Annotated in this window: 94 protein-coding genes, 5 tRNA genes, 3 rRNA genes and 5 pseudogenes (2 of these 107 cut by a window edge); 48 read left to right on the forward strand and 59 right to left on the reverse strand. The window is 65.0% G+C overall.

The annotated features are described in order from the left end of the window. From ACZY0R_RS01025 to gtdA, 8 genes are all read right to left on the reverse strand, one after another. Nucleotides 1-96: the start of a monovalent cation/H+ antiporter subunit A gene (locus tag ACZY0R_RS01025; protein WP_488856742.1), read on the reverse strand. It extends 2700 nt beyond the left edge of the window; the window shows 96 of its 2796 coding nt (coding positions 1-96); it begins with the start codon at nt 94-96; the stop codon falls past the left edge of the window. 129 nt (nt 97-225) lie between these two features. Beyond that, nucleotides 226-672, reverse strand: coding sequence for a universal stress protein (locus ACZY0R_RS01030; RefSeq protein ID WP_488856743.1), 447 nt, complete (start codon nt 670-672; stop codon nt 226-228). Nucleotides 673-1058: 386 nt separating this feature from the next. Further along, nucleotides 1059-2921, reverse strand: a complete 1863-nt coding sequence (locus tag ACZY0R_RS01035; protein ID WP_488856744.1) for an OPT/YSL family transporter — start codon at nt 2919-2921, stop codon at nt 1059-1061. Nucleotides 2922-3267: 346 nt separating this feature from the next. After that, the gene (locus ACZY0R_RS01040; RefSeq protein ID WP_488856745.1) at nt 3268-4611 is read right to left on the reverse strand and encodes an MFS transporter; all 1344 of its coding nucleotides are present in this window, start codon (nt 4609-4611) and stop codon (nt 3268-3270) included. Between the two features lie 113 nt (nt 4612-4724). Continuing rightward, entirely contained in the window at nt 4725-5933 is a 1209-nt protein-coding gene (locus tag ACZY0R_RS01045) for a 3-hydroxybenzoate 6-monooxygenase (RefSeq protein ID WP_488856746.1), read from the reverse strand. 55 nt (nt 5934-5988) lie between these two features. After that, nucleotides 5989-6633 carry a maleylacetoacetate isomerase gene (gene maiA / locus ACZY0R_RS01050; RefSeq protein ID WP_488856747.1) on the reverse strand — a complete coding sequence of 215 codons (645 nt, stop codon included), beginning with the start codon at nt 6631-6633 and terminating at the stop codon, nt 5989-5991. A gap of 23 nt (nt 6634-6656) precedes the next feature. Then, nucleotides 6657-7355, reverse strand: a complete 699-nt coding sequence (locus ACZY0R_RS01055; RefSeq protein ID WP_488856748.1) for a fumarylacetoacetate hydrolase family protein — start codon at nt 7353-7355, stop codon at nt 6657-6659. Nucleotides 7356-7435: 80 nt separating this feature from the next. Continuing rightward, a complete protein-coding gene (gene gtdA / locus ACZY0R_RS01060) occupies nt 7436-8482 on the reverse strand; it encodes a gentisate 1,2-dioxygenase (RefSeq protein WP_488856749.1) in 1047 nt (348 codons plus the stop codon). Between the two features lie 155 nt (nt 8483-8637). Between gtdA and ACZY0R_RS01065 the strand changes: the two genes are divergently transcribed. Further along, nucleotides 8638-9582 carry a LysR substrate-binding domain-containing protein gene (locus ACZY0R_RS01065; RefSeq protein WP_488856750.1) on the forward strand — a complete coding sequence of 315 codons (945 nt, stop codon included), beginning with the start codon at nt 8638-8640 and terminating at the stop codon, nt 9580-9582. 10 nt (nt 9583-9592) lie between these two features. Here ACZY0R_RS01065 and ACZY0R_RS01070 read toward each other — a convergent pair whose 3' ends face one another. Beyond that, nucleotides 9593-11293 (reverse strand): ABC-F family ATP-binding cassette domain-containing protein, encoded by a 1701-nt coding sequence (locus ACZY0R_RS01070; protein WP_488856751.1) that lies wholly within the window; start codon nt 11291-11293, stop codon nt 9593-9595. A gap of 390 nt (nt 11294-11683) precedes the next feature. On the opposite strand from ACZY0R_RS01070, the gene ACZY0R_RS01075 reads away from it, so the two are divergent. From ACZY0R_RS01075 to ACZY0R_RS01090, 4 genes are all read left to right on the forward strand, one after another. Next, nucleotides 11684-11899: a hypothetical protein gene (locus ACZY0R_RS01075; protein WP_488856752.1), complete on the forward strand. Its 216-nt coding sequence runs from the start codon at nt 11684-11686 to the stop codon at nt 11897-11899. Beyond that, nucleotides 11900-12241, forward strand: coding sequence for a hypothetical protein (locus ACZY0R_RS01080; protein WP_488856753.1), 342 nt, complete (start codon nt 11900-11902; stop codon nt 12239-12241). Nucleotides 12242-12521: 280 nt separating this feature from the next. Then, entirely contained in the window at nt 12522-12815 is a 294-nt protein-coding gene (locus ACZY0R_RS01085; RefSeq protein ID WP_006156357.1) for a helix-turn-helix domain-containing protein, read from the forward strand. After that, entirely contained in the window at nt 12815-14128 is a 1314-nt protein-coding gene (locus ACZY0R_RS01090; protein ID WP_488856754.1) for a HipA domain-containing protein, read from the forward strand. Before ACZY0R_RS01085 ends, ACZY0R_RS01090 begins: the two co-directional genes overlap by 1 nt. 20 nt (nt 14129-14148) lie before the next feature. Here ACZY0R_RS01090 and ACZY0R_RS01095 read toward each other — a convergent pair. From ACZY0R_RS01095 to ACZY0R_RS01120, 6 genes and pseudogenes are all read right to left on the reverse strand, one after another. Continuing rightward, a pseudogene (locus ACZY0R_RS01095) lies at nt 14149-14451 on the reverse strand (MFS transporter); the annotation flags it as partial. 14 nt (nt 14452-14465) lie between these two features. After that, nucleotides 14466-15449 (reverse strand): Bug family tripartite tricarboxylate transporter substrate binding protein, encoded by a 984-nt coding sequence (locus tag ACZY0R_RS01100; RefSeq protein ID WP_488856755.1) that lies wholly within the window; start codon nt 15447-15449, stop codon nt 14466-14468. Nucleotides 15450-15636: 187 nt separating this feature from the next. Further along, nucleotides 15637-16587, reverse strand: coding sequence for a cation diffusion facilitator family transporter (locus ACZY0R_RS01105; protein ID WP_488856756.1), 951 nt, complete (start codon nt 16585-16587; stop codon nt 15637-15639). A gap of 318 nt (nt 16588-16905) precedes the next feature. Beyond that, nucleotides 16906-17940, reverse strand: a complete 1035-nt coding sequence (locus tag ACZY0R_RS01110) for an IS630 family transposase (protein ID WP_488856757.1) — start codon at nt 17938-17940, stop codon at nt 16906-16908. A 123-nt stretch (nt 17941-18063) separates the two neighbouring features. After that, nucleotides 18064-18915, reverse strand: a complete 852-nt coding sequence (locus ACZY0R_RS01115) for a universal stress protein (RefSeq protein WP_488856758.1) — start codon at nt 18913-18915, stop codon at nt 18064-18066. 123 nt (nt 18916-19038) lie between these two features. Next, a pseudogene (locus ACZY0R_RS01120) lies at nt 19039-19308 on the reverse strand (cobalt-precorrin-7 (C(5))-methyltransferase); the annotation flags it as partial. 368 nt (nt 19309-19676) lie between these two features. Between ACZY0R_RS01120 and ACZY0R_RS01125 the strand changes: the two are divergent. Further along, entirely contained in the window at nt 19677-22307 is a 2631-nt protein-coding gene (locus ACZY0R_RS01125; protein ID WP_488856759.1) for a sensor domain-containing protein, read from the forward strand. Nucleotides 22308-22427: 120 nt separating this feature from the next. Here the strand turns inward: ACZY0R_RS01125 and ACZY0R_RS01130 are convergent, their stop codons facing one another. Further along, nucleotides 22428-22631, reverse strand: a complete 204-nt coding sequence (locus ACZY0R_RS01130) for a CopG family transcriptional regulator (protein WP_488856760.1) — start codon at nt 22629-22631, stop codon at nt 22428-22430. 468 nt (nt 22632-23099) lie between these two features. Between ACZY0R_RS01130 and ACZY0R_RS01135 the strand changes: the two genes are divergently transcribed. Beyond that, the gene (locus ACZY0R_RS01135) at nt 23100-23279 is read left to right on the forward strand and encodes a hypothetical protein (RefSeq protein WP_035864305.1); all 180 of its coding nucleotides are present in this window, start codon (nt 23100-23102) and stop codon (nt 23277-23279) included. A 33-nt stretch (nt 23280-23312) separates the two neighbouring features. On the opposite strand, the gene ACZY0R_RS01140 is transcribed toward ACZY0R_RS01135, so the two are convergent. Together ACZY0R_RS01140 and ACZY0R_RS01145 are read right to left on the reverse strand one after the other, a co-directional pair. Beyond that, nucleotides 23313-26306, reverse strand: a complete 2994-nt coding sequence (locus tag ACZY0R_RS01140) for a transglycosylase domain-containing protein (RefSeq protein WP_488856761.1) — start codon at nt 26304-26306, stop codon at nt 23313-23315. A 231-nt stretch (nt 26307-26537) separates the two neighbouring features. Further along, a pseudogene (locus ACZY0R_RS01145) lies at nt 26538-28063 on the reverse strand (methyl-accepting chemotaxis protein). Nucleotides 28064-28297: 234 nt separating this feature from the next. Between ACZY0R_RS01145 and ACZY0R_RS01150 the strand changes: the two are divergent. Further along, nucleotides 28298-29854, forward strand: coding sequence for a methyl-accepting chemotaxis protein (locus ACZY0R_RS01150; RefSeq protein WP_488859465.1), 1557 nt, complete (start codon nt 28298-28300; stop codon nt 29852-29854). Between the two features lie 62 nt (nt 29855-29916). On the opposite strand, the gene ACZY0R_RS01155 is transcribed toward ACZY0R_RS01150, so the two are convergent. Continuing rightward, entirely contained in the window at nt 29917-30783 is an 867-nt protein-coding gene (locus ACZY0R_RS01155; protein WP_045240787.1) for a LysR substrate-binding domain-containing protein, read from the reverse strand. Between the two features lie 137 nt (nt 30784-30920). On the opposite strand from ACZY0R_RS01155, the gene ACZY0R_RS01160 reads away from it, so the two are divergent. The 7 genes from ACZY0R_RS01160 to bluB all read left to right on the forward strand — a co-directional run bounded on the left by ACZY0R_RS01160 (nt 30921) and on the right by bluB (nt 37466). Next, the gene (locus ACZY0R_RS01160) at nt 30921-31508 is read left to right on the forward strand and encodes a cysteine dioxygenase family protein (RefSeq protein WP_488856762.1); all 588 of its coding nucleotides are present in this window, start codon (nt 30921-30923) and stop codon (nt 31506-31508) included. Between the two features lie 136 nt (nt 31509-31644). Then, nucleotides 31645-33264, forward strand: a complete 1620-nt coding sequence (locus ACZY0R_RS01165) for a rhodanese-like domain-containing protein (RefSeq protein WP_488856763.1) — start codon at nt 31645-31647, stop codon at nt 33262-33264. Between the two features lie 262 nt (nt 33265-33526). Further along, nucleotides 33527-34540, forward strand: a complete 1014-nt coding sequence (locus ACZY0R_RS01170; RefSeq protein ID WP_488856764.1) for a Bug family tripartite tricarboxylate transporter substrate binding protein — start codon at nt 33527-33529, stop codon at nt 34538-34540. Between the two features lie 130 nt (nt 34541-34670). Beyond that, nucleotides 34671-35909 carry a cystathionine beta-lyase gene (metC, locus tag ACZY0R_RS01175; protein ID WP_488856765.1) on the forward strand — a complete coding sequence of 413 codons (1239 nt, stop codon included), beginning with the start codon at nt 34671-34673 and terminating at the stop codon, nt 35907-35909. Between the two features lie 74 nt (nt 35910-35983). After that, nucleotides 35984-36229 (forward strand): FitA-like ribbon-helix-helix domain-containing protein, encoded by a 246-nt coding sequence (locus ACZY0R_RS01180; RefSeq protein WP_488856766.1) that lies wholly within the window; start codon nt 35984-35986, stop codon nt 36227-36229. Continuing rightward, nucleotides 36226-36645: a type II toxin-antitoxin system VapC family toxin gene (locus ACZY0R_RS01185; RefSeq protein ID WP_488856767.1), complete on the forward strand. Its 420-nt coding sequence runs from the start codon at nt 36226-36228 to the stop codon at nt 36643-36645. The genes ACZY0R_RS01180 and ACZY0R_RS01185 overlap by 4 nt, the downstream gene beginning before the upstream one ends. A gap of 143 nt (nt 36646-36788) precedes the next feature. Then, nucleotides 36789-37466: a 5,6-dimethylbenzimidazole synthase gene (bluB, locus tag ACZY0R_RS01190; RefSeq protein WP_488856768.1), complete on the forward strand. Its 678-nt coding sequence runs from the start codon at nt 36789-36791 to the stop codon at nt 37464-37466. Nucleotides 37467-37482: 16 nt separating this feature from the next. On the opposite strand, the gene ACZY0R_RS01195 is transcribed toward bluB, so the two are convergent. After that, nucleotides 37483-37953 (reverse strand): Lrp/AsnC family transcriptional regulator, encoded by a 471-nt coding sequence (locus ACZY0R_RS01195; protein ID WP_488856769.1) that lies wholly within the window; start codon nt 37951-37953, stop codon nt 37483-37485. A 128-nt stretch (nt 37954-38081) separates the two neighbouring features. On the opposite strand from ACZY0R_RS01195, the gene ACZY0R_RS01200 reads away from it, so the two are divergent. From ACZY0R_RS01200 to ACZY0R_RS01210, 3 genes are all read left to right on the forward strand, one after another. Continuing rightward, nucleotides 38082-38426 (forward strand): hypothetical protein, encoded by a 345-nt coding sequence (locus ACZY0R_RS01200; protein ID WP_488856770.1) that lies wholly within the window; start codon nt 38082-38084, stop codon nt 38424-38426. Between the two features lie 121 nt (nt 38427-38547). Beyond that, nucleotides 38548-39471: a LysR substrate-binding domain-containing protein gene (locus ACZY0R_RS01205; RefSeq protein WP_488856771.1), complete on the forward strand. Its 924-nt coding sequence runs from the start codon at nt 38548-38550 to the stop codon at nt 39469-39471. A 142-nt stretch (nt 39472-39613) separates the two neighbouring features. Next, nucleotides 39614-40864, forward strand: coding sequence for an MFS transporter (locus ACZY0R_RS01210; RefSeq protein ID WP_488856772.1), 1251 nt, complete (start codon nt 39614-39616; stop codon nt 40862-40864). Between the two features lie 11 nt (nt 40865-40875). On the opposite strand, the gene ACZY0R_RS01215 is transcribed toward ACZY0R_RS01210, so the two are convergent. Then, nucleotides 40876-41598 (reverse strand): NUDIX hydrolase, encoded by a 723-nt coding sequence (locus ACZY0R_RS01215; protein WP_488856773.1) that lies wholly within the window; start codon nt 41596-41598, stop codon nt 40876-40878. 145 nt (nt 41599-41743) lie between these two features. Between ACZY0R_RS01215 and ACZY0R_RS01220 the strand changes: the two genes are divergently transcribed. Then, nucleotides 41744-42772, forward strand: a complete 1029-nt coding sequence (locus ACZY0R_RS01220; protein ID WP_488856774.1) for an SPFH domain-containing protein — start codon at nt 41744-41746, stop codon at nt 42770-42772. A 29-nt stretch (nt 42773-42801) separates the two neighbouring features. Further along, the gene (locus ACZY0R_RS01225) at nt 42802-43719 is read left to right on the forward strand and encodes a diacylglycerol kinase catalytic domain-containing protein (RefSeq protein WP_488856775.1); all 918 of its coding nucleotides are present in this window, start codon (nt 42802-42804) and stop codon (nt 43717-43719) included. Nucleotides 43720-43743: 24 nt separating this feature from the next. Here the strand turns inward: ACZY0R_RS01225 and ACZY0R_RS01230 are convergent, their stop codons facing one another. Continuing rightward, on the reverse strand, nt 43744-44667 hold the full coding sequence (locus tag ACZY0R_RS01230; protein WP_488856776.1) for a LysR family transcriptional regulator: 924 nt from the start codon (nt 44665-44667) through the stop codon (nt 43744-43746). Between the two features lie 145 nt (nt 44668-44812). Between ACZY0R_RS01230 and metE the strand changes: the two genes are divergently transcribed. Both metE and ACZY0R_RS01240 read left to right on the forward strand, forming a co-directional pair. After that, nucleotides 44813-47200 carry a 5-methyltetrahydropteroyltriglutamate--homocysteine S-methyltransferase gene (gene metE / locus ACZY0R_RS01235; RefSeq protein WP_488856777.1) on the forward strand — a complete coding sequence of 796 codons (2388 nt, stop codon included), beginning with the start codon at nt 44813-44815 and terminating at the stop codon, nt 47198-47200. A gap of 302 nt (nt 47201-47502) precedes the next feature. Continuing rightward, on the forward strand, nt 47503-49605 hold the full coding sequence (locus ACZY0R_RS01240; protein WP_488856778.1) for a TonB-dependent receptor family protein: 2103 nt from the start codon (nt 47503-47505) through the stop codon (nt 49603-49605). 86 nt (nt 49606-49691) lie between these two features. On the opposite strand, the gene ACZY0R_RS01245 is transcribed toward ACZY0R_RS01240, so the two are convergent. Then, nucleotides 49692-51113, reverse strand: a complete 1422-nt coding sequence (locus ACZY0R_RS01245) for a DUF1254 domain-containing protein (RefSeq protein ID WP_488856779.1) — start codon at nt 51111-51113, stop codon at nt 49692-49694. Nucleotides 51114-51530: 417 nt separating this feature from the next. On the opposite strand from ACZY0R_RS01245, the gene ACZY0R_RS01250 reads away from it, so the two are divergent. Further along, entirely contained in the window at nt 51531-53048 is a 1518-nt protein-coding gene (locus ACZY0R_RS01250) for an MFS transporter (RefSeq protein WP_488856780.1), read from the forward strand. An 88-nt stretch (nt 53049-53136) separates the two neighbouring features. Beyond that, nucleotides 53137-53397, forward strand: coding sequence for a hypothetical protein (locus ACZY0R_RS01255; protein ID WP_235184999.1), 261 nt, complete (start codon nt 53137-53139; stop codon nt 53395-53397). Nucleotides 53398-53471: 74 nt separating this feature from the next. Here ACZY0R_RS01255 and ACZY0R_RS01260 read toward each other — a convergent pair whose 3' ends face one another. Further along, nucleotides 53472-53861, reverse strand: coding sequence for a hypothetical protein (locus ACZY0R_RS01260; protein WP_488856781.1), 390 nt, complete (start codon nt 53859-53861; stop codon nt 53472-53474). Between the two features lie 78 nt (nt 53862-53939). Here ACZY0R_RS01260 and ACZY0R_RS01265 point away from each other — a divergent pair, with 78 nt between their 5' ends. Then, the gene (locus ACZY0R_RS01265) at nt 53940-54917 is read left to right on the forward strand and encodes a tripartite tricarboxylate transporter substrate binding protein (protein ID WP_488856782.1); all 978 of its coding nucleotides are present in this window, start codon (nt 53940-53942) and stop codon (nt 54915-54917) included. A gap of 45 nt (nt 54918-54962) precedes the next feature. Here ACZY0R_RS01265 and ACZY0R_RS01270 read toward each other — a convergent pair whose 3' ends face one another. Together ACZY0R_RS01270 and ACZY0R_RS01275 are read right to left on the reverse strand one after the other, a co-directional pair. Next, a complete protein-coding gene (locus ACZY0R_RS01270; protein WP_488856783.1) occupies nt 54963-55901 on the reverse strand; it encodes an alpha/beta fold hydrolase in 939 nt (312 codons plus the stop codon). Between the two features lie 13 nt (nt 55902-55914). Next, nucleotides 55915-57507 carry a flavin-containing monooxygenase gene (locus tag ACZY0R_RS01275; RefSeq protein ID WP_488856784.1) on the reverse strand — a complete coding sequence of 531 codons (1593 nt, stop codon included), beginning with the start codon at nt 57505-57507 and terminating at the stop codon, nt 55915-55917. 193 nt (nt 57508-57700) lie between these two features. On the opposite strand from ACZY0R_RS01275, the gene ACZY0R_RS01280 reads away from it, so the two are divergent. Next, nucleotides 57701-58351, forward strand: a complete 651-nt coding sequence (locus tag ACZY0R_RS01280; protein ID WP_045240808.1) for a TetR/AcrR family transcriptional regulator — start codon at nt 57701-57703, stop codon at nt 58349-58351. 164 nt (nt 58352-58515) lie between these two features. After that, complete coding sequence (locus ACZY0R_RS01285; RefSeq protein ID WP_156177290.1) at nt 58516-58701, forward strand: hypothetical protein; 186 nt, start codon at nt 58516-58518, stop codon at nt 58699-58701. Between the two features lie 64 nt (nt 58702-58765). On the opposite strand, the gene ACZY0R_RS01290 is transcribed toward ACZY0R_RS01285, so the two are convergent. The 8 genes from ACZY0R_RS01290 to ACZY0R_RS01325 all read right to left on the reverse strand — a co-directional run bounded on the left by ACZY0R_RS01290 (nt 58766) and on the right by ACZY0R_RS01325 (nt 65354). Next, nucleotides 58766-58841, reverse strand: a tRNA-Met gene (locus tag ACZY0R_RS01290). A 196-nt stretch (nt 58842-59037) separates the two neighbouring features. After that, complete coding sequence (locus ACZY0R_RS01295) at nt 59038-59250, reverse strand: DUF6566 family protein (protein WP_488856785.1); 213 nt, start codon at nt 59248-59250, stop codon at nt 59038-59040. A gap of 127 nt (nt 59251-59377) precedes the next feature. Next, nucleotides 59378-59953 carry a phasin family protein gene (locus tag ACZY0R_RS01300; RefSeq protein ID WP_488856786.1) on the reverse strand — a complete coding sequence of 192 codons (576 nt, stop codon included), beginning with the start codon at nt 59951-59953 and terminating at the stop codon, nt 59378-59380. A gap of 169 nt (nt 59954-60122) precedes the next feature. Continuing rightward, nucleotides 60123-60235, reverse strand: a 5S ribosomal RNA gene (gene rrf, locus ACZY0R_RS01305). 134 nt (nt 60236-60369) lie between these two features. Next, nucleotides 60370-63248: ribosomal RNA gene (locus ACZY0R_RS01310) — 23S ribosomal RNA — on the reverse strand. A 314-nt stretch (nt 63249-63562) separates the two neighbouring features. Then, nucleotides 63563-63638: transfer RNA gene (locus ACZY0R_RS01315), tRNA-Ala, on the reverse strand. A 46-nt stretch (nt 63639-63684) separates the two neighbouring features. Further along, nucleotides 63685-63761, reverse strand: a tRNA-Ile gene (locus tag ACZY0R_RS01320). A 61-nt stretch (nt 63762-63822) separates the two neighbouring features. Then, nucleotides 63823-65354: ribosomal RNA gene (locus ACZY0R_RS01325) — 16S ribosomal RNA — on the reverse strand. Together the 16S, 23S and 5S rRNA genes with 2 tRNA genes alongside form the textbook arrangement of a ribosomal RNA operon. A gap of 209 nt (nt 65355-65563) precedes the next feature. On the opposite strand from ACZY0R_RS01325, the gene ACZY0R_RS01330 reads away from it, so the two are divergent. The 7 genes and pseudogenes from ACZY0R_RS01330 (at nt 65564) to ACZY0R_RS01360 (ending at nt 70521) form a co-directional block, all read left to right on the forward strand. Continuing rightward, complete coding sequence (locus ACZY0R_RS01330) at nt 65564-65890, forward strand: hypothetical protein (protein WP_488856787.1); 327 nt, start codon at nt 65564-65566, stop codon at nt 65888-65890. A gap of 123 nt (nt 65891-66013) precedes the next feature. Next, nucleotides 66014-66622, forward strand: a pseudogene (locus tag ACZY0R_RS01335) (ATP citrate lyase citrate-binding domain-containing protein); the annotation flags it as partial. 22 nt (nt 66623-66644) lie between these two features. Further along, nucleotides 66645-67103 (forward strand): annotated as a pseudogene (locus tag ACZY0R_RS01340) (CoA-binding protein); the annotation flags it as partial. Nucleotides 67104-67282: 179 nt separating this feature from the next. Continuing rightward, entirely contained in the window at nt 67283-68599 is a 1317-nt protein-coding gene (locus ACZY0R_RS01345) for a CitMHS family transporter (RefSeq protein WP_488856788.1), read from the forward strand. A 12-nt stretch (nt 68600-68611) separates the two neighbouring features. After that, the gene (locus tag ACZY0R_RS01350) at nt 68612-69121 is read left to right on the forward strand and encodes a universal stress protein (protein WP_488856789.1); all 510 of its coding nucleotides are present in this window, start codon (nt 68612-68614) and stop codon (nt 69119-69121) included. Then, nucleotides 69118-70239, forward strand: a complete 1122-nt coding sequence (locus tag ACZY0R_RS01355) for an ABC transporter substrate-binding protein (protein ID WP_488856790.1) — start codon at nt 69118-69120, stop codon at nt 70237-70239. Before ACZY0R_RS01350 ends, ACZY0R_RS01355 begins: the two co-directional genes overlap by 4 nt. Before the next feature lie 78 nt (nt 70240-70317). Continuing rightward, nucleotides 70318-70521, forward strand: coding sequence for a GyrI-like domain-containing protein (locus ACZY0R_RS01360; RefSeq protein WP_488859466.1), 204 nt, complete (start codon nt 70318-70320; stop codon nt 70519-70521). Nucleotides 70522-70564: 43 nt separating this feature from the next. Here ACZY0R_RS01360 and ACZY0R_RS01365 read toward each other — a convergent pair whose 3' ends face one another. From ACZY0R_RS01365 to ACZY0R_RS01375, 3 genes are all read right to left on the reverse strand, one after another. After that, nucleotides 70565-70813 carry an H-NS family nucleoid-associated regulatory protein gene (locus ACZY0R_RS01365; RefSeq protein ID WP_488856791.1) on the reverse strand — a complete coding sequence of 83 codons (249 nt, stop codon included), beginning with the start codon at nt 70811-70813 and terminating at the stop codon, nt 70565-70567. 931 nt (nt 70814-71744) lie between these two features. Continuing rightward, a tRNA-Arg gene (locus tag ACZY0R_RS01370) sits at nt 71745-71821 on the reverse strand. A 130-nt stretch (nt 71822-71951) separates the two neighbouring features. After that, the gene (locus ACZY0R_RS01375; RefSeq protein ID WP_488856792.1) at nt 71952-72794 is read right to left on the reverse strand and encodes a hypothetical protein; all 843 of its coding nucleotides are present in this window, start codon (nt 72792-72794) and stop codon (nt 71952-71954) included. Between the two features lie 454 nt (nt 72795-73248). Between ACZY0R_RS01375 and ACZY0R_RS01380 the strand changes: the two genes are divergently transcribed. Both ACZY0R_RS01380 and ACZY0R_RS01385 read left to right on the forward strand, forming a co-directional pair. Continuing rightward, entirely contained in the window at nt 73249-74448 is a 1200-nt protein-coding gene (locus ACZY0R_RS01380) for a sterol desaturase family protein (protein WP_488856793.1), read from the forward strand. Next, entirely contained in the window at nt 74445-75314 is an 870-nt protein-coding gene (locus ACZY0R_RS01385; protein WP_488856794.1) for a YiiX/YebB-like N1pC/P60 family cysteine hydrolase, read from the forward strand. Before ACZY0R_RS01380 ends, ACZY0R_RS01385 begins: the two co-directional genes overlap by 4 nt. Before the next feature lie 534 nt (nt 75315-75848). Here ACZY0R_RS01385 and ACZY0R_RS01390 read toward each other — a convergent pair. From ACZY0R_RS01390 to ACZY0R_RS01485, 20 genes are all read right to left on the reverse strand, one after another. Further along, complete coding sequence (locus ACZY0R_RS01390) at nt 75849-76106, reverse strand: hypothetical protein (protein WP_488856795.1); 258 nt, start codon at nt 76104-76106, stop codon at nt 75849-75851. 7 nt (nt 76107-76113) lie between these two features. Continuing rightward, a tRNA-Leu gene (locus ACZY0R_RS01395) sits at nt 76114-76200 on the reverse strand. Nucleotides 76201-76313: 113 nt separating this feature from the next. Beyond that, complete coding sequence (locus tag ACZY0R_RS01400) at nt 76314-77585, reverse strand: amidohydrolase family protein (protein ID WP_488856796.1); 1272 nt, start codon at nt 77583-77585, stop codon at nt 76314-76316. 35 nt (nt 77586-77620) lie between these two features. Further along, nucleotides 77621-78583, reverse strand: coding sequence for an ABC transporter permease (locus tag ACZY0R_RS01405; protein WP_488856797.1), 963 nt, complete (start codon nt 78581-78583; stop codon nt 77621-77623). Beyond that, nucleotides 78583-79674 (reverse strand): ABC transporter permease, encoded by a 1092-nt coding sequence (locus ACZY0R_RS01410; RefSeq protein WP_488856798.1) that lies wholly within the window; start codon nt 79672-79674, stop codon nt 78583-78585. Before ACZY0R_RS01410 ends, ACZY0R_RS01405 begins: the two co-directional genes overlap by 1 nt. Next, on the reverse strand, nt 79664-81247 hold the full coding sequence (locus ACZY0R_RS01415; protein ID WP_488856799.1) for an ABC transporter ATP-binding protein: 1584 nt from the start codon (nt 81245-81247) through the stop codon (nt 79664-79666). Before ACZY0R_RS01415 ends, ACZY0R_RS01410 begins: the two co-directional genes overlap by 11 nt. Nucleotides 81248-81351: 104 nt before the next feature. Continuing rightward, nucleotides 81352-82359, reverse strand: a complete 1008-nt coding sequence (locus ACZY0R_RS01420) for a BMP family protein (RefSeq protein WP_488856800.1) — start codon at nt 82357-82359, stop codon at nt 81352-81354. Continuing rightward, complete coding sequence (locus ACZY0R_RS01425; RefSeq protein WP_488856801.1) at nt 82349-83065, reverse strand: TetR/AcrR family transcriptional regulator; 717 nt, start codon at nt 83063-83065, stop codon at nt 82349-82351. Before ACZY0R_RS01425 ends, ACZY0R_RS01420 begins: the two co-directional genes overlap by 11 nt. Next, the gene (gene upp, locus ACZY0R_RS01430; protein WP_035862882.1) at nt 83065-83724 is read right to left on the reverse strand and encodes a uracil phosphoribosyltransferase; all 660 of its coding nucleotides are present in this window, start codon (nt 83722-83724) and stop codon (nt 83065-83067) included. Before upp ends, ACZY0R_RS01425 begins: the two co-directional genes overlap by 1 nt. A 66-nt stretch (nt 83725-83790) precedes the next feature. Further along, complete coding sequence (locus tag ACZY0R_RS01435) at nt 83791-85113, reverse strand: URC4/urg3 family protein (RefSeq protein WP_488856802.1); 1323 nt, start codon at nt 85111-85113, stop codon at nt 83791-83793. Further along, nucleotides 85110-86348: a GTP cyclohydrolase II gene (locus tag ACZY0R_RS01440; protein ID WP_488856803.1), complete on the reverse strand. Its 1239-nt coding sequence runs from the start codon at nt 86346-86348 to the stop codon at nt 85110-85112. Before ACZY0R_RS01440 ends, ACZY0R_RS01435 begins: the two co-directional genes overlap by 4 nt. Nucleotides 86349-86591: 243 nt before the next feature. Then, on the reverse strand, nt 86592-87710 hold the full coding sequence (locus tag ACZY0R_RS01445) for an acyltransferase family protein (RefSeq protein ID WP_488856804.1): 1119 nt from the start codon (nt 87708-87710) through the stop codon (nt 86592-86594). A 308-nt stretch (nt 87711-88018) separates the two neighbouring features. After that, nucleotides 88019-88471 carry a hypothetical protein gene (locus ACZY0R_RS01450; RefSeq protein ID WP_488859467.1) on the reverse strand — a complete coding sequence of 151 codons (453 nt, stop codon included), beginning with the start codon at nt 88469-88471 and terminating at the stop codon, nt 88019-88021. 73 nt (nt 88472-88544) lie between these two features. Then, nucleotides 88545-89726, reverse strand: coding sequence for an MGDG synthase family glycosyltransferase (locus ACZY0R_RS01455; protein WP_488856805.1), 1182 nt, complete (start codon nt 89724-89726; stop codon nt 88545-88547). Nucleotides 89727-89792: 66 nt separating this feature from the next. Beyond that, nucleotides 89793-90626, reverse strand: coding sequence for a YfaP family protein (locus ACZY0R_RS01460; RefSeq protein ID WP_488856806.1), 834 nt, complete (start codon nt 90624-90626; stop codon nt 89793-89795). A gap of 72 nt (nt 90627-90698) precedes the next feature. Then, entirely contained in the window at nt 90699-91526 is an 828-nt protein-coding gene (locus tag ACZY0R_RS01465) for a YfaP family protein (RefSeq protein ID WP_488856807.1), read from the reverse strand. Next, nucleotides 91523-93289 carry a DUF2300 domain-containing protein gene (locus ACZY0R_RS01470; protein ID WP_488856808.1) on the reverse strand — a complete coding sequence of 589 codons (1767 nt, stop codon included), beginning with the start codon at nt 93287-93289 and terminating at the stop codon, nt 91523-91525. The genes ACZY0R_RS01465 and ACZY0R_RS01470 overlap by 4 nt, the downstream gene beginning before the upstream one ends. Nucleotides 93290-93296: 7 nt before the next feature. After that, on the reverse strand, nt 93297-98033 hold the full coding sequence (locus ACZY0R_RS01475) for an alpha-2-macroglobulin family protein (protein WP_488859468.1): 4737 nt from the start codon (nt 98031-98033) through the stop codon (nt 93297-93299). Between the two features lie 20 nt (nt 98034-98053). Then, on the reverse strand, nt 98054-98749 hold the full coding sequence (locus tag ACZY0R_RS01480) for a DUF1175 domain-containing protein (protein ID WP_488856809.1): 696 nt from the start codon (nt 98747-98749) through the stop codon (nt 98054-98056). Then, nucleotides 98749-100530 (reverse strand): DUF2138 family protein, encoded by a 1782-nt coding sequence (locus tag ACZY0R_RS01485; RefSeq protein WP_488856810.1) that lies wholly within the window; start codon nt 100528-100530, stop codon nt 98749-98751. The genes ACZY0R_RS01480 and ACZY0R_RS01485 overlap by 1 nt, the downstream gene beginning before the upstream one ends. A 261-nt stretch (nt 100531-100791) precedes the next feature. On the opposite strand from ACZY0R_RS01485, the gene ACZY0R_RS01490 reads away from it, so the two are divergent. Then, complete coding sequence (locus ACZY0R_RS01490; RefSeq protein WP_488856811.1) at nt 100792-101730, forward strand: amino acid ABC transporter substrate-binding protein; 939 nt, start codon at nt 100792-100794, stop codon at nt 101728-101730. 382 nt (nt 101731-102112) lie between these two features. Next, the gene (locus ACZY0R_RS01495; protein WP_488856812.1) at nt 102113-102427 is read left to right on the forward strand and encodes an amino acid ABC transporter permease; all 315 of its coding nucleotides are present in this window, start codon (nt 102113-102115) and stop codon (nt 102425-102427) included. Nucleotides 102428-102509: 82 nt separating this feature from the next. Here the strand turns inward: ACZY0R_RS01495 and ACZY0R_RS01500 are convergent, their stop codons facing one another. Then, nucleotides 102510-103382: a hypothetical protein gene (locus ACZY0R_RS01500; RefSeq protein ID WP_488856813.1), complete on the reverse strand. Its 873-nt coding sequence runs from the start codon at nt 103380-103382 to the stop codon at nt 102510-102512. A gap of 170 nt (nt 103383-103552) precedes the next feature. Between ACZY0R_RS01500 and ACZY0R_RS01505 the strand changes: the two genes are divergently transcribed. The 8 genes from ACZY0R_RS01505 to ACZY0R_RS01540 all read left to right on the forward strand — a co-directional run bounded on the left by ACZY0R_RS01505 (nt 103553) and on the right by ACZY0R_RS01540 (nt 111857). Beyond that, the gene (locus ACZY0R_RS01505) at nt 103553-104116 is read left to right on the forward strand and encodes an HdeD family acid-resistance protein (RefSeq protein WP_488856814.1); all 564 of its coding nucleotides are present in this window, start codon (nt 103553-103555) and stop codon (nt 104114-104116) included. Between the two features lie 550 nt (nt 104117-104666). After that, a complete protein-coding gene (locus tag ACZY0R_RS01510; protein WP_488856815.1) occupies nt 104667-106439 on the forward strand; it encodes a glycosyltransferase family 39 protein in 1773 nt (590 codons plus the stop codon). After that, entirely contained in the window at nt 106436-106807 is a 372-nt protein-coding gene (locus tag ACZY0R_RS01515) for a DMT family transporter (RefSeq protein ID WP_035862867.1), read from the forward strand. The genes ACZY0R_RS01510 and ACZY0R_RS01515 overlap by 4 nt, the downstream gene beginning before the upstream one ends. Before the next feature lie 33 nt (nt 106808-106840). Continuing rightward, entirely contained in the window at nt 106841-108004 is a 1164-nt protein-coding gene (locus ACZY0R_RS01520) for a DegT/DnrJ/EryC1/StrS family aminotransferase (protein WP_488856816.1), read from the forward strand. Beyond that, a complete protein-coding gene (locus ACZY0R_RS01525) occupies nt 107983-108975 on the forward strand; it encodes a glycosyltransferase (RefSeq protein WP_035862864.1) in 993 nt (330 codons plus the stop codon). Before ACZY0R_RS01520 ends, ACZY0R_RS01525 begins: the two co-directional genes overlap by 22 nt. Further along, nucleotides 108963-109904: a formyltransferase gene (locus tag ACZY0R_RS01530; RefSeq protein ID WP_428178305.1), complete on the forward strand. Its 942-nt coding sequence runs from the start codon at nt 108963-108965 to the stop codon at nt 109902-109904. Before ACZY0R_RS01525 ends, ACZY0R_RS01530 begins: the two co-directional genes overlap by 13 nt. Continuing rightward, nucleotides 109901-110953: a bifunctional UDP-4-keto-pentose/UDP-xylose synthase gene (locus ACZY0R_RS01535; protein ID WP_488856817.1), complete on the forward strand. Its 1053-nt coding sequence runs from the start codon at nt 109901-109903 to the stop codon at nt 110951-110953. Before ACZY0R_RS01530 ends, ACZY0R_RS01535 begins: the two co-directional genes overlap by 4 nt. A 13-nt stretch (nt 110954-110966) precedes the next feature. Then, nucleotides 110967-111857: a polysaccharide deacetylase family protein gene (locus ACZY0R_RS01540; protein WP_488856818.1), complete on the forward strand. Its 891-nt coding sequence runs from the start codon at nt 110967-110969 to the stop codon at nt 111855-111857. Between the two features lie 59 nt (nt 111858-111916). On the opposite strand, the gene ACZY0R_RS01545 is transcribed toward ACZY0R_RS01540, so the two are convergent. Next, nucleotides 111917-114289, reverse strand: a complete 2373-nt coding sequence (locus ACZY0R_RS01545; protein WP_488856819.1) for a heavy metal translocating P-type ATPase — start codon at nt 114287-114289, stop codon at nt 111917-111919. A 266-nt stretch (nt 114290-114555) separates the two neighbouring features. Here ACZY0R_RS01545 and czcI point away from each other — a divergent pair, with 266 nt between their 5' ends. Both czcI and ACZY0R_RS01555 read left to right on the forward strand, forming a co-directional pair. Next, a complete protein-coding gene (gene czcI / locus ACZY0R_RS01550; RefSeq protein WP_488856820.1) occupies nt 114556-114951 on the forward strand; it encodes a cation efflux protein, CzcI family in 396 nt (131 codons plus the stop codon). 74 nt (nt 114952-115025) lie between these two features. Then, nucleotides 115026-115343, forward strand: the 5' end (the start) of a protein-coding gene (locus tag ACZY0R_RS01555; protein ID WP_488856821.1) for a TolC family protein. 951 nt of this gene lie beyond the right edge of the window; the window shows 318 of its 1269 coding nt (coding positions 1-318); its start codon is at nt 115026-115028; its stop codon lies beyond the right edge, outside the window.

The raw sequence follows: 115343 nt of genomic DNA on the forward strand, positions 1-115343 counted from the left end.
CACGATGGGCGCGGCCAGGCCACGGGCCAGGCGCCGGGCCAGCGGCATCAGCACAGCCGCGAACAGCGGGAGCGCAATCAGCCAGACCATCAACATCGGCCAACTCCGGGAGCCGGGCCAGCGATGCCGCTGGACAAGCTGTTCGCGGCGAGCGCCACCATGGTCATCACTCCCTCCTGTGTGGCCGGCACCGGTGGGGTGCGGGCTGTTGAACGGGAAAGCGCTTCAGGTACCGGTCCTTGCCTCGTCCCGGTTGACGACAACCACCGGCACTTGCGATTTGCCGAGGATCGTCGTGGCGACGGAACCGAGAATGGCATTGGCCAGCGCACCGCGCCGCTTGGAGCCGACCACGATCGCGTCGGCATCCAGCTCGGCCGCCAGCCGCATGATCTCATGCGCGGGGTCGCCAGTGACCCAATGTCGATGCAATTCAGTGGCAACCGGGCCCAGCGCCGCGCTGACCGCGTCGAACGCGCGGGCCGCCGCGGCCTTGTTCTCCAGCGCAAGCTCCGCGCCCGGCATCACCTGGCGCCCCGCCGCGCCGAGCGCGGGCGAGACATGAACGACATGCACCACCAACGGCGGCGCGAACAAGGGCCGTGTCACCAGCCTTGCCGCTGCCGCCTCGCCGCTTGGCGACCCGTCTGCTGCAAGCACTACAACTGTCATCGCGCTATCACCTCTAATCCAATGCACGCGGCCACGCTCCGCGCATGCGAACCGATCGCCCGGCGCCAGCCGGCAATCATTGTGCGCTACAACCTCCCGCCCTCGCCCCCGCGCGGCCGGCAGGCACAAAGAATTCAGATCTGTCTCAAAAATATTCAAAACGGCGCGCTACCTGAGCGTGGCCACGGTTCGCGGCCTGTCCGCAAGGTGCTGCCGGGCGACGGTAGTCATGATCGCGCATGGGCACAATGCATCATCTTCCTTACGACGACGCCCGTGTCTTCCTGCCGTCCCGATCACATTGGCCGGCCCCGCTGGAACAACGGGACGGAACACACGCCCTGCAAATATAGAAACGAGGGTTGAATGCACAAGACAAAAGCGGGCTAGCCCATGGCCGTAAAAACCAGGCCCGCTATGCCGAGCCCCACCGCCGCCAGCGCATCGCCCGCGATCAGCCCGCCGCCCACCAGCGACGTCGTGCTCATGTCCTCGGGCAAGGGGTCAGGCGTGCCCTTCGACCCCGGCAGGCTATTGAGCACGCTGGCCACTACCCCGCCCAGCGCGAACCACGCGGAGGTGGGGAGGTTGACGAATCCGCCAAAGGAGGACGCATAGGGCGATGGCAACACCACGGTATCCAGCAGGAAGTCCGCAATGCGTCCAACCCTGCCGGCCTGGATGAAGCGCTGATAGCGCGCCCCGGATCTGACCAGCAAGCGCAGCAGCGCCGTGGCAAAGCCAAGGGCGATGCCGAGCGCCACCGCAGTGCGCTGGTGCGGCAGGTCGTCGGTCAGGCCACGCAAGGCGCCGACGATCTTGTACGTCATGGCCGATGCCCAGCGATGCGGCTGATCGCTGGCGGCAAGCACGGTCTGGTCCAGCGCTAGCTCGGGATAGGCACCCATGAACAGCCTGGCGAACAGCACCGCCAGCACCGCGCCGGCGACAATCCCCGCCACCTGGAAGCGAAACTGCAAGGTGCGATTGGTCCCGAGCCGCCAGCCGGTGGAGCGGTCCTGCTGCATATCGCACGCCTCGCTGGTCGATACCAGCAGCACCGTCGCCGCCATCAGCCCCACGTGCGGGTCGCGCAAGCCAAGCGCGGCCATCAGGATCACGGAAAGCACAAAGGCCGAGGAAATCGGGTTCTGGTCGACCATGCCGACCGAGATGCCATTCACCATCGCGAACACGAACACCAGCAGCACCGCCAGCACCAGATAGCCCGCGGGCTGGTGGAGCAGCCCCGAACCAACCACCACGATGGCGGCGCCCCAGAACAGCACCCACGCCGCCAGCCGCCACTGGCTGCCCCGCGATGGCCCTGCCGGCCCGGGCATGCCGCTGCCACGCAGGGGCCGGCGCTGCCGGTACGCCTTGAACAGGATCAGCGCGATATCGACCAGCGCCGCGCCCATGATCATCCCGAGCGCGATCAGGAAAGTGATCTTGCGAAACGGCTCGCCTGGCCCCAGCCAGTTGATCGAGATGAAGAACGGAATCAGCGCCCAGCTAGCCAGCCCGGCCACCAGCGCGGCAAGGCCGATGCGCGCGCCGACGATCATGCCGGCGCCGAAGGTGGACGCCGACAGGTCGATGGCGGCAAGCCGATCGATCCGGGCCGCGCCGATACCGCTGACAATGCCCAGCACCGTGCCGCCGGCCAGGCGGGATAACGACTGCCGGAGCAGCACCGGATCGGTCAGCGCGCGCAGGATATTGGCCACCGCCAGGCCGGACGGAAAGGTGAGTTGCAGGCGGTCGACCAGGACCGGCGTGTACAGCATGCCCACGCCCACCCCGAACATGCCGACGCAAAGCATGTACAGCATCAGTTGCCACAGCGGCGGCTCGGCCATGCCCATCCAGGTCATGGCCTGGATCACAACGGCCATGCCGCTCATGCCGGCCACCGACGAGGCGATGGTCTGGATATAGTTCGCCCCGTGGCGCCCTTCGGTGCCGTAGCCATAGGTCACCGTGGAGCCGAGAATCCCCGCCAGGACCTGCCCGCCCACGAAGAAGCCGAGCGAGAAGTTCATATAGGCCGCGGCGATCCCGCCGAGCGGGCCGAGCACAAAAACCCCGACGGCGCCGAGCAGCGCGTAGTACCGCCATCCGCCCTGCTCCGGCAGCCAGGCCCAGCGCCGGCCAGTGCCGTCGCCGCCGTAGGCTGGCGGCAAGGGTGCCGGCTCGGCATGAGCGCGCGATGCGGCGTCTTGCGGTGGCCTGCGGGCTGCCGTCATTGGCTCCCCCCATGCGCGCCTGGCGCATCAGTGGCTGCTTGGCTCGAAGGAAACGAAAAGTGCCGTCACGCAGAGGCGGTCTGCTGGAGAGACAACCGTGCCGGGGCTGGGGAGATGCTACCGCAAGCGGGGTAGCGCGAGGCGTGCGTTCGTGCGCAAGGGCACCTTATGCCGGCCGTACCAGGCTACACAAGGCGGCCCGCAAAAAAGACCGGACACGAGACGTGTCCGGGAACCCATTTGCTGACTCAGATCGTGTCACTAGTCCGATGAAATTAAATGATACTGATAAGCATTATCATTTAAAAGATCAAGAATGAGCCAGCTAGTCCGCCCGGTTCAACCCTCAGGCTGCCACCGCCATGCGCCGCGCCTGGCCCGCGCGATGGCGCCCGAACCGGAGCATGGTCGCGCCCGCGATCACGGCCGGGATCCCCACCAGGAGGAACAGGGCCGGCATCGTCAGGCCCAGCGACAGCATGGTGCCGCCACCGACCGATCCCACCACCGAGCCCATCCGGCCGACCCCATTGGCCCAGGCCACCCCGGTGGCGCGGCAATCGGTGGGATAGTAGGCCGCGGACAGCGCGTTGGCACCGACCTGCGAACCGGAAACGCAGAACCCGGCGGCGAACACCGCCAGGCCCGCCAGCCAGGGCACGGCGGTCAGGCTGCCGATGGCCGCCACAAAGATACCCGCCAGCGTATAGCTTGCCGCCAGCACGTAGTGCGGGTTGGCGCGATCCATCAGCCAGCCCAGCACGATGGCGCCGAGGGTGCCGCCCACCTGGAACATCGTGGTGACCAGCGCCGCGGTCTTGAGCGAAACGCCGGTCGTGCGCAGCAGCGTGGGCAGCCAGCTGGAAAGCAGATAGATCACCAGCAGGCTCATGAAGAAAGTGAGCCACAGCAGCAAGGTGCCCCGCACCAGCTCGGGCTTGAACAGGTGGGCGGCCGGCGAGCCGGGCATGCGCTTGTCCGTGACCACGATGCTGCCGGGCGTAATCGGCTCGCCCGGCGCGATCCGCTGCAGCGTAGCGGCAACCCGCTCCGGCTGCTTGCCGCTCATCACCAGGTACCGGACCGACTCGGGCAGTTTCCACAGCAGGAATGGCAACAGCAACAAGGGCAGCACGCCGCCCAACAGCAGCACCGAGCGCCAGCCGTGTTCCTCGATCAGGTTCGCCGAGGCCAGGCCGCCCAGCGCCGAGCCGATGGTGAAGCCGCAGAACATGGTCGTCACCAGGAAGGAGCGCCGCTTGGCCGGGCAATACTCCGAGGTCAGCGTGATCGCGTTGGGCATGGCGCCGCCAAGGCCGAGGCCGGTCAGGAAGCGCAGCGCCACCAGGCCCCACAGCGAGCCGGAGAAGGCGGAAGCCAGGCTGGCGATGCCGAAGAACAGCACGCAGTACACAAGGATGGTCTTGCGCCCGAAGCGGTCGGCCAGCGGGCCGAACAGGAAGGCGCCCGCCATCAGGCCGGTCAGCCCGGCGCCAAACAGCGGCGCGAGGTGCCCGGGCGTGAGCTGCCATTCGGCGCGGATCGCCGGCGCGATAAAGCCGATGGCGGCGGTATCGAAGCCGTCGATGGCGACGATCAGGAAGCACAGTACGACGATGCCGACCTGAAACGCCGACAAGGGCTGGCGGTCAATGAACTCGGTGATACCGATGGATGGTTGGGTGGGCACGGCTGTCTCCTTCATTGTCTTTCGAGGCGGCCGATTTGCTGTCGGCTCGCCCTTGGTGGCCTTCCCGGCCTTCTCTGGCCTTCTCTGGCTTTCTCCGGCTTTCGTAGCCGGCTCTACCGCGCCCCTCCCAGGCAATCCTCGGCACGCCAGCCGTGCAGCCATTGCAGCGCGTCGTAGAACTGCTCCTGCGTCCGTCCCACCCACAGCGAATTGCGAACCAGCCGCTCCACGCCCTTGGCGTGGTAGAGCCGGCCCATCTCGCGGGCGGAGTACAGGACCCGTGCCGTGCGCGAGATGCGCACCTTCTCGTACAGCGCGAAGGCCGTCTCGAAGTCGCCGTCGCTGGCCTCGATGGCCGCGCCCAGCGTGACGGCATCCTCCAGCGCCTGGCAGGCGCCCTGCGCGAGGTACTGCGTCATCGGGTGCGCGGCGTCGCCCAGGATGGTGGCGCGGCCAAAGCTCCAGCGCTCGACCGGGTCGCGGTCCGCGGTGGCCCAGCGTCGCCAGGAGGTCGGCCGGTCCAGCATCTGGTGCGGACGGGCATGGATGCCTTCGAAGTACGACAGCACTTCCTCCTTGCTGCCATCGCGCACACCCCACACTTCCTGCTCGCGGCTATGGAAGGTGACCACAAGGTTGTACTGCTCGCCCCCGCGTAGCGGGTAATGCACGAGATGGCAGTTGGGGCCGGCCCATACCACCGGCGCGTTGATCCGCAGGTCGGCAGGCATGTCGGCCACGTCGACCACGGCGCGGTACACCACGTGCCCGGTCACGCGCGGCTCGTCGCCCAGCAAGGCCTGGCGCACCGCCGATTTCACGCCGTCGCAGCCAATCACCGCGTCGGCCTGGTGGCGCTCGCCGTGCTGGTCGATCACGGTGACGCCGCGCTCGTCCTGCTCCAGCGCGCACACCGTGGTCGCGGTGCGGAACTGGATCAGCGGGTGATCCTGCACGGCTTCCAGTATCGACAGGTGGATGTCGGCGCGATGGATCACGGCATAGGGATTGCCGAAGCGCTCGCGGTAACGCGCGCCCACGTCCACCTTGGCCACTTCGGTGGCATCGATGGCGTCCATCATCATCAGGTAGTCGGTAAAGACCGAGCGCTTGCGCGCGGCTTCGCCCACGCCCAGCGCATCGAGCGCGGCAAAGGCGTTGGCGCCAAGCTGGATGCCGGCGCCGATCTCGCCGATTTTCTCCGCCTGCTCCAGCAATTCGACGCCGATGCCCTGCCGGGCCAGCGCCAGCGCGGCGGCCAGGCCGCCTATGCCGCCGCCCACGACGATCACCTTGCGGTCCATGCTGCGAATGGTATTCATGATGGTCTCCTTGGGTGCGCGCTGGAACAAAAACGCCCTGGGGCACCCCATTCGGTTAGCGCGCCGTGTAGTCCGGCTGCCGCTGAGGTTCTGCCTGCCGGAAGGCCCGGTGCTCGCTGGCATGGCGGTACACCGCCATGGCCCGCTCGAAGCCGCTGGTATCGCAGCCCATGCGCTGCGCGTTGGCGATCTGCGGCACCAGGCAGCAGTCGGCCAGCGTGGGCGCCTCCCCGAAGCACCACGGGCCGCGCCCGTGCTGCGCGAGCAGCCGCTCCACCGCGCCAAGCCCTTCATCGACCCAGTGCTGGTACCAGGCGTCCTTCTGCTCCGGCGATACCCCGAGCGTGTCCTGCAGGTAGCGCAGGATGCGCATGTTGTTCACCGGATGGATGTCGCAGGCGATCACATTGGCCAGTTCCAGCACCCGGGCGCGCAGTTCAGGCTCTCGCGGGATGAGTCGCGGCTCCGGGTGGTGGGCATCGAGATAGTCGATGATCGCCATCGACTGGCCGAGATGGAAATCGCCGTCGACCAGCGCCGGCACCACGGCAGACGGGTTGATCGCGGCCACGTAATCCGCGGCGCGATGCTCGCCGACGCGGATATTGACCGGGTGGTAGTCGTAAGGCAGGCCCTTCAGGGCCAGCGCGATGCGCACGCGGTACGACGTGGAACTGTTGAAGAAACTATAGATCTGCACGGCGCAGCCCTCGCAAAGATGAATCAGGCCACCCGCACCGACAATTCGCCAAGGCGCTCCACACCGGCGACCATCAGGTCGCCCGGCTTGACGGCCCCGACGCCCTCGGGCGTGCCGGTGTAGATCAGGTCGCCCGGTTCCAGGCGGAAGTACTTCGACAGATCGGCAACGGTCTCGGCCACCGACCAGATCAGGTGCGTTACGTCGCTGCGCTGCTTGTCGGCGCCATTGACGGTCAGCCAGATCGCGCCCTGCGCGAAATGCCCGGCGTCGCTGGCTGGATGGATCGGGCCGATTGGCGCCGAGGCGTCGAAGGCCTTGCCGATTTCCCAGGGGCGGCCCATCTCGCGCATCTTCATCTGCAGGTCGCGGCGGGTCATGTCCAGGCCCACGGCATAGCCCCACACGTGTTCCAGCGCCTGTTCCAGCGGAATATCCGAGCCGCCCTTGCCGATGGCGACGACCAGTTCGGCTTCATAGTGGTAGTTGGCGGTCTGCGCCGGATAGGACAGCGTCAGGGTCTCGCCATAAGCTACCGGAATCACCGCGTCGGCAGGCTTGCAGAAGAAGAACGGCGGCTCGCGATCGGGATCGAAGCCCATCTCGCGGGCATGCGCCGCGTAGTTGCGGCCCACACAGTAGACGCGGCGCACGGGAAACTGGTCGCTGCTGCCCACGACCGGAATGGCCACGGTAGCGGGAGGAGTAATTACGAAAGACATGGGAAACCTCACACGGAAAGAATGAAAGAAGCCTTGCAGGGCGGGCACGCGCCGCGTTCCGCCCCCGGGCAAAAAAAAGATCAGGTGCGTTCTTCGCGCAGCAGGTTGAGCGCGGACAGCACCGGACGATCGGAATAGCTGAACAGCACCGTGTCCCCGACCGAAGCCAGTTGCACGGGCTGCCAGGACGGCACCACGAAGGTGTCGCGCGGCTCGAACTGGAACTGCGCTTCGCCGATGCGCACGGTGCCGCGCCCCTCCACCACCGAATAGACGGTGGCGTCGGTGCTGCGATAGGTCTTGCCCTGGAAGCCGGCCGGCAGGTACTGCATGAAGGTCGCCATGGTCGGCATCGGCCAGCCGCCGGTTGCCGGGTTCACGTAGCGCAGCTTCACGCCGTCCCAGGCATCGAGCTCGCCATTGCGGTAGAGCTGGTCCAGCGCCTCGCGGCTGCGGGCGTACGGGTAGCTGAAGATTGGCGAAGTGGGATCGGTGACGCGATGGCGCACCGGCAGCATGTTGTGGCCGAAGCGGGCAAAGCTGTCGCCCTCGGGACGCAGCACCGGCTGCGAGGCTTCGGGATAGTTTTCGGCAAACCCGGCGTCCAGGTGCTGCAGCAGCGGGATATCCAGCCCGTCTAGCCAGACCACCGGCTCGCCGCCGTCGGCCACGGCAGGGTTGCCGTGGTCGTGCCACGTCCACGATGGCGTGATGATGAAATCGCCCGGATGCATGGTGGTGCGCTCGCCGTTGACGGCGGTCCAGGCGCCTCGGCCTTCCACGATAAAGCGCAGCGCGGACTGCGTATGGCGATGGCTGGGGGCGATCTCGCCGGGCAGGATCAGTTGCAGTCCGGCATAGAGGGTGGACGTGATGCTCAACTTGCCGGGCAGGCCGGGATTCTCCAGCACCAGCACGCGGCGCACTGCCTCTTCCGCGCTGATGACCTCGCCAGCCTGCATCACCAGCGGACGGATCTCGGCGTACTTCCAGATCGCCGGCTGCGCCTGCGGGCGCGGCTCGCGCGGCACCAGCGCGTGCAGCGATTCCCACAGGGGGGCCAGATGGTTGCGGCCGATGCGGCCGTAGTACGCCGAGCGATCCGCGTTCTTGCTTGCGTCTGACATGCTTGTCTCCGGGTCCTTCGCCCTGCGGGGCGGGGAGCAGCCACTGCGGGCTGCGGGCTTCGATGGAAGATTTATACGCCCGGAGATATACCTTGTAAAATAACCAATTCCTCTTATCCATACCGATATGGATATGGCTCAAAGGGAATACCCTGATGGATTGGACCCAGCGCCTCCGGTTGCGCAACTTGCAGATGCTGCTCAGCCTGGCCCAGACCGGCAATATGAGCCAGACCGCCGTGGCGCTCAGCACCACGCAGCCAGCCCTGTCGAAATGGCTAAAGGAACTCGAAGACGACATCGGCCTGCCGCTGTTCGAGCGCCATGCGCGCGGGCTGCGGCCAACGCCCTACGGAGAATCGATGATTGCGCACGCCAGGCGCATCGAGGCGCACCTGGATAGCGCCCGCGACGACATGCAGGCCATGCGCGAAGGCGGCGCCGGCCTGGTCGTGATCGGCACCTCGGGCGCCTCTGCCGCCGATACCGTGCCACTTGCCGTCACCTCCCTGCTGCAGCGCCTGCCGAAAGCCCGGGTCCGGCTGGTGGAAAGCACGATGAACCTGCTGATGGCGCAACTGGCGCGGGGCGAGGCCGACATCGTGGTGGGGCGCTCCGCCCCGGAACTGCAGGACGGGCAGATGCGCACCGAGGCGCTTTACATGGAGCCGATCCATTTCGTGACGCGCCCGCGCCACCCGCTGTTCGAGCTGGCCGAGCCCGCCTGGAGCGACCTGCGCGCCTACCGGTGGATCGTCTGGCCGCGCGGCACGCCCATCCGCAACACGCTGGAATCGGCGCTGAACGCGGCTGGCGAGAACATGCCCGGCGACTGCGTGGAGTCGAACTCGGTCATCCTCAACCTGACCTTGCTCAACCACAGCAATATGATCGGCGTGGCCTCGCACCGGACCGCGCGCCGCCTGGAACAGCTCGGCGCCCTGCGCATCCTGCCCTTGCGGCTTGCCGGCTTCGGCTCGGTGTCGATGTACTGGCGCGACGACGGCTTCGGCCGCACCGCCGTGAGCGCCGCGCTCGACGCCTTGCGGCGCGCGGCGGTCCGCTCCGTCGACGAACACCCCGGCGACGCGGGCAACTAACGCCGGCGCCTCAGCGGCAAGGCACCAGCCGCCATTCCCCGCCGTGCCAGGCCAACCGATGTGTCAGCCGTAGCGCATCGAGAAAGCGCTGGTCGTGCGACACCACCAGGATGGCGCCCGGATAGGCGCTCAAGGCCTGTTCCAGCGCGCGCACCGAATCGATGTCGAGGTGGTTGGTCGGCTCGTCGAGCAGTAGCAACCGGGCCGGACTCCCCGCCCACAACGCGCACGCAAGCGCCGCCTTCAGGCGTTCCCCGCCACTCAATGCGCCCGAGGGCTGCCGCACCAGCTCGGCGCCAAGGCCGAGCAAGGACAGGTGACTGCGCAGCACGCCCTCCGGCAAGGGACTGTCCAGCTCCCGCAGCCGCTCCAGCACCGACTGGCCAGGCGGCAGCAGCGAAGCCGCGTGCTGGTCGAGCCAGGCGCTGGGGACACCTGTCGTGCAACTGCCGGAAACGGGCGCGCGCATACCGGCGAGCATGTTCAGCAGCGTCGTCTTGCCGCTGCCATTCGGGCCGGTGACAGCTACCCGCACCGGCCCCGACAACGTCAGGCTGAGCGGGTGCGCGCCAACCGGGAACGGCGCGACGGCGTTTTCCAGGTGCACCACGCGCTTGCCGGCGGCAACCACCGCGCCCGGCAGCATCAGTGCCACCGGCGGGCCCGAATCGGCGCGCTGCGCGGCTTGCATGACGGCCTCGTCCAGCGTCGCGCGGGCTTCGTGCTGGCGCCGCTGTTCGCGGCCGGAATATGCCTGCGCGCCGTCCTTGAGCCGGCTGAGGTAGATCCCGGGCAGGTTGGCCGTCTTGCCCGCGCGGTCGTTGCCGGCGGCACGGCGCTGGTGGGCATCGTGCTGGCGCCGCAGGTCGCGCAAGGCCGAGCTCCTGCTGGCGCGCGCATGGTCAAGCGCGGCCTGCGCGGCGGCGGCTTCGGCATCCCGTTGCGCCGCGTACAGCGTGTAGTTGCCGCCGTAGTGCCGCAAGCCCTCCGGCGTCAGCGCCGCGATGTGCGTCATCTCTTCCAGTAATTCGCGGTCGTGGCTGACCACCACCAGGCCGCCGCGCCATTGCCGCAACTGCTCGCGCAGCCAATGCCGGGCGACAAGATCGAGGTGGTTGCTGGGTTCGTCCAGCACGAGGCCATCGGCACCGGAAAGAAAAGCGCCGACCAGCGCCACGCGGGTGAGTTCGCCGCCGCTGAGGCTGCTGGCAGGCCGCTCCGGCTCCAGATGGCCCAGGCCGGCTGCCTCGCAGGCCAGCCGCAGCTTGTCGCGCAGATCCCAGCGTCCCTCCAGCAGATCGAAGTCCGGCCCGCCGGCCTCGCCGCGCTCAAGCCGCGCGAGCGCATCGAAGGCCGGCGTCAGGCCGGCCACGTCCGCCAGCGTTGCGCCGTCGGCCGGTCTGGCGTCTTGCGGCACATAGGCCACCGTGCCGCTGCGGACCACGCGCCCGGCATCCGGCGCGACAAGGCCCGCCATCACTTTTGCCAGCACGCTCTTGCCGGTGCCGTTGCGCCCCACCAGGCCGATGTGCCCGGCATGGAAGGTGTCGCTGAGGTCGTCCAGCAGGACCCGCCCGTCGGGCAGCGCCACGGTGACATGGCGCAGCGACAGCGAGAACGCCGGGGATGAGTTCGAATTGGAACCAGTGGGGAAACCGCCGGACGGCGGCGCGCAGAATACCGCGAACGGCATCGATGTGAAGTCAGCCATGCAAGCTCCAGGCAATACGGATAACGCGTCCGGAACCCGAGGGCTCGACAGGCGCGACCAGTCTTGAAGTGGGCTTACAGGATCATTTGGCGTTGACTCTGGGGATGATGGGGGATGTGACCGGTCAGGCCCTGACCGAGTTCCCTCGTCCTGCGCCAGCTTGTTCCGGACAGGGTAAAGCCTTCTACTTTTACAGCACTTTTCGGCCTGGATAACACAGGGCACCTGGCAGGCTGGCCCGGCAAGCCGCCGCCTTCCTGCCTTTGCCGGATTTGCATGCCGCAGACGCTTCCCTCGCCCACCCTTTCGTGCACAACAATGCGCCATTGCACTTGCTTGTCATGACAAGCATTCACGCCCACTGTGGAGGTGAACAAGCAGGAGTCAACCATGAACTCCCACTTCGTCTGGCACTACACCACCGAGACCCATTTGCCGACGATTGCCCAGTCCAGCGCCCTGATCCCCACCGCGCAGCCCTTCGCCTCCGCCGCGGCCAAGGTGCTTTGGTTCTCGCGGCAACAGCAGTGGGAACCCTCGGCAGCCAATATCGAATGGAAACGCCGCGACGTGTTTCGTCGCCGTGCCAGGGACCATGCCAGTTAGTTGAGCGGCCCGTACCGGTTTGGCCTGCCCGGCTCGGATAGCCGGCTTCTGCCCTGGCCTACCGTGACGCGGGTAGCGGGGATTGACGTGCCCGAGGCGATGGTCATGGTCGCCAACGGTATCCGCGCAGGGGCAAACCCCACCGACTGGCTCGGCACGATGTCGGCCGTCCCGCTTGCCGAACTGCGCTTCCAGGCCTGGGACGGCGAGAAGTGGCTGGATGCGGACCTGCATGAATACGAACTCGCTGCACGGGATGGGAGTGCCCCCGGGACTCAGTCGATCCCTCTCGGGGGCATGGATCTCGCTGCTCGCCGGGGTACGGCGCACGACCTGCATTGATAAATAACGCCAACCAATACAAAGCAAAGCGAGACAGGAGGGCCGCCTTGTTTCAGCCGCCTCGCATGGCTCATCAGGCACTAAATTTCCGTTTATGGAAACTATCGTGCCTTATCACCATCATTACCTATAGTTTCGCTAAACGGAAACTATATTGACTTTGGCAGCAACCGGTCCTAAAGTCTCCATATACGGAAACAATTGACCAGAATTCACTTTGCGCGACCATTGTTTCCGTAAGACGAAACAATCCCCCAGAAGCCAGGAAGTCTCAAACCATATGCCGCGCCAGCTGCCAACCTCCCTGCCCCCTCCCCAGCCGCGGATCTCCAGTCTTGGCGAACTCGGCGCGCTCGTCCGTCATCGCCGGCTCAAGCAGCAGCTCAGGATCGACGACGCGGCGAGCTTTTGCGGCGTATCGGCGAATCTTCTGTCGCGGCTGGAAAATGGCCGCCCGGTCCAGACCGACAAGCTCCTGCTCGTCCTTTCCGGACTGGGCCTTGGCATGATCCTGGGACCGAAGGCGGCCACCGCGGATATCGAGATTCCCGCCATCGCTTTCGAGGGTGCCTGATGGCAACGCACTCGCTCCGCGTTTTCGATGGTTCCGATCTGGTGGGCACCGTTCAGTATGACGCGCTGGAAGACAGTTTCTCGTTTGCCTATGACGAGGCCTGGCTTTCGGCCGCGCATCGCTACCCGCTCTCGCCAGCCATCCCCTTCGATAGGCCAGCCAGTTCGGCAAGTCTCAGGCGCTTTATTGAGAACCTGCTGCCCGAAGGGCGGGCACTGGACATCGCCTCGGTCTACGGGCAAGTCTCAAAGAACAACGTCTACGGCCTGATCCGCCAGCTTGGCGGGGAAACTGCGGGGGCACTCAGCTTTCATGCCGACGCCCCGCCGCCAGCGCAAGCGCCACAACTGCGCGAGATCTCCGCCGTTGAACTGAACCAGCGCATCCGCGACCGGGAGCAAGTGCCTTTCACCGTCTGGGATGGCCGGGTTCGCCTGTCCATCGCCGGCTACCAGGACAAACTGGCTGTCTTCATGGACGGGGAGCGCATCTACCTGGCCGACGGGGCCGGCGTCGCGTCCACCCACATCGTCAAGCCCGAGCCGGTCCATGACTCGGCCAGCTGCATGGTGGCCAACGAACACTTCTGCATGACGCTGGCCGGCCGCCTGGGCTTGCCCGTGGCGCCAGTGTCGATTCGCCGCATTCCCAGCCCGGTCCTGCTGGTCACGCGCTTTGACCGCGTGAAGGAAAACGGCATCGTCAGGCGGCTGCATATCGTCGACGCGTGCCAGGCGCTGGATCTTCCGGTGAGCTACAAATACGAACGGAATTTCGGCGCCGCCAATGACGTTGCGGCGATCCGCGACGGCGTCAGCTTCGCACGGTTGTTTTCATTGCGAGAGAAAACGGTCGACCAGGCTGTCGCCCAGCGCATCATGCTGCAATGGGCGATTTTCCAGTTCCTGATCGGCAACAGCGACGCGCACGGGAAGAACTTCTCGTTCTTCTGCACGCGAGCCGGGCTGACGCCCACGCCCTTCTACGACCTGGTCTCCGTGGTCCAGTACGATCAGTTCCTGCATGACTTTGCGATGGCGATCGGCGATGCTTTCGACATGGCAGAGGCCACGCCCTATGCCTTCGCGGATTTCATGTCACGCATCGGCATCCGCAGGCCGACCGCCGTGCGGACCATGACAGGCCTGGCGCGCGCCGCTGCCGCACAGGCCGCCGGGCAAGCCGAGGATCTGGTGTATGTCGGTGAAGAGCGTGACATGGTGCGCTCGATCGGTGCCTTGGTCCGGCGCCAGGCAGACCGCCTCATCGATATGGCGCCGAAGATACTGGCGGTTGACGCAGCCTTGCTGTAGGCCCAGGTGCTCCGGCTTGCCAGATTCCGCCCCGCCTCGGGCGAGAGCCGCACATACCCGATCAACGACACCAGCGTCAGCACCCCCGCGAACAGGAACGCCCAGCGAAAATCCGCCAGCATGAAATGCGGCGCGTCGCCGGTCTCGCCACGCAGCGATGCCGCAATGCGCAGCGACAGCGAACCAAACGCGATCCCGAGGCCAATCGAAATCTGCTGCGCGGCATTCCGCAACGTATTGGCGCTGCTCATCCGGGCCTGCGGGATATCGGCGTAGACGAGCGTGGCAAGCGTCGAGAACTACATCGACCGCGTCACGCCGTGGCACACCGCACCGCTCAGTCCACGGTCGCGCCCGTATCGTGCACGATCTTGCCCAGCCTGGTGGTTTCGCTGCGTATCAGCGTGCCGAAGGCTTCCGGCGTGCCGCCCACCACCGGCGTCCCAATGGCTTCCCAGCGCTTGCGGAATTCAGGATCGGCAAAGATGGTGTTGATGGTGCCGTTGAGTTTCAGCACGATCTCCCGCGGCGTCGCGGCCGGCACGGCAATGCCGTGCCACGCCACGAACTCAAAGCCCGGCAGGCCGGCTTCGGCCAGCGTCGGCACTTCCGGCAAGGCCGGCACGCGCGCCTTGGTGGTGACCGCCAACGCCCGCAATTTGCCCGCTTTGATATAAGGCAGCGAACTGCCCAGGATATCGAACATCACCGCCACCTGGGCACCCAACACGTCGTTGAGCGCTGGCCCCGCGCCCTTGTAAGCGATGTGCTGCATCTTCGTGCCGGCGGCGGTATTGAACAGTTCGCCGACCAGGTGCTGCGGCGTGCCGTTGCCCGCCGACGCGAAGCTGTAGTCGCCCGGCTTGCTGCCGGCGGAGGCGATAAATGCCTTCACGTCCTTGAGCGGGCTGGACGGATGAACCTCCAGCACCAGCGGAAACGCCGATATCTGGATCACCGGCGCGAGATCTTTCTGCGGATTGAACGGCAGGCTCTTGTACAAAGTAGCATTGACGGCCATCGGTCCGCTCGCCGCGAGCAGGATGGTATAGCCGTCCGGCGCCGCCTTGGCCACGGCATCGGTGCCGATGTTGCCGCCAGCGCCGGCGCGGTTTTCCACCACCACCGGAATGCCGAAGCGCGCCTGCATGCTGGCCTGCAGCAGCCGCGCCATCAGGTCGGTCGGGCCGCCCGGCGGATAGGGCACGACAAAGCGGATCGCCTTTACCGGATACGCCTCGGCCGCAACCGCGGCGCCTTGCATGCCAATGGCGCTGGCGGCCAGCATGACTGCACAGGCAACAGCCCGTCCTTTTTCCATCTTTGTCTCCCCTCGCTTCGGTCAGGTCTTTGCCTTCATTTCTTGGAACCGGAGGCGCGCGGCCCTGGAATCTGCCGCGCGGCGTGTCCCGGTGAGCGCGAGTATAGGGGGCTGTCTTCGATGCGGGAATCCGCATTTCCCAATGGTTTGATCGCCGCAGCCGATCAATGCGCGGCGCGGCGGCCAGTCATGCCGCGCCCTGCCGGACCGGCTCCGCGGCTGGCTGCGCCACCACCGGGACCGGGTCGACATGGGTCATCACATTCAACACGCCGCGTACTTCCAGCGCGCGCCGGCGTGCCTCCACGGCAATGCGGTGCCCGGCTTCCACGGTCATTGCACCATCGATCTCAAGGTGCACATCCGCAAGGATGAAGTCGCCCATCTTGCGTGTCTTCAGGTCATGCAGGCCCTGCACGCCTGGCGTGGCAGCCATGGCCTGCCGGATCGCCTCGACGGTCTGCTCGTCCACGGCGCGATCCATCAGGTCGTGCAGCGCGTCCCGGGAAAACGTCCAGCCCATCCTTGTGACCATCAGGCCAACCACCAGCGCCGCTACGGGGTCGAGCATATGGTAGCCGAGCATATTGCCACCAATGCCGACCGCGACCACCAGCGACGAAGCCGCATCCGAGCGCGCATGCCACGCATTGGCAACCAGCATGCTGGAGCGCACGCGCTCGGCTACGGCGAGCATGTAGCGGAACAACAGCTCCTTTGCCGCCAGCGCGCCTAATGCCACCCACAGGGCGATGGGCTTGACCGGCAGCACCAACTCCGGGTGCTCGAGCTTTTGCACGGCCGACCACAGCATGCCGGCGCCGACCGCGAGCAGCAGCACGCCGATCGCCAGCGACGCGGCCGTCTCGAAACGCTGGTGGCCATAGTGGTGATCGGCGTCCGCGTCCTTGCTGCTATGGTGGCTGGCAAACAGCACCACGAAATCCGAGACCAGGTCGGACAACGAGTGGATGGCATCGGCAATCAACGCCTGCGAGCCGGCGAACAGGCCGGCCAGCAGTTGCATGCAGGTCAGCAGGATGTTGACCGCCACGCTCACCCACGTGCTGCGTCGCGCAGCCTGGGCCTTGGCTGGGGCAGCCTCGCCGGATTCTTCGTCTATCGTATCGACTTCCATCGATTTCTCTCTATGGCGTTGGGGGCGTGTGGGTGCAGGGGGCCGGGGATTTCGCTTCGCGCGGCAGCCATGATTGTGCCCGGCAAAGCTTAAGCGTGGGCGGCTTGCGCGGGAGCCTCCCGGCCATTCAAGGCGTTCACGCCATTCGAACAACGCCATGCAGGCCAGTGTGGCCAGTGCGAAGACCGCGCCTTGCCATGCGCGCGCCGGGCTGCACCAGGCCAGCCTTGGCGTCGGCAATCGCACGGGAAAATGGCCAGGCGCAGCCAGGGCGGCACCTGACCAATGCATTCAATATATGACTACTTATTGTATTACTCAGCAGTCAGAAATATATGCGACAGAAGGATGGCGGAAGAATGAGCGTACAAGCGTCGGGTTTTCCGCCACGGTTTGAAGCTGTTCGTTAACCTTTTGTTGCAGGTCCTCACCTTTACGAAGAGGCCTGCGTGCCACACCTGTGCGCTTGGTATGACTCCACACCAACTCGTCTGGATTAAGGTCGGGCGAGTAGCCAGGCAAGAAGTGCAATGCGAGCTTGCCCTTTGTCGATTGAACGTAGCGCTTCACGCATGCCTTCTTGTGCGCGGGCAGTCCATCGACCACCATGTGCACGCTGTTTTTTCGCCCGCGCATCAACTTTTTGAGGAGTTCGACGAACAGCTCTCCCGTCAGACCGCCTTTGTAGGTGGCGAACCAGAAGGCCCCCTTGGAGTTGACCGCCGACGCGGCACTGATGCTCTGGCGCTGCCCCGGCCGATCGATCACCGGGGTCTTGCCACGCGCACCCCATGTCTTGCCATGCACGGTGTCGGCACGAAAGCCAGACTCGTCCCAGAAGAAAATGTCAGCCTTCTGTGCCTTTGCCGCCTTCGCGATGGCAGGAAAGGTCTCCTTGCGCCATGTCTCAACGGCCATTGGATCGCGTTGATAGGCGCGTTGCAGTGGCTTTTGCGGCGTCAGTCCCCTGCGCGCCAGAAGCGCACCGATGCTAGCCAAGGACAGATCCACTCCGAATTTTTCTTCCACCAACAACTGAACAATCTGGCGCGTCCACAAACCAAAGTCAAAACCGTATTGCGTCGGATTCTTGCCATTGATCCAGCGAAACACCTGGGCTTCTTGGCTGTTCGTGAGTTTGCGTGGCCTGCCACTACCTTTGGTTGAGCGCAAAGCCTGCAAGCCCTTGCCGCGGCCCATGGTCATAGCGCGACATCGGAAGGCCCAGGAACGATGCATGCCAAAGGACTTGGCCACGTCCTCGGGATGCTCACCCTCCCTCATCCGCTGCACCGCCAGTACGCGCATTTCCTCAAGGGTGTTATGCGCCAAGGTTCGTCCATCTCGTTTCATTAACGTCGGATTTCAACAGATCATGGAAGTTCAATTTTTGTCGCATATATTTCTGACTGCTGAGTAATTCATATATTGATGCCACCGGCAGGCGAGCCGGCAGCCCTGGACACCGCTGGCACGTCAGTGCGACATCAGCAACGGAATTTCGGCATGGCGCATCAGCGTGCGCGTGGTGCCCCCGGTTACCAACTCGCGCAGGCGTGCGTGACCATAGCCCCCCGCCACCAGCAGATCGGCCCCCAGGTGACGCACGGCTGCCAGCAGCAGCCGGCCAACCCCGTCGCCGCCTTGCACGGCATGCATGACAGTGACAATGCCATGCCGCGCCAGATGATCGCGCAGGCCTGCGTGCGCGCCGGGGACATCGGGCACGCCGTGGGTGCCTGTCCGATCATGCGTGCTCGACGCCGAAACCACCGTGACGCGCCGCGCCTGGCGCAGCAGGGGCATCGCATCCGCCACAGCGCGGGCGGCCTCCCGTCCGCCGTCCCAGGCGATGGCCACATGCTCGCAAGTCAGGCGGCGCACGCCAGGCGGCACCAGCAACACCGGCCGGCCGGCGTTGAGCATCACATACTCGGCAGTCTGCGCCACCAGCACGGGGATGGATTCAGGGCCGGGCGGGCGGGCCAGGACAACCAGGTCGGCCATCCGCCCCTGTTGGGCCAGGGCCCAGCCGGGCTCGTCCTCGATGAGCCGGTGCGTGAAGCCCACGCCTGGCGCCGCCTCGTGCATGGCACGATGGAACGCGGCGCTGGCTTCGGCGCCCTGCGCCAGCAACTGGCGCCTGGCCAGTTCGGCGTAGCGCCCGGCCTCGTCGCCCGCGCCCCGGAAAGGCTCGAGCCGCATGCCAGTGGCTGTCACGCCGATCACATGGCCCGCGGAGCGCTGCGCCAGCCCGGCGGCAAGGCCGACGCGATCCGCACAGCCAGCGTCTGAGCCGAGTTCGACCAGCACGGTCTTGAAATTCATGGTGTTTTCCCTCAGTTCCGGGGACGTCCGCTAACGCACGGAGACATTGTCCGACCATCCGGGATGGACTCTACTCCGTGTGCCGTGCAGCGCAAGCGGGCGATGCGCCGGCGTTGCGGCAGATCAAGTTTTCTCCTGCCCCGAGCCGCCCTGCGCCGGGGTGCGCCGTGGCTCAATCTGGCTGGGCATCGGCGCCAGGCTGCGGATCAGCATGATGCTCATGTCGCTGAACGCCCGCGTGCGTTCAGCCAGCGTGCCCCGCCACGCGGCATCTGCCAGCGTCAGGTTCTCCCAAACCTCGACCGGATGCGCCGGCGCAACGCCCTGGGCCACCAGCCAGGCGGCGATGTCCCTGGGCATGAAATCCCACGGCCGTGGAATGACGATGGCATTGCCCACGGATGAGGTCCGCTACGCCAAGGGTGAGGAAGTCAGGGTGCCCGGGACCTACGCCGGCGCAGATGATCATGGGAAATTCCGGTTCGATGAGAACGGCACGTGCATCGCGCCGCCAGGACAGCGCGCCATTATGCCAAGCCGGCCGCGTCGCGGCGGCCTTGCAGCAGGCTGCCATTGCGGTCTTGCGCGGGCAACCCGCGGTTTTCAGCGGCCGCTGAATCAATTCCCCGAAAGCGGTATGCAAAAAAAACTTCAGGATCCGCTACCGGATGCCGATACCTGCATCAGAGCCGAGTCAATGTCCCATGAGCCCAGGCGGGCCAGGCAGGCATTCTCGGGCGTTAGCGACGTTTACCTCACCCATGCCAGACAGAGACAAAGCGCTCAGCATAGCCGACCCGCATCAGTTGTTCCGCAATTCGCTTGAGCAAGCCTCCGACGCCGTCTTCGTACTGAACACGGACAACCGGGTGATCTTCCTGAACGCAGCGGCGGAGACACTCTATGGGGCATCCCGCAAGCAAGTCTTCGGGATGGACGTGGACGCGCTCGTGCAAAAGCTGCCCGGCCAAAAGGTGCCCGGCATCGGCGCCCGCGCTCACGGCGCGGAACCCGGCCAGGACGGCGAGCATGCCCTGCCTTTGCCCGCCGTCCAGATCCTGCGTCCGGACGGCGAGCGGCGCTTTGGCTTTATCGCGGAGGCCAGTACCCAGCTCGGGGACGTCACGCTGCGCACGCTACTGTTGAAGGTGGCGGGCAGCATCGAACCCCGCCGCGACGACCATCCACTGCTTTCGGTCATCGCCGACGAGATCGACAGCGCGGTCCTCGTGGTCGATGCCGACTGGCATATTGTGTACGCGAACGCCGGGCTCACGCGCATGCTCGGCTACACGCGCGGCGAGATGGTCGGAAAGACGCCGCGCGAGCTGCTGGCCCGCGAATTCACGGATCCGGGCGTGATGGAACGGCTGCATGCCCACCGCTCCTCCCCCGGCGGCGAGCGCCATGAAGCGCTGGTGTACGCGCGCGATGGCAGCCCGCTGTGGGTCTCCGCCACGGTCCGGCATCTGGTCGCCAGCGACCGTCATCCGGCCGGGGGCGACCGGCATCACGGCATCGTCATCCTCACGGATATCACACAGCAGAAAGCCTACGAACTGCTGCAGCGAAAGGTGTTGCAGGCCATGGTGATGGAGCAACCGCTCCCGGCCGTGATGGAACTGATCTGCGAGGAAGTGCAACGCGTTGCGCCTTCAGTGATTGCTTCGGTACTGCGGGTGGACGCCGATGGCCGCTTGCGCCCGCTGGCCGCGCCGAGCCTGCCGGCGCACTACGCGGCGGCACTGGATGGCATGAGCATAGGGCCCGCCGCCGGCTCCTGCGGCTCGGCCGCCTGGCTGGGCGAGCCGGTGGTGGTCAGCGACATCGCCAACGATCCGCTGTGGGAGGATTGCCGCGATCTCGCCCTGCCGCTTGGCCTGGCGGCGTGCTGGTCGTATCCGATCAAGGCCAGCGATGGGCGCGTACTCGCCACGCTGGCGTTCTACTACCGCACTGTCCGCCAGCCCGACGCCTTCCACCAGCAGCTCTTCGAGGTGTGCACTTCGCTATGCAAGCTCGCGTTTGAACGCGAGGAAGCGGCCGAGCGGATCATGCAGCTCGACCACTACGATTCGCTGACCGGCCTGCCCAACCGCAGCCTGCTGCAGATGCAGGCTGGCACCCTGCTGCTCGCCGCGCGCCAGGCCGGCACCACGCTCAGCGTGCTGTTCGTCGACCTGGACCGTTTCAAGCATATCAACGACTCGCTTGGCCACGCCGGCGGCGACAAGCTGTTGCGCGAGGTTGCCCAGCGCCTGATCGCGCATGCCGGGGAATCCGCGCTGGTGGCACGGCTTTCGGGCGACGAGTTCGCTCTGGTGCTGCCCGACAGCGACCGCGCCCGGACCATTGCCGCGGGCAAGCGCATCCTGACCGCGCTGCACCAGCCACTGCGCATCGATCACGCCAGCATCGCGCCATCGGCCAGCATCGGAATCAGCATGTTTCCCGCCGACGGCGATGCCCTGGACTACCTGCTGCACTGCGCCGAGATGGCCATGTACGACGCCAAGGCCGCGGGGCGCAACCTGTTCCGCTTCTTCAGCATCGAGATGAACTGGGCCGCCCAGGAGCGCCTTGCGCTGGAGTCGGCGCTGCGCGATGCCTTGCTCGCGGAGGAACTCCATCTCAATTTCCAGCCCCAGGTGTTCCTGCGGGATGGGCGCCTCTACGGCCTGGAAGTCCTGGTCCGCTGGCATCACCCGCATTTCGGCATGGTATCGCCCGACCGCTTCGTACCGCTGGCCGAAGACAGCGGCCTGATCGGCGCACTCGATCGCTGGGTGCTGGAGCAATCGTGCGCGCAGCTCGCCGCCTGGCGCCGGCAGGGGCTGTCCGTGCCCACGATCTCGGTCAATATCTCGCCCGCCAGCTTCCGGGACCCGGGGCTGCCGGCACAAGTGGCCGAGACCCTGGCCCGCCACGGCCTGCCCGCCCAGGCGCTGGTGCTGGAGATGACCGAGGGGCTGCTGATGGAGGATGACGCCGGCATTGCCGCCACCGTCGCGGCCATCCACGCACAGGGCGTACGCTTGTCCATGGACGACTTCGGCACGGGATATTCCAGCCTTGGCTATCTCAGGCAGCTGCCCGTGCACCAGCTCAAGCTCGACAAGAGTTTCGTGATTGACCTGGAAAGTGATGCCGCCGCCCGCGAACTGGCCAGCGCCGTCATCCGCATTGGCGACAGTCTGAAACTCGCGGTGGTCGCCGAAGGCGTGGAAAACGAAGCGCAGCGCCAGTTCCTGCTCTCGCAGGGATGCCATATGGGACAAGGCTACCTGTTCTCGCGCCCGCTGGACGCCGCCGCGGTAGCACGCTGGATCACCACGCCACGGCCGGCCGAACACCATTCCGCGGTGCCCGGCGACCGGCATTCCAGGCGCTGAGGCCAACGTTCACGTCGGGACCCGCCCAGGGCGATAGCCCGGGCGGTTCGCGCGGCCGGCTCGGGACGGCGACGCCGGCCTCGCGTTTCCAGCCGCCCCCACCGCTTTGGCGGCCTGCGCTCAGGCTTCCTCGCCTCCCACCTGCGCCTCGCTGCCAAGCCGTGGCTTGGTGGCATAAGCTACGCCATGCATTTCCAGATAGTCGCGAATCAACTGGCGCACTACCTGGGAGGGCGTCTTGTCCTGTGCCGCGCACAGGTTCTCGAAGGCGCTCTTCTTCACCGGGTCGATCAGCAGGGTGAGACGGGCGGTTTTGGATTCCATGGGATTACATGTGTGCCAGTCAATGCGCCAGCCATGTTAATTTTATTAACATTTGATGATAATATAACAACGACCCAAGGGCAACCGCCCGTCTTCCGCGTTGCACACAGGGCTGCACATTATCGATGTTTTTACCGAGGGTGCCGGAAGCTCGCCATGCAATACCCCCGCTCGACCTCATCCACGGCTTGCATTATTCCTGTGCCGGGGGCGGCTGCCGCGGTGGCCGCGCAACGCCCCACCGGCCGCATGGCTGCCGCGGTCATCATCGCGCCATGGATCGGGGAAGCCATGGTGATGGCCACGCGGCTCGCGCGGTACACTCCGTGGCTCGGACGCAACTCATTTACGGCCCAACACCACAAAGGTTCGCGCAGACACATTGCTTTGCAATTGCCCGGCTTGCCGCTACCTACAATCGAATTGTCGGGAGGCACATCCCGCCCATCAACGAGCCAGCAACGCATCATGCAGGACCAAGCCTTACCCCCCATCGTGATTTGCCTGCAGGGCCTGCGCGAGTTTGCCGCTTCGCTCACCGCGGGCTCCTTGCTCCAGTCCGCCACCTTGCAGGTGATCGCCGAATACGAACGCAATGCCCGGACTTCCGAGGACGCGTACTGCGCGCGGCTCCACTGCTGGGACTAGCCGCGGATCCGGCAGGACCGCCGTGCCTGCCGTTCAATGCCGGCACGCCAGCGGAGAGCGCGCGCCGCCGTCGCGCACCAGCGGCAGGATCGTAGGCGCGAGCGATTTCAGCAGTTGCACGGACAGCGCGCTGGTGAAGGCGTAGCGCGCGGCGTAGGGCTCCTGCACATAAGCCGTAACGTTGCCGAAGTAACGGTCGCCCAGGAAGAACACAAAGGTGGCCGAGCGGCTGACCACGCGCGAGGAAATCAGCCGGCCGCCCGGCCCGTAGACTTCGTAGCGATGGTCGCCGGTGCCGGTCTTGCCGCCGGCCACGATGCCGCTGCTGCCCAGCGCGGCTTTCAGCGAGCCTGCCGTGCCCGAATTCACCACGCCGACCAGCGCCGCGCGCACCACCTCCGAGATGTCCTCGCTCAACAGCCGCTTGCCCTGCCCGGCCAGCCCGAAATCGGTGGCGTACGGCGTGCCCTGCGCGAATTCCAGGCTGCGCAGCGCGGTCGCCTGCTGGCGCACGCCATTGCCCTGGATAATCCCGACCAGTTCGGCCAGGGCGGCGGGACGATCGCCGGCAGCGCCGATCGCCGAGGCATATGACGGCGTGATCCCGCTGAACGGATAGCCCAGCCGCTGCCAGCGCCGCGCGATTTCGGCGAAAGCCTGGCGCTCCAGCTGGCTGCGGATGCGGCGGGTCTGGCCACCGGGATTGCGGGCCTTGAACAGCCAGACGTACACCTCCTGACGCTGGTCGGTGCTGTCGCGCAAGACTTCATCCAGGCTGGCGTCAGGCCGCTGGCGCAGGTAATCCAGCAGCCATAGCTCCAGCGGATGCACCCGTGCGAGGTAGCCGCGGTCGTTGAGCGAAAAGCTGGTCTGGCCGTACTTGCGGTACAGCGTCGCCAGCTTGTCATCGGTCAGCCCCACGCGCGGCAGGGTGGCGCGCATGATCTTGTTGAACTGCTCCGGATCGATGTCGGGTTCGATGCTGCGTAGCGCCACCGCCAGCCCCACCGGCGAGAAGTGCCGGTTTTCCAGCAAGCGCTTCAACGCTTCCTGATGGGTCTTGCCGCGATACTTCAAATAAAAAGCGCGCAGGTAGTCGCTACCCTCCTTGTCGGCAAAACGGACCAGGTAGGCCCGCCGCTGCGGCGCGGCCGGGTTGTTCAGCCACTCGTCTGCATCGGGGTGCAGCCGGTAGGTCTCGTAACGCACGATATCCCGCATCAGGCGGATGAAGACCAGGTTCACGGAATGCTCGAAACCCTCCCGCACGGGCATGATCTTCGTGTTCTCCCAACGCTCGAAGTTGGTGAAGGTCTGCAGCCCGCCGCCGGTAAAGAACGCTTCGCCCGTCCCGCCGGAGTAGCGGCGCAGCATGGCGGCCTCCAGGATGGCGCGACGGCTCTTGTCGGAAGCGGTGGGCAGGTAGCTCAATACCCACTGGGTCAACACATCGAGCTTGGCCGGCTTGACCTCACGCAACTCGGCGGGCGTCATGTCGGCATATTTCTCATGCAGTTCCGAGATGATCTCGAGGTAAGTCACCAGCGTGCGCAGCTTGGCGGTGGAGCCCAGGTTAAGCCGCGCGCCGCGGTTGAGGTCGAATGGCAGGTCCAGGTTGTCGGCCTGCACGCGCAGCAGGTTCGAGCCGTCGATCTTCTCATAGAGCGTGAAGCTGATCGCCAGCTTGCCGGGGTCGTCGCCTTCGCGCAGCAGGTTGTGGCCATACATGTTGAAGGCATGGGCGCCATCGCGCGTGCCCGCCTTCAATAGCGCCTCGGTGACGACACGCTGCAGTCCGGTATTGATGGTGCTATGGGCCGTCAGGTCGAGGCGGTCCAGCTCATAGCTGCTGTCGAGATCGAGATAGCGCAGCAGGTCGGTGCGCACGCCGCTCAGGGCCTTGCGCGAAACAAACGAGATTTCGGGCCGGTCCAGCGAGGGGGGCGACAGCTTCAGGGGCTGCGCCAGCGCCGCGTCGCGCAGCCACGGCGGGATGGCACCCGCAGCCGCGAGCAAGCGCAGGTAGCTGTCGGTCAATGCCACCAGCCCGGCGGTATTTCGGCGCAGGAAATGCGATGGCCCACGCTGCGCGATGATCAGCGAAAGCGCCTCCTTGAACACCTTCGCCTGCCGCTCGCCGAGCTCGCCTTCGCCCTGGCCGGCGCCGGGTCCCGGGCCCGCCGCATTCGCCAGCAAGCGGTTGGCCTCGTCGAAATCCTGCCCGTACCAGGCCCACAGCCCATCTCCCAGCCCGTTGATCTCGCCTAGGCCGGCACGGGCCGAAAGCGGCACGGAATTCAGGTAATCGAGCAGGATGCGCTGCCTGGCGGCCACGGTGTTCGGCCCGTCCAGATAGGCGCGCATCGACGCGCTGGCCATCTGCCGAAGCTTTTCCTTGGGCGAACTGGTTCGCCCCGCGCGCGAATGGCGATATTTCTCGATCTGGGTGGCGAGCGTGCTGCCGCCGGCGGCGTCGTGTTTGTCGTTGAAAAAGCGCACGCCCTGGTCCATTGCGGCGCGCGTGAAGCGCCGCACGTCAAGCGCGGGGTTGCGCGTGGGAAACTCGGGATCGAGCAGGTCGCGGTTCTCGATAAAGAGCAAGGCGCTTACCAGCAAGCCTGGAATCTGGTCGAAGCTGTCGTAGGTACGGGGCGGCGCGCTCCCGGCATTGAACGGATCGTCATTGCAATCGAGCAGGTCCAGGCGCGCATGGGTCTTTTCGTGGTACGGCGCGAATAAGCCGGAATCGGTCAGTTCGAGCATCTGGTCGGACCAGCGCGCCTGGCGTTCGCGGCGATAACCGCGCGCCTCCAGCAGTTCCGTGAACCCCGGCAAGCGGCTGTAGCCGAAGCGCAGGTCATAAGGCCCGTCTTCCGGAAAGCGGATGCGATCGCTCGGACCGTCCTTGACCGCGAACGCGATGTCCTTCGCCCGCCCGGCAAAGTAGCGCGCCTGCAACCGCGAAGTGGCCAGTTCCTCGCTGACGGCCGCGCAGACGAAGTAGACGCCACCAATGAGCAGCGCCAATAACAGTAGCCTGGGCCAGAGACGTCGACGCACGATTCAGGTCCGTTTGCGAGGAAACCGGGGATTCCCGGCACTTCGGCCACCGCAGGCCGCCTGCTGGCAACGATGGCACTGTTCCGCCACCTTTGTCACTACGTATACCCTAGCTCAATGGGACCAAACGCACAAAAGTGGCATGCGGCGCCACTGCGCATCCCCCATCCCGCAATATACGCGGGCCCGACCGCCAGCTTACACGCGGAACGCGGCGATAGCCTGATCCAGCTGGCGCGCCTGCTCCTCCAGCGAGGCCGCCGCGGCAGCAGCCTGCTCGACCAGCGCGGCGTTTTGCTGGGTGCCTTCGTCCATCGACGTCACCGCCCGGTTGACCTGCTCGATGCCGCTGCTCTGCTCGGCCGAGGCGGCGGCGATTTCGCCCATGATGTCGGTCACGCGGCGAATCGCCGCGACCACTTCCTCCATGGTGCTGGCCGCGCGCCCGGCCAGGCTGCTGCCGGTCGCGACATGCGCCAGCGAAGTCTCGATCATGGACTTGATCTCGCGCGCCGCGCCAAGCCGCGCACTTCGCCCGCTACCACGGCGAAGCCTCGCCCCTGCTCGCCCGCACGGGCAGCCTCGACGGCGGCATTGAGCGCCAGGATATTGGTCTGGAAGGCAATACCGTCGACGACACCGATGATCTCCGCGACGGTCATGGCCGCAGCGCTGATATCGGCCATGGTGGCCATCACGTCGCCTACCACCGCGCCGCCCTGGTGGGCCACCTCGGCCGCGCTGACGGCAAGCTGGCTGGCCTGGCGCGCGTTGTCGGCGTTCTGGCGCACGGTGGAGGTCATCTGTTCCATGCTAGACGCCGTTTCCTCCAGGGAGGCGGCCTGCGCCTCCGTGCGGCCGGAGAGGTCGGCGTTGCCGGCTGCGATCTGCCGCGTGGCTGCGGTGATCGCACCGGCGCCCTGGCGCACGCGCCCCACGGTGTGCGCCAGGCTTGACTGCATGCGCGCCAGGCCTTCAAGCAGGCGCCCCATCTCATCGCGGCGCGTAAACTGCACGGGATGGCTGAGATCGCCCGCCGCAATGCGGTCGAACTGCTTCAGCGCCAGTTCCAGCGGGCCAACGATGGCGCGCAGCAGGAACACCGCGCAAGCGGCCGCCACCAGCAGCGCCAGTACGATGGCGGCAATCACCCCGTTGCGGAAGTGGCGATACGCCACCTGCGAGGCCTCGAAATTGCCGGCGGCCATCTTGAGCTGGAACTGGCCCAGCTTGAGGCTGCTGTCATTGGCGTCGCGAAACAGGCGGGAGAGCTTGCCGTCCATGATCTGGTCGGCCAGAGCGCGGTCCCCGGCCCGCAGCGCGGCGACGATGGCGGCGATGCCATCGCGGTTGGCGGCCTCCCGCTTGGCCGCGACAGCCACGGCCAACTGGTCTTCCTCGCTGTTGCGCGGCAAGCCCATGAAGCGCTTCCATGCCTCGTCCGACCGCCGCGTCAGTTCTTCGGTGCGGTCCAGCAAACCCTTGGCATCCGGGCTGTCCGGGTAGAGCATGGCGCGCTCCAGCGCCGTACGCGCGCGGGTGAGGCTCAGGTCCGCCTCGCCCAGCGCCAGCGCTGAAGCGAGCTGGTTCGTGTAGGTAGACTCATGCGCCTCGTTGGCGGCACGCAAGCCGAGCAAGGCGGCCACTCCCACACCCAGGGCAAGCAGGACCAGCAGGGAAACGGTGGCGAGAAGTCGGGCGCGAATGGTAAAGCTGGCAAGCATGGCGAGGTACCCGGAGGCTAATGGCTGTGGAGCCCGCGCTGGGCTGAAAGCCTGTCTATCGGTGCGGTGCGGCGACAACTTGAGGGTCGGCCACAAGTTGTGCGCAAACAGACACCTGGCCGCCTATTTCACGCATCGGAATTGATCTGACGCAAACATCGGCATGGTCCCGGTCAAGTCCGGGCCGCGGCCTCCGTTAGTCCAGTGATCTCAAATCCCTGTCCCGATCCGATGATGAAAAACCTGAGCGTGCGCACCGCCTTGCTGGGCATCCTGGTGACCTTTGCATGCATGATCGTGTTTGGCGCCGGCGTCGGCGTGCTCGCGCTAGGCGCCGCCAACCAGGCAACCGGCCGCGTCCAGCAGCTTTCCGCCACCACGCTGTTGCTCAACGATGCGTACAAGGACATGACCCGGGCCCGCGCAGCGCTAGCACGGGCCTACACCACGGCGCGCGAAGGTGGTGCCGGGGTCGATGCCGGCGCGCTTGATGCCGCCGCCAAAGCCCTCGGAAATTCCGCCAAGGCGTTGCAGCACTTCGAGGCCACGCCCGCGCACGAAGAGCAGGACGCGTCCCTGCGCCGCCAGGTCGCCGACGCCGCGCGGCGCCATGCCGGCACGGTGGAACGCGCCATGGCAGCACTGCGCAGCGGCGACGCTGCTGCCTATGCCGCCCTCAACGACAAGGAAGTCACGCCTTCGGGCGCGGACTACTCGGCGGGTGTCGAGCGCTTCCAGGTGGAAGCGGCCCGGCTGTCGCAACAGGAAACCGAAGCAAGCAGCGCGCGCTACCAGTTGGTGGGGAAACTGGTGGTGGTGGGCATCACTGCGGCGCTGGGCCTGATCGTGGCGGTACACCTGGGGCTGCGCGCGTTCGTCGTAGCGCCCCTGGCCGCCGCCGCCGAGCATCTCGACCGCGTGGCCAAGGGCGACCTGAGCCACCGCGCGGTGGCGGCCAGCGGCAATGAAGTGGGACGCGTGCTCGCCGCCGTGGCACGCATGCAGGAGGCGCTGACGCGCACCGTCAGCCAGGTGCGCGCAAGCTCCGACTCCGTCAACACCGGCGCACGCGAGATTGCCGCGGGCAACACCGACCTGTCGGCGCGCACCGAGCAGCAATCCGCATCGCTCGAGCAGACCGCCGCCAGCATGGAGGAACTCACCTCCACGGTCAGCAACAACACGGAAAGCGCGCGCCAGGCCAGCGAACTGGCCGCCGAAGCCGCGCGCCTGGCCACGCGCGGCGGCGACGACGTACGCGGTGTGATACAGACCATGGGCGACATCAGCAGCAGTTCGAAGCGGATCGCCGACATTATCAGCGTGATTGACGGCATTGCCTTCCAGACCAATATCCTGGCGCTCAACGCCGCCGTGGAAGCGGCGCGGGCGGGCGAGTCGGGACGCGGCTTCGCCGTAGTGGCGGGCGAGGTCCGCGCGCTGGCGCAGCGCAGCGCCAGCGCCGCACGAGAGATCAAGTCCCTGATCGACGACTCCGCCAGCAAGGTCGGTGCGGGCAACGCGCTCGTCGCCCAGGCCGGCCAGACCATGAGCGAGACCGTGGACGCCGTGCAGCGCCTGGCGCGGATCATGGAAGACATCTCGTCGGCATCGCTTGAGCAAAGCGCCGGCATTGTGCAGGTCAGCGAGGCGGTCACCCAGATGGAGGCCGTCACCCAGCAGAATGCGGCGCTGGTGGAGCAGGCGGCCGCCGCGGCCGGATCGCTCGAAACGCAGGCGCGCCAGCTTGCCGAGGCGGTCGGCGCCTTCCGGCTCGCGCAGGCTGCCTGAGGGCCGGCACGCACGCCCCTCCACAACCACCTCAAGCCACCTCAAGCCACCTCAAGCCACTTTCACGCCGCCGCCAGCCCGCGCTGCAAAGTGGTCTTGAGCATGGAGAACACCTGCCGCGCCACCGGGTTGGCCGCATTCGGCCGGGCCCACAGGTAATACGTCACATCGGGCAGGCGCGGCAGCCCGTCCTTGTCGCCCAGCACCCGCATGTCGGCGCCCAGCAGGTCGATACTGCGGGCCGTGATGCCCAGGCCCGCGCGGATGGCCGCCTTGATGCCAATCAGGCTCGGTGCAAAATAGGCCGTACGCCAGGGCACGCCGGCCTCCTTGAGCGCATCCAACGCCAGCTTGCGAAACAGGCTGGGCTCGTCGGCCAGGATCAAGGGCACCGTGCTGCCCTGCTCATAGGCAAAATCCGCCGCGCACACCCAGATGGTGGGCGAAGTGCGCAACACCAGGCCATCCAGGCTGCTGTCTTCGCGGGTGGAGACGGTCAGGTCGATCTCCCCGCGCCGCAACGACTCCATCAGGAAAGGGCTGCGCCCGACATGGATCTCCAGCCGCAAGGCGGGGGAAGCCCGCGCGATGTGCGACAGCAGCGGCGGCAGGATGGTGTCGGCCACATCGTGCGGCGCGCCGATACGCAGCGATCCGGTCAGGTCGCCCTCACGCAGCACGCGTAGCGCCTCGTCGTTCAGGTTCAGCAGTTGCCGCGCATATTCCACAAGCTTGTTGCCATGCCGCGTGAGCTGCTTGCCGCGCCCCTGCCGCTCGAACAACACCAGCGCCACCTGCTCCTCCAGCCGCTGCATCTGCTGGGTGACGGCAGACTGGGTGCGATGCAGCCGTTCCGCCGCCGCGGCAAAGGTACCGTGGTCGGCAATGGCCACCAGGGTGCGCAGCAGGTCCAGGTCGAGATTACGCATTCATTAGACTTGCTTAAGTGTTTTCATGGGTGATTAAGTGGTTTTGGGCACTGGCCTTCATTACAGTGAAACCAGACAAAGATACGTCCCGCCCCGCAAACCAAGAACTATCAAGACTCAGCAAGGATTCTAGAGACATGTCGATCGCACAACAACGCCAGGCCGCCGTCGGGGAAACCATTCGATCCATCAAGGAAATCGTCGCCAGCGGCGGTGTCACCCGCGACTCGCTGGCCAGCGTCCTGGATCAGGTGGCGCAACTGGCGGCCAGGCCGCAACTGTGGGCCGAGAGCGAATTCGCCCCGCCCGAGGAAGGCGAGCGCCAAGCCCGCTACCTGATTGCGGAAGATCCCGACCAGAGCTTCGCGCTGTACCTCAACGTAATGCGGCCGGGCAAGCGCATCCCGCCGCATGACCACACCACCTGGGCCTGCGTGGCCGGCGTGGTGGGCACCGAGCACAACGACGTCTACCTGCGCACCGACGACGGCAGCGTGCCGGGCATGGGCACGCTGGCGCACTCGCACACCGTGGAAGTGGGCCCGGGCTCGGGCATCGCGCTGCTGCCCGACGACATCCATTCGGTGGAGATCCGCGGTGAATCCGTGATCCGTCACCTGCATATGTACGGCCGCGCCCTGGAAACCCTGACCGGCCGCACCGCTTATGACCTCGAAACAGGCCGTTGCCAGGCCATGAGCGTGGGCGTCAAGACGCGCCGCTAAGCGGCGCCGGGGAGGTGCGGCGCTGACGCGCCCGCACCTCCCCGCCTCTGCCGGTGCCCTTATCCAACGCATTACCGCTTGCCTCCCGCCCGTGCGCGGCCAGGAGGCCAGGCCCCCTTTTTGCCTGAAGAACCGCATGCCCGACACCCTTCCTACCCATTACACCCCGCTCGATCCCGCTACCCTCAAAGGCTGGCTGCACGACCAGGGGGAGATTGCCCTGTTCGATATCCGCGAGCATGGCCAGTACGGCGAAGGCCATCCCTTCTACGCGGTACCGCTGCCTTACAGCCGTCTCGAACTCGACATAGGCCGGCTCGCGCCCAATCCTTCGGCGCGCATCGTGCTGGCCGACGATGGCGACGGCGTGGCGCCGCGCGCCGCGCAAGCCCTGGCCGCCCTCGGCTACACGCGCTTGTTTGTGCTCGACGGTGGCGTACCGGGCTGGCACGCCGCCGGCTATGCGCTGTTCGCCGGTGTCAATGTGCCATCCAAGACCTTCGGCGAACTGGCCGAGCACCATTACGGCACGCCCCGCGTCTCGGCCGCCGAGCTGGCCGCCATGCAGGCCGGCGAGCAAGCCCCGGTGGTGCTTGACGGCCGGCCCGTCGCGGAATTCCGCAAGATGAATATCCCCGGCGCCATCTGCTGCCCCAATGGCGAGCTGGCCTACCGCCTGCGCGACCTCGTGCCGGACCCGGCCACGCCCATCGTGATCAACTGTGCCGGTCGCACGCGCAGCATCATCGGTGCGCAGACCTTGATCAATTTCGGCGTGCCCAACCCCGTATACGCACTGGAAAACGGCACCCAGGGCTGGCACCTGAACGACTTCAGGCTGGAGCACGGCGGCACGCGGCGCTATCCGGACAACGCCGCGCCCCGCGGCCTTGATGCGGGCCGCGCCGCCGCGCAGGCGATGGCGCAGCGCTTCTCAGTCCCCCCCATCGATGTGGCCGAGGCCCGCGCGTGGCTCGACGACCGCTCGCGCACTACCTTCCTGTGCGACGTCCGCACGCCGGAGGAATATGCCACCGGGTCGGTACCTGGCGCCCAGCACACACCTGGCGGCCAGTTGATCCAGGCTACCGACCAGTACGTGGGCGTACGGCGTGCTCGCCTCGTGCTGATCGATGCCGATGGTGTGCGTGCCACCGTGGCAGCGAGCTGGCTGCGTCAGATGGGTCACGACGCCGTAGTGCTCGAAGGCGGGCTGGAGGCGGCACTTGGCGGCCGCCTGGCAGCGCCCGCCGGTCCGCAGGCGCCGGCTCGCCCCCTGCGCCGCGTCGATGCCCCCGCGCTGGCCGCGGATCTGGCCGGGCAACAGGTGCTGGCGCTCGATGTGCGCGCCAGCATGGCGTATCGCGCCGGCCACGTGCCCGGCAGCCGCTGGTCGATCCGCCCGGTCTTTGCCCGCGACCTGGCCGGCGTGCCGCGCGACACGCCGCTGGTGCTGATCGGCGACGAAGGCCAGCCGGGCCTAGCCGGGCTGGCTGCCGGCGAACTGGCGGTGCTCGGCTACCGCGATGTCCGCCTGCTGGCCGGCGGCGTTGATGCCTGGCAGGCCGCGGGAAATACGCTCGCCACCGGGGACGAGGCGAACAGCCTGCCGGATGCGCGCTGCATCGATTTCCTGTTCTTCGTGCACGACCGCCACGACGGCAACAAGGAGGCCGCGCGCCGCTACTTGGCGTGGGAGACCAACCTGATCGGCCAGCTTGACGCGCAGGAACTGGCCACTTTCCGATTCGCCTGATCCAGCCAGCCCGAGATCGTTCCGCAACATGACCCGCCAACAGCGACCGAGCCCTTCGCGCATCCAGCACCCGCCCGCACGCGTGCGGGGCGACGCGCGCGGACGGCAAGGCGAGTCGCCTGGCTTTGATTCCCACACGGCTCGACGGTGCAGCGCCAAGGGGACGTCCCGGCATTCCGGGAACACAGGGGCAAGAGAGGCCGCAGAAGCCCGCCCGGCCCCCCTTCGCTCTGACATCTCTCTACATACACAGGGGTTCTTCATGTCACGTATCAAGCAGGTACTGGCCGGCACTTTCGCCTCCGTCGCAGTCCTCGCCATCACGATGGCCACGTCCGCTACATCCGCCACTGCACAGCCGCTGGCGCCGGTTGGCGGTTTCCCGTCGCAGCCGCTGCGCTTCGTCTCGCCGTTTCCGGCCGGCGGCGGCAACGATGCCGTCACCCGCATCGTCACCACGCGGCTCACCGAAGTGCTCGGGCAGACCGCCGTCACGGACAACCGCGGCGGCGCCGGCGGCAATATCGGTACGCGTTTCGTGGCCGAATCCAAACCCGACGGCTATACCTTGCTGACCTCGCAGGTGTCGGTGATGGCCGTCAATCCGACGCTGTACAGCACCCCCGGCTTCGACCCGGTCAAGAACTTCACGCCGGTCACGCAGATCAACGCGGCGCCGCTGGCCATGGTGGTGGCGGCCAATGCGCCGTGGCAGACGTTTGCCGAACTGGCCGCCCAGGCCAAGGCCCAGCCGCAAAAGATCACCTTTGCCACGCCCGGCAACGGCACGCTCTCGCACCTGGTTGGCGTGGTGCTGGACAAGGACAGCGGGGTGGCCCTGCAGCATGTGCCTTACAAGGGTGCCGGCCCCGCCATCAACGACCTGCTGGGCGGGCAGGTAAATGTGCTGATCACTTCCACCTCCTCGGTGGCGAGCTTTATCCAGAGCGGCCGCATGCGCGCGCTGGCGGTCACCAGTCCACGCCGCCTGGGTGTGTTCGCCAAGGTCCCGACGCTTGAGGAACTCGGCTATCGCAATGCCCGCTTTGAAGACTGGTATGGCGTGTTCGCGCCGGCCGGGACTTCGCCCGAGCGTATCGCCTACCTGAACCGCGCCATCGCGCAGGTGCTGCAGATGCCCGAAGTGGTGAAGCTGATCAACGAAGGCGGCAGCGACGTGGTGGCCAGCAAGCCGGACGCATTCGCCGCGCAGCTCAAGAGCGACATCGCGCGCTGGTCGCACATCGTCAAGCTCTCCGGCGCCCGCGTGGACTGATCAGCCTGGATTCGAAGCAGGCGGCATGGCTCTTGCAGCCGCCTGTACGGGCAACGACAAAGTACAGGAACAAGCACCAGCCGCCATCACCGCCGTGCCGCCCCGGCGCTGCACCCTACCAGGCCAAGCCATGAAGAAGCACAGCAGACTTACCCATCTCGCCCACGCCGGCCGAACCGCCTCCGTGGACGGCGGCCAGCCGGTCAACCCGCCCGTGGTGCGCGCCAGCACGGTGCTGTTCGACTCGGTGGCGCAGATGCGCGAGATGCGGGCGCGGCGCGGCAGCGAGCGCCTCTTCACTTATGGCGCGCGCGGCAACCCCACCGCGTTCGCACTGGAAGACATGGTCACCGAGCTGGAAGGCGGCTACCGTACGCGGCTCTTTCCCAGCGGGCTGGCGGCGGCGGCAATGACGCTGCTGGCCTATCTGCGCCCCGGCCAGCATGTGCTGCTGCCCGATTGCGTCTACGAGCCGGTGCGCAAGCTCGCCGAAGGCTTTCTCGCGCAGCACGGGATTGCCGCCAGCTTCTACGCCGCCGACGGCCACGACCTGCAAGCCAGGCTGCGGCCCGAAACCCGTCTCGTGTACGTGGAAACGCCCGGCTCGCTGGCCTATGAGATGTGCGACCTGCCGGCCATCGCCGACATAGCGCATCGTCATGGTGCGCTGGTGGCGGCCGACAACACCTGGGGCTCCGGCCTGCTGTACCAACCACTTGCGCTCGGCGCCGATATTTCCCTGATGGCCGCGACCAAATACCTGTCCGGGCATTCCGACGTCATGATGGGCACGGTCTGCACGACCGAAGCCGCCTGGCCCGCATTGGCCGCGCTGGCCGACGCCTTCGGCATGGCAGTCAGCCCGGACGACGCCTATCTGGTGCAGCGGGGCATGCGCTCGCTGGGTGCCCGCCTGTCCCAGCACGAGCGCGGCGCCTTGGCGGTGGCGAACTGGCTGCGCACCCGCCCCGAAGTCGCCGAAGTGTTCTGCCCCGCCCTGCCCGGCGACCCTGGACACGCACTGTGGCGCCGCGACTGCCACGGCACCAACGGCTTGCTGTCGTTCTCGCTGCGCACCGCCGCGCCGGATGCCGCCGAGCGCTTTATCGACAGCCTTGCGCTGTTCGGCATCGGCGCCTCCTGGGGCGGCTTCGAGAGCCTTGCGGTGATCGCCGACATGCGCGCCGCGCGCAGCGTCACCGACTGGTCGGCGCGCGGGCAGGTGATCCGGTTGCATATCGGGCTGGAGGAGATCGACGACCTGCTGGCGGACCTGGCGCAGGGGTTCGCGGCGATTGCCGCCGACAAGGAGATGGGCCTGTCTTTAGCGACACACGCGGATCCGCTGCCTGCGCTGTCCGGGCATTAGCAGGTGCGCGAATGGCACCGCGTCTTGTGCCTCTGTGCTAGCATTGCATTCAATGCAAGCAGAGGAGACCGGATATGGCGACACTGACCATTCGCAATATTGATGAGGATCTCAAGGCACGTTTGCGCATTGAGGCCGCACAGCACGGTCGCTCAATGGAAGAGGAGGTTCGCGTCATCCTGCGTCATGCCCTGAGCAAAGCACCTGGCCCCGGCCCATTCGGAAGCCGGTTACACCAGCGCTTTGCAGGCCTGGCTGATCCGGGGATCGAGCTACCGCCACGCGAGGAACAGCCTCGGTCGGCGGATTTGCCCGAATGATCGTACTCGATACCAATGTAGTGTCGGAGTTCATGCGGGCACGGGCCGAGCCGGCTGTCATCGGATGGCTCGACCGGCACTCACAACATGAATACGCTGTAACGGCGGTGACCGTTGCCGAGCTTCTATATGGCATTGCGCGCTTGCCGGAGGGGCGCAGAAAAAGCGGGCTACGAGAAGCAGCGCTCCAGATGCTCGAGGAAGAATTCGCGGGACTGGTCCTTCCATTCGACGAAGCGGCCGCCGTCCACTACGCCGCGCTCGTGGCCCAGCGGGCTCAAGCCGGACACCCCATCAGCATGGCAGATGCCCAGATTGCGGCTATTTGCTCTCATCATGGCGCCGTACTTGCCACGCGCAACGGAAAGGACTTCGAAGGAATTGGCCTGACCGTCGTGAATCCATGGCTGGGTTGATGGCGAGCGCGCCCGCGGAGATGTCCAAGCCTGTGCCCTGACCGTTTATCCGTGCGAACAACATCGGCGATCTTCAGGCTCGCCCTCTCGGCTTGCCCGCCTCCGCACAGGATTACAATGCCGGCTTTGGCGTCCCTCACGCAATGCCCGCGACCATAGCCGACTGCCCCCCCGCCATATTCTCGTCTGACGAGCAGCAGAGCTTCTACCGCCTCATCGCCTCGCGCCGCGACATGCGGCACTTCATTGCGGGGGCTTCGGTCGACGAGGCCGTCTTGCTGCGCCTCCTGCATGCCGCGCATAGCGCCCCCTCGGTTGGCCTGATGCAGCCGTGGCGCTTCATCCGTATCGCCGATCCCGCCCTGCGCGGGGAAATTGGCGCCCTGGTCGAGGCTGAACGGCAGAACACGGCGATGGCGCTGGGCGAGCGTGACCGCGAGTTCCTGCGCCTGAAAGTGGAAGGCGTGCGCGAATGCGCCGAGCTATTGGTGGTCGCGCTGGCGCCCGACGACGGTACCGTGTTTGGCCGGCGCACCATGCCGCGTGAGATGGCGCTCTGTTCCGCCGCCTGCGCCATTGAAAACCTCTGGCTGGCGGCGCGTGTGGAGAATCTCGGGCTGGGCTGGGTTTCGATGTTCGCGCCGGACGCGCTCGCCACGCTGCTGAAACTGCCGCCGGGCGCGCAGCCTATCGCCATTCTCTGCCTGGGGCCGGTGCAGGCCTTTTATCCCGCGCCGATGCTGGAAGTGGAAGGCTGGCGGCAGGGGCGCCCGCTCGAAGCCATGATGTCCACCGATACCTGGGACCAGCCTGACGCCTGAAGCGCCTGAAGCGACGTCAAGGTGCGACCGACGGCTCCCGCTTCATGCAACGCAGCACAAAGGTGGAATGGCTGTGCCGCAAACCCGGCAGCTTGTAGAGCTTGTGGCGCAGGAACTCTTCGTAGCCTTCGGTGCCCGCCACCGCCACCTTGATCAGGTAATCGTATTCGCCGGTCAGCAAGTAGGCTTCCATCACTTCCGGCAGTTCGGCCAGTGCTTCGCCGAAGCGATCCAGCATGTCGTCATCGTGCCGGTCCAGCGTGACTTCGATCAGCACGGTATCGGGCAAGCCGAGCGCCTTCTGGTTCAGCAGCGCCGCATAGCCCTCGATCACCCCGCTTTCCTCCAGGGCACGCACGCGGTTCCAGCAGGGCGTGGGCGACAAGCCGACCTGCTCGGCCAGCTTGAGATTGGAGAGCCGGCCATCGCGCCGCAACGCGCGCAGGATGCGCCGGTCCGTTTCATCGAGCTTCGGGGTGGTTGTCATGGTTATTGCCACTATAAGAGATAGAGTCACTCCTCAATCTATCATAGATAGATGATTCATCTCCAATTCATTGAAAACCGCAGACAATAAAGAAGCTCATTCTGGGGCCCCACTGGTAAATTTGCCGCATGAACTTCACACCCGCCTCCCCCACCGGTGCCGACGCCATGCCTACCCTGAACCTCGCAGTGCAACTCGAACGCAGCGACCTTTTCAGCGCCATCGAATGGACGCTTGCCAACGCCCGCCGCACCGGGCTGCACCTGCTCGACATGCGCTTCGGCCACGCGGCGGCGCCCCACCAACTCACGCTGTCGGTTGCCGCCGGCGATGCGAACCTGCTGGATCTGTTCCTCAAGCGGCTGGAAAACGGCGCCGATGTGCTCGAAGTGCTGGAAGTCCCCGCGCCGGCAAAACGCGCCGTACCGGTGGCGCAGCCGGAGGCCATGGAATCTTCGCTAGAATTCATCTGAGCCGGCGATGCCGGAAATGGTCAGCGCGGCTCGATGACGCCCACTCCGGGCGCCGTCTCCAGCGCCGCGACGCCTCCGCATCGCGGCGGATACCATGCCAGGCAGTTGTCGGGAATGCGTCATGCCACGTCGTTTGCCTCCGCTCTCATCCCTTCGCTTCTTTGAAGCAGCCGGGCGCCACCAGAGCTTCAAGCTCGCTGCCGCGGAATTGAACGTCACGCCAAGCGCGGTGAGCCACGGGATCGTCGGACTGGAGCAGTCGCTCGGCGTCGAGCTCTTTATCCGCGAGCCCCGCGGGCTGTCCCTGACGCCAGCGGGCGCGGACTACCTCACCTACGTGTCCAAGGCATTCTCCCTGCTCGAAACCGGGACACAGCGCCTGCCGAACCAACAGGAAAATCGCACGATCGCCGTGAGCTGCGCGCCCACCCTGGCATCGCGTTGGCTGTTGCCGCGCCTGCATGGCTTTCGCGCGCGGTGGCCGGATATCAATGTCACCGTCGACACCTCGCAGCGGCTGGTCGGTTTTCCCGCCGACGGGTTCGATTTCGCCATCCGGATGAGCCGGGCGCCCGCCGCTGGCGCTTGCTGGACCCGGCTGTTCGGCGAGCAGCTGGTCCCGGTATGTAGCCCGGCCTATCGCGACAGCTTGCTCGATGCAAACGGCACCATGGATCTTCGGCGCGCGACGCTGATCCACGTCAACCCCGCGAGCGAAGACTGGCAGGCGTGGCTGGATGCCGCGCGCGTTGCCGGGATCGCGTCATCCGGCGGTTTGCGCTTCGATACGATCCAGCTGGCCTTCGAAGCGGCCAGCGCGGGCCTTGGCGTCGCGCTGGGCAGGCGGCCGCTGGTCGACAGCGATCTCGCCAGCGGGGCGCTGGTCGAAATCGGGCCCGAAGTGATCTCCGCCCAGACCGCCTACTGGCTGGTAAGTGCGGCGGGTGCGGATCACCGGCCCGACCTCTCCGGCTTCAGGCAGTGGTTGCTGAGCGAAGCCGGGGCCTTCGAGGACAGCGCCTCAGCCGCCGTTTCAAGCCAATAGCAAAACCACTGGCAGAGCCGGCGCATCGCGCATCGATCCGCGATATCACAGGTGAATTTCCCTCACCTGTCGTCAAGATCTTTTCCTTTGCCGCATCGCCCACCCGCTGCCAGTATTGGCGGCACGAGGAGGGCCAAACACCATGTTGACGGCAACCAACAGGCAAGCTGCATCTTTGAAGCACCAGGCAACGCTCGTCGTTGTTTCGGCGGCACTCATCCTGAGCGTCGTCATGGGTATCCGGCAGACCTTCGGGCTATTTATCGGGCCACTGTCCTTCGACCGCGGGATGCCGGTCACCGTGATCGCGTTCGCGATCGCGCTTCATAATCTGGCGTGGGGATTCGCGCAACCGTTCGCGGGCGCCGCGGCCGACCGATATGGGTCCGCGCCGGTGGTTGCCGCCGGCGCGGTCAGCATTGCCGCCGGCCTGGCACTCGCGGCCATGGCGCAGTCGGGCGCCATGCTTGTGGTCGGCATCGGCCTGCTGTTCGGTATCGGGATCAGTTGCACCAGCTTCGGCGTCGTCCTGTCGGCGGTCGGCCGCATGGCATCCCCCGAAAAGCGCAGCATGGCGATGGGCCTGGCGAGTGCCGGCGGATCGCTCGGCCAGGTCCTCATGGTCCCGCTTGCGCAGGCGGTGCGGGAAACGTCGGGCGTATCGGCGTCGCTGTTCGTATTCGCGCTCCTGATGCTCATGGTGGCGCCATTCGGGATCCTGCTGGACCGCCGGGATGCGTGCCGCGCGCCACTGGCGGAGCCGCAGGCGTTTTCCCTGCGTGAAGTCTTGTCCAGGGCGTGCCGGCACCGCGGCTATCGCCTTCTCACCATTGGCTTCTTCGCCTGCGGATTCCAGCTTGCCTTTATTGCCACGCATTTGCCGGGCTACCTGACGCTTTGCCATATGCCCATGGGACTGGGAGCGACGGCGCTGGCCCTGATCGGGCTGTTCAATATGCTGGGAAGCTGGGCATGTGGCTGGCTGGGCGGACGCTTTCGCCAGCAGTACGTGCTGGGCTGGCTCTACCTGGTCCGGTGCGTGGCCATCGGCGCCTTCCTGCTGCTGCCGAGGACCTCTGCCTCGGTCGTTATCTTCGCCGCCGTGATGGGCCTGACCTGGCTGGGGACCGTGCCGCTGACGAGCGAGCTGGTGGCGAAGATCTTCGGCACACGCCACCTGGGGACGCTGTTCGGCGTCTGCTTCCTGAGCCATCAGGCCGGCTCGTTCCTGGGCGCATGGCTAGGCGGCTTCGTCTTTGACGTGACCGGTTCCTATTCGCTGGTATGGGGCGCCACGGCAGCCGCCGGGCTGCTGGCGGCGATATTGCACTTCCCCATCGACGATACCGTGATGGGCACCCCGGCCCTTCGATCGGATCCGGCGCCAACGTAGCCAGCGGGCGTTCACGCGCGCTCGCGCTGCTCGAAACTCCGCGTGAAATAGACCAGCCCGGACTGCTCTCGCAGCCGGTAGAGCGAAGCCGGGCGCCGCCCGGTGTCCTTCTGCGTGCCGAGCTCTTCCAGCAGGCCCGCCGCCAGCATGCGGGTCCGGAAAGCCTTTTTCTCCAGCGGCCGGCCCAGCACGAGTTCATAGACGTGCTGCAGCTCGCCAAGCGTAAAGTCCGGCGGCAACAGGTGCGCGGGCAGCGAAGTGTATTCGGTCTTGCCGCGCACGCGCCCAAGCGCCGCGCCCAGGAGGTCGGCGTGATCGAAGGCCAGCGGCACGGACACGCCATCGCCCTCCACCGGCGCCCAGCGCAGGTCGGCGGCATTGCCGCCCTTCTGCGGGGCCAGGGTGGCATCGGCCAGCAAGGCCATGTACACATGGGTAGTGGACCAGCCGCGCGGATCGCGCATGGCGCTGCCCCAGCTGCCCACCTGTTCCAGGTACGGGCTATTCACTCCGGTCTTCTCCGCCAGCTTGCGCAGCGCGCACCCCTGCAGATCCTGATCCCGTTCGATGTCCACGAAACCGCCCGGCAGCGCCCATTGCCCGGGAAAAGGCTCGCCTGGCAGCTGCGGGCGCTGCACGAGCAGCACCTGCAAGGCCCCGGCACGGATGGTAAGGATGACCACGTCCACGGTGGTCAGCGGGCGCCCGAAGGCGGGCGCGGCGGGCTTCGTCATAGGGCTGTGCGCTCCTTGCGGCAGGCTGTTCAGGCCGGATTATAAATTGACAAGTGTCACAGCCCCACTTATATTAGTGGCACAGACACACTTAATACCCGCCACCGAATGCGGGCCACCAAAGACACCACGCGAAAGGACCACCATGTTCGGCATCCGATTCATCAAGGCAGATCCCACCACCTACCTGATGCAGATGAAGAGCGGCAAGATCGTCCGCGAAGGCAGCGGCCAGTCGTTCTACTACTACGCGCCCACCACCTCGCTGGTGGCGGTGCCGGTGGGCAGCCAGATCCTGCCCTACATCTTCGAGCTGATCACCACCGACTTCCAGTCCGTCACGGTGCAGGGCAATCTCTCCTATCGCATCGCCGAGCCGCGCAAGACAGCCGCCATGCTTAATTTCGCGCTCAAGCCGGACGGCCGCAACTACATTTCCGAGGATCCGCAGAACTTGCGCACCCGCGTCGAAGGCGTGGTGGAAGTGCTGGTGCAGCAGGCCGTGAGCGCGGAAACGCTGCGCTCCGCCCTGCAGTCCTCGGACCGCATGGCGCGCCAGGTCGAAGGCGCGCTCAAGAGCCAGCCGGACGTGCTCGCGTTAGGGCTGGAAATCCTCTCGTTCTCGATGGTGGCCGTCAAGCCGCGCGCCGAAACCGCGCGCGCCCTGGAAGCTGAAGTCCGCGAACAGATCCTGAAAGCCGCCGACGACGCCATCTACGCGCGCCGCAACGCCGCGGTGGAAAACGAACGCGCCATCAAGGAAAGCGAACTCGACACCGAAGTCGCCGTGGAACTCAAGCAGCGCACCATCCGCGAGACGCAGATGGAAGCCGAAGCCGCGGTGCAAAAGAAGCAGGCCGAACTCGAAGCCAGCGGCATGGAAGCGCAGATCGCGCTGGAAGCGCGCCGCAAGGAATTCGTGGGCCTGGAGGCCGATAACACCCGCACCACCGCCGAGGCCGAGGCACACCGCCTTGGCGCCGTGATGCAGGCACTGCAGGGCGCAGACGCGCGCATCGTGCAGGCGCTGGCCGCATCGGGCATGGCCCCCGGCCAGTTGATCGCGCAGGCCTTTGGCGGCATTGCCGACAAGGCTGAGCGGATCGGGCAGCTGAACATGTCGCCGGAGCTGCTGCAGTCGCTACTGGCGCCGCAGGCCAAGGGCCGCGGCTGAGACCATACGGGACAAAGGGAGCAAGACACATGGGCACAGCCGCCGATCGCAAGGTAGTGCTGGTGACGCGCAAGACGCGGCTGGAAGAACTGCTGGCGCGCTACCACTCACTGGCGCAGGCACGCTTCTACCTGGAGCACCTGGGCGCGGACATCACCGATTACCAGCGCGAGCACGACACCTACCTGGCCGCGCGCGAGCAGGTCGCCGCCGTGCTGTCGCGCTACCTGCGCAGGCAGGTGGTGGACCGCCAGTTCCTGCCTAATTTCCTGTTCGGCCCGGACGACATCGTCGTGGCGCTGGGCCAGGACGGCCTGGTCGCCAACACCATGAAGTACCTCAATGGCCAGCCGCTGCTCGGCGTGAATCCCGACCAGGCGCGCTATGACGGCGTGTTGTTGCCGTTCCAGGCTGGCGACCTCGCGCGCGTGCTGGCCGAGGCGATGCAGGATCGCCGCCCTGCCCGGCCAGTCACCATGGCGCGCGCCGAGTTGTCGGACCAGCAGGTGCTGTACGCGGTCAACGACTTCTTTATCGGCCCGCGCAGCCACACCTCGGCGCGTTATGAGGTCCGGCTCGGCACGCAATGCGAAGTGCAATCGTCGAGCGGGGTCATTGTCTCGACCGGGCTCGGATCTACGGCCTGGCTCAAGAGCATCGTCACCGGCGCGCGCGCCATCGCGCAGGCGGACGCACCGTATCAGGCCTTGCCGTGGGACACCGACCGGCTGGTATTCGCCGTGCGCGAGCCCTTTCCCAGCCGCGCCACCGATGCCACCCTGGTGTATGGCGACATCCCGCGCGGCGAGCGGATCGTGCTGCGCTCGCTGATGCCCGAGTCTGGCGTGATCTTCAGCGATGGCATCGAAGCGGATTTCCTGCAGTTCAATGCGGGCACCGAGGCACGCATCGGCGTGGCGGAGCGCAGCGGGCAACTGGTGCAGTAGCAGCGGCGCGTGCTGCTGTCCTCGCTATGCAAGCTCCGGCAGCAGTTCGATCCCGTCCAGCTCGGCGGCACAGGTATCGCGCACGATAGAGACAAAGTCGCGCACATAGGGCCGCTCCGCCAGCGCGGCCGGCGTGGCCGCATACAACTCGCTCCACAAACCCTTGGCGCCAATTCGCTTGGCCAGCACATAGTCGTGGTCGACGTAGTTCTTCACGCCCCAGTTGGGCAGCGCGGCCACGCCGCGGCGGCTGGCCACCAGTTGCAGCACCGCCACCGTCAGCTCGGCCGTGCGCCGCTGCAGCTTGATGCCGGCGGGCTCCAGCACTTCGCGGATCAGGTCGATGCGCTGCTCCGGCACCGGGTAGGTGATCAGGGTTTCGCCGGCCAGGTCGGCCGCCTCGATCCGGCGCTTGTTGCGCAGCCGGTGCTCGTTGGCGATCACCGCCAGGATCTCGAAGCGAAACAGCGGCGCCACCGCCAGGCCGCGCTTGGCCGGCGGCAGCGAGCCGATGACCATGTCGGTGCGTCCCTCGGCCAGCAAGGCCAGCGGATCGGCGTGGAACCCCGCCACAAGGTCCACCTCCACTTCCGGCCAGCGCCGGCGGAACTCGTCCATCACGGGCATCAGCCAGTCGAAGCAGGTATGGCACTCCAGCACGATGCGCAACTCCCCGCGCGTATCGCCTTTGAGCCGGGCGAGATCGCGTTCGGCCGTGCTGATGGCGGCAAGCGTCTCGCGCGCCAGCACCAGCAGCCGTTCGCCGGCCGGCGTAAAGCGCAGGCCCTGGCGGGTACGGTCGAACAGCGGCAGGCCGTAGTGCGCCTCAATGCCCTTGATCTGATGGGACAGCGCCGACTGGCTCACATGCACGCGTTCGGCGGCCGAGGCCAGCTTGCCTGACTCGGCGATCGCCACCAGGGAGCGCAGGTGCCTGACTTCGATCACGGCTGGCTCCTGCGTTGGGCCGGGCAGCGCCTGGCCGGATTGATATGAAACTGATTCATACGTTGATTAAATCTTATCGCTTGATTCATTTTACTCCGGATTCCAAACTGGGCGCCATCGTCACATCTCACATACGGAGCATTGCATGGCACGCACCCATATCCCGGGCTTTCCCCGCATCGGCGCGCAGCGCGAACTGAAGTTCGCCCAGGAGGCCTTCTGGCGCGGCGAAACCGACGAAGCCAGCCTGCGCCAGGTGGCGGCCGGGCTGCGCCAGCGCCACTGGCAGTCGCAGGCGCAAGCCGGGCTGGACAGCGTCGCGGTGGGCGACTTCGCCTACTACGACCAGGTGTTGAGCCTAAGTGCGTTGCTTGGCGCCCTGCCCGCGCGTTTCGGCTTCGACCCCAGGCAGCTGAGCCTGGCGCAGTATTTCGAACTGGCCCGCGGCAACAAGGCGCAGCCCGCCATGGAAATGACCAAGTGGTTCGACACCAACTACCACTACCTGGTCCCCGAACTCGCACCCGACACCCGCTTCGATGGCGGCGTGGACTGGTTCTTCGATGAAGTGGAAGAAGCGCTGGCGCTGGGCGTGACGGCCAAGCCAGTGCTGATCGGGCCGCTCACCTACCTGTGGCTGTCCAAGACCCACGTGGATGGCTTCGACCGACTGAGCCTGCTGCCCGGCCTGGTGGCCGCTTATGGCCGCATCCTGGCCCGCCTGCGCGAGCGCGGCATCGAATGGGTGCAGATCGACGAGCCGGCGCTGTGCCTGGACCTGGAGCCGGCGTGGCTCGATGCGTATGACGGCGCCTATGCCGAACTGGCCGGATCCGGCGTAAAGCTGCTCCTTGCCACCTATTTCGACAGCGCCGCCGACCACGCGGCACGCGCTGCCGCCCTGCCGGTGCAAGGCTTCCACATCGACCTGATGCGCGCGCCGCAGCAGCTCGACGCCTGGCGCAAGGTGCTGCCGGCCAATGCGGTGCTGTCCGCCGGCGTGATCGACGGCCGCAATATCTGGCGCACCGACCTGCGCCGCGCGCTGGCCGTGCTGGCGCCGCTGCACGCCGAACTCGGCGAGCGCCTGTGGGTCGCGCCGTCCTGCTCGCTGCTGCACGTGCCGGTTTCTCTCGATGCCGAGCACAAGCTGGATGCGGAGATCAAGACCTGGCTGGCCTTCGCCACCGAAAAGCTGGCCGAAGTGAATGTGCTGGCGCGCGCGCTGAATGAAGGCGAGGCCGCAGTCGCCGCCGAGCTTGCCGCTACCGATGCCGCACTCGCCTCGCGCCGCAGCTCGCGCCGCGTGGTCAACCAACAGGTGCAGGCACGCGTCGCGGCGGTCAGCGCCGCCATGGCGGAACGCAAAAGCCCCTTCCAGGCCCGCATCGAACGCCAGCGCGCCGCGCTGCAGCTGCCCGCGCTGCCGACCACCACGATCGGCTCCTTCCCGCAGACGACCGCGATCCGCCAGACGCGCGCCGCCTACCGCCGCGGCGACATTGGCGCGCTGGACTACCTGCAACGCATCCGCGCGGAAATCGAGACCGCGGTGCGCAAGCAGGAAGCCCTGGGACTCGACGTGCTGGTGCACGGCGAAGCCGAGCGCAACGACATGGTCGAGTATTTCGGCGAGCAACTGTGCGGCTACACCTTCACCGAGAACGGCTGGGTGCAGAGCTATGGTTCACGCTGCGTCAAGCCGCCCGTGATCTACGGCGATGTGTACCGCCCCGAGCCGATGACGGTGGAAACCACGCGCTATGCGCAATCGCTGACCGAACGTCCGATGAAGGGCATGCTGACGGGTCCCGTCACCATGCTGCAATGGTCCTTCGTGCGCGACGACCAGCCGCGCGCCACCACCACTTTGCAACTCGCGCTGGCCATCCGCGATGAAGTCTCCGATCTGGAGCAGGCCGGCATCCGCATCATCCAGATCGACGAACCCGCCTTGCGCGAAGGCTTGCCGCTGCGCAAGGGCGACTGGGCCGCCTACCTGGAATGGGCGGTGCACGCGTTCAAGATCTCGGCCGCATCGGTGGCGGACGAAACGCAGATCCACACGCATATGTGCTATGCCGAATTCAATGACATCCTGCCTGCCATCGCCGCGCTGGATGCCGACGTGATCACCATCGAGACCTCGCGCTCGGCCATGGAACTGCTCGAAGGCTTTGGTGCCTTCGACTATCCCAACGAGATCGGACCCGGCGTGTACGACATCCACTCGCCGCGCGTGCCGAGCGTGGAAGCCATCACGCACCTGCTCGAACGGGCTTGCGAGGTCATCCCGCCGCAACGCCTGTGGGTCAATCCGGACTGCGGGCTGAAGACGCGCGCCTGGCCGGAAACCGAAGCCGCGCTGGCCAATATGGTGGCCGCCGCGCGCAGCCTGCGCGAGCAGATCGGCAAGAAGGGCGCCACCACCTGGCAGCGCACCACCCGCCGGGCGGGCCTCGGCGGGCACGCGGCACAGCATGGCACGGGCCACGCAGCGAGCTGTGTCGATTGCGTGAGCCACGCGGCCTGAGCAACCCGGCATCGAATGAAGCTGGTTTAGATTGAATTAGATCGAATTAAATCAAATTAGCAAATACGTCAGCCAACTTTCCGGTGTGCGAAGCATGCCGGAAAGTTGGCTGTTTTTTGTTTCCCGACGGGTAAAAGGAACGGCTTCGCCCTGCCGTCCACATCGCCCGGATATGCCCTTGTGCAATTAATGCGGCACTGTGTCACATAGCGCGCGGCAGGGGGTCTTCCGTATCGTACGCGCCTATCCAAGCACGACGAAAAGGCGCGGCCCAAAGCAGGTCCGGCGCCACAAGGGAAAACATGAAACGAGCCAGACACTGGAAGCGGCGTGCCGCCGCCCTGCCCGCCGCGGCATTCACCAGCGCCGCCCTCGCACAAGCCGCCAGTCCAGCCCCGGCGGATGCCGCTGCCACACTGCCCATAACCACCGTGACAGGCAAGGCGCCCGGATCGCTGACCGTGCCGAATGTCCAGCAGCAGAAACAGGCGCTGGACCAGACGGCCGGCTCGGTAGGCCTCGTCGACGCTGCGTCCTACAGCGACACTTACGCCAGCAACCTGCGCGATGTTCTCAAGGATGCGCCAGGGGTTTATGTGCAGGACCGCTACGGCCAGGAACTCCGGCTATCCGTTCGAGGGTCGGGCATTGCGCGCGGCTATCACACGCGCGGCCTCGAAATCCTGCAGGACGGCATTCCCACCAACTTCGCGGATGGCAGCGGCGATTTTTACCAGATCGACCCGCTCGGCCTGAGCGCCGCGGAAATCTACAAGGGCGGCAACGGGCTGGCCTATGGCAGCACCACGCTGGGCGGCGCCATCAACTTCACCACGCCCACCGCGCTGATCGCCGACGCGCCCAACCAGTTGCGCGCGGACGGCGGCAGCTTCGGCACCGTGCGCGCCAGCGGCCAGGTCTCGCGCCAGATCGGCGCTTTCGATTTCCTGGCCAACCTGAGCGTCAACCACTCCGATGGCTACCGCGCTCATGAGCGCGGCCAGTACGAGCAGTTCAATGCCAACTTTGGCTACCGCTTCAGCCCGGCGGTGGAAACGCGCTTCTACCTCGGTGCCTATATCGTCGACCAGAAGCTGCCCGGCTCGCTGTCACTGTCCGATGCACTGAACAATCCGACGAAGGCCTCGCCCGCCGCGGTGGCCGGCGACCAGGCGCGCAATACGCGTACGGAACGCATTGCCAACGTGACCACCGTCAAGCTCGACAGCGGCCAGCTCGATTTCACCACCTGGGTCATCCACAAGAGCCTGTACCACCCGATCTTCCAGGTCATCGACCAGGACTCCTGGACCTATGGCTTCGCCCCGCGCTACACAGGCACGCAAACCATTGGCGGCCTGCGCAACCAGCTTATCGTCGGCGCGCGCTTTTTCGGTGGCAACAACGACGCACGCCAGTACATCAACAACGCGGGCAACCGTGGCGCCCAGACGCTCAACGCCGCGCAGGACGCCTATAACTATGAAGCCTACCTTGAAGACCGCCTTTACGTAACGCCCACTGTCGCGCTGATGGCGGGCGCCAAGGCCTATCGCAATGTCCGCAGTTACCACGACTACGGTGGCCTGCCGGCCGACCCCACGGCCAAGTCCGACAGCATCACCTACAGCGGCGTGAATCCCAAGTTCGGCGTGCTGTGGGAGCCGGTTCGCGACGTGCAGGCCTTTGCCGACATCACGCGCAGCGCGGACGTACCTGACTTCACCGACCTGACCCAGACCTTCGCTGCCACCACCCGCTTCGTGCCGCTGAGCGCCCAGCACGGCTGGACGCTGGAACTGGGCACGCGCGGCAAGCGCGAGCGATTCTCCTGGGACGTGACGGCGTACCGCTCGCTGGTACGCGACCAGTTGCTGCAATACACCACAAACCCGAATATCCCGGCTGCCACCTTCAACGCCAACCGCACCACGCTGCAAGGCGTGGAGCTTGGCGTCTCGGGCGACGTGCTGCAAAACGTGTTCGGCTCGGGCGACAAGCTCACGCTGTCGCAACTGTGGAACTACAGCGACTTCCGCTTCGACAACGATCCGCAGTACGGCAATAACTGCATCGCCGGCGTGCCCGAGCACGTGCTGCGCACCACCATCGCCTACAGCCGTGCGGCCGGGCTGCGCGTGGCCGGCACCATCGACTGGGTGCCGGGCGGCGCCTATGTCGACTACGCCAACACGTTGCGCGCGCCCGGTTACGCGCTGTTTGGCCTGCAAGCCAGTTATGAATTCCAGCGCGGCGTGACAGTCTTCCTCGATGCGCGCAACCTCGGCAACAAGCGTTATGTGAGCGACTTCAGCACCGTGACCGATGCCCGGACCGCAAACACCATGGTGTTCTACCCCGGCTCCGGCCGTGCGCTCTACGCCGGCATCAAATACAAGTTCTGAGCCGGCAGGCAGTTCGCTGGCATCCTGATGAGAAAAACCCGCAAAAGCGGGTTTTTCTCATTCCGGTGGCCGGATCCGCCCGGAAATCAATCCACCCGTTCCAGGGCGGGCGCGTTCCATGCACCGTCCAGCATCGCTTGCCGGGGCCAGTACACGCGAAGCATCAGGTTGAAGGCGTCTGGCGGCGCCGGCAGCCAGTTGGCGACGCCGCCGCCCGGCGGGCGCGCATTCTGGATAAAAATATCGAGCGAGCCGTCGCGGTTATACCTGAGCCGGTCGCGGTCGCCGATGGCGTAGCGGCCAAGGGGATTGGCGACGAATGCCTGTTTGCTGTTATAGAGGGTCAATGACCAGAAGGCATCGGTCGGCGGCATCTGGCCCTTGTTGAAATGCATCACGTAGCGATGCGCGCCACTCAGCGGCTGGCCCGTGGCATCCACGCGCGTGCTGGGGTAGAGCGCATCCTCCGGCAAGTTGGCGCCCAGCCCCACCCAGGCCACCACCGCGCGCTTACCGTAGGCCGTGCCGTAATTGCCGAGATCTCGGTGCACGGTCCATTGATTCCCCGACTCGCCGCCGCGCCTGGTGGCGGCGACGATGCCCGCCAGGGCAGTCGTGGCGCCTTCCTGCACCGCGCGCGCCGTCGAGGGTTCCATCGCCGTCACGGAGAATGGCATGCCCGGGACGATGCCGAGCTTTTTGATCGATTCCACCATGGCGGCGTCCGCCGCCGCGGGCGGGTTGGCGGGCAGCAGCGCTGCGAAACGCGTGAAGAACGCCTGCGCGTCCATGGCTGCCACCTGCTCCACCGGTGGCGTCTCCACGTCCACGGCAACCGCTTCGGTCAGGCTTGGCTGCGTGGCCTTGGGCCGCGCCTTGCCACCCCGCTGCCATGCCGAGAGCGGCATCAGCCGATACTGGTCTTGCAAGTGGCGGACCGCCGCGTAATCCTGCTTGCCGTTGGTCTGGGTACGGCCAATCAGCCACACCATATCCGTGGGGGCGCGAATTTCCTTTACACCCGCTGGCAATGTGCCTTTCCAATTAGGCCCCGTTACAGCAAACACAGCCCGCTTGGTACCGGTGGTGCGCTTGCCCGGAGACGCGAAGACATTGGTCCATGCGTCCATCAGCGGCATCAGGTAATAACGGCCGTGTGTATCGGGCAGCGACAGGATCACCGGCTCTGCGGACAAGTCCAGCCATGCCGTCGAATAAAGCGTGTCGGCATTTGGGCTGACCACATCGGAGAAGGAAGCATCCGGGAAGCTGCGCTTGTGCGAGAGCGTATTAACAGGCGTGCGCGCTGTCATGACTTCGCGCGTGACGTCCATCAGCACCAGTGGATAAGCGTAGACAAATACCTCGGTCGACAAAGCCTTGTTGGCCGCATCGGACGGAAGCGAGGATGCTTGCGACACGTCGCGCGATTGCGGGCCCGTGGCACAGGCGGACAACAGCAAACCGAGCGCAAGCGCACTCGTCATTCGGCGTAGCGAAATCATCATGCCCCCGGTTCCTCGTCGGAATGGCTACCTTCTCCGCGCTATCGCCTACGAACGGACGACATCCCCGCGCAGAGGTGCTTGTGTTTTCCCCGAGCGATGATGTTCCGGAGCACGGTACTTGTCAATTGATCCACGAGGAACAATGCGGGGAAGCGAACCAATGCCGGAGCGCGCCAGGCCGCGGTCCTGAAACACGCTCCGGATGTTCGGCTTGGGCGCTCCGCTCATTTGGCCGATACTGGGAAAAGTTGGCCGATACTGGGAAATCTGGCCGATACTGGGAAATCTGGCCGTCATCGCAGCGGGTCCCCGGCGTTGGAAGGCGCTCGCCGCACGGAGCTTCGGCCCGACTTGCCTCCGCCCCAGATGCGAGCGGACCGGACCGCGGATTGCATTCACGCGATGGGTGAGACCGTCATGGCAACTGGCAGCGCGATGTTGGCCAAGCACCCCAATCTGTCACCGGCGCAGGTATATCTCTTTGCGTTCACGCTGGGCTGCGCTACTGGCGTGGATTTCGTGGCGTCATCCATGATGGGCGTCGCCGGTACGCACATCCGGGGCGGCATCCACGCCTCGCCGGAGGATTTTCTCTGGAGCCTCACGTCCTATGCCGCCGCGGCCATGGCCGCCAACCTGGTGCTGCGGCGCATCGCGCAAGACATCAGTTATCGCGGCTATACCCTGCTCGGCCTGGCCATCGCCACCGTGGGCGCCGTGCTGTGCACCGTTTGCAATACGCCGCTGGAACTGAGCCTGGCACGCGCCGTGCAAGGTTTCGGCGCCGGCGGCTTGTTCACCGCCTCACGCATCATCATCCAGTTGGTGGCGGCCCGCGAAGAGCGCCGCCCTCTCTTTCTCGGCTTCAGTGCCGGCGGCATGGGGCTGGCGGCGCTGGCCCCGTGGCTCACGGCGGTGCTGGTGGAGGATACGAGCTGGCGGATGATCTTCGCGGTGCAGGCAGGCATGTCGGCCGCAGCGATCCCGCTGGTGCTCGTCTCGTATCCACGACGGCTCGCGGCATCGCTTGCACCGTGGGAAGTGGACGTCGGCGGCATGGATTGGATCACAGTGATCTTGCTGGGCACGGGCGCGCTAGTCCTGCTGCACGGGCTAGGCGACCTGCGCTTCTATGAGCTGACCAGTTCGCCATCGGTGGCCATCACCCCTCTTGCCGGACTGGCGCTTGTTGCGGGTGTCTTCATCCACCAGCACCGCCATCCCGATCCCTGGCTCAATCCCAAGCTGCTGTTCGGCCGCCGCTACCTGGTCGGGCTAGGCTTCTACACCCTGTACTACTTCCTCAATGGACTGTGGGGATATGTGGTGCCCAGCACGCTGCAGTCCGGGCTGGGCTTCACGTTCCAGACCACGGGCAAGATCCTGACCATCACCGGGCTGATCGGCTTTGCGGGTCTTTGCGCCTTTACCTATGCGGGCACGAGGCTGAAGGGGCAGCGGCGCTACATCGCCCTGGGCTATTTCATGTTTGCCGGCGCGGCGTGGCTGCTGAGCCAGCGGATGATGCCGGGCGCATCCATGGCCGTCCTGCTGCCGGCCCTGATGCTGCAGAGCCTGACCACGCCCTTTATCCTGGCACTGGTGGCAGGCCTGACCTATGCGGACTTCAGCGTCGAGGATTTTGCGCACGCGTATCAGTTCAAGAACATCATGCGCCAGATCGCAACGGCCGGCGGCACCGGCGTAGCCAGCCTGTGGCTCCAGTACGGCGAGGCACTGGCGCGCACGCAACTGGTTGCCCGGATCACCCCGTTCGACCTGCCCGACGGCTTCGATGCCGCCACGCTGACACGCTGGTCGGCACTGATCGACCAACAGGCGCAGTTGATTGCGGTGAGTAATCTCTTCGCGCTGCTGGCCTTCGCCTGCGTGGGTGTGGCGCTGGTTGCCGTGGCACAGCGGGCGCTGCGGTAAATCACGCGAATACTACACAGTCATGGACGAGCCGCTCTCCAAAATCCCCCGAAGCGGCGGGATTATGAGTCAGCAAAGGGACTCTACAATGCTGCAGCGCGGCGCAGATGCCACGCCGGCCAGCCGTACAGGAAGCATGACCATGACGTATTACGTTCTCGGATTCTTACTCTTCGAAGCTTTGTGGTTCTTCCCGTTCAGGAAGGTCTTCAAGGCTGCGCATTTTGGTGGGCTGTACGCCTACCTGGCGCTGATCCCGCTCATCGGCCCGCTGCTCTGCATCTGGATCCTCGCGGCCCGCCCCTGGCCGCTCAAGACCAAGCTCGTGCGCACGTTCTCCCAGACCTGACCCGCGCGAGTCGCCAATCCCGGGCCGGCATGTGCCTGGCGCCAGGCATCCAGGCAAATCGCCAGTCGAACGTTTCAGAAGTCGTGCTCTTCCAGCATCAAGGGGTTCAGTGAGCGATCCGCGGACCATTTCGCCCATGCAGCCTCCTGGATGCGGCCAAGATTCCGCTCGAAAATACCCAGGTGGCTACCGATCTGGCCCTGGGCCAGCGCATCGAGTGCCGAACGCGACACAAAGCCGCTGCCAGCCACGCCGTCCGCCACGATGGAGAAGCCGATGAGTTCGCCATCTTCGGACGGGGCTGGATTATGTATCTGGAAGGCAGTCGACATCATTTGCTCACTTTGAATCGGAGACAGGATCCTAGCATGGCCGGCCTGGCGCAATAACGCCAGGGGCCCGGCCCGGGCCACCCGCACATTCCTGCACGCCGTCATGGGAAGGGTATCGCCCGATTCCATCATCGGCCTCTCCTCCATGAGTATCCCCCTTATGCAATAAAAAGAGCATTTCTCTGCTCATCACCGTCAGGAGGCACAAGCATGGATCGTCGTCATTTCCTTACCGCCGCGGTAGCCGCCGCGGCTGTCGGCTCTGCCCCCGCGTTTGCCAATAGCTGGCCGAGCCGTCCGCTGCGCCTGGTCGTAGCCTATCCCGCCGGCGGCGGTACCGATGTGGTGGCGCGGTTGTTCGCAGACTTCCTTGGCAAGTCCCTCGGCCTGTCGGTCGTCGTGGAAAACAAGCCCGGCGGCGCCACCATTCCCGCGACGCTGGACGTGATTCGCACCAAACCGGATGGCCACACGCTGCTAATGACGCTCGGCTCCTCGGCTACCTCCGGCGCGCATATCAACAAGGTGCCCTATGACCCCCTCACGGACCTGACGGCACTGGCCGAAGCGGCGCGCGCGCCGGTCCTTCTGGTGGCAACCAAGAACGCGCCCTTCTCCACGCTCGCCGAGATGATCGCGTATTCCAAGAGCGCCAAAGCGCCACTGCATTCGGCTTCCTACGGCCCGGGCACGTCGTCGCACTTTGGCCCGCTGCTGCTCAACAAGCTCGCCGGCAGCAGGCTGGAGCCTGTGTTGTACAAAGGCTCGGCGCCCGCCACGCAAGACCTCGTGGGCGGCGTGGTGCCGGTGATGATCGACGGGCTGACCACCGCGGTGCCGCTGTACCAGTCCGGCAAGACCAAGGCTCTGGCCATCACCACGCCGGAACGCTCGGACATGGCGCCGGGCGTTCCCACGTTCCGCGAGCAGGGATTTCCGGGCATGGAGCAATTGAGCGGCTACTTTGCGTTGTTCGGTCCCAAGGCCATGACACCGGATGTCGTCGCCGCGGTCTCGGCGGCCATCCAGAAAGTGCTGACCGATCCGGCCTATCACAAGCGGCTGTTCGCGGTCGGCGTGCTGCCGCCGCAGGCCATCACGCCGCCGGCCTTCGCCGCCCAGGTCAAGGCAGACTATTTACGCTGGGGGGAATTCATCAAGGAGATCGGCCTCACCATCGACGCTTAAGCCGCGGTGCTGGCGCGCGCAGCGCGCGCGCCGGTGGTGCCGTCGTCAGAGCCGCGCGGCAGCCGCCGTGACCCACGCCGCGGCCTTATCCGGAATCGTGACCGGCAGCATGTGCCCGCCCGGCACGAGTTCCAGATCCAGCGCCGGCAGCTTGTCCTTCATCGCCTTGCCGTGCGCCTGCCAGTCAAGTACGGCGTCGGCGGTCCCGTACAGGATGCTGATCGGCAGGGTCAGCGATGCGTAGCGCTGCGCCATGCCGGGGAGATCCTCCGCCACGCTGACCATATCGGACGACGCGGCGTAGAAACTGCCGGGCCGCAGGCCAAGCAGCCCGCCACCGGTAATCGCAAAATCCTTGGGCGGCTGATCGGGGCTGAAAACCAGATCGAGCATTGCCCGCCCGCGCAGGATGGACCTGGGTACCGCCCATGTCCACGCGATGGCGCGACGCAGCGTGGCGGACGAGATCGACAACGCGCGGAACATGGGCGGTACGCCCTCCACCGGATGCGTCAGCGGCGCGATCAGGGCGAGGCCGCCGACCGCGCCGGGATGATCGAGTGCAACGCCCAGGGCAACCGCACCACCCAGGGAATGGCCAACCAGCAAGGGATTCTCCACGCCGAGCGCCCGGATGAACTTGGCCACGACCGCGCTTTGCACGCTCAGGCGGGCCGACATCGCCGCTGGCCTGGTCGAGTACCCCGAACCCGGCCGGTCGACCAGGATGACGCGGAACTGGCTGGTCAGCCGCTCCAGCAACGAGTGCGAGAAATTCCCGGTCTGCCCGCCCAACCCGTGAACCATGACAATGACGGGGCCCTGGCCCTTGTCGATGTAATGAAGCCGGGCACCATCGATCTCAATGAACTTGCCCTTGGGCGGCAGCGCCTTTTCCACCTTGTGCGCAATGAGTCCGGTAAATGCCACCAACCCAAGCAAAACAATCCCACCGATGGCAATGCAGGCAATCAATATGGCCATTGCGTCTATCCTTTCAACTGTTAACGGAATCAGCGGTCATGCCGGCAGCCACCGCCGGGCCGGCGCGGCCGAACGCCATCTCGCTGTCCACGACCCTGCCGAACTTCAGGGCCATCAGGTCGAACAGGTAGTTCTGGTGGACCTTCCAGGGCCGCCTGGAACCCTGCTTGGGCAGAATGTTGCTGGCACGCCGGACATAGCCGGAACTCAGCGACAACGAAGACTCCTCACCGGCAGAGGGATCCGTGCGGCGCGGTGCGCACCACGCATGGCCATGCGCGTCCATATGATTGAGCAGGCGGCACACGTAAGTCGACGACAATTCCGCCTTCAGGGTCCAGGAGGCGTTCACATAGCCCATGGCGACCGCCAGGTTTGGCATGTCGCTGTACATCATGCCCTTGTACATAAAGGCCTGCGCCGGGTTCATCGGGGTTCCGTCCACCTCGATCTTCATCCCGCCCGCCACCTTCAGTTGAAGTCCGGTGGCCGTCACGATGACATCCGCATCGAGCCGCTCGCCTGAGCGCAACTGCAGTCCGGTCTCGGTGAACGCTTCGATCTGGTCGGTGACTACCGACGCCTTGCCGGAGCGAATGGATTTGAAGAGATCGGAGTCCGGCACAAGGCAGAGCCGCTGGTCCCACGGCTTATAGGACGGCGTGAAATGCTTGTCGACATCGTAGTCCGGGCCGAGCTGCGCGCGCACGCCCCTGAGGATTTTCTGCTTGATCAGATCCGGCTTCTTGCGCGACAGATTGTAGAAATACATGCCCAGCAGGACGTTTTTCCAGCGCGTGACACGATGGGCCATCCCCGCCGGCAAACGCCGCTGCAACCATGCGGAAACGGCATCGCTCGACGGCCGTGCCACGATGTAGGTTGGCGAACGCTGCAGCATGGTCACATGGGCCGCGCGCTCCGCCATCGCCGGCAGCAGCGTGACGGCGGTCGCGCCGCTGCCGATCACGACCACGCGCTTGCCGTCATACGCCAGGTCAGACGGCCAGTGCTGCGGATGCACGATCTTGCCGCCGAAGCGCTCCATGCCAGGCCAGCCTGGCATATAGCCATCGGCGTAATCGTAGTAGCCACTGCACAGGTAAAGAAAGCCGCAGGTAAAACGGACCGGCGTGCCTTGCGGACCGGCCGTTGCCTCGACTGTCCATCGTGCGGTCTCGGTCGACCACGACGCCTGCGTGGCGCGGTGGCCAAAGCGGATATGCCGCTCGATGCCGAATTCCCTGGCCGTACCCCGGATGTACGCCAGGATGGAGTCGCCATCGGCAATCGACTTTTCACTGCGCCAGGGGCGGAAACTGAAGCCGAGCGTATACATGTCCGAGTCCGAGCGCACGCCGGGATAGCGAAAGAGGTCCCAGGTACCGCCGATTGCCTCGCGCCCTTCCAGGATGGCGAAGCTCTTGCCGGGGCAACTGGTTTGCAGGTGGTAACCAGCGCAAATACCGGAAAGCCCCGCCCCGACGACCAGCACATCGACGTGTTGCGCCGCGCCTTCATTTGCGGCGTGCCCCGCCTTCAACGCTTCGGCCAACGTGCCGGCATGGGCCTGGGAATGCGGATGTTCCGCGTTGCCTGATAGCATCGATAGTCTCCTGTTGACCAAACCGGGCCGGACGCTTGCCGCGCCGAATTATCAAGGTGCGTTTGTGTTGCCTTCAGACTAGACTAGGGTGTTCACCCTAATTAATCAACCGGGATTGCCAGATCTAGGGCTTACCCCTAAGACCCAGCGAAGCAAACATGCAGATGACGAAACATGACAGGAGTGGCCGGCCATGACGGTGGAAGGTGCGCCGGCCCGGCGTCCCAAGACGCGCGAGCGCATTCTGGATGCCTGCCTGAGCCTGTTCAACGAGCGCGGCCCGGTCGTGGTGACCACTGCGGAAATCGCGTCGTCAGTTGGCATCCAGGAGGGCAACCTCTACTACCACTTCCACCGGAAGGAGCAAATTCTCGAGGCACTCTTCGACGATTTCGAGCGGGCGCTACGTGAGACCTCGGTAGCGGATCTGGCGCAGGGCGATGACCCTGGCCGTTTTGCAAGCTACCTGAGCGGCTGGTTCAGCCTGATGTGGGAGTGGCGCTTCTTTTATCGCGACGCGGCGTCCATCCGTGGCCTTGCACCGGCATTGCGATCGCGCAGCGAGTTGCTGGCCAACGACGGGCAGCAGCATGTCCGGCGCGTGTTCGGCTGCATGGAATCCGCTGGACTGTTGCGTGCCACGCCCGAGCAACTTGACCAGCTGGTCGTCAACACCTGGATCGTGTCTACCTATTGGATCGACTATCTCCGGTCCCGTCATGGAATTGATTCCATCAAGCGCGAACACATCAGTTGGGGTGCGTCACAGGTGATGAGCCTGTTCTCGCCATACATGACGAAAACGGGGACGGCACTACTGAATATTCAGGCTGCGCAGGATTGACGACACCCATGACGCCATCTCTGCGGAGGGCGGCATGGCGATCTCCACCATGGCCATCGCCATTGACGACATGCAGGAAAGCGAATTCGGTCTAAGGTGAAAGCTTGCCCCGCCTGCGCCATGACGGCATCCGGGATTCCTTGAGTCACTTACCGGAGAGGAACATGACAGTGACGCTCAGGTATTGGTCTGAAGACGGCGATGAGGAAACCGTCGATGTATCGTCAGTACAACTCCTGTCGCAGATGACACCCCACCCGCCTTCGCAATTGCCGAAGAGCGCCCCGGCCAGCGAAAAAAAGCCTGAAAAGTGGACCATCCCGGACGACCCCCCAGGTGATTTCGCCTAGCGCGCATGCGGCGGCAGGCCAAGCAAAAAGCCCGTGCGGAGTGAACCGGACGGGCTTTTGGTGTTGGTTGCGGGGGCAGGACTTGAACCTGCGACCTTCGGGTTATGAGCCCGACGAGCTGCCAACTGCTCCACCCCGCGATAGAGAATATACGCGGATTAAGAGCATCTGGATACCCCTAATACAAAAAGAACTGGAAAGTGCTATGGCAAGCGGCCATTTGCGTAAGCAAGCGGCGTCTGATCCATGTGGCAAGTGAAGGACAACTGGCCTCACGTGAGCTACATGTACGTCGCACCTGCTCCACACTCGCCTGGAAAATATCTCCAAAAGTGCTCAGCTATTGCCGTCTATCCACAGCTTCGCCCATTCATAGGCCGCCACCTTCGCGTCGGCGGGCGAGGCATGATTGCGGCCAATCGACCTGGCATCCTGCACGACCGCCCCATCCTCCCAGATCGCGCACGACGCAATGTGCAATCCTTCCTTGATCGTCTTGCAGTAGACGTGGACGACATAGCCTTTGTATTCCGTGGTGCCGCTTTCCATCTGCGTCCTAGCTCCATTTCCATTTCGGTGGATGCTAGCACGCGGCGCCCGGACAGCCCGGTGTCACAGGCGTTGTGCAGGCGAACCGGCCGGAGGCCGGTCGCTTTCCAACTGCCTGATCAGCAGATCAAGCAGCGGTCGACTTCTTGGCTGCCGCGCCAGCGGTGGCGCCTTCTTGCTCGGCGGCCTTGCTAGTGGCGACGGCTGCTGCCTGGAAAGTGCTTTCAGCAGTTTCAACGGCCTGCTTGGTTGCCTTCTGCACTGACTCGTAGGCGTTGTTTGCGGCGCTGATCGCGGACTTTACGATGGCCACGGTCGACTCGGCGCCGGCAGGCGCATTCTTGGCCAAGCTCTCGACGAGTGCCTGGATCTTCTTCGAGTTTTCAGCCAGTTGGACTTCGGCGACCTTGGTGAACTCTGACTGGGTCTGCGAGGCGATGTCGTACACATGGCGGCTATACGCCAGGGCCTTTTCGGCAATCGGCTGGACTAACGAGGCATGGATGGCCAAGATCTCCTGGGCATCCTTCGCGGCGAGCGCCTTCCTGGCGTTATCCACGTTTTCGGCGAAAGTTGTCTTGACCACTTGCAGGTTCAGTTCGACCAGCTTCTCAATGCCTTCGAAGGCTTTGGTGGTCAGGCCGAACAGCGTTTCCACATTGGCTTTATGGACAGCCGCGACTTGTTCCGGGGTGAAGTTCATGCTGGTCTCCATGGGTTAGGTTCAACACCGTGCAAGGTAGGCTGTTTTGATGTCAAAGACATGACGCAGCCGACTTTCGCCGATCAGCCGTGATCGCGACGGATGACAAAATCGCCGCCGCAAAAGCAAAACCCCCCAGTACTTTCGTACTGGGGGGTTTCAAGGGAGAGCCTGGCGATTACCTACTTTCACACGGGTATCCGCACTATCATCGGCGTAGAGTCGTTTCACGGTCCTGTTCGGGATGGGAAGGGGTGGTTCCAACTCGCTATGGTCACCAGGCATAAACGGTGGCCGCGTTGAGGTTGAGTCAACGCAGCGAATAGGGATGTAGTAGAGGTTGTGCGTATCGGCCAAGCTGCTTGTTACTGCTGCAGCGGCACGCGATACTCAACCAGCAGAAACACACTGGTTATAGGATCAAGCCTTACGGGCAATTAGTACTGGTTAGCTTAACGCATTACTGCGCTTCCACACCCAGCCTATCAACGTCCTGGTCTCGAACGACCCTTCAAGGAGCTCAAGGCTCCAGGGAATCCTCATCTTCAGGCGAGTTTCCCGCTTAGATGCTTTCAGCGGTTATCTCTTCCGTACATAGCTACCCTGCGATGCCTCTGGCGAGACAACAGGTACACCAGCGGTACGTCCACTCCGGTCCTCTCGTACTAGGAGCAGCCCCCGTCAAGATTCCAACGCCCACGGCAGATAGGGACCAAACTGTCTCACGACGTTTTAAACCCAGCTCACGTACCTCTTTAAATGGCGAACAGCCATACCCTTGGGACCGGCTACAGCCCCAGGATGAGATGAGCCGACATCGAGGTGCCAAACACCGCCGTCGATATGAACTCTTGGGCGGTATCAGCCTGTTATCCCCAGAGTACCTTTTATCCGTTGAGCGATGGCCCTTCCATTCAGAACCACCGGATCACTATGTCCTGCTTTCGCACCTGCTCGACTTGTCGGTCTCGCAGTTAAGCACGCTTTTGCCATTGCACTTTAGGTACGATGTCCGACCGTACCAAGCGTACCTTCGAACTCCTCCGTTACACTTTGGGAGGAGACCGCCCCAGTCAAACTGCCTACCATGCACTGTCCCCGACCCGGATTCACGGGCCAAGGTTAGAACCTCAAACAAACCAGGGTGGTATTTCAAGGTCGGCTCCACGCAGACTAGCGTCCACGCTTCAAAGCCTCCCACCTATCCTACACAGATCGGTTCAAAGTCCAATGCAAAGCTACAGTAAAGGTTCATGGGGTCTTTCCGTCTAGCCGCGGGGAGATTGCATCATCACAAACACTTCAACTTCGCTGAGTCTCGGGAGGAGACAGTGTGGCCATCGTTACGCCATTCGTGCAGGTCGGAACTTACCCGACAAGGAATTTCGCTACCTTAGGACCGTTATAGTTACGGCCGCCGTTTACCGGGACTTCAATCAAGAGCTTGCACCCCATCATTTAATCTTCCGGCACCGGGCAGGCGTCACACCCTATACGTCCACTTTCGTGTTTGCAGAGTGCTGTGTTTTTATTAAACAGTCGCAGCCACCATTTTATTGCAACCCCTTCACCCTCCTGGCGCAGGCCAGTCAAGCTACAAGGGCGTACCTTATCCCGAAGTTACGGTACCAATTTGCCGAGTTCCTTCTCCCGAGTTCTCTCAAGCGCCTTAGAATACTCATCTCGCCCACCTGTGTCGGTTTGCGGTACGGTCTCGTATGACTGAAGCTTAGAGGCTTTTCTTGGAACCACTTCCAATTGCTTCGCAGCACTAGGCCGCTCGCCCCATATCCTTGAATTCCGCGCCCGGATTTGCCTAAGCGCCTTCTCCAATACAGGGACCGGGACTTCCAACACCCGGACAACCTTCCGCGATCCGTCCCCCCATCGCATCATACGACGGTGCAGGAATATTAACCTGCTTCCCATCAGCTACGCATCTCTGCCTCGCCTTAGGGGCCGACTCACCCTACGCCGATGAACGTTGCGTAGGAAACCTTGGGCTTACGGCGAGGGGGCTTTTCACCCCCTTTATCGCTACTCATGTCAGCATTCGCACTTCTGATACCTCCAGCATCCTTTACAAGACACCTTCACAGGCTTACAGAACGCTCTCCTACCATGCACTTACGTGCATCCGCAGCTTCGGTGACTGGCTTAGCCCCGTTACATCTTCCGCGCAGGACGACTCGATCAGTGAGCTATTACGCTTTCTTTAAAGGGTGGCTGCTTCTAAGCCAACCTCCTGACTGTTTTAGCCTTCCCACTTCGTTTCCCACTTAGCCAATCTTAGGGACCTTAGCTGGCGGTCTGGGTTGTTTCCCTCTTGACACCGGACGTTAGCACCCGATGTCTGTCTCCCGTGATTGCACTCTTCGGTATTCGGAGTTTGCTATGGCGGGGTAATCAGCAATAGACCCCCCAACCATGACAGTGCTCTACCCCCGAAGGTGAGACACGAGGCACTACCTAAATAGTTTTCGGAGAGAACCAGCTATTTCCAGACTTGTTTAGCCTTTCACCCCTATCCACAGCTCATCCCCTAACTTTTCAACGTTAGTGGGTTCGGTCCTCCAGTACGTGTTACCGCACCTTCAACCTGGCCATGGATAGATCGTCTGGTTTCGGGTCTACACCCAGCGACTGAACGCCCTATTCGGACTCGCTTTCGCTACGCCTTCCCTAATCGGTTAAGCTTGCCACTGAATGTAAGTCGCTGACCCATTATACAAAAGGTACGCCGTCACCCGTTTCCAGGCTCCGACTGTTTGTATGCATGCGGTTTCAGGATCTATTTCACTCCCCTCCCGGGGTTCTTTTCGCCTTTCCCTCACGGTACTGGTTCACTATCGGTCGATCACGAGTATTTAGCCTTGGAGGATGGTCCCCCCATCTTCAGACAGGATTTCACGTGTCCCGCCCTACTTGTCGTACACCTAGTTCCACAACGCTGTTTTCGCATACAGGGCTATCACCTGCTATGGCCGGGCTTTCCATCCCGTTCTGCTAACAACACTGCTAAAGAGTACAAGGCTCTTCCCATTTCGTTCGCCACTACTTTGGGAATCTCGGTTGATTTCTGTTCCTGCAGCTACTTAGATGTTTCAGTTCGCCGCGTTCGCTTCCCTGACCTATGTATTCAGTCAGGGATGACCCATTCGGGCCGGGTTTCCCCATTCGGACATCTCCGGATCAAAGCTTGTTTGCCAGCTCCCCGAAGCTTTTCGCAGGCTACCGCGTCCTTCATCGCCTGTGATCGCCAAGGCATCCACCACATGCACTTGTTCGCTTGACCCTATAACGAGTGTGTCTCAAACTTGCGTTCAAGCCGTGCTCGCTACAGGATGAGTTCTCGCATTTGTGCCGTATTCCAAGTCATCTTTCGATCACTTAAATACATTTTGGTTGATACAATCACAACCCGGTATCGTGTGTTACTTCAGCGTCTCATCAACGCTCACGACACCTTTACTACATCCCATATTGTTAAAGAACAGCCGTGCGAAACTTGGTCTCGCAACGTCTTGGCCAAGGCCAAAGGCAAACGCTCAATCCTAAGCGCTTGCCTTTGACGACCAATCCAAGGTGCACACCGAAGTGCGCGGTAAATGGTGGAGGATGACGGGATCGAACCGACGACCCCCTGCTTGCAAAGCAGGTGCTCTCCCAGCTGAGCTAATCCCCCATGTACTTCTGTCCGGAGGTTCAGCGTCGAACCACCATCCGTAACTTGGTGGGTCTGGTAGGACTTGAACCTACGACCCCCGCCTTATCAAGACGGTGCTCTAACCACCTGAGCTACAGACCCTTGGCTGTAACAGCAAACAAACCGATAAGTGTGAACGCTCGACTTTAGATGCACGCTCTTGAAAGGAGGTGATCCAGCCGCACCTTCCGATACGGCTACCTTGTTACGACTTCACCCCAGTCATGAACCCTGCCGTGGTAATCGCCCTCCTTGCGGTTAGGCTAACTACTTCTGGCAAAACCCACTCCCATGGTGTGACGGGCGGTGTGTACAAGACCCGGGAACGTATTCACCGCGGCATGCTGATCCGCGATTACTAGCGATTCCAGCTTCACGTAGTCGAGTTGCAGACTACGATCCGGACTACGATGCGTTTTCTGGGATTGGCTCCCCCTCGCGGGTTGGCAACCCTCTGTACGCACCATTGTATGACGTGTGAAGCCCTACCCATAAGGGCCATGAGGACTTGACGTCATCCCCACCTTCCTCCGGTTTGTCACCGGCAGTCTCTCTAGAGTGCTCTTGCGTAGCAACTAAAGACAAGGGTTGCGCTCGTTGCGGGACTTAACCCAACATCTCACGACACGAGCTGACGACAGCCATGCAGCACCTGTGTCCACTTTCCCTTTCGGGCACCTGATGCATCTCTGCTTCGTTAGTGGCATGTCAAGGGTAGGTAAGGTTTTTCGCGTTGCATCGAATTAATCCACATCATCCACCGCTTGTGCGGGTCCCCGTCAATTCCTTTGAGTTTTAATCTTGCGACCGTACTCCCCAGGCGGTCAACTTCACGCGTTAGCTACGTTACTGAAGAAATGAATCCCCAACAACTAGTTGACATCGTTTAGGGCGTGGACTACCAGGGTATCTAATCCTGTTTGCTCCCCACGCTTTCGTGCATGAGCGTCAGTGACGTCCCAGGGGGCTGCCTTCGCCATCGGTATTCCTCCACATCTCTACGCATTTCACTGCTACACGTGGAATTCTACCCCCCTCTGACATACTCTAGCCTTGCAGTCACAAGCGCCATTCCCAAGTTGAGCTCGGGGATTTCACGCCTGTCTTACAAAACCGCCTGCGCACGCTTTACGCCCAGTAATTCCGATTAACGCTCGCACCCTACGTATTACCGCGGCTGCTGGCACGTAGTTAGCCGGTGCTTATTCTTCCGGTACCGTCATCCCCCCGCTGTATTAGAGCAAGGGATTTCTTTCCGGACAAAAGTGCTTTACAACCCGAAGGCCTTCTTCACACACGCGGCATTGCTGGATCAGGGTTGCCCCCATTGTCCAAAATTCCCCACTGCTGCCTCCCGTAGGAGTCTGGGCCGTGTCTCAGTCCCAGTGTGGCTGATCGTCCTCTCAGACCAGCTACTGATCGTCGCCTTGGTGGGCCTTTACCCCACCAACTAGCTAATCAGACATCGGCCGCTCCTATCGCGCGAGGCCTTGCGGTCCCCCGCTTTCACCCTCAGGTCGTATGCGGTATTAGCTAATCTTTCGACTAGTTATCCCCCACGACAGGGCACGTTCCGATGTATTACTCACCCGTTCGCCACTCGCCACCAGGATTGCTCCCGTGCTGCCGTTCGACTTGCATGTGTAAGGCATGCCGCCAGCGTTCAATCTGAGCCAGGATCAAACTCTTCAGTTTAATACCTGTGTGGTTCCGCGCAGTTGCCTGCTGAAACCTCGCTCTTTCGAGCGGTCGCTCACTCTCAGAAAACTGACTGGTTACATCCGCGATTTGCACCCCGGACATAACCAACATGTTTTACTGTGCGAGCACTTTATAACTTGTAAGCTAAAAGACCGAAGTCTTCCGCATCCGCTATCAAGCGCCCACACTTATCGGTTGTTTGTTTGTTTGTTAAAGAACTAACCGCGGTTCGCTTTGCTTACCGCGTCGCTGCGTTTGCTGCAGCAGAGAAACGAGATTATGAAGAACTTTCTACGTTTCGTCAAACACTTTTAATCTTTTTTTGCTTCGGCAAGCCTCGCTTTTTTGCGCCGCCCACCCTTCCAGCAAACCCTGCAACCCTTGCCCCGCCTGCTTTGCAGCGCGGTGTTTGTGTTGCGAGGGGGCGAATACTAAAGCGTCGGCGCCTGCCTGACAAGCCCTTTCTGGAAAAAATTGCAGGAGCCGCTTCGATCACCCATCGCAAAGCACTTCCGTGCCCTTTCTGGTGACGCCTGCGCGCATCGCATAGTGCGCATCAGCCATACCTGGCAAAGGCGATGCCCCCGCACTCAGCACCCGCCCCCCCCTCAAAGGCGCCCTGCCCTGCAGCCAGCTGCATGCGGGAAGTCTATCCGCGCTGGCAGCGCCTGGACCTGCCGCCTCATCTGTTTGCTGTCGACATGTCGCCCTTCGAGCAAGAGATCAACCAGTTCCGTACCTATCAGGGGCAAAGCGACGTGTACATCATCAACGACAAGGGAACCATCCTGGCGCCGACCTTCGGAGGCGGCGCGAATTCCCTGGTGACGCAAATGCTGGGAGACGATGCCATTATCTCTTCCGACTTCGGCGGGAACCCGCCGTACGAGAAGATGAAGCCTGTCGCCAGCATCTGCTTCAATCATTGGCTCAAGCAGGGCAAAGTGCTGTTCATCATCGGTGGCAAGTCCAACAACACCGATATCTTCGAGACCTTCCGCGCCAAGGCTGACGCACTGCGGGAGCATTTCGGCAAGTACGGCGCAACGCCGCTCTACGTGGAGGTCGGACGCGGGGGACCGAACCTGGTCCACGGCATGGCCGTGTTGCGCGCTACCTGCGAATCGCTCGGCCTGCCCTACGTGAGCTTTGGATTCGACTCGGCGATGAGCGAGGTGGTGGACTATGCTCGTAAGGTAGACGCCTGGATGAAAACCGGTGGCCGCGCACAAGTCGCGGCCAATTTGAATGTGACCGCCTGAAGTCACTGTACAGGAGACAACCATGCGCGCCAAAGGTGTGGGGGATTTCAAGTATTTCGTCGGTATTCAATCCTTGTCGGAAATGGCCACGCGCGAGGACCGCGTGTGCGTGCTCAACATGATAGGAGGTGAGTCCGGCGCGCTGGGCGGGGACGCGCCGGCCGACACCTTGCGCAAAGGCTCGATCGCGATCCTGTCGAACTCGGGCGGCTTCACCACCACCATGGCGCAGTACCTGCGCATGGCCGGCTGGGGCACGACCACGTTGATCTCTAGCGGCAAGGATGTCTATATTCACTACGCCGCCCGCGAATTTGCCTTCGCGCTGGCCAACGACGACCGTAGCAAGGCTGCGGTACTGTATTGCGAGCCAGGCGGCTACTACGAACGCGATGCCAGCGTTACCAAACCGGTGGTGGCCTGCGTGGTCGGCCGCTGGAAGAGTAAGCTCACGCGTGCCGTCGTCCATGCCGGGGCCATGGAGCGGACAGTACGCGGAAAGCGCGCTGGAGACGACCGCCTTCACGATCTTCCTCTACCCGCGCATGCTTGGCAGCGCCGCCGAGATCGACGACCACCTGAACCGGGGCCGCAATATGGACACGCGCACACCCGCTTCCCAGTGCCGGTTCGTAGCCTGAGAGAGCGGAAATACACGACATGCTGACCCTGCTCGCTTATTCAATGGTGGTCGTTTTCATGGCGCTGATCATGACAAAGCGCCTTTCGGCCATGGTCGCACTGATCCTGGTGCCGATCGCGTTCGGGCTGATCGGTGGCTTTGGCATGGAACTGGGGGCGATGATGCTGGATGGCATCAAGAAGCTCGCGCCGACGGGCGTGATGCTGATGTTTGCCATCCTGTATTTCGGCGTGATGATCGACGCCGGCTTGTTCGACCCGGCGGTGCGCGTGATCCTGAGAATGGTGGGCGGGGACCCGATGAAGATCATCGTCGGCACCTTCGTGCTGGCGGTGTGCGTCTCGCTTGACGGCGATGGCTCCACCACCTACATGATCACCTGCGCCGCCATGCTCCCGCTCTACAAGCGGCTCGGCATCAGCCGCCTCGTGTTAGCGTGCGTGATCATGATGGCTGGCGGGCTGATGAACATCCTGCCCTGGGGCGGTCCCACCGCGCGCGCGGCGAGCGCGCTTGGCGTGGACGTGGGCCTGATCTTCGTACCGATGATCCTGCCGATGATCGTCACCGGGGGCTGGGGCTTGTTCGTCGCCGTCCTGCTGGGGCGCCGCGAGCGCAAGCGGCTCGGCGCCATTGCGGCAGGCTCCGCGGATCCCGCTTCCGCCGCGCAACCGCAGGTGACAGCGGGGGACCCCGACATCGCCAGGCCCAGGCTCCTTTGGGTCAATTTCCTGCTGACCCTGGGACTCATGGTGCTGCTGATTCTCGGCACCATGCCGTTGCAGGTACTGTTCATGGTGGCCTCCGCGCTGGCGCTGATGATCAACTACCCCAGCCTCAAGGACCAGAAGGAGAGGCTCAGCTCGCATGCCGCCAATATTGTTCCCGTGGTGTCGCTGATCTTCGCCGCCGGCATCTTCGTGGGCATCCTGTCGGGCACCAAGATGGTCGACGCGATCGCGGCCAGCGTGATCAGCGCCGTGCCGGACTGGATGGGCCCTTACATGGCCATCGTCACCGGCGTGCTGAGCGTCCCGTTTACCTTTTTCATCTCGAACGACGCGTTCTACTTCGGCATCCTGCCTATCCTTGCCAAAGCGGCCGCCGTCTATGGCATCGGCGCCGCCGAAATCGGGCGCGCATCGCTGATCGGCCAGCAGGTGCACCTGCTCAGTCCACTGGTCGCATCGACCTATTTGCTGGTCGGCCTGGCCGAGGTCGAATTCGGCGACCACCAGCGCTACACGTTGCTCTGGGCCTTGTCGGCGGCGCTGGTCATGTTGGTGGCCACCGTTGTCTTCGGGGTCATCCCCATCGTTGGCCATGCCCATTGACGGTAGCCCACCATGCACAACGAGATCCGATCCATTCTCTACGCCGCGGACCTGAGCGAAGGCTGCGAAGACGCGTTGGCCTACGCCATCGGCCTGGCCAACCGGTTGGGCGCAAGACTGCAGGTGCTCACCGTCATCCCGGACCAGCGCGAGAAGTCGCTGATCGAGATCGATTCCCACGTGCCGCAGGACGCGCTCGACAAGTATCACGATGATCGCGCGCAGCGGGTGAAGCTGCACATTGAAGCGCAGATCGCGGCCTTCTATGCCGTGCGTACGGACAAGAACCCGCCGCGGCCGATCACAGAGATCATTGTGTGCGAGGGGGACGACGTGGCCCAGCTTATCCTCGACGAGGCCCGCCTTGGGCCCGCTGACTTGATCCTGATGGGTTCACATGGCGATGGTGTCCTGGCCGGCCTGCTGTTCGGCTCGGTAACCCATGAAGTCATGCGCAAGACTCGCACCCCCCTGCTGCTGGTGCCAGTCAGCGGACGAGACGAAGCGGAAGGCAAAGCATGAGATTCCTCATCGGACTGGGGTTCGGGCTTATCTGCTCGCTCGGCATGGCGCAAGAGCCTGCAGAGCTCATGGGCTATGCGTCCAAGGGCAGCGTTCCGCCAGGCTATGCACCGGCGTACGCGCAGACGGTCAAGGCCGCTGAAGACGAAGGCCGGCTGGTGATTTACTCGACCACGGACGCCGGCATCGCCAAGTTCCTGATTGCGGATTTCCGGGCCATGTATCCGCGTATCGACATCACCTATGAAGACCTGAACAGCACCGTGCTGTACCACCGCTTTGTCGCCGAGACACAGCTGGGCGGCGAATCCGCTGACGTGCTGTGGAGTTCAGCCATGGATCAGCAAGCCGCGCTGGTCGGCAGTGGCTACACCATGACTTACGACTCCTCCGAAAAGGCGAACTTCCCGGAATGGGCCAACTGGAAGAACCAGGCCTTCGCCACCACCTACGAGCCGATCGTCGTCGCCTACAACAAGAAACTGCTGCGGGCCGGCGAAGTGCCGCAGACACATGCCGACCTGGCGCGGCTTCTGAACAGCGACCCAACCCGCTTCAAGGGAAAGGTGGTCAGCTACGATATTGAAAAATCCGGACTCGGTTTCTTTCTTGCCACGCAGGATGTCGCTGTATCGCCGGCATTCTGGGATGTCGCCCGCGCCCTTGGCAAGGCCGCGGCCCGCCTCGACCTGACGACCGACGCCATGGCCAGGCGCGTGGCCTCGGGCCAGGCGCTGGTTGGCTACAACCTGCTGGGCGCCTACACGGTGGCGCAGGCGCAGAAGAATCCATCGCTGGGCTATGTGTTCCCGAAGGACTACACGCTGGTCATGTCACGCATCATCGTGATCAACAAGAAGGCGGCACATCCCAACGCCGCGAAGCTCTGGGTGGACTACACGCTGTCGAAGCGCGGCCAGGCCGTGATTGCGAACAGCGCACACCTCTACGCGCTGCGCGACGACGTCGAAGGCGAATTCACGGCCACCCGCCTCAGGCAAAGGCTTGGCGGCAGCCTGAGGCCGATCGCTGTCGGGCCGGCCCTGATTGGCTATCTCAACAACCAGAACTACCGGGATTTTATCCTGCAGTGGCGGCAAGCCGTAGTGCAACCCTAGGCTTTGCGCGGCTGTGGTGGTTACGCAGTCGAATGCTGATCGCGAAAGAAAAGACTGCCCGCTATCGACAAGCTACGCCTGGAGAATTTTTCCGAGGGCCGCTGCGCGCAAGTCCTGCACATTGGACCATTTGCTGAAGAAGGGCCGACGATTGAACGATTGCATGAATATATCGACATGCATGCAGGCCTAACCGGCAAGCACCATGAGATTTACCTGAGCGATGTACGACGGGCGGATCCCAAAAAATGGAAAACAACTCTTCGTCATCCCATGAAATGACGGTGCCAACATTTGGACGGGCGAAAGGCGACATTGTGCCCGGTCAACCGACGACCCGGAAATGTTCCTGGCTCTGGCCCGCGCTGACCGCCCGCAGCAACCAGGAAGGCATCTCGCCCTGCCCGTCCCAGCTTCGCCCCTCCGCGTCGCGATAGCGTGCCACTGGCTTATGTTCCGGTTCCGGCAACGGGAAACAGCCAGCATCCTCCAGGTCTGCCAAGGAGAGTCCGTGCTTCGCCATCTGGATCTTGACCCAGACAATGGCCGCGGCTTTTTCAATTTCGGAGGACATGGATGGAGGAGGAGACGGTATGGAGTTGGCTTGCTGACGGGTTCGGCGCGGCTGGTGCAGCCGCTGACAATCGCATGAAACTGCAACAAGAGTAAGGAAGGCGTCTTCAATCCGCCTCCGCGCTAGTCAGGCCAAAGAATCGAAAGCACTGACCATCGACCTGCCCGCCCTCAACCTGGCACAAGACAGCCCGTTCTTCGGTGTACCCTGGGTGTATCCCGGCGCCCGAGAATCGGGATAGGGGCGGTCAGGTAATCTGACCGGTCCCCTCCCACACCACCTGGCATGCGGGTCCGCACCAGGCGGTTGGAATGGTTGAGGTCGTCAGGCTTGTGTTGCTCCCGACCCGACGCCCAGGCTTGCCTTTGTCCGGTTCGGCGGAACTGATTCCTCGCTGCCGGGGCCTGTCGGGCTTCACCCTATCCACCCTACCGACGAGCTTCGCTCTCGCGAACATCTGAGGCGCTTCACTTCCGATAACCAGAGGGCTCCCCCTCCCATTCCTTCGGCCCTTCGCCGGCAGCTTTAGCTTTCCCAGCCACGCCGCCCAACTACTTTGGCCTCTGCTGACTCCTCGCTCCGACTCGACGTCGTTGCCCTTTCAGGCATGAGGCGAGGCCTCCCCAGGTAAGAACGCACTCCTTCACCGCACAGCCGCTGCATTTACGCCACTTCGCCTTGGTCACAAGAGCTTCGCGGTTTCTTGCCCGCTCGCCCTGCTCGGCAGCGCCTTCTATGCAGTTCTTGTCCATCGGCTCGCGATTTACGCTCCACGCTTCCTCCCCACACTCGGTCGCCCTCATGCGGTTGCGCTTCACTTCATTCGCCGTGACCAGCTTATGGCGGGACTTACACCCGCAGGAGTGCGCCCATGCTGGGCGCACAAGACAAAAGGGTCAGCACGCGCAAACGTGCTGACCCTTGTCATTGGTGGTGCGGCTGGCAGGATTCGAACCCACGACCCCTTGGTTCGTAGCCAAGTACTCTATCCAACTGAGCTACAGCCGCACGCGAAGACGGCATTCTAGCGCAACGGCGCAGAAATGCAAGCCCCTTCTTTGATTTGGTGTGAAGGGCCCCTTCATGCGGCGATGAACCGGCTGACTCCGGCGCAGCGCAAGCGCGCGCAACTCCCCCCCTACCAGCGATAGCGTGCCCCCAGAGTGCCGCCAGGATTGTGGCCGGCTTTCAGCTTGACCCAGACCTTGACGCCGCCGTTAGTGCTGCCGTGCGCTCCGAGATTGACAGAGAGAAGTCCCCGCAGCATGTCGGGATCGATGCGTGTGCCGTTGATATTGATCACCTGCTTGCGGTCCTGCCACAGGTCGGCCTCGACAAATGGATACACCCCGTTGACTCCGGTAAGCCGACTCGGCTGTGTGCGGTAGACCCGCAGGACGACTTCTGCGGCGCTTGCGTCTGCCTGCTGCCCGGCCAGGAAGCCGGATGCACTCTTATCGGGACCAGGCTGATAGGCGAGCTGCAAGCGCGGTTGTATCGTCAGGCCGCCACTGCGCGGGAGTACGGTATCCAGCGCGACAGCCATGCTTTGCATCCGGTTGCCGACGAAGCCGGTGGCAGATGTGACATCGTCCAGGTGCAGGGAAAGTTTGGCTGGCCCCGGCCCGCTGGCCGGTCCGGCATATATCGGATCGAGCACGGCCGCCGTGCGACCGGGGGCGTCATTGTCCGCACCCGGAGGAGGCGACCCACCGGTCCAGGTCCATTTGCTGATCGACGCCACCAGGGGTGGCTGCGTATCTTCCACGGCGAGCCGCGCTGCCGGCGCAGGCGGATCCGGGAGGTCGCTGCCGACGATCTGCGGGGGCAGCGCCAAGGCGATGCCGGCAGCCTGCTCAGACGACGGCGGAGCATTGCTGGCAACCTGTGCGTACGGATCAGATTCAGGCTGGCTCCAGCCGAGGCCGGCGTTGCCCGGCGTGGGGCGCTCTTCGGCCTGCACCAGGGCTGCCAGCAGCATCGCAAGAATCGAGCAACAGCACTGGCGGCACGGATGGGAGTGGACAGCGTGCGCGCAAAGACCAGTACCAGCGGTGCTGGCACCGCCTCCTGTTGCGCTCGCAGATGACACGCGCCTGGCCATGACTGCAACCCCTGGCTGAAATGAACCATGTCGGCATTGCTAGAGCATAGGTCAAACACTGGCCAAACGTTAGGGCGCTGGCGCGCCTTGCGTGGGGCGCCGCACAGGACCGTTCGCCTGCCAGCCTGAACGTGGCGGAAGGAGCTACATTGCTATGCAAATCGAAAGCGCTCCGCTAGCATCGCGGCTGGCGGCCAGGACCGGCAGCGAAGCCCGGCGCGCCAGCCGTAGCAGAACAAGAAGAAGCAAAACAACGGAATAGCGGAAGATGCGGATAAATAGCGACTCGACCGACAGGCCTGAAAATCCTGGCGGGCCCGATGATTCAAAAATGAAACAGAACGGCGCAGCCGGCAAACTGCCAATCGCCCCGGTGCACAACGTGTTGCGCGACACGCGCGACCTGCTGGGCAGCAGCGGCGAGCTCGCGGCCGGACGCGGCCTGATCACGGCCATCCTTGCGCTGGCCCTGGGCGGACTCAGCCTGCTGGGCGTGATCGCTTTCCATTTCCCGCAATACCTGACCACGCCCGAGCTGCGCCACAAGTATTCGGTCGACGTATTGCGCCACGTCCTGTTTGCCGCACTGCTGGTGTCAGGCGGCCTGTCGCTCAGCAACCTGGTGCTTGGGCGCCGCCGCAGTCTGAATGCCGCTGCCTTCGCGCTCGTGGCGCTGGCCGTGGCGCTCGGTGGCTCGCGAGTACCGGTGGGGGACTTCCCGGACCACACGCCATATATCGGCCTGGACTGGTTCATCCTCGACCTGCTGGGCTCGACACTGATTTTCGTGGTCATCGAAAAGATGTTCCCGCTCTATCGCGGGCAAGCCGTGTTTCGCCGTGAATGGCAGACCGACCTCGTGCATTTCGCGGTCAATCACTTCATCGTTGGCCTGATCCTGCTGACGGTCAACTTCCTGATCTTCCGCTTGTTCGGCTGGCTGGTACGCGACAGCGTGCATGCTTTCGTTGGTGGCATCCCCTTCGTGCTGCAACTGCTGCTGTGCATACTGGCAGCCGACCTGGCGCAGTACTGGACCCATCGGGCCTATCACGAGGTGCCCTTCCTGTGGAAATTCCATTCCGTGCACCACAGCACCAAGACCATGGACTGGCTCGCCGGTTCGCGCCAGCACATCCTCGAACTGGTGTTCACACGGGTGCTGGTGCTGGCGCCGTTGTATGTGCTCGGTTTCAACAAGGCGGTCATCGACGCGTACATCATCATCGTGGGCTTCCAGGCGGTATTCAACCACGCCAATGTCCACCTGCCGTGGGGCCCGCTGCGCTACCTGGTGGTGACGCCGGATTTCCATCACTGGCACCACGCCTCGGATGACGAGGCGATCGACAAGAATTACTCGGCGCACTACGCCTTCCTCGATTACCTGTTCGGCACCGCGGTGAAGTCCGGCAAGCGCTTCCCCGAGAAATACGGCGTGGTCGGCGACTACATGCCCGATGGCTTCATACGGCAGCAGCTCTTTCCCTTTCGGCGCATGCCTCCGGCGCGCAAGGACGGCGAGGCATGAGCCGGACCCTGAGTATTGCCGGTGCGGCGCTGGCAGGCCTCGCACTGAGTGGCTGCGCGACGCAATGGGGTAGCCACGCGGACGATCTCAATGTCGCTGCGGCACAGGGCTCCGGGCTGCCGCTACGCTTCCAGCAGATGAGCCTGGAGGTGTCCGGGGTCGAAGTGCGCCCGCTCGATATCGGCGCCCTGCAGGTCGGCGATATCCTGCTCTCGGCAGCCCCCTCCTTCAACTCTTCGGCGATCCGGCTGGCGACGATATCGCAGGTCAGCCACTCGGCCGTCTATGTGGGCGGCGGCAATGTGGTGGAGGCAGTGGGCTCGGGCGTTCGGGCCTATCCGCTGCAACAGGCGCTGAATGACGGCGACATCATCGTGACTTACCGCCACCCCGGGCTCAACGATGACATGCGCCTGAAATTGCATGCCTTCGCGATGGCCCAGGTAGGCCAGCCGTATAACCATCTCGGCATCGCCATGCATGCGCCGTTCTCGCTTGAGCGGCGCCTGTGCGAACTGCCGGGTGTGCCCGGCGTGGTCCGCAACGCTTGCATGCGCAGCTTCAGCGCCATCCAGATGGCACCCAATGAGCTGGATGCGCGCAACAGCTTCTTCTGCTCGCAACTGGTGCTCGCGTCCTACCGGGCGGCCGGCCTGCCGCTGACAAGCGCGGCGGACGACGCAGTCTCGCCGGCCGACCTGCTGCATATGCGGGAAGGCGACGTGCCCTCTTTCCGGGTCACGCGCAAGCTGGCATATGTAGGGCGGCTGACGCAGGCATCGGCCTTGAGGGCCGATGGCACATCGGCAAGCCAGTCCGCGGACGACGATGAGTGGAGGATGCAATCCTGGTCCGCAGGACCCTGAGCAGGCCGGGAGGCCTTGCCGCGGTACAGATCGCGCGGCAATCGGCATAGGGGGTAGCCATGGAGGCTACACCCCTGCCACACCACCCGGCATGCGGGTCCGCACCGGGCGGTTCGAGAAGTTGAGGTTAAGACAGGCGAGGAACGCCCAGTCGGTCGGGTGAAGCCATGCCTGATGCTTTCAGCGACGAAGCTTGCCGCCCGCGGCGTGCGACCGGAAACACGGGAACGGCGCTGCTGCAAGCGGCGCTGGCAACAGAGAACCTGCGGCAGGCGTTCAAGCGTGTGCGACTTGCCCTACGGCCTCCCGCCCCGCTGGCGCGGGCATCTGACGCATGGCTTGCTGCATCGACATGTCGGAAATCACTCCTTCTCGTTCAGCCCTTCGTCAGCGGGATCGAGCCTTCCCGGCGCTACCGCCAACTACTATGGCCTCTGCTGAGACCCCGCTCCGGCTCTCGCCGTCGCCCTTTCAGGCACAAGGCGGGGCGTCCCCAGGTAAGGGCCGCACTCCTTCATCACACAACCGCCGCATCTACGCCGCCTGATCCTTGACCACAAGAGCTTCGCGGTATTTGGCCCGCTCGCCCTGACCGGCCGCGCCTTCTATGCGATTCGTGTTCCTCGGCTCATGATTTATGCTCCACGCTTCCTCCCCACACTCGGTTGCCCTCATGCAGTTGCGCTTCACTTCGCTCACTGTGGTCAGCTTGCGGGTTGCACCTCCAGGAGTGCGCCCATGCTGGGCGCACCAAAAGAAAAAGGCCGCTGCATAAGCAACGGCCTTTTTCATCGAGTCTTGGTGCCCAGAAGAGGACTCGAACCTCCACAGTGTTGCCACCGCTAGGACCTGAACCTAGTGCGTCTACCAATTTCGCCATCTGGGCTTCGTTTCACTGCTTTACCGCTGCAGCGCTGCGAAGAACAACATTATGCAGATCGCAGAATCTGCTGTCAACACCTGCCCTGCAATTTCTTTCCAGCCTTCCCAAAGCCGGACTCAAGGCTGGAAACTGACCTGCCCGGGCCTGCCATCCAGGTGCAAGGTGGCGCTAGCCGGACGCGTGCTCGCCACCACCTTGCCTGCCCGCAGCACGAGCAGACGGGTAGCGCGCAAACGGATCGCCTCGACCGGGTCGCGTGCCTGCAGCAGCACCAGGTCGGCGCGGCAGTCCGGCGCGATGCCGTAGCCCTCCAGCCCGAGGATCCGCGCCGGTGTCTCGGTGACGGCGGCGAAACACGCGCGCATCGCCTCCTGCCCCGTCATCTGCGCCACATGCAGGCCCATGTGCGCCACCTCCAGCATGTCGCCGGAGCCCAGGCTGTACCAAGGATCCATCACGCAATCGTGGCCGAATGCCACCGGCACGCCCCCGGCCAGAAGCTCCGGCACGCGGGTCATGCCACGCCGCTTCGGGTAGCTGTCGTGCCGGCCCTGCAGCGTGATGTTGATCAGCGGGTTGGCGATGGCCGCCACTCCGGACTCGCGGATCAGCGGAATCAGCTTGGACACGTAGTAGTTGTCCATCGAATGCATCGAGGTCAGGTGCGAACCCGTGACCCGGCCCTGCAACCCGAGCCGCACGGTCTGGCATGCCAGTGTCTCGATATGGCGCGACTGCGGATCGTCGCTCTCGTCGCAATGCATATCCACACGCAGCCCGCGCTCGCAGGCCAGCTCGCACAGGATGCGCACGGACTCCGCGCCATCGGCCATGGTGCGCTCGAAATGTGGGATGCCGCCCACCACTTCGACGCCCATGCCCAGGGCGCGCTTGAGATTGTCGAGCGCGCCGGGAGCGCGCAGCATGCCGTCCTGCGGAAAGGCTACCAGTTGCAAGTCAAGGTAAGGCCGCACCTTCTCGCGCACGTGCAGCAGCGCCTCCGTGGCAAGCAAGCGCGGATCGCACACATCCACATGCGAACGGATCGCCAGCAGGCCCTTGGCCACCGCCCAGTCGCAATAGGCCAGTGCCCGCTCGACAATGGCATCCTGCGTCAGCAGCGGCTTGAGCTCACCCCAAAGCGCAATGCCTTCGAGCAAGGTGCCCGACTGGTTGATGCGCGGCAAGCCGTAAGACAGCGTGGAGTCCATGTGAAAATGCGCATCCACAAAGGGCGGCGTGACAAGCTGCCCCGCCGCATCGACCTCGGCCGCCGCTGGCGCCTTGAGCGCCGGCTCGACTGCCTTGATGCGGTCGCCCGCGATGCCGATATCGATGCCGGTGCGGCCATCGGGAAGCGCGCAGTTGCGCAGGATAAGGTCGAGCATAGTGGTTGCTAGTTATTCGCTACGTGTTATTGGACTCAGCGTTCGCCCTTGCGATAGGGCTTCATCAGCGCCTGCGGGTATGTGGCGCGCCGCGCCACCAGCACCAGCGCGAGAATCGACAGCACGTACGGCAACATCAGGTACAGCTGATACGGCAGCGGCGGCAGTCCCGGCAGGCTGGCACCGCTCTGCTGCAGGCGCAGTTGCAGCGCATCGAAGGCGGCAAACAGCAAGGCGCCCGCCAGCGCGCGGCCCGGCCGCCAGGACGCGAACACCACCAGGGCCACGCAGATCCAGCCCCGCCCGTTGATCATATTGAAGAAGAACGCATTAAAGGCGGACAGCGTCAGGAATGCGCCCCCCACCGCCATCAACGCCGAACCGGCCATGATCGCACCGATGCGCATGGCGCCTACCCGAATCCCCTGCCCCTCCGCCGCGGCTGGATTCTCGCCGACCATGCGCACGGCCAGGCCGAGTGGGGTGCGATAGAGCACCCAGGCCATCACCGGCACCAGGCCCAGCGCCAGCAGCGTCAATGCGCTTTCCTGGCCGAAGACGGGGCCCAGCACGCGGCCGAGCAGCGGCACGTCCTCGATCCAGCGCATCGGCGCGAAGGGCGTGATGGTGGGTGGCGTGGACACCGAGGCGAAGCCGATCCGGTAGGCATAGTAGGACAGGCTGGTGGCCAGCATGGTGACGCCCAGGCCTGCCACGTGCTGCGACAGCGCCAGGCTCACCGTCAGCCAGCCGTGCAGCAGACCGAAGGCAAGTCCCACGGCGGCGGCCACAGCGACCCCGCCCCACAGCGGGGCGCCATGATAGACCGCCAGCCAGCCGCCGTAGGCGCCCGCCACCATGATGCCTTCGATGCCGAGGTTGAGGACGCCGGCGCGCTCGCACAGCAGCACACCCAACGTGCCGAAGATCAGCGGCGTGGCCACGCGCAGCACCGCGATCCAGAATGGCGCCGAGGCCAGGATATCGAGCAGTTCCATCAGGCCGCCTTGCCCCGCGCATCGAAACGGATACGGTAGCGCGTCAGCATGGTGGCCACCAGCATGGCGAGCAGCGCCACCGCCACGATCACGTCGGCAATGCTGTTGGGCACGCCCACCGCGCGGCTCATGCCGTCCGCCCCAACCAGCACCCCCGCCACGAATACCGACGCCGCCACCACGCCCAGCGGATGCAACCCCGCCAGCATGGCGATGACCACACCGGCGTAGCCATAGCCCGGCGAAATGTCGAGCGTGAGATAGCTGGTGCGCCCTGCCACCTCCACCACACCTGCCAATCCCGCCAGCCCGCCCGACAACAGCGCGGCCCACATCGTCACGCGCCGCACCGGCATGCCGGTGAACGCCGCGGCGCGCGCATTGGCGCCCACCGCGCGCATCTGCAGGCCGAACACCGTGAAGCGGTTGACCGCCCACAGGATCACGGCAAGCGCGCCAGCCAGCAGCAGGCCGCTGTGCACGCGCGAGCGCTCCATCAGTTTCGACAATTCCAGTTCCGGCACCAACGGTACCGATTGCGGCCACCCCATCGCCGTGGCGTCTTTCATCGGGCCGTCCAGCATCATTGAGACAAACAGCAGCACGATAAAGTTGGCCAGCAAGGTCGTAACCACCTCATCCACGCCAAGCCGGGTCTTGAGCCATGCAGCGCAGAGCAGCAGCAAGGCACCGGCCAGCATGCCGGCCGCCACCATCAGCACGAACAGCAAGCCCATCGGCAGTTGCTGCGCCCAGTGCGCCGCCGTGCCATCGACCTGCCCGCCAACGGCCACCGCCGCCAGCGCGCCGAGATAGAGCTGCCCTTCGGCGCCGATGTTGAACAGGCGGGCGCGAAAGGCTACAGCAACCGACAAGCCGGTCAGGATCAGCGGCGTAGCGCGCGTGAGCGTTTCCGACCAGGCAAAGCGCGATCCGAAACCGCCTTCGAGCAGCAGCATGTAAGCACGTCCCACCGGCGCACCGGCCCAACGCACCAGCAAGGCGCAGATCAGCAAGGTAGCAACGATCGCCATGATGGGCGCGGCCAGCATGGCCACGCGCGAGACGCCGCTTCGGGCTTCAAGCCGCATGCAGTACCTCCCCCGTTCCAGCAGCGCCATGCGCGCCTTCGCCGGCACCGGCCATCGCCAGCCCGAGTTCTCCGAGCGTCCATGCTGCCGTCGGACGCGCCTCGGTCAGCCGGCCTGCGTGCATCACCGCAATGCGGTCGGCCAGCGCATGGAGTTCATCGAGGTCTTCCGAGATCAGCAACACGGCCGCGCCCTCTTGCGCTGCATCGAGCAGGCGGGCGCGCACATAGGCCACCGCGCCGATGTCCAGCCCCCAGGTGGGCTGGCTGGCCACGACCAGCAGCGGCGCCCTCCCTTCGCCCCGCACGGAGAGCGCCCGGCCCAGGATCAGCTTTTGCATATTGCCGCCCGACATGGTCCGGGCCGGCACGTCGATACCGGCGGTGCGCACGTCGAAACGCGCCACCAGTTCCCTCGCAAACCGCTGAGCCGCCGCGCGCCGGATCACCCCCCCACGAGAAAAACGCGGCTCGCCGAGTTGCTCGCTGGCGGCGTTCTCCCAAACGGTCAGGTCGCCGATCACGCCCACCGCGTGGCGATCCTCCGGCACGCGCGCCACGCCTGCCTCGATCCATGCGCGCGGCCATGCCGGCATTGGCTTGCCAGCCAACGTGACATGGCCCTCGGCGGCCGCCAGCGTGCCGCTGGTCAGTTCCGCCAGCGCGGCCTGGCCGTTGCCGGACACGCCGGCGATGCCCACGATTTCGCCAGCCCGTACCTGCAGGCTGACTTCGCGCAACAGCGCGCGGCCGTCCGCGCCACACGCGCCAACCTTCTGCAACGCGAGCACGGCGGGCGCCGCACTGGCACCGCTGGCGTCCAGCCGCGCGGCGCGTTCCGGCATGGCTACCACCCGGCCCACCATCAGTTCCGCCAGTTCGGCCTTGCTGGTCTGCGCCGCCGCGCACTGCGCCACCAGCCGCCCGCCGCGTAATACGGCGATGCGATCGGACACCCGCAGCACTTCGTCGAGCTTATGGCTGATAAAGATCACCGACAGCCCCTCGGCAATCAACTGCGCCAGCGTGGCGAACAGCGTTTCGGACTCGTGCGGCGTCAGCACCGCGGTGGGCTCGTCAAGAATCAGCACGCGAGCGCCGCGGTACAGTGCCTTGACGATCTCCACGCGCTGGCGCTCGCCCACCGACAACTCGCCCACCCTGGCCTGCGGCCGCACGGCCAGGCCAAAGCGCTCGGCCAGCGCCAGCACCCTGTCACGCGCCGCGCGCCGCTCCAGGCGCCATTGCCACAGCGGCTGGGTGCCGAGCATGATGTTGTCCAGCACCGAGAGATTGTCGGCCAGCGTGAAATGCTGGTGCACCATGCCAATGCCGGCGGCAAGCGCCGCGCGTGGCTGGCCGGGTGGCAGAAGCTGGCCGTCGACCTCCACCGTGCCGGCATCGGCCACGTAATGCCCGAACAGGATGCTGACCAGCGTGCTCTTGCCGGCGCCGTTCTCGCCCAGCAGGGCCAGCACTTCGCCGCGCCGCAGTTCCAGCGAGATATCGTCATTGGCGGTCAGCTGGCCGAAGCGCTTGGTGATGTTGCTCAGGCGCAGGATGGGGACTTGCATGGGTGGTTGATCGATGTGGCGGTCAGGTTGCGCTGGCTTGCTCTTCGCTCCCAGGCGGAGGAAAGGGGCAGGCCAGCGGCGGGAATAGCGAGGCGAAGCCGCCCTCACTGCGTCGACTTCGGCTCCGTCTCCACCACCTTGACGGCGAACTTGCCGTCAAGGATGGCCTTCTCCCTGGCCCTGACCCTGGTCATCACATCGGCGGGAACCTTGCCTTCGAACGTGCCCAGCGGCGCCAGTTCGGCCCCCTTGAATTTCATCAGCGAGTAAGGACCGTAGTCCTCGCTCTTGAACTGGCCCGCCTTGACCTTGCCAAGCGCCGCGCCGACCGTGGGCTCCATATTCCACAGCGCCGATGCCACTACCGTGGCGGGATATTGCGGCTGGGTGTTGATGACATTGCCGATGGCCAGCTTGCCCTTTTCCTTGGCGGCATCGGATACGCCGAAGCGTTCGGCATAGAGCACGTCGGCGCCCTTGTCGATCATGGCGAAGGCCGCCTCCTTGGCCTTGGGCGGATCGAACCACGAACCGATGAAGCTGACCGTGAACCTGACCTTCGGATTCACCTCGCGCGCGCCTTCCATGAAGGCGTGCATCAGCCGGTTGACCTCGGGGATGGCATAGCCGCCCACCATGCCGATGTGGTTGGTCTTGGTCATGCCGCCGGCAATCATGCCGGTGAGGTAGGAAGGCTCCTGGATATAGTTGTCGAACACCGAGAAATTCGGCGCCTGCGGCTTGCCCGAGGAGCCCATCAGGAAGGCGGTCTTGGGATAGTCTTTGGCCACCTTGCGCGCCGCCGCCTCGACGGCGAAGGACTCACCCAGGATCAGCGCCGACCCCTGCTCCGCGTACTGCCGCAGCACGCGCTCGTAGTCAGCATTGGACACGCTCTCCGAGAATACATAGTCGATCTCGCCGCGCGCCTTGGCCTCGTTGAGCGCCTTGTGAATCCGCGACACCCATTGCTGTTCGACCGGCACGGTGTACACCGCCGCCACCTTCAGCTTGGCTTGCGCCTGCGCGGGCGCGGCGCCGCCAAGCGCGGCAACGCTGGCGGCGGCGGCCGCGAATTTCAACCAGGTCCTGCGCTTACCCTCAAACCTCATGACGTTCTCCCCTTGTTGACGATAACTCCGTGGCCAGGCCGGCCGGCTCCAGCCCGCATCCGCGCAGCAAAAGCCGCACAAGATGGTCGGTGGCCTGTTCGTAATCGCGCTGGCCCAGGTGGCTCACCCCAAGCACGGCGCATACCTGCGACTCGAAATCGGCATAGGTCTGGGTAGCGGCCCAGATGGTGAAAAACAGGTGCTGCGGATCCACGCTGGCCATCTCGCCACGCGCGATCCACTCACGGATCACGCCGGCCTTGCGCGCCACCAGCGCGCGCAGCGCGCCGTTGAGCACATCGCGGATTTCCGGCGCACCGTGCAGCAGTTCATTGGCGAATACGCGCGAGGCGTCGGGATGGCTCGCCGACAACCGCATCTTGGCGCGGATGTACTGTTCAAGAGCTACCTGCGGGCTTTGCCCCGCGTCGATGATGTCGGTCTCGGACAGCCACAGTGCGAGCGTATGGGCCAGCACCGCCCGGTACAGCGCCTGCTTGGTGCGAAAGTAGTAATGCAGGTTGGATTTTGGCACGCCGGCGCGTGTGGCGATCTCGTTCATGGTGGCGCCGGCAAACCCGGCCCGCGCGAACACATGCTCGGCCGCGTGCAGGATCAGCGCCTCGTTCTCCTGGCGGATACGGCCGCCCGCCGCCTCCCGCGGCAGCGGAAAGCATGGCGGCGGCGCCGTGGCCGGCGCTCCCATTACTTGGTGCCGTAGAGCCTGTCGCCGGCATCGCCCAGGCCGGGCACGATGTAGCCGTGCTCGTTGAGCTCCTCGTCGATGGCGGCGGTGACGATGGCCACGTCGGGGTGCGCTGCCTGCAGGGCACGCAGCCCCTGCCGCGACGCGATCAGGCACACGTACTTGAGCGTGCTCACGCCGGCTTCCTTCAGGCGATTGAGCGCGGCAATGGCGGAGTTGCCGGTGGCCAGCATGGGGTCCACCACGATCACCAGCCGCTCGTGGATGTCCTCCGGGATCTTGAAGTAGTACTCGATCGGCTCCAGCGTTTCGGGGTCGCGGTACAAGCCGATGTGCCCTACCCGCGCGGCCGGCAGCAACTCCAGCATGCCATCCAGGAAACCGTTGCCGGCACGCAGTATCGATACCAGGCACAGCTTCTTGCCCGACAGCACCGGCGACTGCATGGGCGCGATCGGGGTCTTGATGGAGATCGTTTCCATCGCCAGGTCGCGGGTCGCTTCATAGGTCAGCAGCTGGCTGATCTCGCGCACCAGCCGGCGGAAGTTATCGGTGGTGGTGTCTTCGCTGCGTACCAGCGTGACCTTGTGCTGCACGAGCGGATGGTCCACCACCAGCACGGACGGAGTGACGGGCGGTACGGCGGAGAGGTCGGTCATGATGCGCTCCTGGAGGGCGGTCGCGAAGAGGTCTTGCTGCGGCTCGGCGCGTGGCTGCGATATCGGTCAGAACACCGTGCCATCGCTATTGATGACGAATGGCGGCGGACCGCCGGGCCTGCGCTTGGCGGCAATGCGCCGTCCCGCGGCCCAGGTGCCGCCTTCCAGCACGCGGGCAAGCGGGAACGCCGCGGCCGACAGGCCAAGCGCCTCGCGCACCGACGCGGCCACAAGGTCGAGCCCCGTCACCGTAAGGGCACGCCATTCCACGATGACCGGCTCATCGACCGTATGCGCCACGGCTGCGAATCCGGGATCGCGCGGCACCATCAGTTCGAAATCGAATAGCAGGCCGCCATTGCGGTATTCGGGCAAGCCGGTCAGCGCCTCCAGCCCGGTCACGGTCAGGCCGGCATCTTCGAGCGGCTCCAGCAGCGAGTACGTCAGCCACTGCGTCAGCTTGTGGAAAGGCACCAGCCCGTCGGTACAGGCCGGATGTGCCCAGCAGTCCCCCAGCGATATGCCGCCGAGGCTGACGCGCCCCGGCCACACGGGACCGAGCGCTACCAGCAGCGTGGTCAGCACGAAGCCGGCCTCGATCTGGCCGTCGACGGCATGTGCCTTGAGGTAGTCATAGAGGTTGCCCAGACGCGCAGGCGTGCCGAACACGGCCGGCGTGGCCTGCGCCACTTCGCCCAACCGGCGCAGCAGGCCGGCACGACCGTCCAGGCCAACCAGCCGATTGTGCTGTGCCACCTGGAAGGCCGTCGCGATGGAGGGCGCATCGATCCGCATCAGCCGCTCGGCGTCGGAGCGCAGCGGCTGGCCCGGCTGGGCGGAAAAGCCACCGCGCGCGAACAAGTCGAAGCTGGCTACGCCAAGCCCCTCGGAACGGGTCAGCAGCAGGTCGCTGGCCGGATCGCGGTAGCGCCAGTCGGGGCCTGCGCCGGCGTCCAGCAACACGCTGGGAATCACCAGATCGATGCCGATGCGGGCGCGCTCCTCGCGGTCAGCCTCGCCGGAAAGCCCGCCGCGTTCGCACAGGATCTGCCAGCGGTCCAGCCTCTCGCCGGGACCGCCGCTTTCAAAGTGGCGCCAGCGGCTGTGGTACGGCACGTTCAGGTCCGGATAACGCTCCCGGATGGTGGCCGCCACATAATCGCCCACCGCCGGAATCCGTTCCGGGTGCCACGTGAACAGCTCTGACGCGCCTGCCGCCACATGGTCCGTCACGGCGGCGCATCGGGTGCGTACCGCCAGGCCGGTCAGCAGCGCCGCGGCCGGATGGCCAGGTGGCACGGGACTGGCCCATCCGCCGCGGCCATCCGCGTCATTCGTGAACGCACTGGGGGAGCCCTGCGGGCCGCCCGCTTCAGGTATCTCGTTCATTCGTCCAGTCCTCTACCCTTGGCCAGCGCGAGTTCCTCGGCACCGGGCGGGGTATAGCTCGTGAAATAGCCAGCCGCCACCTTGGCGTCGATTTCCACTCGGGCATCGGCCGGGATCAGTGCATCGGGAATCGCTACCTGTTCGACCACCTCGATACCCTGAGCGGTCAGCGCCCCGTGCTTCATATTACTCATCGAAGCCCAGCGATCGATACGCTTGATGCCAAGCCAGTGAAATACATCGGGCATGAGTTCCTGGAAGCGCATGTCCTGCACGCCGGCCACGCACTCCGTACGCGCGAAATACGTCTCGGCCCGGTCGCCGCCGACCTGGCGCTTGCGGGCGTTATAGACCAGGAACTTGGTCACTTCGCCCAGTGCCCTGCCCTCCTTGCGGTTATAGACCACCAGGCCCACCCCGCCCTGCTGCGCCATCTCGATGCAAACCTCGATGCCGTGCGCCAGGTAGGGCCTGCAGGTACAGATATCGGATCCGAACACGTCCGAGCCGTTGCACTCGTCGTGCACGCGGCAGGCCACCTTGGTCTCGGGCTTGCCCAGCTTGCCCACATCGCCGAAAAAGTACAGGGTCATGCCACCGATCGGCGGCAGGAACACCTTCAGGTCGGGCCGCGTCACCAGTTCGGGGAACATGCCGCCAGTCTGCTCGAACAGGCTGCGACGCAGCATGCTCTCCTTGATGTCGAAGCGGCGCGCCAGCGCCGGCAGGTACCAGACCGGGTCGATCGCTGCCTTGGTGACACGTACGTCGCCATTGGCGTGCAGGATCTGGCCGTCAGGCGTGAGGCGGCCGGCTGCAATGGCTCCCATCAGTTCCGGCATATTGATGTGTGCGCGCGTAATGGCGATCGTCGGCCGGATATCGATACCCGCCGCGATGCGGTCTGCAAAGGCAGTCGAGACCAGATGGCCCCAAGGATCCAGGGAGACGATCTTGTCCGGGTCGCTCCATTGCGGATGGGGCCCGACGATCTCCGCCGGAGAGGTATCGGTGAGATCGGCGCGATGATCCCGCTGCAGCTTGCCGGAGGCCACCGCCAGCGCCCGGTACACCGCATAGGCGCCGGAGTGGGTGCCAATGACATTGCGTTGGGCCGGATTGGTCACGCTAGCGATCACAGGTCCGCGCTCCGCCGCCGTGGCGGCCCCCCAGTGGATGGGTTCGGCCGGCTTGTCGCGGCGCGCGTGCGAAGTCAGGACAATATGGTCGGACATGGCAGCCTCGGAACAGGAATCCTGACCAAACGGTCAGGTTTGCAATTCCATAGTAGGCAACCTTCGTGCCATATCCCAATGCTAGTTTCTACCTTGTGTTGCATGCCGCACGATGGCGTGCCGCACCATCCGCGTGCGCGCGCGCCGCTCCGCTCGCCAGTTCATGGTGCACAGGCACCATGCAAAAGAAAAGCGGCACCCGGCCGCTGGGGCGGGGTGCCGCTAGGCTGTGATCGCGAGGGGTCAGGTCGACCGGTGCTGCCCGCCCTGCTGCCGCTGGGCCGGCTCCGCGCGCGCCGGCCACAAGGCCATGCGCAAGGCGCGCAGCGGGTCGGTACTCTCCACGTAACGGTGGAACACGGCGCCGGCAACGTTGCTCAACAGCCATGCCAGTATCATGCCCAGCGCATTGAGCAGCGGCCGATTCGGTGCAACGTGGAATACCACCGCGTTCACGACCAGGCATACCGGGAAATGCACCAGGAAGACCGAGTAAGAAATGCGCCCGAAAAATGCCAGGCTCGGGGCCTGCGGCCAGCGATCCAGCCACCCTCCGCGCCGCGCAACGGCCAGCAGCAGGGCGATGGATAGCGCCACGGCAATGCGCAGGCGGAAGTCCACGATCAGTGCCGCCAGCACCACTGCGCCCAGCACCAGCAACGCAACCGGCGAACGCTCCGGTGCGGAGGCCCAGAACGCCAGCGTGCCCATGCCATAGGCGCCGAAGAAGTAAAGCGCCCAGATATCCCAGGCCGCATCCCGGTTAAACCAGAACAGCGAAGCCACGACCAGCCCCGCCACCGCCAGCGGCCCGAGCGGGCTGCCGCCGACATCGAACCATTGCGCGCAGCGGCGCGCCGCCCATAGCGCAACAATCAGCAAGACGAACAGTTGCAGATCGATGGCCACGTACCAGACGCCGGCCGACAACGCGTCGAAGTCGAGCAAGTTGTGCAACAGCAGCACATGTGCCAGGATCTGATACAGGTCGGGGGCCGACGGAATGGAATCGTGATGCATCCAGGTGCGCGCAATGGCGGCACCGGCAATCGCAATCAGGATGGCCACGCTATAGGGGACCACCAGCTTCTGGTAGCGGCGCCAGATCGCCTGCAAGGGATGCGGCACCACCAGATGCCCGCCCGGCGCCAGGCTACGCGCCGCCAGGAAGCCGCTGATGACAAGAAACGCCTGAACGGCGATGCGCGCGTACTGCGAGAACCAGTCAAGGAGGTCGGGAGCCAGCACGTGCGCCGCATCGGACATGGGGCCGTAGAAGGCAAGATGGTGCAGCACGATCAGTTGGGAACTGACCGCCTTGAGAGCGTCAATGCACGCCATGCGCGAAGGACGGGGGCTCATTTGTTATAAGAATGCTACAAAGTACACAAGGAACGGATTTTACTCCTAAGAATCACGATCGGTACCGAAGCTGGCCAGGATGTAGCGTGACGAGATGTTTCAATGAGGTATAATCACCACATTTTTTCGAAAAATAGATATCTTCGCGTCACATTAATATGGCTTCGGCTTAGAAACCGTGGCCGATGCCTGCCGTCGCTCCGGCCAGTTTGTCCCGGCCAGGGCGTTCGGTGAACGCCGCCGCCTTGGCGGAATTTGCGCTGCAACGCGCAAGCGGCTTCGGCCTGATTCAGTTCGCGCTGCGCCGGCTAGCGGCGCGCCACCCGGCACGACTGCCAGAAAAGCACCGCCGCCGCCGCTAGCGAAACCCAGTAATCCGTCGGCGCGCCGGCCCACCAGTGAATATGCCAGGGCACGAAACCCGGTGAGAAGCGCGCCAGCCCGAACGCCGGGTTCAGCACGAACCACAGGAAGTCCTCGGCGATCCAGAACAGCATGATGCTGGCAATCACGCGCGCTTCGGCTCGCCAGTTCCAGCGTCCGCCGTAGACCAGCGGGAAATGGAAGAACAGTGCCACGCAAGGGAACACCCACGCGTGATAACCGGTCATCGGGCGGCCGCCCCAGAAGATATCCAGGAGCCAGTGGTGTTCGATGCGCCAGGTGGGCAGGTTTGCCGCCCAGCCCGCGGCCCCTTCAATCTGGATTTCCACATTGGCGAAGAAATACGCCAGCAGCAGCGTCCAGGCAACGGTAAGCATCAGCACCCGTGGATGTCGCGACGGGTAGGACTGCGCGCGCTGGTGCGAAGCCGAGAGATTCAGGGCGCGCATCTCAGCGTCCCGCCTGCGCCACACCCGCAGCCTGCCCGGTCAGTTGGCCGCACCGCTCCAGGTGCCCCAGCACGGTTTCCAGCACGCGGCGCGCCGCCGCCGGTCGCCCCAGCGCGCGGGCGCGCACGCGCATCTGATCGAGCCGCGCCGGCTCCGCCAGCAATAGCCGGACACGATATTCGAGCGACACGAGATCGACTGCCTTGAGCGCAGCGCCCTGCTCCAGCAGGTAATCGGCATTGCGCTCCTCCTGGCCGGGGATGGGCGCATTGACCACCATCGGCACACCCATCGCCAGGCATTCGGATGTGGTCAGGCCACCGGGCTTGGTGATGACCAGGTCGGAGCACGCCATCAGGCGCTCCACTTCGTTGGTGAAGCCAAAGGGAAAGAGCCGGGTGGGATACGCGGAAGCCAGTGTCTTGAGCCGCGCCAGCGCCGTCTCGTTGCGCCCGGCGAGCACGATCAGCTGGAAATCGTGATCCAGCCGCATCAGTGCATTGGCCACTTCGTCAAGGCCGCCCAGTCCTGCCCCACCACCCATCAGCATGATCGTGCGCCGGGCCGCATCGAGCCCGAAGTGCCGCGCGCAAGCCTGGCGGTCCTGCGGGTGGGAAAACGCCGGCACCACCGGGATGCCGGTGGTATGGACGCGGCCCGCCTCGATGCGATTGGCCCGCATGCGAAAGGCGATTTCCTCGCTGGCGGCGAAATAGCCCGTCATATTGGGAATCACCCACATGCCGTGCAGATCGAAATCGGTCACCTGCACCCACACCGGCACCGCCATCCGCAGCCGGCGTACCTCATGCATCAGGATCTCCGCGGGGAGGAAATGCGTGCAGACGATGGCATCCGGCGCAAATTCATCGATCGCGCGGCGCAGCGCGCGCGTGCTCAGTCGCTCGGCGGCGCGCCGCAGCTTCTGCATCGGCGCGGCCGGGTCGGCCTCGGAGGTGCGCTGGTATAGCATGCCCCACAAGGCCGGATAGCTATTGACCAGCTTGATGTAGAAATCGGTGTAGACCTTGCGGAAAGTGGCCGGGACGTACTCCATGACATCGAGGTGCAGCGTCTGCACTCCCGGAAATTCGGCTTCGGCGGTGAGGCGAAGCGCTTCGGCGGCGCGCATGTGGCCGGCGCCGGCGGAAACGCTGAGGAACAGGATCTTCTGCTGCGACATGTGAATTGTGATTTCCAGGAAAGATCCGGGCTGGCCGGGAATGTGAAGCCTGCGCCCGCAGCGGGATCACTTCATGACAAAGGACTTGATCAGGGTCAGCTCGCCGGGCTTGCGCATCGGCACCCGGAACACCTGCTGCTTTTCGTTGGGGGTGTTCTCGTCGGTGATCAACGCGACTTGCGCCACGGTGATGGCCTCCGGGCCGGCGCCGCTGCCATAGTAGTTGACGTAGACCAGATAGGTGCCGGGCGGCGGCGCGGCGATGGAATAGATCTCGGGCCCGTAACCTGTGGTGACATCGACGTCGAGCGCGCCGCCATTGGTGGCCACGCGGTTCGCATAGAACGTGTGCTGGCCATCGGGCGCCACCACATGCAGGTCCAGGTCGGTCTGATCGCTATCCCAGGACAGCACCACGCGCAGGCGCGGGCGTGTCTTGCCCTGGTAGCCGTCGTAGAACTGCACGCGCTTGCTGGCGCCCTGCGCGCTGCGGATTTCCACGCTGTTGCTGCCGCCGGAGAAGGCGTACGGCCGCGAGAAGCGGCCATCTTCCTCGACCCGCTGCGGCATGGCCACGCCGTTGACCACCAGGGTAGCAACCGATGAGCCGGCGCGGCGCCCGCCCGGCGACGGGCTCGTGGCCTCGCCCTCAGGCTTCGGCGCTGAACGGATGCGCCCGGCAATCATCGCGCTGGCGGCCTGTCCCGCCCGCGTGGAAACCGCCACAGCGGGGTAGTGGACTTCCTGCGTATAGGCCGAGGCCGCGGTGTCCCCGGCGGAATTGCGCCAGCCGTTGCGCGGCGTGGTGAACTCGATGGCATCGTCCGCGCGCGCGGCCCCCGCCAGCAGCAGCGCCGGCAGGGTCAGGCTGAAAATGGCTAACTTCGGCAAACGCTGCATATCCATGCTTCCTTACTGACGTTCTTTGCGGCTGTTTTTCCGCTCTTTTACTGACCGCGTGCCCGCTACTGCTCAGAACCGCACCAATTTCATAAGCGCCAGCTCGCCCAGCTTGCGCAGCGGCACCACGAGCGTTTCACGCTTTTCGTTGAGCGTGTTCTCGTTGTAGATCAGCGTGAGCTTGGCGGTGATCAGGTCGCGCTCGTTCGCGCCCTTCTCGAAGTTGTAGCCGGCGGCATTGAAATTGCCCCAGTAGTTCACATAGAACAACCACACGCCGGGACGCGGCGCCGCGCTCGAAAAAATCTCCGGTCCCGCGCCATCCACACTGTCCACGTCCAGCCCGCCGCCCTCCGGCAAGAGCGGGTTGGCAAAGAAGGCATGGCCGCCGTCCGGCGAAATCACATGCAGGTCGACCTCTGCCTTGGGATCGTCCCAGGTCAGCACGGCGCGTAGCTTGGCCTGGGTCTTGGTGGCATCGGCCTCGTAGAACTGCAAGCGCTGGTGCGAAGCGCCATCGGCAGACACGATCTCCACGCTGTTGGAGCCGCGCCCGAAGGCCCAGGGCCGCGCGAAGCGCCCCTGCTCGTCGGTATATAGCGGCATGGCGGTGCCGTTGACGACCAGGGTGGGCGGCTTGCGGTCGGCCTTGCCGACCTTGCGCAGGCGTCCTTCGATGAGCGTGCGGTACTTTTGCGCGCCCCGGTCCACCGGCGGCTTGGGATAGGCGGCGGTGTAGCGTTCGAGTTCGCTGGACAGGCCACCGTGGCGCCAGCCGCCGACCGGACCTTCGAGATCGGCGACCGGCTCGGCCGCCACGGCCAGCGGTGCTGCGGCGCAGGCCAGGGCCAGCGCGCCACGGCGCCAGTTGCAGATGCATTTGCGGGTGGGTTTCATCATGGATTCTGCGTACGTACCAGCTTGCGCGCCAGGGTTTCGACAAAGCCTTCGTCCTGCCCGCGAGGGTGGCGGGAGAACGCAAGATGGAGATATTCGTGGGCCAGCGCAATGCGATCGTCCTCACTGGCAAGCCGATGGATATAGAGCCGGTTGCGGCGGGCATCGGCATAAGGGCGGCCTTCGCGCACTTCGCACATGGCAGGCAGCGGCGGGGCTTCGTAGCCCGGCTCCGCCGCGAGCCGGCGCTCCCACTGGGGCGCGCGCTGGGCCAGCCATTGCCGCGCATTGGCCACCGCCAGGCAGTCTCCGGCCACCGGGCTCTGGAACGAGGTCAGCGTGGCCTGTGGCCACCAGCGTGCCAGGATGGCGTCGAATGCCTGGCCCTGCCCGGCAGCGCGCCGGGCCTCCAGCCAGGCCATGCGCCCCTGACCGCCCGCATCATGGTGGTAGCGCACCGCGACGCCGGACAGCACCAGCGCATCGGTCAGGTCGGCGGCGCGCCGCGCCGCCGCGGTGGGCGCGCGCGCCAGCACGCGCTGGGTGCGGCTGCTGTCGGCGATATGGAAGCAGCCTTGCTCGCGCGTGGCCTGCTGGATCAGGTAGCTGCGCGCGGCCACCGCCAGCGCGCGGGCGGCCTCGGGTTCGGTGGTGTCGCCCTCGCGCTCGACCACCCGCGCCACATAGGCGTTGAGCCCGAAGCGGCCCAGCACGCGCGGCGCGGCGCCGGGCGTGCGCATCAGCGTCAGCTCGCCCCGGCTTTCGACGCGCAGGCTGTTGCCGTTGGTGAATTCGGCGCGGAAGGTGCCGTTGAGCGGGCCATCCGGCAGGGCTTGCCGCTTTGCCCCGGCGCCAACGGCTTGCAGATCGCGCAGCGGGTAGCGCTCGAACATGTCGACCAGCACACAAGCTCCGTCATCGGGCACCGGCACGGATGCCAGCAGTGGCTGCAGGTGCGGCGCGGCACGGCGCAGCACGTTGGCGCTGGCGCCGGAGCCGCCCAGCCAGACGGGGCTGCCATCGGCCAGCCAGCCAGCGGCGCCGCCGATGGACGCGCCCGGCCGCGCGGGATCGGGCATGGTCCAGGTCTTGGCGCGCAGCAGGCTGCCATAGGTGGCCAGCGTGCCTTCCCCGCGCCCCACGGTCAGCACGGAGACCAGGGTGGCGGCGGCGGCCTGTTGCGCGGCCGGCGGGACCGCATGCAACCCGGCCAGCAGATCGGCCACGGGCACCTTGCGCTCAGGCTGCATCGCCTGCATGTCCTGCAGCCACGCCGGCGCACCGGCCTCCTTCCAGAAACGGCGCCAGTCAGTACCGGACAAACCCAGCCGGCGTGGTTCGAAATAGCGTCCGCAGGACTGGATCAGCGCGCGTTCGCGATCAATGCTCTGCCCGGCCGTGCAGCAGTAAGCCTCCTCCGGATCGCCGCCGCGGCAGGTGTAATCGTCTGAAGGCTTGTCGCGGCCCACCAGGTAGCTGTATACGAACAGCTTCCACACGCTGCCCAGCGGCGCCTGCAAGCTCGCGGACAGCGGCGCGGGCGCTGCTGCGGCGTTGCCGTCGAGACGGAACAACTGGGCCTCGGCACCGGCGAGGCGCGCGAAACGCAGGGGCTCGCCCGCGCCGGGCCGGGCGGATGCCGGCGCTGCGGCCAGCGCAGTCCCGGCGCACGCCGCGCCCAGCGCGACGAGTGCCGCCACGCGCCGCCCCCGGCGGCACGCCGCATAAGCAGCCCGGGCTGTCGCCTTGCGCACCGCCCCGCTCATGCCGGCCTCACTCCACCGTCAGGGGGAAGCCGGCCGTCTTGCCATCGCCTTGCAGGGCCTTGGCATCCGGCTGGTACATGCGGAAATAGCGCACCGGCGGCAGGTTGAACTTGCCCGGCAGCGAGAAACGCACCAGTTGGCGCAGCACCACCGGGCGCTCCAGCGAGACCACCGGCTGGTGATAGGACAGCATGCCCATCTCGTAAGTGACAGCGCGCTGGAACGGCTGCAGGCCTGTGGCCTTGTTGTCCGGATCCGGCAGCCCCTCGATGCGCAGGCCCCAGGTCGTGCCTTCGACCTCGCCGCCCGGCGGCAGCGGCGCCTCTACCAGGCCGTAGCGGAACGTGCCCTGGCGCGGGCTCAGTACGATCTCATCGACATAGAGCGTATTGCTGTCGAGTTTGTCGCCCGGCTTGACCGGCTTGGCCGAGAAGGCCAGGCCAGCCGTACCCGCGGCGGCTGCCTCGGCTTGCTTGCCCTCTTTCGCGGCGCCATCGCTGGTGGGTACCAGGCGATAGAGCTTGCGTTCGATGCCGACAGGCAAGCGCGAGGCTTCCTGGGCACGGCTGCGGTAGGACAGCACCGCATTTGTATTGAACGATTGCGATGCCGCTTCCATGTTCTGCGGCACGGCGAGGGCCAGCGTCTCGGGCAGTTGCGGCCCGTTCCAGCGCCATTCCGGCAGGCCTAGCTGGCTACGTGCGGCCTTCCAGTTGCCCTGTGGCACCCGCAGCGCGGGATCGCTTTCGCCGGCCAGGCCACGGCCCAGGCCGCCGCCAAGGGCTTTGTTGAGCCAGACCAGCGTCACCGCCCGGTCGATGGTGGGCGAGGCGGCACCGGCGCGCGACAGCAGCGCCTGCACGTCGGAGGTGGCTGCGCCCTTGCCGGCCATCAGAAGCAGGCTCTGCACCAGCGGCGACGGGTCGTTAGCCAGAGCCTGGCGCGCGGCGTCTGCCGCGCCGGCCAGGCCTTCCGGCATCGGCTGGCCGATCTGCTTGTAAAGCTGCGCCGCCAGCACGGCCGCCACGCGGCGGCCTTGCAGCGAATCCGGCGCAGCGAAGACCAGGCTTTCGCCCGCCGCGGCACCGGGCACATCGGCACCGGGACGCGCCAGCTCACCGGCCAAACCGCCGAGCTGCGTGGCGACCGGCAGGCCCATCTCGTTGATGAACCAGAGTGCAAGCGTGCGATGCAGCAGCGGCTCCTTCATGGCCTGCTTGTAGGCTTCCAGCGTGCGCTTCCAGTGATCGGGCGGCAGGCTGATGCCCACGGCACGCGTTGCCAGCCAGTCGGCGTAGTAGGCATAGGCCGTCAGCAGCGCGCTATTGCCCACCGTATCGCCCCACCAGCCAAACTGGCCATTGACACCGGCCAGCAGCGCCAGGCGCTGGCGCTGGGTGCGCAGCAGCGCATCGATGCCCTGCGTGCCGCCGCCGGTGTCGGCGCCTGTGGCCGCAAGGCTGCGCTGCGCCAAAGCCAGCGGGATCAGCCGGCTGGCCGTCTGCTCGGTGCAGCCGTAGGGATAGGCCAGCAGATCGTCGGCCACGCGGGCGAACTGGCTGGCGGCGCCATCCACGAAGCGCAGGCGTACGTCCTGCGCATCCGCCGGCAGCTTGAACGCGGCGTTGGCGCCGGCCAGCGGCAACGTCAGCTCTCGCTGCGAGAGCCAGCCGGTGGGCTCGACCGTGAGCGTCGTCTGCAAGCGATCCACCGTCTTGCCCTGCACCTTGATCTCGGCATTGACCACGCCGCTCTGCAAGGCGCTTTGCGAGACCGGCAGGCGCACGTAGTTGGCGCCACGCTTGAGCGCCACGCTCTGGTTGACGTTCAGGCCGGCGCCGATCACCACGAGATCCGCCGCCACTTCCTGCTCGCCCTGGTTGAAGGCCACCATGTCGATGCGCGGGGCGTCCTCGGCACGGTAGCGCTGCGGCCCGGTCCACTTCAGATACAGGCCCTTGTCGGAACGGATGCTGGCGGTGCGCTGCCCGACCATGCCATCGCCCGACATGGCACGCACCGTGACGCGCCAGCGGGTCAGCGAATCGGGCATGGTGAAGCTCATGCGCGTCCGCCCGTCGGCGCCCGTGCGCAAGCTGGCCTCCCACGCAGCGGTGTCCCTCTCATCGCGGCGCGGGCGCTCCAGCACCTTCACGCCCCGCTCGTTGTAGCGGCCCCGCTCCGGCCCGCCCGCACCCGGCTGGGCCGAGACGGCAAGGTCGTAGCCGATGAAATTCAGGCTGGACGTGGTGCGCACGCTGTTGCGACGCGGATGGTAGAAAAAGTCGACGATGCTCGGCGCGATCTCCGGCTGCAGCACATAGACCATCTCGTCGACCACGCTGACGGTGAGATTGGCCGGCACGGGCTTGCCGTTGAAGGCGCTCGTCAGGTCCAGCGTGACAGTTTCGCCAGGGGCGTAGACAGGCTTGTCGCTCTTGACCGTCAGTTCGATGGTGGGTTGCACCACGGCAATGCCGGCGTTCTGGAACACATAATCGCCGTCCTTCACGTACAGCACGGAGAACGTCATGTTGGGGCTGAAATCGTTGCCCACCTTGATGCGCGCGCGCCACTGCTTGTCGGTGGCCTTCTCCAGCGAAAGCCAGTCGCCGCCCCTGGACAGCAGGCCGCGCCGCTCCACCCGGTCGCGCTCTAGCGTCAGCAAGGCGTCTTCCACGGCGAGCGGAAAGGTCACCAGCGCCTCGGCGGTGTCGCCGATGCGGTAGCGGTCGCGATCGAACACGATCTCGATATTGCCCGGCACGGTCTGCAGGCCCTCGCCCGCCACCCAGTGGCTGGCGGCAGCCAGCAGGTTGCCGGCGCCATCCTTGACGGAGAGCGTGTACGACCCCGGCTGCTCGAACTTGACCGGGAACGCCAGTGCGCCGTTTGCGGCGGCGCTGAGCGCGCCCTCGCTGCGGGTGCGCGACTCGAGCCGCACCAGTTCCCATTTGGCGGGGGCCTGCGCCAATGCCTGACCAGTAGCCGCAAGCGCCTGCAACTGGAAGGTCACGCTCTGGCCGGGGTTGGTGAAATTGGCTGGCGCGGTCAGCTTGTACGGCGTGGCGCCGCGCGCGATCAGCAGTTCGCGCGTGACCTTGACCCGATAGGCCGCACCGTCGTTGGCAAATACCGTGACCACGTAACGACTCGGATCCTTGGCCGCGGGCAGGGTCAGCGCGGCATTGCCGCTGCCGTCGGTGGTCAGTTCCTGCTGCTCCAGCTTGACCGGGAACAGGCCGGCGTACTGCAGCTCGCCCTCCACCATCGTCACCTGCTGCGCGCGCAGGCTGACAGACAGCCTGGCATCCTTGACGGGCTTGCCGTCCGGATAGCGCAACTGGATCTTGCCCTTGACCGCCTCGCCAGTGGCATAGTCGGCCTTGTCCAGTGCGAGATTGACATCGAAATGCGGCTTGATGTATTCGGCCACGCGGAAAGCGCCGCCGTAGGTGTTGCCACCGTAGTCGAAGCGCAGCGTATAGCCGCCGGCTAGTGCATTGGCCGGCAGCGTGAAGCGCGCGTCGGCGCCATTGTCGGCCGCCAGCGCGGTACCGACCGAAGCCAGTGGCGCGCCATTGGGGTCCAGCACCTCCAGCTTGATATCGCCCGCCGCGGCCGGCGCCGACTCGGTGGCGTTGCGGAAATTGCGCCCGATGAACTTGACCCGGACCTCGTCACCGGGGCGGTATAGCGGCCGGTCGGTGAAAGCGTACAGCTTGGTGTTGTAGATCTCGCTGTCGTAGTAGAAGTTTTCCGAGATAAAGGCGCCGCCGGCCGGGTCCACGCCCAGCAGGTAGCTTCGCTCCGGGCTGGTGTGGGCCAGTTCCGCCGCGCCGTCGGCGCCGGTGGTGGCGCTCTGCAGCACGCCCAGGCCATCGGTCCAGGACAGGCTGGCGCCAGCAACGGGACGCCCGCTCTTGCGGTGCGCGGCCCAGACCAGCATGCCGTTGCCCGTGCTCTTGGTGATGGCCACGGTGTCGGAGACGAACAGCAGCGTGTGGGCGCGGTAAGTGCCGATAATGGCTTCGACGATATACAGGCCCGGCTTGAGCTTGCCCAGCGGCACCATGACATTGCCGGCGTCGCGCGGCAGGAACTCGCTGCTGCTGCCTTCGAGCTTGACGTCCTTCGGCGGCTGGATCTCCCTGGCATCCCAGATCGGGTAGCGGAAACGCTCGACCACGTCGTAGCCCTTGAGCGGCTCATACTGCGGATTGTTCTCGAAGCGGGTGGGCTGGGAGATCTGCTCGCCCATGCTGAACTGCGGGGATTCCTCCACCGCCTTGCTGCGGGTGGCGAACGACAGCACGCGCTGCCATGCGCGGCGCGCCTGCTTGTACCAGCTATCCCAGAGGTAGGACAGGGTGTTGGCCAGCCCTTCTCCACGGTAATTCGCCTTGACGTCAATGCGGTGGAGGTTCTTTTGCGCCTTCAGGAAGGCAATCGGATCCGCGACCCGGTACACCAGGACATCGGCGCCACCGTAGCGTTGCAGCTCGCTCTTGTATTCGCGCCCCGGCGCTTCCAGCCGTACCTGCGCGGTCTGGTCACTGCCGAAACTGGCGTCCGACAGCAGGAAGAATGGCTGCCCCTGGAAGGCGCTGTAGCCGCTGGACGGCACCGTATCTAGCGTGGCGCCGGGCTGCCCGGCGGCGGCGGCCGCATGGGCGCCGGCCAGCAGGGCAAGCGCCAGCAGCATGCGGGCAATCACGGAATTCAGGAACGCGCTCGCGCGCATCATGACGACAGGCATCGTCTTTACCTCGACAAAAAGGCGAAACGGAATACGCCGATGAAATTGGGATTGCCGTCCTGCGGCTGCCAGCGCGAATCGTTCCATTGCATCAGACGGGAAAGGGTGACGGCACGCAGGCCGTTATCGGTACTGGTCACGGTGCCGGTGTGGTAGGCCAGGTACTGGCCCATCCAGATCATCAGGTGCTGTTCGTCGCCTTGGTCGTAGAAAAGCAGGTCGCCGGGCTGGGCCAGGTTGACGTTCCGGGCAACGAAGCGGCTATTGCCCTGCACCAGCGCAAGGGCCGAGGCATAAGCCCCTGTAGTGCCGTCGGCGCGGGTCCAGCGCTGGCCAAGCGTTCGCTGGCCCGGGCTCAGGCTCAGCTCAGGCGGCAACTGGCGTGCCGAAGCACCGCCTTGCATACCGTTGGCATGCAGCCAGCGTGCGTCATGCACCTTGAGCGCCTCGCCCACGGCAAAGCGCACTAGACCCGCGCAATCGCGCTGGTACCAGCGTGGGGTCGGGCCCTGGCGCAATTGCTCGCCGACGATGCGTACGAACCATGCGCGAAACGCCGCCGACTGCGTGACATCGAGCGAGTCCGCCTCGGGCGTGCCGGCGTCCAGGCCCGACAAGGCCCAGGCGCGACCGCTGCCAGCCAGCGGCAAGCCAGCCACCAGCGCCGCCAGCATTGCGCGGCGGCCTCGGCTTACAGCCATCACTGTGCGGCCTCTTGCGCCGACAGGGTGCCCGACGGGACCCCGGCCAGCACGCCGCGCGGCGGCACGCCTGCCTGTTGCCAGTTCACCGGCACCCATCCACGTCCGGACGGCAGGCTGTCGGCCAGCACCAGTGACATGGCCGGGTAGGCCCCCAGCGCCTTCAGCTTGGGGAACAGATGCGCGCGCGCGGCGTTCAGGAACAAGGCCTCCTGGTCCGCGGGCAATGCCTTCGTGGCCTCGCGCCGCACCAGGGGTGCCAGCGCCGAAGGGGTGAAGCTCAGCACGGTGCGAGCCTGCTGGCCGCGCTGCATGGTGTCGGCCACCGCCGGAAAGCGTTTGCCCTGCACCGCCAGCGCATCGTCGACCAGCGCGCCGTCAGGCGAGAACAGCACGGTATTGCCGGCCAGCACCAGCGTCACGGGGAAATAGGCGCCCGCCGACAACTGGGCCGCGAACGGCGCACCCTTGGCCTCGCGCGTGCCGTAAGGCGAGCTGACCGCGCGCGACCAGAGCACGGCCCCGCCAGCGCCCTCGCGGTTCTGCACCGGCAGCCGCGCGTACGCGCCCTTCTCGCCACCGGCATTGGGCTCGTAGGCGCCGATCACCTGCCCGAACAGACTCGCGAGTACCGGGCGCAACGTGGCGGCGGCGTCAGCCGACTTGATCCGCGCGACGAACAAAGGCGCCACCAGCGCCGACTTGCTGTACCAGCACACCGCGGCCGGGCCGTCGAAGGCCTGCCCCACCTGCGTTGCCAGCTCCTCCTTGCCGTCACTGACCTTTTGCAACATCTTGCCGGCGGCCTGCCAGTCGACTGGCAGCGTGGCGCAAGCGGCAGGGTCGGCCGGCAAGGCCTTCCAGAGTTCGGCCGTGTTCCACTGGCCGGGCAGGCGCGCGCCGTCTACCAGCACCGCGCTGCGCCAGACGGCATCGTCGGTTCCAGCCTTGGGGTCGGCGCCGGCAAGATCGAAGCGCAGCGCTTCGATGCCTGAAAAGAAGGCCTGGTAGCCGAACGAGAGGTAGTTCGCCCCCACCACCACACGGTGGCCCTTGGGCGGACCCTTGGCGGCATCCAGCGCGAACGATTGCAGCGGGGCCTCGCGGGCGCCGGCGTCGTCGGACAGCCAGGCGGCCACTGCCTTGGCGCGGGCCGCGATCGGCTTGCTCTCGGCGTCCAGCAACATGCCTGCTTCGGACAAGATCACCAGCCGGTCGCCCTTGCCCGCCAGCAGCAGACTGCGCGCCGGCCCGATCCGCAGCGCGTACAGCGGCGTGCCGTCGATTTCGCCGGCGCGGCTCAGTTGCGTGTCGGCCGGGGCGATGGTGCCCAGAGTCTGCAGCACCTTGGCCAGCCCGTTGCGCTCCATCGACAGCGCCCAGTAGCGCAAGGTGCCATCGGCGCCGCGCCACGCCATGAGCCGGCCCGGTTCGTCGAACACGCGCTTGAGCAATGCGTCGCTCCAGTCCAGCTCGTGTTCGAAGGCAATGCGGCGCAAGGCGCCGGCAGCGGACAGACGGCCTTCGTTGTCTTCGTAGTAATTGACGAAATCTTCAGTGAGCACGTCCCGCAACAACGGCACGCGCAGCATGTCGCGCGGCAGGCTGGACAGGCTTTCGCTGTCGGCCAGCGCGTCCGGGCGGCTGAAATCAAGCTCAAGCTGGCGCGGCTGCCCCTTCCAGGCGCGGCCGAAAGGGTGCCAGACCAGTTGCACCGCGACACCCGCGGCTACTGCCAGCGCAACAGCACCCAGCGCGATCTTCTTGCGCGAAATAGTCATGATTCCCTTCGCTATCGTGATCACTGCACGTCACAGACGCAGCGAACTCGGTAGCGTACCGCGCACATCCAGTCCGCCGCAACCCGACGAACGTGAAATTTTGTGAAACCGCGCCAGGCGCTGCGCGCGCCGGGAAGCCGCTCATCCGCGGCATCGCATTGCCTCTGGCTGATCTCCAGGCGGATATTTGCTAATGACGAAGATGTACTTTGCCTCGCAAGGCCTCAGGCGTAGCCTTGCGATTTTTGAAATATTCGACATATGTTTCCGTTTTCCACTTTGACCAGCGCCGGCGCATCGCGCGCCTCACATCTGCTGGTCAAGCTAGTCTTCGCCGCGGCTGCCGCGCTGTCGTTTTCCGCCCCTCAGGCAGCCCAGGCGCAAAGCCCGGTACTGGACAAGATTCGCAATACCGGCACGATCGTGCTTGGCTACCGGGAATCGGCCCTGCCCTTCTCCTTCGCCGACGACAAGGGCGAGCCTGCGGGCTACGCGGTGGACTTGTGCCTGCGCGCCGCCGAAGCCGCGCGCGTGAAGCTTGGTCTGAAGACGATCAAGGTGCGCTGGATGCCGCTCACGCCGCAGAACCGCATCCCGGCCGTGGTCAACGGACTGGTGGATCTGGACTGCGCGCCCAATACAAATTCGCTGGAGCGCCAGAAGCAGGTAGCTTTCAGCGTCTCCCATTACATCTCCACGGTACGCATGCTGGTGCGCGCGGACTCCGGCATCCAGTCATTCGATGACCTGCGCGGAAAGAACGTGGTAACGAGCGCCGGCTCCACCGGCGACCGCCACGTGCGCCGCCTGAAGAACCAGTATGGTTACCACGACATCTACGCCAAGGATCATGGCGAGTCCTTCCTGCTGCTCGAATCCGGCCGCGCCCAGGCATTTGTGATGGACGACGTGTTGCTGTCGGGGCTGCGCGCCCGTGCCAAGGACCCGGCGCAATTCGTAATCGTGGGTCCCGCCCTGTCGGTCGAGCAGAATGCGTTGATGATGTCCAAGGCGGACCCGGAATGGAAGCAACTCGTCGACCAGACCCTCGCGTCGGTATTCGCCGGCCCGCAGGTCGTTGCCTTGCAGAAGCAATGGTTCCAGCAGCCGATCGGCGCGCGCAATATCAATCTTGCACTGGCGCCGAGCACGCAGGTGCGGGATGCATGGAAACACCCTTCGGACGTCGCCACGGAATAAATCCTGACGACGCATCGAAAGCCTCCGCGGCCGCCAGGCTCCCGGGGGCTTTTTTTTTCGCAGTTGTCGGCGTGCGCCTGGCGCCCAACGGAACCGAACTCGCAACAGTGCGCGCCGACAGCCGCCAAAGTGCTCAACAATTCATATTCGTCGGTAACCGTCAAGCAAGTCTTGCCGACAAAGGCAATAGCGGCTTTCCATAAGTCAGCACCAAGCTGTGCATTTCACAATACAGCACGTGTTGACAGCCGGGCGAAATGTTGGCGACACTGGGACCAGGCGGACAAACCCGGCACGGTGCCTGGCCCTTGGCAAGGCCACCTTTCCCCGTCAGTTTCCGCGTATTCGAACCGCCGGAAGGCGGCATTTTCCAGGAGAAAACATGAATAAGTTCGTCGCGACAGCCATCGCGCTGTGCATTGGCGCCGTCTCCGTGGCTGCCCAGGCGCAATCCACCGGCAAGAAGCAATTCGACCCGTATTCCCAGGGCGCCAAGTCGGGCGAGAAGTTCGACCCGTACAGCCAGGGTGCCAAGTCCGGTGACAAGTTCGACCCGTATTCCCAGGGCGCGAACAAGAGCACCCGCACGGACCTGACCGACGCCTCTGCGCCGGAGGCCAAGAAGCCGGCCACCAAGAAGACCAAGAGCAATAGCAAGAGCAAGAAGCCCGCTGCATCGGCCGCAGCCGCCAGCTGACCGGCAAGGCGCGCCGGAACCCGGCGCTCGCCAGCAAAAAGCCCGCGGATCCTGGCGGGCTTTTTGTTTTGCGATCCACGCGCTATCGCGCGGGGGGAACGTCAGGGGCTGTCGTGTCCAGTTCCATCGCCGTGACGTCGATACGTTGTACCTTGTCCTGCTGGCGGATCTCCGTACGCAGCACGAATGCCTCGGCAGGGCAATACCAGTCCGTTACATGCATGACGGTGGGCTCGACCTGCACCACTTCCTCTCCCACCATCAGCGGCCCCAGCGAGGTCCGCTTGTCGTAGGTGATAGGCATGCACTCCTTGCGCCCCAGCACGGTATCGATCATCTGGCGCTTGCCCACATGGCGGGAGCTGACACTGATCGAGGCGTACAGCGCGCGCATGCTTCCCACGACCTCATCCGCGCCCAGCGGGAATATCTGCAGCGAGACGCTGGACTCGAACGCCTCGCCCTCGATGGTGCTGCCCTCGTGGATATCCATGCCCGCGTAGCTGAACACGCCCTGGCCCCTGAAGGCGGCCTCGCCATACATGCGCGCATAGCGTCCCTGCGCGTTGATGACGGCATGCTCGCTCTCAATGCTGCTCCTGGCAGTCGCGGAACGGCGGTCGATATTGACCATGTGGACCTGGTTCATGATGACCGGCGGCCCCATCAGCGCGGACAATGCCGACTTGGAACGCACCTCGAGTTGCGCCCGGCATCCTGTCGGGCTCTTGGTGGTGCGCCGCAATGTCATGGTGACCGACATGGGCATGGCGCCATCGCCCTCCATCTGCACCCGTGAACCGGAACGGAACCAGGGCGCATCGCAAAGCACAGCAAGGGGCCGCAGCGGCGCACTATCGGCCGGACCCGCCGCGGCCACTGAGGTGGTCTGCGCCTGCGCAGGATTGCCCGCTGCCAGCCACACAGCTCCGGCAATCGCAGCAGCCCTCGCCATTTGCGCCTTTGTCCTCACATGATTCCTGTCTAGAATGATTTCATGCCCCCGCCCGTTCCGCCGAAGGATCGCTGGCTAGAAATTAGCGCTTTTTTGCACGCATGTCTTGCCGATCTTCGACGGTCTTCGTCACTGCCGGCCCGGTGCCGGCAGCTCGCAAGGGAGTTCCTATGCTTCAGTATTACGCCAAGCTTTGGTGGGTCGTGGCACTACGCGGCATTTTCTCCATTGTTTTCGGGTTTTGTGCCTTTTTCGCCCCCATTGCCACGCTGGCCGCGCTCGTGCTGCTGTTCGGCGCCTTTGCCGCTGCCGACGGCATCACCGCGCTGCTGATGGCGATCTCCGGCAGTCAGCGGGAAGCCAGTGATCGCGGCATCCTCGCACTGCAGGGCCTGCTTGGGCTTGGCGTGGGCCTGCTGACCTGGTTCAGCCCCGTTGTGACCGCGTTTTCCTTGCTGTTATATATCGCGGCCTGGACGCTCGCCACGGGCGTCTTGCAAATTGTCGCCGCCATACGCCTGCGTAAGGACATTCCAAATGAATGGTGGCTGGTGCTGGCCGGGCTGGTCAGCATCGTGTTCGCCTTTTTGCTGCTTTGGCAACCGCTTGCCGGCGCGCTGGCGCTCCTGTGGCTGATCGGTGCCTGGGCGGTGGTATGCGGTATCCTGCTCATCGGCGTCTCGCTGCGTTTAAGGGGCGCCAGAAAGACGCCCAATACATCACTTTCAACCTGAGAGGCGCAGCCTGCCTGGAGCGGCCTGAGGGCGCTGGCCCAGCGAGCGGCGGCGGGTCCCGGCGGTCGTGCTAACATTGCGCGCCTTTGTCACATAGAAACTACGGTTAGTCATGCGGCAAGGGCGTGGAAGGCCAAACGCTTGGAAGGCATAAAAAGCAAAGGCGGCCGGCATGATCGATTGCCCTTATTTTGTGTCTACCGAAGCTATGGTTGCCGCGTTGTGATGTTTTCGCCGGGCTCCCCGTACCGTCAGCCCCCTGGCGATCAGGGTGTGGCGCGAGGCGGAGTGATTTCCGGGGCGCCAGCGCGGCAGCGGTGTGCTAACCGTGCGGGGGGATTCGCGCCATGGCGAACCGGTGCACTTGCCTGCATGGCCGCAGGCGGAGCAAACCGACTGGCCTGAAGCCGCAGGCTGTGGCGACTGGGCTGCCCGGCAACTGCCGGGCACACCGGCAGCAGGCGCCACGACCGTTACACCCCGTCAGGCCCGAGAATCGGCCGTTCCGGGCGCAAGCCCAACGGCCACCCGATCAGTTTCCAGGAGACGTATGCGTAGTTCCGTGACCTCGCGAGACACCTCGCGAAGCACCGCACAAGGTGTTTCGCAATCCGCCGGCCTGCCGATTGGCGCGATTGCACTGGTTTGCCTGTTTATTCTCCTGGTCTGGTTCGGCACGCTCGACGCACGCCACCTGCTGCGCTCCGATGAAGGGCGCTATGCCGAGATCGCCCGCGAGATGTTTGCGAGCGGTGACTGGGTCACGATTCGCTACAACGCGCTCAAATACTTCGAGAAGCCGCCCTTCCATATGTGGGTGACGGCCCTGTCCTACTCCCTGTTCGGCGTAGGCGACTGGCAGGCCCGCCTCTGCGTGGCGCTGTCGGGGATGATCGGCCTGCTGGCTTCCATGCTGGCGGCACATCGCTGGTATGGCGCGCGCGTCGCCCTGTTGACCGGCCTGGTCCTGGTGGCAGCGCCCATGTGGAGCGTGGCCGCGCACTTCAACTCGCTGGACATGACCCTGTCTGGCGCCATGGCCTGCGTGCTGGCCTTCATGCTGCTGGCCCAGCATCCCTCCGCCACACCGGCCGCGCGCCGCTACTGGATGTGGGCTTGCTGGGTGGCCATGGGCGTGGCGATCCTGACCAAAGGCCTGGTGGGCATCGCCCTGCCGGGGCTGGTGCTGGTGATCTACACCCTGGTTTCGCGCGATTTTGGCCTGTGGCGCCGTCTGCACCTGATCACCGGCATCGCGCTGATGCTGATCGTCACGGTGCCCTGGTTCTGGCTGGTATCGGAGCGCAATCCGGAGTTCCTCAATTTCTTCTTTATCCATGAGCACTGGCAGCGCTATACCTCGACGGTGCACTCCCGCAAGGGCCCGTTGTGGTATTTCGTGCCGCTGCTGGTGGCCGGCTTCATCCCCTGGCTGGGCCTGATGCCGCGCATGTGGCAGGTGATGCGCGGCGGCGCCGCCGCGGCCCGCACGGCCACCGTTAAACCATTCCAGCCAGCGTTGCTGGCAGGGATCTGGGCCATTGCCATTTTTGGCTTCTTCAGCCTGTCCAGTTCCAAGCTGCCCGGCTACATCGTGCCGATCTTCCCGGCGCTGGCTATCCTGGCCGCGGTCGCGCTCAGGGAGATTGACGAAAAGGCCTGGAAGCGCCAGCTCAATGGCATGCTGGTGGTGGCTGCGCTCGGCTTGCTGGCCAGCCCCGTGGTGGCCACGCTGAACTCCGACAATACGCCCAATGAACTGTACCGCCTGTTCGCGGTGTGGGTTGGCGCGGCCTTCGTGCTGATGCTCGGCGGCATCTTCCTGGCGCGCAAGCTGCTGGCCAGCAAAGGCCTGATGGTCAGCATCACGTTCTATGCGCTGGGCATGTTCAGCAGCTTTACCGTAGCGCTGCTCGGCCATGAAGTGATGGGGCGGCCGACTTCGGGCGTGGACATGGTCCCGGCCATCAAGGCGGCCCTTACCGATGACATGCCGATCTACGGCGTGCGCATGCTGGACCACACCTTGCCTTACTACCTGCGCCGCACCACCATCATGGTGGAGTGGCCCGACGAACTCGAGTTCGGCACCAAGCAGGAGCCCGGGAAATGGCTGCCCACGCTGGAAGCCTTTATTGCAAAATGGCAGGATGGCCAGCACGCCGTAGGTATCATGTCGGCCGCCACCTACAAGCTTCTTGAAGAGCGCAAGGTGCCGATGTACAAGATCGGGCAGGACAAGCGCCGCGTGGCGGTCACCAATTTCCCGCCCTCCGGCCAAGCGCCGGCAGCAGCCCCGCAAGAACCGAACCGCGCGCCATGACGCTTTCCACCTTCGCATTTATCTTTACGGGCGTGCTGCTTAATGCGTGCGCCCAGTTGCTGCTCAAGGCCGGCACCAACGCGGTGGGCGCCATCACGCTCGACCGCGCCACGCTGTTCACCACCGCCCTGCGCGTGTTGACGCAGTGGCCGGTGCTGGCCGGGCTGACCCTGTATGTGGTCAGTGTCGGCGTATGGATCGTCGGCTTGTCGCGCGTCGATGTGTCGATCGCCTACCCGATGCTGTCGCTCGGCTATGTAGTGAATGCCCTGGCTGCCTGGTACCTGTTCGGCGAAATGATCGGCCCGATGCGCGTGGCCGGCATGCTGCTGATCCTCGCAGGCGTGTTCCTTGTTGCCCGTTCCTGATCACCGCCACCCCGTACCAAGAGCCTGATCGCCATGACCGCTACCGCTGCGCAAGCCTTCCTGCCCTTCGTCAAGCCGAATATTGACGCCGATGCCATCGCCGAGGTCGGCAAGGTGCTGGCCTCGGGCTGGATCACCTCCGGCCCCAAGATGCACGCTTTCGAGGCCGCCCTGTCCGCGCTGTTCGGCGGCCGCCCCGTGCGCACCTTCGCCAATGGCTCGGCGACGATGGAAATCGCGCTGCGCGTGGCCAATATCGGCCCCGGCGACGAAGTCATCACCACCCCGATTACCTGGGTGGCCACGGCCAATGTCGTGATCACGGTGGGCGCCAGGCCCGTCTTCGTCGACATCGACCCGCGCACGCGCAATATCGATCTTGACGCGGTGGAGGCCGCCATCACGCCGCGCACGCGCGCCATCATGCCGGTCTACCTGTCGGGCCTGCCGGTGGACATGGACCGTCTCTACGCAATCGCCCGCAAGCATGATCTGCGCGTGATCGAAGACGCCGCCCAGGCCATCGACTCGCGCTGGCGCGGCCAGCGCATCGGCGCCTTCGGCGACCTCGTCAGCTTCAGCTTCCAGGCCAACAAGAACATCACCAGCGTCGAAGGCGGCTGCCTGGTGATGAACTCGCCCGAGGAAGCCGAGCGCGCCGAGCGCCTGCGCCTGCAAGGCGTGATCCGCACCGGCATGGACGGCATGGACGTGGAGGAGCCCGGCGGCAAATTCAACCTGACCGATGTCAACGCCGCCATCGGCTTGTCGCAGCTCGCCCACCTGGACGCCATCACCGCGCGCCGCGCCGAACTGGCGGAAACCTATTTCCGCTGTGCGGCCGACAGCGGCCTGACCGAACTCGGCATCGAACTGCCACTGCCGCGCGACGGCGACCTGGCCACCACCAACTGGCATATGTTCCAGGCGGTGCTGCCAGCCGAACGTATCGAAGGCGGGCGCAACGCCGTGATGGAAGCCATGCGCGAGCGTGGCATCGGCACCGGCGTGCACTACCCCGCCCTGCACCTGTTTTCTTATTACCGCTCCCTGGGCTGGCGCGAAGGCATGCTGCCGCATGCCGAACGCATCGGTCGGGGCATCGTCACGCTGCCGATGTTCCCCGCCATGCAAGCCGCCGATGTGGAGCGGGTATGCGCAACTCTTAGCGAAACATGCAAACGCCTCTTCAAATGAGCCCAGTCGAAGTCTCGGTCGTTATCCCTGTCTACAACGAGGAAGACGGCCTGCAAGCCCTGTTCGACCGGCTCTACCCGGCAATGGACGGACTCGGCTGCAGCTACGAGGTCATCTTCGTCAACGACGGCAGTCGCGACCGTTCGGCGCAGATCCTTGCCAGCCAGTTCCATCAGCGCCCGGACGTCACGCGCGTGGTGCTGTTCAACGGCAACTTTGGCCAGCACATGGCCATCCTGGCCGGCTTCGAGCACACCCGCGGCAAGATCGTGATCACCCTCGACGCCGACCTGCAAAACCCGCCGGAAGAAATCCCGCGGCTGGTGGCGACCATGCGCGAAGGCCACGACTACGTCGGCACCATCCGCCGCGAGCGCAACGACACAGCCTTCCGGCGCATTGCCTCCCGCGCCATGAACCGGCTGCGCGAGCGCATCACGCGCATCAAGATGACCGATCAGGGCTGCATGCTGCGCGCCTACGACCGCAACGTCATCGACACCATCAACGCCTGCCGTGAGGTGAACACCTTCATTCCCGCGCTGGCTTATACCTTCTCGTCCAACCCGGTCGAGATCGTGGTGGAGCACGAGGAGCGCCACGCCGGCGAATCCAAGTACTCGCTGTTCCAGCTGATCCGGCTGAACTTCGACCTGGTAACCGGCTTCTCGATCGTGCCGCTGCAGTGGTTCTCCGCCATCGGGACGCTGCTTTCGCTGGCATCCGCCGGCCTGGTGGCCGTGCTGCTGGTACGGCGCTTTGTTCTCGGCGCGGAAGTGCAGGGTGTGTTCACCCTGCTCGCCTTCAACTTCTTCCTGGTGGGCATCATGCTGTTCGGCATCGGCCTGCTGGGCGAATACATCGGGCGCATCTACCAGGAGGTGCGCAACCGTCCGCGCTACCGCATCCAGGCCGTGCTCGAAGGCAGCCCGGAGCAGCAAAAGAAACCGGAGCCCTCGTGCGCGCAGTAGTCTTCGCTTATCACAACGTCGGCGACCGCTGCCTGCGCACGCTACGCGCGCGCGGCGTGGAGGTGGCGCTGGTGATCACCCACCGCGACCGCCCCGATGAGAACATCTGGTTCCGCCGCGTTGCCGATACCGCCGCCGAACTCGGCCTGCCCGTCATGTACGGCGAAGACCCGGCCGACCCGGCGCTGGCCGCCGCGGTGGCCGCCGCGCGCCCGGACGTGATCTTCTCCTTCTACTACCGCGCGATGATTCCCGCGGCAGTGCTGGCGCTGGCACCGCAAGGCGCGTTCAATATGCACGGCTCTCTGCTGCCCAGGTATCGTGGCCGCGTGCCGGTGAACTGGGCGGTGCTGCACGGCGAGACCGAGACCGGCGCCACGCTGCACGCCATGGAAGCCAAGCCGGATGCCGGCTATATCGTTGACCAGACCTCCGTGCCGATCCTTCCCGACGACACCGCAGGAGAAGTCTTCGAGAAGGTGACCGTCGCCGCCGAGCAAACGTTGTGGCGCGCCCTGCCCGCCATGATGGCCGGCAACACGCCGCAATTGCCCAACCGGCTGGCCGAAGGCAGCTACTTCTCGGGCCGCAAGCCCGAGGACGGCCGCATCGACTGGCAGCAACCCGCCGCGCAGGTGTATAACCTGATCCGCGCGGTAGCGCCGCCCTATCCCGGCGCCTTCACCGAGATCGGCGGACGCCGCTTCGTGGTGGCCCAGGCTCGCCGCCCGCAGGCGGCCCTGTTCCAGTCCGCCAGCGCCGCCCGCCCGGGCTTGCACGTGATCGACGGGCAGATCGTCGGCGTGTGCGGCGATGGCGGCGTGATCCTTGTACGCGAACTGCTGGACGATGGCGGCACCGCCGCCCCGGTCCCGGCAGACGCGCTTTCCGTATTTCTTACCGCATTGTCCAAAGAGGAAAACCGATGAAAAAGGTCCTGATTCTTGGCGTCAACGGCTTCATCGGCCACCACCTGACGCGCCGCATTCTCGAAACCACGCCGTGGGAAGTCTACGGCATGGACATGTCCAGCGACCGCCTGGGCGACCTGATCGAACACCCGCGCATGCACTTCTTCGAAGGTGACATCACCATCAACAAGGAGTGGATCGAGTACAACATCCGCAAGTGCGACGTGGTGCTGCCGCTGGTGGCCATCGCCACCCCCGCCACCTACGTGCGCCAGCCGCTGCGCGTGTTCGAGCTGGACTTCGAAGCCAACTTGCCGATCGTGCGCGCCGCCGTGAAGTACGGCAAGCACCTGGTGTTCCCGTCCACCTCCGAGGTGTACGGCATGTGCCACGACGAGGAATTCGATCCGGAATCCTCCGAGCTGATCTGCGGCCCGATCAACAAGCCGCGCTGGATCTATGCCTGCTCCAAGCAGCTGATGGACCGCGTGATCCACGCCTACGGCATGGAGCAGGGCCTCAACTACACGCTGTTCCGTCCGTTCAACTGGATCGGCGCCGGCCTGGATTCGATCTTCGAATCGAAGGAAGGCTCCTCGCGCGTGGTGACCCAGTTCCTGGGCCACATCGTGCGCGGCGAACCGATCAAGCTGGTGGACGGCGGCGCGCAGAAGCGTGCCTTTGCCGACGTCACCGACGGCATCAGCGCCCTGATGCGCATCATCGAGAATCCGAACGGCGTTGCCACCGGCAAGATCTACAACATCGGCAACCCGCGCAATATCCACTCCGTGCGCGAACTGGCCGAGATGATGCTGAAGATGGCCGGCGACTACCCCGAATACGCGGAAGAAGCCAAGAAGACCCAGATCGTGGAAACGTCCTCCGGCGACTTCTATGGCAAGGGCTACCAGGACGTGCAGAACCGCGTGCCGAAGATCGACAACACCGTGGAAGAACTCGACTGGAAACCCGAGGTCAGCATGGAAGACGCGCTGCGCGCCATCTTCGAAGCTTACCGCGGCAAGGTCGTGGAAGCGCGCACCCTGGTCGATTCGGCCAACTGAGCGCAAGCACCCGATGGCCCGTATCGCCCTCAAGGTCGACGTCGACACGCTGCGCGGCACCCGCGAAGGCGTGCCGGCGCTGCTCTCCATGCTGGCCCGCGTGCGGGCCGAGGCTACGTTTCTCTTCAGCCTTGGCCCGGACCATACCGGCTGGGCGCTGCGGCGCGTGTTCCGGCCCGGCTTCCTGAAGAAAGTCTCGCGCACCTCGGTGGTGTCGAACTACGGACTGCGCACGCTGATGTATGGCGTGCTGCTGCCCGGCCCCGACATCGGCCGCAAAGGCGCGGCCGGTATGCGCGCGGCGCGTGCGGCGGGACACGAATGCGGCATCCACACCTGGGACCATGTCTACTGGCAGGACAACGTGCGCGAGCGCGATGCCACCTGGACCCGGCGCCAGATGCAGAGCGCGTTCGACCGCTACGTCGAGATCTTCGGCGAAGCGCCGCCCACGCATGGCGCCGCCGGCTGGCAGATGAACGATGATGCCTTCCGCCAGATCGACGACTGGGGCATGGCGTATGCCTCCGACGGCCGCGGCACCGCGCCGTACATCCCCACCGTCGATGGCGTCGCATGCCGCCATGTGCAGATGCCCACCACGCTGCCAACGCTGGACGAACTCATCGGCGTGGACGACCTGACCGAGGACAACGTCCACAAGGCCGTGCTGCGCCTGAGCGAAGGCGAGCGCGACCATGTCTTCACGCTGCACACGGAACTGGAAGGCGGGAAACTTGCGCCAGTGTTCAACCGGCTGCTGGATGGCTGGCGCGCGCAAGGGCATGAACTGGTATCGATGGGCACGTTCTACCGGCACCTCGATCCTGCCAGCCTGCCGACGGCGCCTGTTACCTGGGGCGCTATCGAAGGCCGCAGCGGCGAGGTGATCATCCAGCCCTGATACCACGGCAAAAGGACAAAAGGATTCTCGCGCCCCCTTCCCAGGGGGCGCGTCCGTTTTCAGGCGCGCCCTGCCTTCGCCAGGCGCAAGCCGTTGAACATCACCAGCAAGCTCGCCCCCATGTCGGCGAACACCGCCATCCACATGGTGCCCATGCCCATGACCGTCAGCGCGAGGAACACCGCCTTGATACCAAGCGCCAGGGTGATGTTCTGCTTCAATATGGCCGACGTCTGACGTGACAGCCGGATAAACGCCGGGATCTTGCGCAGGTCGTCATCCATCAGCGCCACATCGGCGGTCTCGATCGCCGTGTCGGTCCCGGCGGCGCCCATGGCAAAGCCGATATCGGCGCGGGCCAGCGCGGGCGCGTCGTTGACGCCATCACCCACCATGCCCACGACCACGCGCTTGCCGCCGCCCTCGCCACCCTCGGCCCCCTTCACGCTCAGCGCCGCAATGGCATCCGCCTTGTCCTGCGGCAACTGATTGCCGCGCGCCTCGTCGATCTGCACCTGCGCGGCGATGGCCTGGGCCGTATGCGGGTTGTCGCCTGAGAGCATCAGCGTCTTGACGCCCAGCGCACGCAACTCCGCCACCGCCTGGCGGCTGCTGTCCTTGACCGTGTCCGCCACGCCGAACAGCGCCTCGACGCCGTGGTCGGCACCCAGCAGCACGACAGTCTTTCCTTGCCGCTCAAGCGCTTCCAGCGTGGCTTCCAGATCCGGCGAGCACAGTCCGCGGTCGTGGATCATACGATGATTGCCCAGGTAGTAGGCGCGGCCGTTCACGCTGCCGCTGACTCCGTAACCCGGCAGCGCCGCGAAATCCTGCACTTCCAGCACCGCAAGGCCCTCGGCGCGCGCGGCGTTCGCCACGGCCATGGAGACCGGATGGTCGGAGCGGGCCGCGAGGCTGGCCGCGATGACGCGCGCCCTCTCGCTGGCCGCCGCGCCGGCCGCCGCGATCTCGCCCAGTGGCTGGAAATCGGTCTGGGCCGGCTTGCCATGCGTGATGGTGCCGGTCTTGTCCAGCGCCAGCCATTTAAGATCCTTGCCTTGCTCCAGGTAGACACCACCCTTGATCAGGATGCCGCGCCGCGCGGCCGCGGCCAGCCCGCTGACAATGGTCACCGGCGTAGAGATCACCAGCGCGCATGGGCAGGCAATCACCAGCAGCACCAGCGCCTTATAGATCCAGGCGCTCCAGTCGCCATCCAGCACCAGCGGCGTCACCACGGCCACCAGCACGGCGCAGAGGAACACCAGCGGCGTGTAGATGCGGGCAAAGCGGTCGACAAAGCGCTGCGTGGGCGCGCGGCTGCCTTGCGCCGCCTCCACCGCGTGGATGATGCGCGCCAGCGTGGACCCGCTGGCCGGCGCCGTGACTTCGTACTCCAGCTCGCCTGCCTGGTTGATGGTGCCGGCAAACAGCGCATCGCCCACGGCCTTGTCCACCGGCACGCTCTCGCCGGTGATCGGTGCCTGGTCCAGCGTGGACTGGCCACGCAGCACGCGGCCGTCGAGCGCCACACGTTCGCCGGGACGCAGCCGCACCAGCGCGCCGATGGGCACCGCGCGGGCATCCACCGGCAGCCAGTTGCCGTCCGGCTGCCGCACCGTGGCCCGCTCCGGCGCCATCGCCATCAGGCCGCGCACGGCATTGCGGGCGCGATCCAGCGATGCCGCCTCGATGCGCTCGGCCAGCGCAAACAGCACCATGACCATGGCGGCCTCCGGCCATTGCCGGATCAGCATGGCGCCGGTGACGGCGATACTCATCAGCGCATTGATATTCAGGTTGCCGTTGGACAGTGCAATCCAACCCTTCTTGTAGACGCCAAGCCCGGCCATGGCCACGGCCGCCAGTGCCAACAGGGGGGCCAGCCAATCCTGGGCAGGCACTTGCAGCCATCCCACCACCTCCGCACCGAGCGCGGCCACGCCGGCCAGCGCCAGCGGCCACCACGGCTTGGCGGCTTGCTGTGGCAACTCCGCCGCCTGCTCCGACAGCGGTTCGGCCTTCATGCCGAGGCTCTCGATGGCGCGCACCACCGGCTCCAGGGAATCCAGCGTGTGGTGCACCGTCAGTACGCGCTGCATCAGGTTGAACTGCAGCGCCGCCACGCCGGCCATGCTGCCCAGCTTGTTCCGGATCAGGGTCTCTTCCGTGGGGCAGTCCATCGCATCGATGCGATAGCTGGCCGCAGCGGCGCCTGCCGGGACCGAAACGAGAGCCGCAGGCGCCGCACTGGCGCAGCCACAACACGCCGGGCTGCCAGCTTGGGCGCGGTGATCGTGATCATGGCCATGCTGGTGCACATGCCCGTGCTCGTGCCCGTGCTTGTGCGCGTGATCATGTGCGTGTGAATGCCCGTGATTGACACCCTTCTGGTCACGAAGCGAGGCTTGGTCTGGCGTGGCGCTAGGCATGGCGGTTTTTCCTGCTTGTTATTGCTTACCGCCCATTTAAGACCCTGGAGCGACTACAGGGTCAAGCGCATTGTGAATCATCCTCAAAGTGCAACATCCGGCGCCTCTGCAGGGAACCTCGCTGGCGGCACGCACTCGCACCCGGCTTGAATGCAAGCGGCTGACCCGATACGGCACCTGCCGCTGCCTCTTGCGCCAGGTGTTAAGCCACAGTCTTAAGCCACAGTCGCACAAGGGTCATGCTTCCTGCCTATATAATCCGCCGCATGCGACGTTTCCTGATCCTGCTTTTCGCCATCATGCTGCCGCTCCAGTTCGCCTGGGCCGGTGCAGCGGCGTATTGCCATCACGAAAGCGCACCCCAGGACAACACGATCGCCGCGGCCAGCGACAACTGGCATTTCGGCCACCATAGCCACGCCCACCAGGGCAAGGTCACCCAGCACGGCAGTACCGACAGCAAGGACGGCAAGGGCAATATCAAGCTGCCCGATCTCGACTGCGCCGTCTGCCACTTTGCCAGCGCCCAGCTGGTCCTGCCGGACCTCGGCGCGACCGCCTCGCATCACGGCGTGGCCATCAGCTACCGGGCGCTTGCCGCGTCCTACCTGTCGGCGCCCGGCGCCACCCCCGACCGCCCGCAGTGGTCTCTCGCCGTCTGACCGGCGAGACGACTCCCTTTACCTCCAGACTCTCGTCTCGCCGAACTTCCCTGGCTTTTTCCCGGTGAAATTCGATGAGAACACTTGTGATGCCGCTCGGGCTGGCGGCAGCTTTGCTCAGCCCTTCCGCGTTCGCCCAGAACGCGGCGACCACGCCATTCCCCGCTGCACAGGCGGCCCGGCAAATCGCGGAGCCTGCCGGCAGGCTAACGCTGGAAGATGCGCTCGCCCTCGCGGCCGGACGCAATTTCACGCTCTCGGCAGCCGGCCATGAACTTGATGCTGCCGAGGGCGGCATCATGCAGGCGCGCACCATCCCCAACCCGGAAGTCGCGGTGCTGTTCGAGGACAACCGCCGCGACACACGCACCACAACGGCCCAGGTCAACCTG

This window comes from Cupriavidus sp. F041 (genome assembly GCF_057814235.1).

What these genes read in the sequence shown, in the direction of transcription:
- ACZY0R_RS01160 (WP_488856762.1), top strand. Translation starts at nt 30,921, where the DNA reads ATGTCGATCGCACAACAACGCCAGGCCGCCGTCGGGGAAACCATTCGA.
- ACZY0R_RS01180 (WP_488856766.1), top strand. Translation starts at nt 35,984, where the DNA reads ATGGCGACACTGACCATTCGCAATATTGATGAGGATCTCAAGGCACGT.
- ACZY0R_RS01250 (WP_488856780.1), top strand. Translation starts at nt 51,531, where the DNA reads ATGGCAACTGGCAGCGCGATGTTGGCCAAGCACCCCAATCTGTCACCG.
- ACZY0R_RS01455 (WP_488856805.1), bottom strand. Translation starts at nt 89,726, where the DNA reads ATGTCGCAGCAGAAGATCCTGTTCCTCAGCGTTTCCGCCGGCGCCGGC.
- ACZY0R_RS01170 (WP_488856764.1), top strand. Translation starts at nt 33,527, where the DNA reads ATGTCACGTATCAAGCAGGTACTGGCCGGCACTTTCGCCTCCGTCGCA.
- ACZY0R_RS01245 (WP_488856779.1), bottom strand. Translation starts at nt 51,113, where the DNA reads ATGATGATTTCGCTACGCCGAATGACGAGTGCGCTTGCGCTCGGTTTG.
- metE (WP_488856777.1), top strand. Translation starts at nt 44,813, where the DNA reads ATGGCACGCACCCATATCCCGGGCTTTCCCCGCATCGGCGCGCAGCGC.
- ACZY0R_RS01215 (WP_488856773.1), bottom strand. Translation starts at nt 41,598, where the DNA reads ATGACGAAGCCCGCCGCGCCCGCCTTCGGGCGCCCGCTGACCACCGTG.
- ACZY0R_RS01255 (WP_235184999.1), top strand. Translation starts at nt 53,137, where the DNA reads ATGCTGCAGCGCGGCGCAGATGCCACGCCGGCCAGCCGTACAGGAAGC.
- ACZY0R_RS01390 (WP_488856795.1), bottom strand. Translation starts at nt 76,106, where the DNA reads ATGAAAAAGGCCGTTGCTTATGCAGCGGCCTTTTTCTTTTGGTGCGCC.
- metC (WP_488856765.1), top strand. Translation starts at nt 34,671, where the DNA reads ATGAAGAAGCACAGCAGACTTACCCATCTCGCCCACGCCGGCCGAACC.
- ACZY0R_RS01285 (WP_156177290.1), top strand. Translation starts at nt 58,516, where the DNA reads ATGACAGTGACGCTCAGGTATTGGTCTGAAGACGGCGATGAGGAAACC.
- ACZY0R_RS01350 (WP_488856789.1), top strand. Translation starts at nt 68,612, where the DNA reads ATGCACAACGAGATCCGATCCATTCTCTACGCCGCGGACCTGAGCGAA.
- ACZY0R_RS01130 (WP_488856760.1), bottom strand. Translation starts at nt 22,631, where the DNA reads ATGGAATCCAAAACCGCCCGTCTCACCCTGCTGATCGACCCGGTGAAG.
- ACZY0R_RS01440 (WP_488856803.1), bottom strand. Translation starts at nt 86,348, where the DNA reads ATGTCCGACCATATTGTCCTGACTTCGCACGCGCGCCGCGACAAGCCG.
- upp (WP_035862882.1), bottom strand. Translation starts at nt 83,724, where the DNA reads ATGACCGACCTCTCCGCCGTACCGCCCGTCACTCCGTCCGTGCTGGTG.
- ACZY0R_RS01135 (WP_035864305.1), top strand. Translation starts at nt 23,100, where the DNA reads ATGCAGGACCAAGCCTTACCCCCCATCGTGATTTGCCTGCAGGGCCTG.
- ACZY0R_RS01275 (WP_488856784.1), bottom strand. Translation starts at nt 57,507, where the DNA reads ATGCTATCAGGCAACGCGGAACATCCGCATTCCCAGGCCCATGCCGGC.
- ACZY0R_RS01265 (WP_488856782.1), top strand. Translation starts at nt 53,940, where the DNA reads ATGGATCGTCGTCATTTCCTTACCGCCGCGGTAGCCGCCGCGGCTGTC.
- ACZY0R_RS01090 (WP_488856754.1), top strand. Translation starts at nt 12,815, where the DNA reads ATGGCAACGCACTCGCTCCGCGTTTTCGATGGTTCCGATCTGGTGGGC.
- gtdA (WP_488856749.1), bottom strand. Translation starts at nt 8,482, where the DNA reads ATGTCAGACGCAAGCAAGAACGCGGATCGCTCGGCGTACTACGGCCGC.
- ACZY0R_RS01420 (WP_488856800.1), bottom strand. Translation starts at nt 82,359, where the DNA reads ATGAGGTTTGAGGGTAAGCGCAGGACCTGGTTGAAATTCGCGGCCGCC.
- ACZY0R_RS01100 (WP_488856755.1), bottom strand. Translation starts at nt 15,449, where the DNA reads ATGGAAAAAGGACGGGCTGTTGCCTGTGCAGTCATGCTGGCCGCCAGC.
- ACZY0R_RS01405 (WP_488856797.1), bottom strand. Translation starts at nt 78,583, where the DNA reads ATGGAACTGCTCGATATCCTGGCCTCGGCGCCATTCTGGATCGCGGTG.
- ACZY0R_RS01495 (WP_488856812.1), top strand. Translation starts at nt 102,113, where the DNA reads ATGAATAAGTTCGTCGCGACAGCCATCGCGCTGTGCATTGGCGCCGTC.
- ACZY0R_RS01545 (WP_488856819.1), bottom strand. Translation starts at nt 114,289, where the DNA reads ATGCCTAGCGCCACGCCAGACCAAGCCTCGCTTCGTGACCAGAAGGGT.
- ACZY0R_RS01075 (WP_488856752.1), top strand. Translation starts at nt 11,684, where the DNA reads ATGAACTCCCACTTCGTCTGGCACTACACCACCGAGACCCATTTGCCG.
- ACZY0R_RS01375 (WP_488856792.1), bottom strand. Translation starts at nt 72,794, where the DNA reads ATGCTGCTGGCAGCCCTGGTGCAGGCCGAAGAGCGCCCCACGCCGGGC.
- ACZY0R_RS01070 (WP_488856751.1), bottom strand. Translation starts at nt 11,293, where the DNA reads ATGGCTGACTTCACATCGATGCCGTTCGCGGTATTCTGCGCGCCGCCG.
- ACZY0R_RS01425 (WP_488856801.1), bottom strand. Translation starts at nt 83,065, where the DNA reads ATGGGAGCGCCGGCCACGGCGCCGCCGCCATGCTTTCCGCTGCCGCGG.
- ACZY0R_RS01520 (WP_488856816.1), top strand. Translation starts at nt 106,841, where the DNA reads ATGACCGCTACCGCTGCGCAAGCCTTCCTGCCCTTCGTCAAGCCGAAT.
- ACZY0R_RS01505 (WP_488856814.1), top strand. Translation starts at nt 103,553, where the DNA reads ATGCTTCAGTATTACGCCAAGCTTTGGTGGGTCGTGGCACTACGCGGC.
- ACZY0R_RS01065 (WP_488856750.1), top strand. Translation starts at nt 8,638, where the DNA reads ATGGATTGGACCCAGCGCCTCCGGTTGCGCAACTTGCAGATGCTGCTC.
- ACZY0R_RS01085 (WP_006156357.1), top strand. Translation starts at nt 12,522, where the DNA reads ATGCCGCGCCAGCTGCCAACCTCCCTGCCCCCTCCCCAGCCGCGGATC.
- ACZY0R_RS01385 (WP_488856794.1), top strand. Translation starts at nt 74,445, where the DNA reads ATGAGCCGGACCCTGAGTATTGCCGGTGCGGCGCTGGCAGGCCTCGCA.
- ACZY0R_RS01465 (WP_488856807.1), bottom strand. Translation starts at nt 91,526, where the DNA reads ATGATGAAACCCACCCGCAAATGCATCTGCAACTGGCGCCGTGGCGCG.
- ACZY0R_RS01220 (WP_488856774.1), top strand. Translation starts at nt 41,744, where the DNA reads ATGTTCGGCATCCGATTCATCAAGGCAGATCCCACCACCTACCTGATG.
- ACZY0R_RS01240 (WP_488856778.1), top strand. Translation starts at nt 47,503, where the DNA reads ATGAAACGAGCCAGACACTGGAAGCGGCGTGCCGCCGCCCTGCCCGCC.
- ACZY0R_RS01490 (WP_488856811.1), top strand. Translation starts at nt 100,792, where the DNA reads ATGTTTCCGTTTTCCACTTTGACCAGCGCCGGCGCATCGCGCGCCTCA.
- ACZY0R_RS01525 (WP_035862864.1), top strand. Translation starts at nt 107,983, where the DNA reads ATGCAAACGCCTCTTCAAATGAGCCCAGTCGAAGTCTCGGTCGTTATC.
- ACZY0R_RS01475 (WP_488859468.1), bottom strand. Translation starts at nt 98,033, where the DNA reads ATGCGCGCGAGCGCGTTCCTGAATTCCGTGATTGCCCGCATGCTGCTG.
- ACZY0R_RS01115 (WP_488856758.1), bottom strand. Translation starts at nt 18,915, where the DNA reads ATGAATTTCAAGACCGTGCTGGTCGAACTCGGCTCAGACGCTGGCTGT.
- ACZY0R_RS01445 (WP_488856804.1), bottom strand. Translation starts at nt 87,710, where the DNA reads ATGAGCCCCCGTCCTTCGCGCATGGCGTGCATTGACGCTCTCAAGGCG.
- ACZY0R_RS01540 (WP_488856818.1), top strand. Translation starts at nt 110,967, where the DNA reads ATGGCCCGTATCGCCCTCAAGGTCGACGTCGACACGCTGCGCGGCACC.
- ACZY0R_RS01200 (WP_488856770.1), top strand. Translation starts at nt 38,082, where the DNA reads ATGAACTTCACACCCGCCTCCCCCACCGGTGCCGACGCCATGCCTACC.
- ACZY0R_RS01030 (WP_488856743.1), bottom strand. Translation starts at nt 672, where the DNA reads ATGACAGTTGTAGTGCTTGCAGCAGACGGGTCGCCAAGCGGCGAGGCG.
- ACZY0R_RS01460 (WP_488856806.1), bottom strand. Translation starts at nt 90,626, where the DNA reads ATGCAGCGTTTGCCGAAGTTAGCCATTTTCAGCCTGACCCTGCCGGCG.
- ACZY0R_RS01210 (WP_488856772.1), top strand. Translation starts at nt 39,614, where the DNA reads ATGTTGACGGCAACCAACAGGCAAGCTGCATCTTTGAAGCACCAGGCA.
- ACZY0R_RS01480 (WP_488856809.1), bottom strand. Translation starts at nt 98,749, where the DNA reads ATGGCTGTAAGCCGAGGCCGCCGCGCAATGCTGGCGGCGCTGGTGGCT.
- ACZY0R_RS01410 (WP_488856798.1), bottom strand. Translation starts at nt 79,674, where the DNA reads ATGCGGCTTGAAGCCCGAAGCGGCGTCTCGCGCGTGGCCATGCTGGCC.
- ACZY0R_RS01345 (WP_488856788.1), top strand. Translation starts at nt 67,283, where the DNA reads ATGCTGACCCTGCTCGCTTATTCAATGGTGGTCGTTTTCATGGCGCTG.
- ACZY0R_RS01260 (WP_488856781.1), bottom strand. Translation starts at nt 53,861, where the DNA reads ATGATGGAATCGGGCGATACCCTTCCCATGACGGCGTGCAGGAATGTG.
- ACZY0R_RS01435 (WP_488856802.1), bottom strand. Translation starts at nt 85,113, where the DNA reads ATGAACGAGATACCTGAAGCGGGCGGCCCGCAGGGCTCCCCCAGTGCG.
- ACZY0R_RS01270 (WP_488856783.1), bottom strand. Translation starts at nt 55,901, where the DNA reads ATGGCCATATTGATTGCCTGCATTGCCATCGGTGGGATTGTTTTGCTT.
- ACZY0R_RS01125 (WP_488856759.1), top strand. Translation starts at nt 19,677, where the DNA reads ATGCCAGACAGAGACAAAGCGCTCAGCATAGCCGACCCGCATCAGTTG.
- ACZY0R_RS01110 (WP_488856757.1), bottom strand. Translation starts at nt 17,940, where the DNA reads ATGAAACGAGATGGACGAACCTTGGCGCATAACACCCTTGAGGAAATG.
- ACZY0R_RS01380 (WP_488856793.1), top strand. Translation starts at nt 73,249, where the DNA reads ATGAAACAGAACGGCGCAGCCGGCAAACTGCCAATCGCCCCGGTGCAC.
- ACZY0R_RS01295 (WP_488856785.1), bottom strand. Translation starts at nt 59,250, where the DNA reads ATGGAAAGCGGCACCACGGAATACAAAGGCTATGTCGTCCACGTCTAC.
- bluB (WP_488856768.1), top strand. Translation starts at nt 36,789, where the DNA reads ATGCCCGCGACCATAGCCGACTGCCCCCCCGCCATATTCTCGTCTGAC.
- ACZY0R_RS01205 (WP_488856771.1), top strand. Translation starts at nt 38,548, where the DNA reads ATGCCACGTCGTTTGCCTCCGCTCTCATCCCTTCGCTTCTTTGAAGCA.
- ACZY0R_RS01105 (WP_488856756.1), bottom strand. Translation starts at nt 16,587, where the DNA reads ATGGAAGTCGATACGATAGACGAAGAATCCGGCGAGGCTGCCCCAGCC.
- ACZY0R_RS01045 (WP_488856746.1), bottom strand. Translation starts at nt 5,933, where the DNA reads ATGAATACCATTCGCAGCATGGACCGCAAGGTGATCGTCGTGGGCGGC.
- ACZY0R_RS01035 (WP_488856744.1), bottom strand. Translation starts at nt 2,921, where the DNA reads ATGACGGCAGCCCGCAGGCCACCGCAAGACGCCGCATCGCGCGCTCAT.
- ACZY0R_RS01300 (WP_488856786.1), bottom strand. Translation starts at nt 59,953, where the DNA reads ATGAACTTCACCCCGGAACAAGTCGCGGCTGTCCATAAAGCCAATGTG.
- czcI (WP_488856820.1), top strand. Translation starts at nt 114,556, where the DNA reads ATGCGACGTTTCCTGATCCTGCTTTTCGCCATCATGCTGCCGCTCCAG.
- ACZY0R_RS01415 (WP_488856799.1), bottom strand. Translation starts at nt 81,247, where the DNA reads ATGCAAGTCCCCATCCTGCGCCTGAGCAACATCACCAAGCGCTTCGGC.
- ACZY0R_RS01355 (WP_488856790.1), top strand. Translation starts at nt 69,118, where the DNA reads ATGAGATTCCTCATCGGACTGGGGTTCGGGCTTATCTGCTCGCTCGGC.
- ACZY0R_RS01225 (WP_488856775.1), top strand. Translation starts at nt 42,802, where the DNA reads ATGGGCACAGCCGCCGATCGCAAGGTAGTGCTGGTGACGCGCAAGACG.
- ACZY0R_RS01535 (WP_488856817.1), top strand. Translation starts at nt 109,901, where the DNA reads ATGAAAAAGGTCCTGATTCTTGGCGTCAACGGCTTCATCGGCCACCAC.
- ACZY0R_RS01470 (WP_488856808.1), bottom strand. Translation starts at nt 93,289, where the DNA reads ATGAGCGGGGCGGTGCGCAAGGCGACAGCCCGGGCTGCTTATGCGGCG.
- ACZY0R_RS01155 (WP_045240787.1), bottom strand. Translation starts at nt 30,783, where the DNA reads ATGCGTAATCTCGACCTGGACCTGCTGCGCACCCTGGTGGCCATTGCC.
- ACZY0R_RS01185 (WP_488856767.1), top strand. Translation starts at nt 36,226, where the DNA reads ATGATCGTACTCGATACCAATGTAGTGTCGGAGTTCATGCGGGCACGG.
- ACZY0R_RS01510 (WP_488856815.1), top strand. Translation starts at nt 104,667, where the DNA reads ATGCGTAGTTCCGTGACCTCGCGAGACACCTCGCGAAGCACCGCACAA.
- ACZY0R_RS01280 (WP_045240808.1), top strand. Translation starts at nt 57,701, where the DNA reads ATGACGGTGGAAGGTGCGCCGGCCCGGCGTCCCAAGACGCGCGAGCGC.
- ACZY0R_RS01515 (WP_035862867.1), top strand. Translation starts at nt 106,436, where the DNA reads ATGACGCTTTCCACCTTCGCATTTATCTTTACGGGCGTGCTGCTTAAT.
- ACZY0R_RS01400 (WP_488856796.1), bottom strand. Translation starts at nt 77,585, where the DNA reads ATGCTCGACCTTATCCTGCGCAACTGCGCGCTTCCCGATGGCCGCACC.
- ACZY0R_RS01485 (WP_488856810.1), bottom strand. Translation starts at nt 100,530, where the DNA reads ATGACTATTTCGCGCAAGAAGATCGCGCTGGGTGCTGTTGCGCTGGCA.
- ACZY0R_RS01195 (WP_488856769.1), bottom strand. Translation starts at nt 37,953, where the DNA reads ATGACAACCACCCCGAAGCTCGATGAAACGGACCGGCGCATCCTGCGC.
- ACZY0R_RS01150 (WP_488859465.1), top strand. Translation starts at nt 28,298, where the DNA reads ATGAAAAACCTGAGCGTGCGCACCGCCTTGCTGGGCATCCTGGTGACC.
- ACZY0R_RS01365 (WP_488856791.1), bottom strand. Translation starts at nt 70,813, where the DNA reads ATGTCCTCCGAAATTGAAAAAGCCGCGGCCATTGTCTGGGTCAAGATC.
- ACZY0R_RS01500 (WP_488856813.1), bottom strand. Translation starts at nt 103,382, where the DNA reads ATGGCGAGGGCTGCTGCGATTGCCGGAGCTGTGTGGCTGGCAGCGGGC.
- ACZY0R_RS01165 (WP_488856763.1), top strand. Translation starts at nt 31,645, where the DNA reads ATGCCCGACACCCTTCCTACCCATTACACCCCGCTCGATCCCGCTACC.
- ACZY0R_RS01055 (WP_488856748.1), bottom strand. Translation starts at nt 7,355, where the DNA reads ATGTCTTTCGTAATTACTCCTCCCGCTACCGTGGCCATTCCGGTCGTG.
- ACZY0R_RS01450 (WP_488859467.1), bottom strand. Translation starts at nt 88,471, where the DNA reads ATGCTTACCGTTGCCTGGACGCTGCTGCTGGCGTATTTCTTCGCCAAT.